The sequence below is a fragment of the Rhodobacter sp. NTK016B genome, assembly GCF_017303295.1.
In the GTDB taxonomy this organism is placed as follows: Bacteria; Pseudomonadota; Alphaproteobacteria; order Rhodobacterales; family Rhodobacteraceae; genus Pararhodobacter.
Genome location: NZ_JAFKOK010000002.1, coordinates 57,091 through 168,471 on the forward strand (window position 1 = coordinate 57,091; position 111,381 = coordinate 168,471).

At 65.9% G+C, this 111,381-nt stretch carries 115 protein-coding genes and 2 tRNA genes (2 of these 117 cut by a window edge); 68 read left to right on the forward strand and 49 right to left on the reverse strand.

The annotated features are described in order from the left end of the window. Positions 1-544, reverse strand: partial view of a carotenoid oxygenase family protein gene (locus JI664_RS02575; protein ID WP_207012159.1) — the start only. The gene continues 1,010 nt to the left of window position 1, outside the view; 544 of the gene's 1,554 nt are visible here — the first part of the coding sequence; its start codon is at positions 542-544; its stop codon lies off the left edge, out of view. On the opposite strand from JI664_RS02575, the gene JI664_RS02580 reads away from it, so the two are divergent. The 9 genes from JI664_RS02580 to JI664_RS02620 all read left to right on the forward strand — a co-directional run bounded on the left by JI664_RS02580 (position 543) and on the right by JI664_RS02620 (position 8,668). Beyond that, on the forward strand, positions 543-776 hold the full coding sequence (locus tag JI664_RS02580) for a hypothetical protein (protein ID WP_207012160.1): 234 nt from the start codon (positions 543-545) through the stop codon (positions 774-776). The genes JI664_RS02575 and JI664_RS02580 overlap by 2 nt on opposite strands. Positions 777-805: 29 nt before the next feature. Beyond that, positions 806-1,519 carry an alpha/beta fold hydrolase gene (locus JI664_RS02585; protein ID WP_207012161.1) on the forward strand — a complete coding sequence of 238 codons (714 nt, stop codon included), beginning with the start codon at positions 806-808 and terminating at the stop codon, positions 1,517-1,519. Then, positions 1,516-2,457 carry an NAD(P)H-dependent flavin oxidoreductase gene (locus JI664_RS02590; protein WP_207012162.1) on the forward strand — a complete coding sequence of 314 codons (942 nt, stop codon included), beginning with the start codon at positions 1,516-1,518 and terminating at the stop codon, positions 2,455-2,457. The genes JI664_RS02585 and JI664_RS02590 overlap by 4 nt, the downstream gene beginning before the upstream one ends. Further along, positions 2,454-4,142 (forward strand): class I adenylate-forming enzyme family protein, encoded by a 1,689-nt coding sequence (locus tag JI664_RS02595; RefSeq protein WP_207012163.1) that lies wholly within the window; start codon positions 2,454-2,456, stop codon positions 4,140-4,142. The genes JI664_RS02590 and JI664_RS02595 overlap by 4 nt, the downstream gene beginning before the upstream one ends. Beyond that, positions 4,135-5,370: an acetyl-CoA acetyltransferase gene (locus JI664_RS02600; RefSeq protein WP_207012164.1), complete on the forward strand. Its 1,236-nt coding sequence runs from the start codon at positions 4,135-4,137 to the stop codon at positions 5,368-5,370. Before JI664_RS02595 ends, JI664_RS02600 begins: the two co-directional genes overlap by 8 nt. Before the next feature lie 56 nt (positions 5,371-5,426). Beyond that, a complete protein-coding gene (locus JI664_RS02605) occupies positions 5,427-6,422 on the forward strand; it encodes a TRAP transporter substrate-binding protein (RefSeq protein WP_207012165.1) in 996 nt (331 codons plus the stop codon). A 62-nt stretch (positions 6,423-6,484) separates the two neighbouring features. Further along, positions 6,485-6,985, forward strand: a complete 501-nt coding sequence (locus tag JI664_RS02610; RefSeq protein WP_207012166.1) for a TRAP transporter small permease — start codon at positions 6,485-6,487, stop codon at positions 6,983-6,985. A gap of 14 nt (positions 6,986-6,999) precedes the next feature. Beyond that, complete coding sequence (locus JI664_RS02615; protein WP_207012167.1) at positions 7,000-8,313, forward strand: TRAP transporter large permease; 1,314 nt, start codon at positions 7,000-7,002, stop codon at positions 8,311-8,313. Positions 8,314-8,323: 10 nt separating this feature from the next. Continuing rightward, positions 8,324-8,668, forward strand: coding sequence for a putative quinol monooxygenase (locus JI664_RS02620; protein WP_207012168.1), 345 nt, complete (start codon positions 8,324-8,326; stop codon positions 8,666-8,668). Positions 8,669-8,830: 162 nt separating this feature from the next. On the opposite strand, the gene JI664_RS02625 is transcribed toward JI664_RS02620, so the two are convergent. Both JI664_RS02625 and JI664_RS02630 read right to left on the reverse strand, forming a co-directional pair. Further along, the gene (locus JI664_RS02625) at positions 8,831-10,543 is read right to left on the reverse strand and encodes a thiamine pyrophosphate-dependent enzyme (RefSeq protein ID WP_207012169.1); all 1,713 of its coding nucleotides are present in this window, start codon (positions 10,541-10,543) and stop codon (positions 8,831-8,833) included. 27 nt (positions 10,544-10,570) lie between these two features. Continuing rightward, positions 10,571-12,202 (reverse strand): FMN-binding glutamate synthase family protein, encoded by a 1,632-nt coding sequence (locus tag JI664_RS02630; RefSeq protein WP_207012170.1) that lies wholly within the window; start codon positions 12,200-12,202, stop codon positions 10,571-10,573. Between the two features lie 362 nt (positions 12,203-12,564). Here JI664_RS02630 and JI664_RS02635 point away from each other — a divergent pair, with 362 nt between their 5' ends. The 5 genes from JI664_RS02635 to JI664_RS02655 all read left to right on the forward strand — a co-directional run bounded on the left by JI664_RS02635 (position 12,565) and on the right by JI664_RS02655 (position 17,386). Continuing rightward, positions 12,565-13,572: an ABC transporter substrate-binding protein gene (locus JI664_RS02635; protein WP_207012171.1), complete on the forward strand. Its 1,008-nt coding sequence runs from the start codon at positions 12,565-12,567 to the stop codon at positions 13,570-13,572. Further along, positions 13,572-14,609: a FecCD family ABC transporter permease gene (locus JI664_RS02640; RefSeq protein WP_207012172.1), complete on the forward strand. Its 1,038-nt coding sequence runs from the start codon at positions 13,572-13,574 to the stop codon at positions 14,607-14,609. Before JI664_RS02635 ends, JI664_RS02640 begins: the two co-directional genes overlap by 1 nt. Further along, positions 14,606-15,370, forward strand: a complete 765-nt coding sequence (locus JI664_RS02645) for an ABC transporter ATP-binding protein (RefSeq protein ID WP_207012173.1) — start codon at positions 14,606-14,608, stop codon at positions 15,368-15,370. Before JI664_RS02640 ends, JI664_RS02645 begins: the two co-directional genes overlap by 4 nt. 73 nt (positions 15,371-15,443) lie before the next feature. Then, positions 15,444-16,433, forward strand: a complete 990-nt coding sequence (locus tag JI664_RS02650; RefSeq protein ID WP_207012174.1) for a DMT family transporter — start codon at positions 15,444-15,446, stop codon at positions 16,431-16,433. A 245-nt stretch (positions 16,434-16,678) separates the two neighbouring features. Continuing rightward, on the forward strand, positions 16,679-17,386 hold the full coding sequence (locus JI664_RS02655; protein ID WP_207012175.1) for a helix-turn-helix transcriptional regulator: 708 nt from the start codon (positions 16,679-16,681) through the stop codon (positions 17,384-17,386). A gap of 51 nt (positions 17,387-17,437) precedes the next feature. Here the strand turns inward: JI664_RS02655 and JI664_RS02660 are convergent, their stop codons facing one another. From JI664_RS02660 to JI664_RS02675, 4 genes are all read right to left on the reverse strand, one after another. After that, positions 17,438-17,740, reverse strand: coding sequence for a DUF6525 family protein (locus JI664_RS02660; protein ID WP_207012176.1), 303 nt, complete (start codon positions 17,738-17,740; stop codon positions 17,438-17,440). 22 nt (positions 17,741-17,762) lie between these two features. Then, the gene (zigA, locus tag JI664_RS02665) at positions 17,763-18,983 is read right to left on the reverse strand and encodes a zinc metallochaperone GTPase ZigA (protein ID WP_207012177.1); all 1,221 of its coding nucleotides are present in this window, start codon (positions 18,981-18,983) and stop codon (positions 17,763-17,765) included. Positions 18,984-19,287: 304 nt separating this feature from the next. Then, positions 19,288-19,361: transfer RNA gene (locus tag JI664_RS02670), tRNA-Cys, on the reverse strand. A 90-nt stretch (positions 19,362-19,451) separates the two neighbouring features. Next, entirely contained in the window at positions 19,452-20,477 is a 1,026-nt protein-coding gene (locus tag JI664_RS02675) for a dipeptidase (protein ID WP_207012178.1), read from the reverse strand. Positions 20,478-20,677: 200 nt separating this feature from the next. Between JI664_RS02675 and deoD the strand changes: the two genes are divergently transcribed. Beyond that, positions 20,678-21,382, forward strand: coding sequence for a purine-nucleoside phosphorylase (deoD, locus tag JI664_RS02680; RefSeq protein WP_207012179.1), 705 nt, complete (start codon positions 20,678-20,680; stop codon positions 21,380-21,382). 78 nt (positions 21,383-21,460) lie between these two features. Here the strand turns inward: deoD and JI664_RS02685 are convergent, their stop codons facing one another. Both JI664_RS02685 and JI664_RS02690 read right to left on the reverse strand, forming a co-directional pair. After that, a complete protein-coding gene (locus tag JI664_RS02685; RefSeq protein ID WP_207012180.1) occupies positions 21,461-22,297 on the reverse strand; it encodes a LysR family transcriptional regulator in 837 nt (278 codons plus the stop codon). 154 nt (positions 22,298-22,451) lie between these two features. Then, positions 22,452-23,123 (reverse strand): SDR family NAD(P)-dependent oxidoreductase, encoded by a 672-nt coding sequence (locus tag JI664_RS02690; RefSeq protein WP_207012181.1) that lies wholly within the window; start codon positions 23,121-23,123, stop codon positions 22,452-22,454. 127 nt (positions 23,124-23,250) lie between these two features. Between JI664_RS02690 and map the strand changes: the two genes are divergently transcribed. Further along, positions 23,251-24,000, forward strand: a complete 750-nt coding sequence (gene map, locus JI664_RS02695; protein ID WP_207012182.1) for a type I methionyl aminopeptidase — start codon at positions 23,251-23,253, stop codon at positions 23,998-24,000. A 33-nt stretch (positions 24,001-24,033) separates the two neighbouring features. On the opposite strand, the gene blaOXA is transcribed toward map, so the two are convergent. The 6 genes from blaOXA to JI664_RS02725 all read right to left on the reverse strand — a co-directional run bounded on the left by blaOXA (position 24,034) and on the right by JI664_RS02725 (position 30,685). Continuing rightward, positions 24,034-24,828, reverse strand: coding sequence for a class D beta-lactamase (gene blaOXA / locus JI664_RS02700; protein WP_207012183.1), 795 nt, complete (start codon positions 24,826-24,828; stop codon positions 24,034-24,036). 114 nt (positions 24,829-24,942) lie between these two features. Then, on the reverse strand, positions 24,943-25,500 hold the full coding sequence (locus JI664_RS02705) for a sarcosine oxidase subunit gamma (RefSeq protein WP_207012184.1): 558 nt from the start codon (positions 25,498-25,500) through the stop codon (positions 24,943-24,945). Continuing rightward, complete coding sequence (locus JI664_RS02710; RefSeq protein WP_207012185.1) at positions 25,493-28,420, reverse strand: 2Fe-2S iron-sulfur cluster-binding protein; 2,928 nt, start codon at positions 28,418-28,420, stop codon at positions 25,493-25,495. Before JI664_RS02710 ends, JI664_RS02705 begins: the two co-directional genes overlap by 8 nt. Further along, positions 28,417-28,740, reverse strand: coding sequence for a sarcosine oxidase subunit delta (locus JI664_RS02715; protein WP_207012186.1), 324 nt, complete (start codon positions 28,738-28,740; stop codon positions 28,417-28,419). The genes JI664_RS02710 and JI664_RS02715 overlap by 4 nt, the downstream gene beginning before the upstream one ends. Positions 28,741-28,863: 123 nt before the next feature. After that, a complete protein-coding gene (locus JI664_RS02720) occupies positions 28,864-29,202 on the reverse strand; it encodes a hypothetical protein (protein ID WP_207012187.1) in 339 nt (112 codons plus the stop codon). 238 nt (positions 29,203-29,440) lie between these two features. Further along, positions 29,441-30,685 (reverse strand): sarcosine oxidase subunit beta family protein, encoded by a 1,245-nt coding sequence (locus JI664_RS02725; protein ID WP_207012188.1) that lies wholly within the window; start codon positions 30,683-30,685, stop codon positions 29,441-29,443. Positions 30,686-30,938: 253 nt separating this feature from the next. Between JI664_RS02725 and ccmI the strand changes: the two genes are divergently transcribed. From ccmI to JI664_RS02740, 3 genes are all read left to right on the forward strand, one after another. Beyond that, positions 30,939-32,183, forward strand: a complete 1,245-nt coding sequence (ccmI, locus tag JI664_RS02730) for a c-type cytochrome biogenesis protein CcmI (protein ID WP_207012189.1) — start codon at positions 30,939-30,941, stop codon at positions 32,181-32,183. Beyond that, entirely contained in the window at positions 32,180-32,653 is a 474-nt protein-coding gene (gene ruvX / locus JI664_RS02735) for a Holliday junction resolvase RuvX (RefSeq protein WP_207012190.1), read from the forward strand. The genes ccmI and ruvX overlap by 4 nt, the downstream gene beginning before the upstream one ends. Positions 32,654-32,724: 71 nt before the next feature. Then, complete coding sequence (locus tag JI664_RS02740; protein WP_207012191.1) at positions 32,725-32,979, forward strand: DUF1289 domain-containing protein; 255 nt, start codon at positions 32,725-32,727, stop codon at positions 32,977-32,979. A 208-nt stretch (positions 32,980-33,187) separates the two neighbouring features. Here JI664_RS02740 and JI664_RS02745 read toward each other — a convergent pair whose 3' ends face one another. The 5 genes from JI664_RS02745 to argH are packed head-to-tail and all read right to left on the reverse strand — an operon-like array spanning position 33,188 to position 38,865. Continuing rightward, positions 33,188-35,731, reverse strand: a complete 2,544-nt coding sequence (locus tag JI664_RS02745) for a DUF4175 domain-containing protein (RefSeq protein WP_349768675.1) — start codon at positions 35,729-35,731, stop codon at positions 33,188-33,190. Further along, positions 35,722-36,987, reverse strand: coding sequence for a diaminopimelate decarboxylase (lysA, locus tag JI664_RS02750; protein ID WP_207012193.1), 1,266 nt, complete (start codon positions 36,985-36,987; stop codon positions 35,722-35,724). The genes JI664_RS02745 and lysA overlap by 10 nt, the downstream gene beginning before the upstream one ends. Positions 36,988-37,024: 37 nt before the next feature. Continuing rightward, positions 37,025-37,336: a DUF2834 domain-containing protein gene (locus JI664_RS02755; protein WP_207012194.1), complete on the reverse strand. Its 312-nt coding sequence runs from the start codon at positions 37,334-37,336 to the stop codon at positions 37,025-37,027. Between the two features lie 9 nt (positions 37,337-37,345). Next, a complete protein-coding gene (locus JI664_RS23865) occupies positions 37,346-37,468 on the reverse strand; it encodes a hypothetical protein (protein ID WP_286173793.1) in 123 nt (40 codons plus the stop codon). Beyond that, the gene (gene argH, locus JI664_RS02760; protein ID WP_207012195.1) at positions 37,465-38,865 is read right to left on the reverse strand and encodes an argininosuccinate lyase; all 1,401 of its coding nucleotides are present in this window, start codon (positions 38,863-38,865) and stop codon (positions 37,465-37,467) included. The genes JI664_RS23865 and argH overlap by 4 nt, the downstream gene beginning before the upstream one ends. A 143-nt stretch (positions 38,866-39,008) precedes the next feature. Between argH and JI664_RS02765 the strand changes: the two genes are divergently transcribed. The 5 genes from JI664_RS02765 (at position 39,009) to JI664_RS02785 (ending at position 43,949) form a co-directional block, all read left to right on the forward strand. Further along, positions 39,009-39,854 (forward strand): EAL domain-containing protein, encoded by an 846-nt coding sequence (locus tag JI664_RS02765; protein ID WP_207012196.1) that lies wholly within the window; start codon positions 39,009-39,011, stop codon positions 39,852-39,854. Between the two features lie 170 nt (positions 39,855-40,024). Next, positions 40,025-41,200, forward strand: a complete 1,176-nt coding sequence (locus JI664_RS02770; RefSeq protein WP_207012197.1) for an acetyl-CoA C-acetyltransferase — start codon at positions 40,025-40,027, stop codon at positions 41,198-41,200. A 65-nt stretch (positions 41,201-41,265) separates the two neighbouring features. Further along, positions 41,266-42,123 (forward strand): patatin-like phospholipase family protein, encoded by an 858-nt coding sequence (locus tag JI664_RS02775; protein WP_207012198.1) that lies wholly within the window; start codon positions 41,266-41,268, stop codon positions 42,121-42,123. A 63-nt stretch (positions 42,124-42,186) separates the two neighbouring features. Then, on the forward strand, positions 42,187-42,909 hold the full coding sequence (phbB, locus tag JI664_RS02780) for an acetoacetyl-CoA reductase (RefSeq protein ID WP_207012199.1): 723 nt from the start codon (positions 42,187-42,189) through the stop codon (positions 42,907-42,909). 149 nt (positions 42,910-43,058) lie between these two features. Then, positions 43,059-43,949 carry a DMT family transporter gene (locus tag JI664_RS02785; RefSeq protein ID WP_207012200.1) on the forward strand — a complete coding sequence of 297 codons (891 nt, stop codon included), beginning with the start codon at positions 43,059-43,061 and terminating at the stop codon, positions 43,947-43,949. Here JI664_RS02785 and JI664_RS02790 read toward each other — a convergent pair. From JI664_RS02790 to JI664_RS02800, 3 genes are all read right to left on the reverse strand, one after another. Next, positions 43,927-44,094, reverse strand: coding sequence for a YdcH family protein (locus JI664_RS02790; RefSeq protein ID WP_207012201.1), 168 nt, complete (start codon positions 44,092-44,094; stop codon positions 43,927-43,929). The genes JI664_RS02785 and JI664_RS02790 overlap by 23 nt on opposite strands. A 125-nt stretch (positions 44,095-44,219) precedes the next feature. Next, positions 44,220-44,969, reverse strand: a complete 750-nt coding sequence (locus JI664_RS02795; protein WP_414707708.1) for a tRNA1(Val) (adenine(37)-N6)-methyltransferase — start codon at positions 44,967-44,969, stop codon at positions 44,220-44,222. Continuing rightward, positions 44,959-45,162, reverse strand: a complete 204-nt coding sequence (locus JI664_RS02800) for a DUF2007 domain-containing protein (protein ID WP_207012203.1) — start codon at positions 45,160-45,162, stop codon at positions 44,959-44,961. Before JI664_RS02800 ends, JI664_RS02795 begins: the two co-directional genes overlap by 11 nt. A gap of 52 nt (positions 45,163-45,214) precedes the next feature. Between JI664_RS02800 and JI664_RS02805 the strand changes: the two genes are divergently transcribed. Further along, positions 45,215-46,210 (forward strand): polyprenyl synthetase family protein, encoded by a 996-nt coding sequence (locus JI664_RS02805; protein ID WP_207012204.1) that lies wholly within the window; start codon positions 45,215-45,217, stop codon positions 46,208-46,210. Here the strand turns inward: JI664_RS02805 and JI664_RS02810 are convergent. The 3 genes from JI664_RS02810 to JI664_RS02820 form a co-directional block, all read right to left on the reverse strand. Further along, positions 46,203-47,072 (reverse strand): 4-(cytidine 5'-diphospho)-2-C-methyl-D-erythritol kinase, encoded by an 870-nt coding sequence (locus JI664_RS02810; RefSeq protein WP_207012205.1) that lies wholly within the window; start codon positions 47,070-47,072, stop codon positions 46,203-46,205. The genes JI664_RS02805 and JI664_RS02810 overlap by 8 nt on opposite strands. After that, positions 47,072-48,784, reverse strand: coding sequence for a tetratricopeptide repeat protein (locus JI664_RS02815; protein WP_207012206.1), 1,713 nt, complete (start codon positions 48,782-48,784; stop codon positions 47,072-47,074). Before JI664_RS02815 ends, JI664_RS02810 begins: the two co-directional genes overlap by 1 nt. A gap of 130 nt (positions 48,785-48,914) precedes the next feature. Beyond that, complete coding sequence (locus JI664_RS02820) at positions 48,915-50,570, reverse strand: electron transfer flavoprotein-ubiquinone oxidoreductase (protein ID WP_207012207.1); 1,656 nt, start codon at positions 50,568-50,570, stop codon at positions 48,915-48,917. Between the two features lie 298 nt (positions 50,571-50,868). On the opposite strand from JI664_RS02820, the gene greA reads away from it, so the two are divergent. The 4 genes from greA to JI664_RS02840 all read left to right on the forward strand — a co-directional run bounded on the left by greA (position 50,869) and on the right by JI664_RS02840 (position 53,668). Beyond that, on the forward strand, positions 50,869-51,339 hold the full coding sequence (gene greA, locus JI664_RS02825) for a transcription elongation factor GreA (protein ID WP_207012208.1): 471 nt from the start codon (positions 50,869-50,871) through the stop codon (positions 51,337-51,339). Positions 51,340-51,460: 121 nt separating this feature from the next. Then, positions 51,461-52,615: a hypothetical protein gene (locus JI664_RS02830; RefSeq protein ID WP_286173795.1), complete on the forward strand. Its 1,155-nt coding sequence runs from the start codon at positions 51,461-51,463 to the stop codon at positions 52,613-52,615. Positions 52,616-52,619: 4 nt separating this feature from the next. Beyond that, positions 52,620-53,342, forward strand: a complete 723-nt coding sequence (locus JI664_RS02835) for an AzlC family ABC transporter permease (RefSeq protein WP_207012209.1) — start codon at positions 52,620-52,622, stop codon at positions 53,340-53,342. Further along, entirely contained in the window at positions 53,339-53,668 is a 330-nt protein-coding gene (locus JI664_RS02840) for an AzlD domain-containing protein (RefSeq protein WP_207012210.1), read from the forward strand. Before JI664_RS02835 ends, JI664_RS02840 begins: the two co-directional genes overlap by 4 nt. 52 nt (positions 53,669-53,720) lie before the next feature. Here JI664_RS02840 and JI664_RS02845 read toward each other — a convergent pair whose 3' ends face one another. The 4 genes from JI664_RS02845 to JI664_RS02860 form a co-directional block, all read right to left on the reverse strand. Then, the gene (locus JI664_RS02845) at positions 53,721-54,320 is read right to left on the reverse strand and encodes a hypothetical protein (RefSeq protein ID WP_207012211.1); all 600 of its coding nucleotides are present in this window, start codon (positions 54,318-54,320) and stop codon (positions 53,721-53,723) included. Between the two features lie 91 nt (positions 54,321-54,411). Then, the gene (locus JI664_RS02850; protein WP_286173797.1) at positions 54,412-54,558 is read right to left on the reverse strand and encodes an aa3-type cytochrome c oxidase subunit IV; all 147 of its coding nucleotides are present in this window, start codon (positions 54,556-54,558) and stop codon (positions 54,412-54,414) included. A gap of 142 nt (positions 54,559-54,700) precedes the next feature. Then, the gene (locus tag JI664_RS02855) at positions 54,701-55,759 is read right to left on the reverse strand and encodes an MBL fold metallo-hydrolase (RefSeq protein ID WP_207012212.1); all 1,059 of its coding nucleotides are present in this window, start codon (positions 55,757-55,759) and stop codon (positions 54,701-54,703) included. Continuing rightward, the gene (locus JI664_RS02860; RefSeq protein WP_207012213.1) at positions 55,756-57,465 is read right to left on the reverse strand and encodes an acyl-CoA dehydrogenase; all 1,710 of its coding nucleotides are present in this window, start codon (positions 57,463-57,465) and stop codon (positions 55,756-55,758) included. The genes JI664_RS02855 and JI664_RS02860 overlap by 4 nt, the downstream gene beginning before the upstream one ends. A 128-nt stretch (positions 57,466-57,593) precedes the next feature. On the opposite strand from JI664_RS02860, the gene JI664_RS02865 reads away from it, so the two are divergent. Next, positions 57,594-58,535: an L-threonylcarbamoyladenylate synthase gene (locus JI664_RS02865; protein WP_207012214.1), complete on the forward strand. Its 942-nt coding sequence runs from the start codon at positions 57,594-57,596 to the stop codon at positions 58,533-58,535. 22 nt (positions 58,536-58,557) lie between these two features. On the opposite strand, the gene JI664_RS02870 is transcribed toward JI664_RS02865, so the two are convergent. The 3 genes from JI664_RS02870 to JI664_RS02880 form a co-directional block, all read right to left on the reverse strand. After that, positions 58,558-59,919 carry a DUF4874 domain-containing protein gene (locus tag JI664_RS02870; protein ID WP_207012215.1) on the reverse strand — a complete coding sequence of 454 codons (1,362 nt, stop codon included), beginning with the start codon at positions 59,917-59,919 and terminating at the stop codon, positions 58,558-58,560. A gap of 116 nt (positions 59,920-60,035) precedes the next feature. Next, the gene (locus JI664_RS02875) at positions 60,036-61,595 is read right to left on the reverse strand and encodes a methyl-accepting chemotaxis protein (protein WP_207012216.1); all 1,560 of its coding nucleotides are present in this window, start codon (positions 61,593-61,595) and stop codon (positions 60,036-60,038) included. Between the two features lie 701 nt (positions 61,596-62,296). Then, positions 62,297-62,382 (reverse strand) — tRNA-Leu (locus JI664_RS02880). A 185-nt stretch (positions 62,383-62,567) separates the two neighbouring features. Here JI664_RS02880 and JI664_RS02885 point away from each other — a divergent pair. Further along, the gene (locus tag JI664_RS02885; RefSeq protein WP_207012217.1) at positions 62,568-63,146 is read left to right on the forward strand and encodes a YqaA family protein; all 579 of its coding nucleotides are present in this window, start codon (positions 62,568-62,570) and stop codon (positions 63,144-63,146) included. After that, positions 63,143-63,604, forward strand: a complete 462-nt coding sequence (locus JI664_RS02890; RefSeq protein ID WP_207012218.1) for a disulfide bond formation protein B — start codon at positions 63,143-63,145, stop codon at positions 63,602-63,604. The genes JI664_RS02885 and JI664_RS02890 overlap by 4 nt, the downstream gene beginning before the upstream one ends. Before the next feature lie 31 nt (positions 63,605-63,635). On the opposite strand, the gene JI664_RS02895 is transcribed toward JI664_RS02890, so the two are convergent. From JI664_RS02895 to JI664_RS02910, 4 genes are all read right to left on the reverse strand, one after another. Next, positions 63,636-64,103 carry a DUF1203 domain-containing protein gene (locus JI664_RS02895; protein WP_207012219.1) on the reverse strand — a complete coding sequence of 156 codons (468 nt, stop codon included), beginning with the start codon at positions 64,101-64,103 and terminating at the stop codon, positions 63,636-63,638. A gap of 96 nt (positions 64,104-64,199) precedes the next feature. Then, positions 64,200-64,892, reverse strand: coding sequence for a GNAT family N-acetyltransferase (locus JI664_RS02900; protein ID WP_207012220.1), 693 nt, complete (start codon positions 64,890-64,892; stop codon positions 64,200-64,202). A gap of 207 nt (positions 64,893-65,099) precedes the next feature. Then, positions 65,100-66,878 carry an aspartate--tRNA ligase gene (gene aspS, locus JI664_RS02905; protein ID WP_207012221.1) on the reverse strand — a complete coding sequence of 593 codons (1,779 nt, stop codon included), beginning with the start codon at positions 66,876-66,878 and terminating at the stop codon, positions 65,100-65,102. Between the two features lie 118 nt (positions 66,879-66,996). Then, positions 66,997-67,857, reverse strand: a complete 861-nt coding sequence (locus JI664_RS02910; RefSeq protein ID WP_207012222.1) for an ExeA family protein — start codon at positions 67,855-67,857, stop codon at positions 66,997-66,999. 518 nt (positions 67,858-68,375) lie between these two features. Here JI664_RS02910 and JI664_RS02915 point away from each other — a divergent pair. From JI664_RS02915 to JI664_RS02995, 17 genes are all read left to right on the forward strand, one after another. Then, a complete protein-coding gene (locus JI664_RS02915) occupies positions 68,376-69,137 on the forward strand; it encodes a sugar transferase (protein ID WP_207012223.1) in 762 nt (253 codons plus the stop codon). Between the two features lie 100 nt (positions 69,138-69,237). After that, positions 69,238-69,906 carry a rhomboid family intramembrane serine protease gene (locus JI664_RS02920; RefSeq protein WP_207012224.1) on the forward strand — a complete coding sequence of 223 codons (669 nt, stop codon included), beginning with the start codon at positions 69,238-69,240 and terminating at the stop codon, positions 69,904-69,906. A gap of 80 nt (positions 69,907-69,986) precedes the next feature. Next, positions 69,987-70,811, forward strand: coding sequence for an ABC transporter ATP-binding protein (locus JI664_RS02925; RefSeq protein WP_414707709.1), 825 nt, complete (start codon positions 69,987-69,989; stop codon positions 70,809-70,811). Between the two features lie 48 nt (positions 70,812-70,859). Beyond that, positions 70,860-71,594, forward strand: a complete 735-nt coding sequence (locus tag JI664_RS02930) for a transporter substrate-binding domain-containing protein (protein WP_207012225.1) — start codon at positions 70,860-70,862, stop codon at positions 71,592-71,594. A 53-nt stretch (positions 71,595-71,647) separates the two neighbouring features. Further along, on the forward strand, positions 71,648-72,529 hold the full coding sequence (locus JI664_RS02935) for an ABC transporter permease (RefSeq protein ID WP_207012226.1): 882 nt from the start codon (positions 71,648-71,650) through the stop codon (positions 72,527-72,529). Next, positions 72,526-73,365: an ABC transporter permease gene (locus JI664_RS02940; RefSeq protein WP_207012227.1), complete on the forward strand. Its 840-nt coding sequence runs from the start codon at positions 72,526-72,528 to the stop codon at positions 73,363-73,365. The genes JI664_RS02935 and JI664_RS02940 overlap by 4 nt, the downstream gene beginning before the upstream one ends. A gap of 3 nt (positions 73,366-73,368) precedes the next feature. Beyond that, complete coding sequence (locus tag JI664_RS02945; RefSeq protein WP_207012228.1) at positions 73,369-74,703, forward strand: glutamine synthetase family protein; 1,335 nt, start codon at positions 73,369-73,371, stop codon at positions 74,701-74,703. Between the two features lie 7 nt (positions 74,704-74,710). After that, the gene (locus JI664_RS02950) at positions 74,711-75,409 is read left to right on the forward strand and encodes a type 1 glutamine amidotransferase (RefSeq protein ID WP_207012229.1); all 699 of its coding nucleotides are present in this window, start codon (positions 74,711-74,713) and stop codon (positions 75,407-75,409) included. Between the two features lie 34 nt (positions 75,410-75,443). Then, on the forward strand, positions 75,444-76,805 hold the full coding sequence (locus JI664_RS02955; RefSeq protein WP_207012230.1) for a glutamine synthetase family protein: 1,362 nt from the start codon (positions 75,444-75,446) through the stop codon (positions 76,803-76,805). Positions 76,806-76,982: 177 nt separating this feature from the next. After that, positions 76,983-77,621, forward strand: a complete 639-nt coding sequence (gene ccmA / locus JI664_RS02960; protein WP_207012231.1) for a heme ABC exporter ATP-binding protein CcmA — start codon at positions 76,983-76,985, stop codon at positions 77,619-77,621. After that, the gene (ccmB, locus tag JI664_RS02965) at positions 77,618-78,274 is read left to right on the forward strand and encodes a heme exporter protein CcmB (RefSeq protein ID WP_207012232.1); all 657 of its coding nucleotides are present in this window, start codon (positions 77,618-77,620) and stop codon (positions 78,272-78,274) included. Before ccmA ends, ccmB begins: the two co-directional genes overlap by 4 nt. 65 nt (positions 78,275-78,339) lie before the next feature. Next, positions 78,340-79,074, forward strand: coding sequence for a heme ABC transporter permease CcmC (gene ccmC / locus JI664_RS02970; protein ID WP_207012233.1), 735 nt, complete (start codon positions 78,340-78,342; stop codon positions 79,072-79,074). Then, the gene (gene ccmD / locus JI664_RS02975) at positions 79,074-79,226 is read left to right on the forward strand and encodes a heme exporter protein CcmD (protein ID WP_349768676.1); all 153 of its coding nucleotides are present in this window, start codon (positions 79,074-79,076) and stop codon (positions 79,224-79,226) included. The genes ccmC and ccmD overlap by 1 nt, the downstream gene beginning before the upstream one ends. A gap of 2 nt (positions 79,227-79,228) precedes the next feature. Continuing rightward, a complete protein-coding gene (locus JI664_RS02980) occupies positions 79,229-79,771 on the forward strand; it encodes a DsbE family thiol:disulfide interchange protein (protein ID WP_207012234.1) in 543 nt (180 codons plus the stop codon). 1 nt (position 79,772) lies between these two features. Next, the gene (locus JI664_RS02985; protein ID WP_207012235.1) at positions 79,773-80,447 is read left to right on the forward strand and encodes a DUF1638 domain-containing protein; all 675 of its coding nucleotides are present in this window, start codon (positions 79,773-79,775) and stop codon (positions 80,445-80,447) included. A 76-nt stretch (positions 80,448-80,523) separates the two neighbouring features. Continuing rightward, positions 80,524-81,684 (forward strand): AI-2E family transporter, encoded by a 1,161-nt coding sequence (locus JI664_RS02990; protein ID WP_207012236.1) that lies wholly within the window; start codon positions 80,524-80,526, stop codon positions 81,682-81,684. A gap of 98 nt (positions 81,685-81,782) precedes the next feature. Beyond that, complete coding sequence (locus tag JI664_RS02995; protein ID WP_207012237.1) at positions 81,783-82,262, forward strand: REP-associated tyrosine transposase; 480 nt, start codon at positions 81,783-81,785, stop codon at positions 82,260-82,262. Positions 82,263-82,518: 256 nt separating this feature from the next. Here JI664_RS02995 and lepA read toward each other — a convergent pair whose 3' ends face one another. Together lepA and JI664_RS03005 are read right to left on the reverse strand one after the other, a co-directional pair. After that, positions 82,519-84,318, reverse strand: a complete 1,800-nt coding sequence (lepA, locus tag JI664_RS03000) for a translation elongation factor 4 (RefSeq protein WP_207012238.1) — start codon at positions 84,316-84,318, stop codon at positions 82,519-82,521. A gap of 62 nt (positions 84,319-84,380) precedes the next feature. Next, the gene (locus JI664_RS03005) at positions 84,381-85,532 is read right to left on the reverse strand and encodes a mandelate racemase/muconate lactonizing enzyme family protein (RefSeq protein ID WP_207012239.1); all 1,152 of its coding nucleotides are present in this window, start codon (positions 85,530-85,532) and stop codon (positions 84,381-84,383) included. A gap of 271 nt (positions 85,533-85,803) precedes the next feature. Here JI664_RS03005 and lepB (JI664_RS03010) point away from each other — a divergent pair, with 271 nt between their 5' ends. From lepB (JI664_RS03010) to JI664_RS03050, 9 genes are all read left to right on the forward strand, one after another. Next, a complete protein-coding gene (lepB, locus tag JI664_RS03010; RefSeq protein ID WP_207012240.1) occupies positions 85,804-86,601 on the forward strand; it encodes a signal peptidase I in 798 nt (265 codons plus the stop codon). A gap of 183 nt (positions 86,602-86,784) precedes the next feature. Next, positions 86,785-87,573, forward strand: coding sequence for a signal peptidase I (lepB, locus tag JI664_RS03015; protein WP_286173800.1), 789 nt, complete (start codon positions 86,785-86,787; stop codon positions 87,571-87,573). Next, complete coding sequence (gene rnc / locus JI664_RS03020) at positions 87,573-88,268, forward strand: ribonuclease III (protein ID WP_207012241.1); 696 nt, start codon at positions 87,573-87,575, stop codon at positions 88,266-88,268. The genes lepB (JI664_RS03015) and rnc overlap by 1 nt, the downstream gene beginning before the upstream one ends. 22 nt (positions 88,269-88,290) lie before the next feature. Further along, a complete protein-coding gene (locus tag JI664_RS03025) occupies positions 88,291-89,154 on the forward strand; it encodes a DMT family transporter (RefSeq protein WP_349768677.1) in 864 nt (287 codons plus the stop codon). Between the two features lie 29 nt (positions 89,155-89,183). Beyond that, positions 89,184-90,095: a GTPase Era gene (gene era, locus JI664_RS03030; RefSeq protein ID WP_207012242.1), complete on the forward strand. Its 912-nt coding sequence runs from the start codon at positions 89,184-89,186 to the stop codon at positions 90,093-90,095. 108 nt (positions 90,096-90,203) lie between these two features. Then, complete coding sequence (locus JI664_RS03035) at positions 90,204-90,539, forward strand: DUF1491 family protein (protein ID WP_207012243.1); 336 nt, start codon at positions 90,204-90,206, stop codon at positions 90,537-90,539. A gap of 91 nt (positions 90,540-90,630) precedes the next feature. Continuing rightward, positions 90,631-91,278 carry a peptide-methionine (S)-S-oxide reductase MsrA gene (msrA, locus tag JI664_RS03040; protein WP_207012244.1) on the forward strand — a complete coding sequence of 216 codons (648 nt, stop codon included), beginning with the start codon at positions 90,631-90,633 and terminating at the stop codon, positions 91,276-91,278. Positions 91,279-91,321: 43 nt separating this feature from the next. After that, on the forward strand, positions 91,322-92,191 hold the full coding sequence (locus JI664_RS03045; RefSeq protein WP_207012245.1) for a 50S ribosomal protein L11 methyltransferase: 870 nt from the start codon (positions 91,322-91,324) through the stop codon (positions 92,189-92,191). A gap of 120 nt (positions 92,192-92,311) precedes the next feature. Beyond that, entirely contained in the window at positions 92,312-92,629 is a 318-nt protein-coding gene (locus tag JI664_RS03050) for a hypothetical protein (protein WP_207012246.1), read from the forward strand. Between the two features lie 78 nt (positions 92,630-92,707). On the opposite strand, the gene JI664_RS03055 is transcribed toward JI664_RS03050, so the two are convergent. Further along, entirely contained in the window at positions 92,708-92,917 is a 210-nt protein-coding gene (locus JI664_RS03055) for a DUF1127 domain-containing protein (RefSeq protein WP_207012247.1), read from the reverse strand. 345 nt (positions 92,918-93,262) lie between these two features. Between JI664_RS03055 and ruvC the strand changes: the two genes are divergently transcribed. The 4 genes from ruvC to JI664_RS03075 all read left to right on the forward strand — a co-directional run bounded on the left by ruvC (position 93,263) and on the right by JI664_RS03075 (position 95,909). Beyond that, positions 93,263-93,769, forward strand: coding sequence for a crossover junction endodeoxyribonuclease RuvC (gene ruvC / locus JI664_RS03060; RefSeq protein WP_207012248.1), 507 nt, complete (start codon positions 93,263-93,265; stop codon positions 93,767-93,769). Next, on the forward strand, positions 93,766-94,443 hold the full coding sequence (ruvA, locus tag JI664_RS03065) for a Holliday junction branch migration protein RuvA (protein WP_207012249.1): 678 nt from the start codon (positions 93,766-93,768) through the stop codon (positions 94,441-94,443). The genes ruvC and ruvA overlap by 4 nt, the downstream gene beginning before the upstream one ends. A gap of 87 nt (positions 94,444-94,530) precedes the next feature. Next, positions 94,531-95,562 carry a Holliday junction branch migration DNA helicase RuvB gene (gene ruvB / locus JI664_RS03070; RefSeq protein ID WP_207012250.1) on the forward strand — a complete coding sequence of 344 codons (1,032 nt, stop codon included), beginning with the start codon at positions 94,531-94,533 and terminating at the stop codon, positions 95,560-95,562. Positions 95,563-95,657: 95 nt separating this feature from the next. Then, a complete protein-coding gene (locus JI664_RS03075) occupies positions 95,658-95,909 on the forward strand; it encodes a hypothetical protein (protein ID WP_207012251.1) in 252 nt (83 codons plus the stop codon). A 29-nt stretch (positions 95,910-95,938) separates the two neighbouring features. On the opposite strand, the gene JI664_RS03080 is transcribed toward JI664_RS03075, so the two are convergent. The 4 genes from JI664_RS03080 to JI664_RS03095 all read right to left on the reverse strand — a co-directional run bounded on the left by JI664_RS03080 (position 95,939) and on the right by JI664_RS03095 (position 98,940). Then, entirely contained in the window at positions 95,939-96,199 is a 261-nt protein-coding gene (locus JI664_RS03080) for a DUF167 domain-containing protein (RefSeq protein WP_207012252.1), read from the reverse strand. Continuing rightward, complete coding sequence (locus tag JI664_RS03085; protein ID WP_207012253.1) at positions 96,196-97,155, reverse strand: threonine ammonia-lyase; 960 nt, start codon at positions 97,153-97,155, stop codon at positions 96,196-96,198. Before JI664_RS03085 ends, JI664_RS03080 begins: the two co-directional genes overlap by 4 nt. Then, positions 97,152-97,970: an alpha/beta fold hydrolase gene (locus tag JI664_RS03090; protein WP_207012254.1), complete on the reverse strand. Its 819-nt coding sequence runs from the start codon at positions 97,968-97,970 to the stop codon at positions 97,152-97,154. Before JI664_RS03090 ends, JI664_RS03085 begins: the two co-directional genes overlap by 4 nt. 190 nt (positions 97,971-98,160) lie before the next feature. Beyond that, complete coding sequence (locus JI664_RS03095) at positions 98,161-98,940, reverse strand: SDR family oxidoreductase (protein WP_207012255.1); 780 nt, start codon at positions 98,938-98,940, stop codon at positions 98,161-98,163. A 193-nt stretch (positions 98,941-99,133) separates the two neighbouring features. On the opposite strand from JI664_RS03095, the gene JI664_RS03100 reads away from it, so the two are divergent. The 5 genes from JI664_RS03100 to lhgO all read left to right on the forward strand — a co-directional run bounded on the left by JI664_RS03100 (position 99,134) and on the right by lhgO (position 103,741). Further along, complete coding sequence (locus JI664_RS03100; RefSeq protein ID WP_207012256.1) at positions 99,134-100,141, forward strand: Hint domain-containing protein; 1,008 nt, start codon at positions 99,134-99,136, stop codon at positions 100,139-100,141. Between the two features lie 7 nt (positions 100,142-100,148). Next, positions 100,149-100,982 carry a universal stress protein gene (locus JI664_RS03105; RefSeq protein ID WP_207012257.1) on the forward strand — a complete coding sequence of 278 codons (834 nt, stop codon included), beginning with the start codon at positions 100,149-100,151 and terminating at the stop codon, positions 100,980-100,982. Between the two features lie 111 nt (positions 100,983-101,093). Further along, entirely contained in the window at positions 101,094-101,828 is a 735-nt protein-coding gene (locus tag JI664_RS03110; protein ID WP_207012258.1) for a 3-oxoacid CoA-transferase subunit A, read from the forward strand. After that, the gene (locus tag JI664_RS03115; protein ID WP_207012259.1) at positions 101,825-102,490 is read left to right on the forward strand and encodes a 3-oxoacid CoA-transferase subunit B; all 666 of its coding nucleotides are present in this window, start codon (positions 101,825-101,827) and stop codon (positions 102,488-102,490) included. The genes JI664_RS03110 and JI664_RS03115 overlap by 4 nt, the downstream gene beginning before the upstream one ends. A gap of 60 nt (positions 102,491-102,550) precedes the next feature. After that, entirely contained in the window at positions 102,551-103,741 is a 1,191-nt protein-coding gene (gene lhgO, locus JI664_RS03120; protein WP_211201608.1) for an L-2-hydroxyglutarate oxidase, read from the forward strand. Here the strand turns inward: lhgO and JI664_RS03125 are convergent, their stop codons facing one another. From JI664_RS03125 to JI664_RS03140, 4 genes are all read right to left on the reverse strand, one after another. Then, a complete protein-coding gene (locus tag JI664_RS03125; protein ID WP_211201609.1) occupies positions 103,742-105,682 on the reverse strand; it encodes an amidase in 1,941 nt (646 codons plus the stop codon). 17 nt (positions 105,683-105,699) lie between these two features. After that, positions 105,700-106,731, reverse strand: a complete 1,032-nt coding sequence (locus JI664_RS03130) for an agmatine deiminase family protein (protein ID WP_207012260.1) — start codon at positions 106,729-106,731, stop codon at positions 105,700-105,702. Positions 106,732-106,802: 71 nt separating this feature from the next. After that, positions 106,803-109,430 carry a hybrid sensor histidine kinase/response regulator gene (locus JI664_RS03135; protein ID WP_207012261.1) on the reverse strand — a complete coding sequence of 876 codons (2,628 nt, stop codon included), beginning with the start codon at positions 109,428-109,430 and terminating at the stop codon, positions 106,803-106,805. A gap of 16 nt (positions 109,431-109,446) precedes the next feature. Then, positions 109,447-109,929 (reverse strand): oxidoreductase, encoded by a 483-nt coding sequence (locus JI664_RS03140; protein ID WP_207012262.1) that lies wholly within the window; start codon positions 109,927-109,929, stop codon positions 109,447-109,449. A gap of 176 nt (positions 109,930-110,105) precedes the next feature. On the opposite strand from JI664_RS03140, the gene JI664_RS03145 reads away from it, so the two are divergent. Then, positions 110,106-110,762, forward strand: a complete 657-nt coding sequence (locus tag JI664_RS03145; protein WP_207012263.1) for a response regulator transcription factor — start codon at positions 110,106-110,108, stop codon at positions 110,760-110,762. Positions 110,763-110,845: 83 nt separating this feature from the next. On the opposite strand, the gene nqrF is transcribed toward JI664_RS03145, so the two are convergent. Further along, positions 110,846-111,381, reverse strand: partial view of an NADH:ubiquinone reductase (Na(+)-transporting) subunit F gene (nqrF, locus tag JI664_RS03150; protein ID WP_207012264.1) — the 3' end only. The gene runs 688 nt beyond the window's last position; 536 of the gene's 1,224 nt are visible here — the last part of the coding sequence; the start codon falls outside the window, past its right edge — the gene reads right to left on this strand; the stop codon is at positions 110,846-110,848.

The following is a 111,381-nucleotide window of genomic DNA, read 5'->3' on the forward strand; positions in this document are numbered from 1 at the left end:
TCAGCGGATCCACCCGGTAAGGATCACCCGCCATGTACCACAGCGACAGGACATGGCCGTTGTAAAAGATGACATCGGTGTTCGAGACATCCTTGATGGGCGAGCCGGGCAGCCGGAAATCGTAAGGCCCGGCCAGACCTGGCCAGATCGCCTTGCCGGCTTTCTCTTCGACAAGAAAGGCACCGTTGCGCACGTATTTCTGCCGGAAGGTCGCTTTCCCGTCGCGGAAATAGATCGCCCGAAGCTGCGCATCGCCATCATAGTAGTGGTACTTGGAATTCACCGGCTCGAAGCGCTGCGAGGGGCCGTTCATCACGTAGGCGCCGCACAGATCGTCGGGGATCTCGCCTTCGACCTCCAGATCCTCGGCCTCGTATTCCACATCCGTGGGCGCGAAGGCGCCGTGCAGATAGGGGTGATCGTAATGCCAGATCCAGTCCGGCGCATCGGGCGGCGGGGTGCCGTCCGGGGCATACATGCGGACATTCGCCCGCGTCACGGCCAGCGGCGTGTCGTCGTGCTCGTGCGGAGGATCGAGGGGCATGGCGGCATCCTATGTTTCGTTATCTAGACCAAAAATGCAGATAACGAGACCAGAAGTCAAGAAGAAGCGGTCGCGCCGCAAACACACACCGCCGCCGGTCAACCCAAGCGACCGAAATTACGCGATTTCTTCAAAATGCAGCCAGGACTCCGTCGAAGCGGGTTCCGCTTATCAAAACATCATTCTGAAAAATCCAATTTCTGCCTTGACCAACGCAAAATTCAAGGTCTAGTAATTGTATCAACGAGGGAGGAGCGAGACATGCCGGAACTGGTCTGCTTGCCGGGATTGTTGTGCGAGACCGAGGTCTTCGCGCCACTTTTGGCCGCACTGAACATACCGGCACGCGCCATCGCCCTGCCTCGCAGCGACAGCTTCGACGCCATCGTCGACACCCTTGCCCCGCAGATTCCCGACGGCGCCACGCTTCTGGGCATGTCGATGGGCAGCTACCTCGCCCTCGCCCTCGCGCGCCGTTATCCGGCCAAGGTCGGCGCGCTGATTCTGGTCGGCACCAACGCCGCCGCCGACTCGCCCGAAGCGGCCACCCAGCGCGGCAAGGTCGCCCGCTGGGCCGCGCGCGAAGGGATCGAGGCGCTGGCGACGATCATCGCCGACACCATGCTTTCGCCCGCGCGCCGCGACGATGCCACCCTGCGCGAGACGATCCGCAGAATGGCCGCAGCGCAGGGGATCGGGCGTTTCACCGACCACCAGACCGCGCTTGCCACGCGCCCCGACCAATCCGAAAGCCTTGCCGCCCTTGCCTGCCCGGTCCTCGTGATCACCGGCAGCGCCGACACCGTGACCCCGCCCGCAGCCGGGCGCGCGGTGGCCGAGGGCGTCACCAAGGGCCGCTATGTTGAGCTTGACGGGGTCGGACATATGGCGGTGCTTGAAGCACCCGAGGCCGTGGCGGCACTGATCGAAGATTTTCACGCTAACCCTGCGCGGCTGAAGGATACGACGCAATGAATTTGAAAGACCGCCTCGCCCGCCTGCGTCTGCCCGCCTTCGCGGCGCCGATGTTTCTGGTATCGGGGCCCGATCTGGTCGTTGCCTGCTCGAAAGCGGGCATTATCGGTAGCTTTCCCGCGCCGAACCTGCGTACCAGCAAGGAACTGGGCGGCTGGATGTCCGACATTCGGTCGCGCCTGACCGAAGACGACGCGCCATGGGCGCTGAACCTCGTGACCCATTCCACCAGCCCGCGCCTGCCCGGCGATCTGGAACAGGTGGCCGAATACCAGCCGCCTATGGTCATCACCGCGCTCGGCAGCCCCAAGCCGGTGATCCCGACCGTTCACGCCTATGGCGGGCTGGTCTTTGCCGATGTGATCTCGGTCGAGCTGGCGAAAAAGGCTGCCGATGCGGGCGTCGACGGGCTTGTGCTGGTCTGCTCGGGCGCGGGCGGGCATACCGGTGAGCTGAGCCCGATGGTGTTCGTTGAGCGCGTGCGCCAGTTCTTCGACGGCTACATCGCGCTTGGCGGCGCCATCAATACCGGCGAGGCCGTGCTGGCGGCGCAGGTTCTGGGTGCCGATTTCGGCTATATCGGCACCGCTTTCCTTGCCGCCGAGGAAAACATCGCCCAGCCCGAATACCGCGAGATGTGCATCGAATGCGACGCCTCGGACCTGATGGTCACGCGGGCCTTCACCGGCGCGCGCGCCTCGATGATGAAGCCGTCGATGATCAACAAGGGCCTCGATCCGGCCGAGCTGGAATTCAAGGTGGCCAAGTTGAACTTCACGGGTCGCCAGAACGAAACCGTCAAACCGTGGTCCGGTATCTGGGCCGCGGGGCAAGGGGTGGGCAAGATCGAAGCCGTCGAACCCACCGCCGTCATCGTCGACCGGCTGGCCCGCGAGTACGACGCCGCCAAGGCCCGCACCCGGAGCCTGTGCGCATGACCAGCCCCTTTCCGCCCGAGATCCGCGCCCGCTACCGCGACGAGGGGCATTGGGGTGACATCACCCTGCCCGCGATGTTCGCCACGACCTGCGAGCGCGTGCCCGAAAGGCTGGGCCTTGTCGATGCCCCCAACCGCCCGCAGGTCGCGGGCGGGCAGATCCAGCGGCTGACCTATGCGCAGATGCGCGTGGCCGTCGACCGCTATGCGGCGCTGTTGCAGGCGCACGGGCTGGGCCCCGGATCGCTGATCGCGACGCAATTACCCAATATCGCCGAAACCGTGCTGCTGTACCTCGCCATCGGCCAGATCGGCGCGGTGCTCAGCCCGATTTCCATTGCCTATCGCTCGGGCGAGCTGCGCGACCTGTCCAAGGTCGCGGGCTTCGACGCCTATATCTCGCTGGCCAGCCTGAAAGGGCAGCCCTTCTATGCCGAGCGGCTCGACGCGCTGCCCGACAGCGTGCTGCGGCTGGGCATCGGCGACGGCCTGCCCGACGGTGTGACGCCGCTCGATATAGACGCGCCCGGGATTGCAGCCCCGAAGCCCGCCAAGCTGGATGCCGACGCGCTTTACGCCGTGTTCTGGACCTCGGGGACCGAGGGCGTGCCGAAGGCCGTGCCCAAGACCCACAACAACATGATGGCCTCGTCCCTTGGCGCGTGGAAGAAGCTCAACCTGCCCGACGGCGCCAATATCCTTGCACCCTTCCCCTTCGTGAATGCCGCCGCCGTCAGCGGGCTGATGATGTGCTGGATGCGCACGGCGGGGGCGCTGTTCCTGCACCACCCGTTCGACGTGGCGGTGTTCCTAATGCAGCTGAAAAGCGAAGACATCACCTATACGATGGTCGCGCCCACCGTGCTGGTCTATCTGCGCGGACTGGCGTCCGACCCTGATCTGCATCCCGCGCTGAACCGGCTCATTGCCATCGGCACCGGCTCGGCCCCGCCCGACCCCGAGGTCTTCGTCTTTTTCCAGGACAAGTTCGGCATCCCGATCGTCAATTTCTTCGGCTCGAACGAGGGCGCGCAGATGTGTTCGTCGGTCGATCGCCTGCCCGATCCGCGACAGCGCGCCGCCTTCTTCCCGCGCGACGGCGATGAAAGCTGGAAGCCCGAGCTGCGCACCGCCAATGGCGGCAGCTTCAAGCTGGTCGATCCCGCCACCGGTGCCGCCGTCACCGAACCGGGCAAGCTGGGCGAGATGTATCACCGGGGGCCGGCGCTGCTCCCCGGCTATTATTCCCGCGCGGGGCTCGATCGCAGCAAGTTCACCGAGGACGGGTTCTTTCCCTCGGGCGATCTGTTCCAGATCTCGGAATGCGGCACGCTGATCCGCTTCCATGCACGCTCGCGCGAACTCATCGTGCGCGGCGGCATGAAGATCTCGCCTGTCGAGCTCGACAACACGCTCTCGGCCCTGCCCGGCGTGCGCGAGGTGGCGACCGCCGCCTATGCCGATCCCCAGATGGGCGAAAAGGTCTGCCTGTTCGCCGCGCTGGACCCCGGCCACAACCTGACGCTGCCCGATGTCGCCGCCTTCTGCGACCGCGTGGGGATGGCAAAATTCAAATGGCCAGAGCGGCTGGAAATCGTCGAGGCCCTGCCCCGCACGCCGCTGGCCAAACTCGACCGCAAGGCGCTGGCCCGTTGGCTCGCCGAACATGGAGAAGCCCATGCCTGAACCCGTCTATATCCTCGGCGGCGCACAAAGCGATTTCGCCCGCAACTGGGCCCGCGAAGGGCTGGGCATCGACGCGATGATGCGTGACGTGCTGTTCGAGGGGCTGGAGAATACCCGTCTTGAGCCGCGCGACCTGCAATCGGTGCATGTCGGCAATTTCGTGGCCGAACTGTTCTGCGGTCAGGGCCAGCTTGGCGGCATGATCGCATCGCTGCATCCCGACCTGTCGGGCATCCCCACCCAGCGCCACGAGGCCGCCTGCGCCTCGGGCTCGATGGCGGCGCTGGCGGCGGCGGCGGAAATCGAAGCGGGGCGCTATGATCTGGTGGCCGTTCTGGGTGTGGAATACATGCGCAACGTGCCCGGCCAGAAGGCCGCCGAGAACCTCGGCGCCGCCGCCTGGGCAGGGCGCGAATGGCAAGACGCGACCTATGTCTGGCCCGCCGCCTTCGCCGATCTGATCGACGCTTACGGCGAGAAATTCGGCCGCATCGATTACGCCCATCTGGGCGAGATCGCGCGCATCAACTACGCCAACGGCAAGCGCAATCCCAATTCGCAGACCCGGAAATGGGCCTTCAACGACCGTTCTTTCACCGAGGATGACGACGCCAACCCGGTGATCGAAGGCCGCGTGCGCCGCAACGATTGCGGGCAGGTCACGGACGGCGCTGCGGTGGTGTTTCTGGCCTCGGCCAAACGCGCAGCGGAATACGCCAAGGCACGCGGGCTGCAACTGTCGGATCTGGCCAAGATCGACGGCTGGGGCCATCGCACCGCGCCAATGATGCTGTCGGAAAAGCTGACTGAGAGCCGCAACGACCGTTTCGTGCTACCACATGTCAACAAGGCGATCCGCGAAAGCTTCGCGCGCGCCGGGATCGACAACGCGTTTCAGCTGGATGCCATCGAAACCCACGATTGCTTTGCGATGACCGAATACGCGGCCATCGACAGCTACGAGATCACCGCGCCGGGCGAAAGCTGGAAGGCGGTGGAAGAGGGCGTGATCGCGCCGGGCGGCAAGCTGCCGATCAACCCGTCGGGCGGGCTGATCGGGCTGGGCCATCCGGTGGGCGCCACCGGCGTGCGCATGATGCTCGACGGCTACAAACAGGTCACCGGCAAGGCCGGCGATTATCAGGTCGAGGACGCGAAACGCGTGGGCCTGTTGAATATCGGCGGCTCGACGACCACCATCGCGTCCTTTGTCGTCGGTCGCGGATAGAACGAACGCCCCGGGCAAAGCCCGGACATAATCACGATCTTAGGGAGGAGATCACGATGAACAGAACCAAGACAGCCTTCGCGGCCACATTGGCCCTAACCCTTGCCGCCGGGGCCGCTCAGGCGCGCGATCTGGCCTTTTCGGTCTTCGTGCCGGCGGCCTCGCCCACGGTGCAGCATGTCTACCAGCCCTGGGTCGACTGGTTCAATGAACAGACCGCCGACGATGACGTGCAGATCACGCTCTATGCGGGCGGCACGTTGGGCCGCAACCCGCTGGCGCAGGCGCAGATGGTCGCCGATGGCGTGGCCGATCTGGCGCTGACCGTGCCCAGCTACACGCCCGGCGTCTATCCCGATTTCGACGTGTTCGAACTGCCCGGCTTCGCGCAGAACACCGCCGAGGGCTCGCAGGCTGCGCTGGAACTCTATCAGGAAGGCGCGCTGACCGGGTACGAGGACTACTATGTCGTCGCCATGTACAGCTCGGGCTCGTACATGCTGCATACCAGCGAGCCGGTCGCCACGCTTGCCGATGTCGAAGGTCTGCGCTTCCGCGTTGCGGGGCAGATCCAGACGGCGGTGATCGAGGCTCTGGGCGGCGTGGCGCAATCCATGAGCGCGGGCGAAATGGCCGAGGCCATCGACCGCGGCCTGATCGACGGCGCGATGACCGACGCCTCGGTCGCGCGCACCTTCCGCGTCGCCGATGTGGCGCAGAACCATTACGACAGCAATCTGGGCGTTCTGGTCTTCACCATCCTGATGAATCGCGGCGTCTATGAAAGCCTGCCCGAGCATGTGCACGAAGTCCTTGCGCAATCGGGCCAGTACATCGTCGACCGCCAGATCGAATTTTACGGCCCCGCCATCGAATCCAATGTCGAGGACTGGCGCAACTCGGACACCCACACGCTGGTCATCCCCACCGATGAAGAGCGCGCCGAGATCGCCCGCCGCGTGCAGCCGGTGATCGACATGGTGGCCGCGAATGCGACGCCCGGACTGATCGACGCCTATGTCGCCAAGCTCGAGGATATCCGCAGCCGCTGATCCCTCTGCGGGGGCCGGGCAGAACACGCCCGGCCCCCTTCCCTCTTGCAACGGAGAGCGTCGTGCAACGACTCGAGCGGCCATTCCTGATCATTTCGCGCGCCGCAGCCATTCTGGGCGTGCTGTTTCTTCTCTTCGTGGCGGCGCTTTCGGTCGCCGATATCCTGACCCGCGAAGCCACCGGGCGGCCCATCCGCGGGGCCTATGACCTGTCCGAACTGATGACGATCATCGTCATTGCCGCCTGTTTTCCTGCCGGTCTGCTGGAGCGGCGGCAGATCAAGGTGGCCTTTCTGGGCGCCATGCTGCCGCGCTGGGGCAACCGGGCGCTGGAGATCTTCGGGGCGCTGTGCACCGCGCTGATGTTCGCGGCCATCGCCTATTATGTCACGCTGCACGCCCAGCGCGTCACCGCGTCGAACGAATACACCATGGTCCTGCACTGGCCCGTCGCGCCCTGGTGGTGGGTCGCCGCCGCCTGTTTCTGGATCTGCATTCCCGCGCAGACCTTCGTCGTGGTGGCCGAGATCCTCGATCACCCCGCCCCTGAACACGATAGCTGAATACGAGGCCAATGATGGACCCGCATGTCATCGGATTGATCGGCATGGGCGTGATGTTCGCCCTGATCGTCCTGCACGTTCCCATCGGCGTCGCCATGGGTATCGCCGGGGTTGCGACCTTCGGCCTGATCCGCGGCGATCTGGGCCCTGCCCTGACGCTGTTCGGCTCGGAAACCGTCTCGAAAGTATCCAGCGCCGAACTGGCCGTGATCCCGCTGTTCCTGCTGATGGGATCCTTTGCCACCGTGGGCGGGCTATCGGCGGATCTCTATCGCATCGCCTTTGCGCTGATCGGACATATCCGCGGCGGGCTGGCGGTCGCGACGATCGGCGGCTGCGCCGGTTTCGGGGCGATCTGCGGCTCGTCGGTGGCCACCGCCACCACGATGACCCGCATCGCGCTGCCCGAGATGATGAAGCGCAACTATTCCGAACGTCTCGCCACCGGGTCGATCGCGGCGGGCGGGACGCTGGGGATGCTGATCCCACCCTCGATCATCCTTGTGCTTTACGGCGTGCTGACCGAGCAATTCGTCAAGACCCTGTTCGTCGCCGCGCTGATCCCCGGTCTGCTGGCCGTGGCGCTGCATATCCTGACGATCATGATCCTCGTGCGGCGCAATCCTGAACTGGCTTCGAGCAGCGAAAAGCAGCCGTGGAGCGAAAGCTGGCACGCGCTGCGCGACGGCTGGACCGCCGTTCTGCTGATGGTGATGGTTTCGGGCGGGATCTATGCGGGCGTCTTCTCGGTCAACGAATCCGCCGCCGTGGGCGCCTTTGCCGCCTTCCTCATCGCGCTGCTGCGCGGCCGCCTGACGCTGCCGAAATTCTGGAGCGCGCTGCAGGAAACCGCCGCCACCACATCGATGATCTACCTGATGACCATCGGCGCTTCGATCTTCACCTATGCGGTGACGATCTCGGGCCTGCCCCGGATGATCGTCGGCGGCATTCAGGATACCGGCCTGCCCGGCATCTGGGTGATCATGCTGCTGATGGTGATGTATCTGATCCTCGGCTCGATCTTCGAGACCATCTCGTCGATGGTCATCACCATCCCCTTCGTCTTTCCGCTGATCCTCAGCTATGGCTACGATCCGATCTGGTGGGGCGTGCTGACGGTGATGGTGATCGAGATCGGCATGATTACCCCACCCATCGGCATGAATGTGTTTGTTATGAAAGCCATGTTGCCACGAACCAAACTATCGACCATCTTCGCGGGCGTGGCGCCGTTCATCGCCGCCGACATCCTCAGGTTGACGCTGCTCATCGCTTTCCCGGCGTTGTCGCTGTATCTCGTCAATCTGTTCAACCTGCCGCGCTGAAAGGGGCAAGATGGCCATTACCTGGATCCTTGAAACCACGCTCGACCCTGGTCGCGCCGACGAATTGCGCGCTCTGGCAGCCGATATGTCCGAAAGCGTCCGTGCGGACGAGCCGGGCTGCACGCTGTACGAGTGGTTCATCTCCGAGGATGGGACCCAGTGCCACATCCTCGAAGGCTACGCCGATGACGAGGCCGTCGTGACCCATGTGAAGAACCTGAACGCGAAATTCGCGCGCCAGCTTTTCGGCATCGCCACGCCCGCGCGCTTCGTGGTCTATGGCACACCGGGGGACGAAGCCCGCAACGCCATTCATGCGCTCAAGCCGGTCTACCTGCCGCCGCTTCTGAGCTGACAGACAATCACGAGCGGGGTCCTGCCCCGCTCGTGGCCCCTTAAGACGCCCGGAGCTTCCTGACGGTGAGCCAAGGGCCCCGACAGACCCGCTCAGCCCTCGTTGCCGTTTCCGGTCAGCGCGATAAGATCGGCCTGTCAGCATCGCCCGCAATTCAGCCCCTTACCGCAAGAAGTTGTCACGCAGCAGCGAGACCACTTCACGCGCACGACCGTCCAGAACCGCCTTGGCCCCGAACAACGCGGTCGAGGCGACCTGACCGGCTTCCACCTTTGGCGGCATGACCAGCTCCATCCGGTTGACCCGAACGTCCAGCAAAGCGGGGCCATCGGCGGCGAGCCATTCGCTCATCGCCCCTTCCAGCTGGCCCGCCGTCTCGACCCGCCAGCCCTTGAGCCCGCAGACCTCGGCCAGCTTGGCGAAATCGGGATTGTCCAACCCGGTGAAACTGTCGAGCAGCCCTTCCACCCGTTGCTCCATCTCGACGAAGCCGAGTGAGCCGTTGTTGTAGATCAGGATCTTGACCGGCAGTTTCTCTTGCCTGAGCGTCAACAGGTCGCCCATCAGCATCGTCATGCCGCCATCGCCGCTCATTGAGATAACCTGACGGCCCGGATAGGCGGCGACGGCGCCCATGGCCTGCGGATAGGCATTCGCCATCGTGCCGTGCAGCAGGCTGGTCAGGAAGCGCCGGTCGCCGTTTGCCGTCAGGTGCCGCAGCAGCCAGACCATGGGCGAGCCGCCATCGGCGGTGAAGATCGCGTCCGGGGCGGCCAGCCGGTCGAGCGTTTGTGTGACGAATTGCGGATGGATCAGCGACGGGTCGCTTTCCCGCGCCTCGCCGACATAACCGTCGAGATCGTCTTTCCACTGCTTGCGCGCGGCTTCCAGATGCGCCTTGTCGTCCTTCTGATCCAGCCTGTCCAGCAGCGCCTCGACGGTCGGGCCCACATCGCCGACCAGCCCCATGCCAACGGGGGCGCGGCGCCCGATATGCGCGGGGTCGCGGTCGATCTGGATGATCTTTTCCTGACCCGGATAGAACTGCGTGTAGGCGAAATCGGTGCCGAGGCAGAGCATCACATCCGCGCCGTCCACGGCCTCGACCCCGGCCTTGTTACCAAGAATGCCGATCATGCCGACATTATAGGCGTTGTCGGGCTCGATGAATTCCTTCGACCGGCTTGTATGCGCAATGGGCGCGGCCAGCCTTTCGGCCAGCGCCACCAGCTGAGGCTTGGCATCACGCGCGCCGATCCCGGCATAGAGCGTAACGGCCCGGGCCGCGTTGAGCCTGTCGGCCAGCGCATCCAGTTCGTCATCGGACGGGCGCAGGCGCGGCTTGGGGCGGTGGACGGACCAGGGCAGCGCGTCCTTGCTGTCTTCCTCGAACATGTCACCATTGACGATGACCACCGCGACGCCGCCCTGGGTCAGCGCCGCCTGCGCGGCCTGCACAACAATGCGGCGCGCCTGATCGGGATGCGAGATATATTCGCAGAACACGCTGTGCTGCTCGTAGATCTTGCGCTGATCGACCTCTTGCGGGAAGCCCAGCCCGGCCTCGGCCCGCGCCACATCCGAGGCGATGAGCAGCACGGGCGCGCCGTTGCGATGGCTCTCGAAGATCCCGTTGACGAAATGCAGCGATCCCGGCCCGCAGGTGCCTGCGCAGACGGCCAGTTCGCCGGTGAAATAGGCCTCGCCGCCTGCGGCCAGCCCGCCAACTTCTTCGTGACGCACATGGACCCAACGCAGGTCGGACCGGCGCACCGCATCGGTGAAGTGATTGATCGTATCGCCCACGATCCCCCAGCAGCGCTTTGCACCCGCTTCGACAAGTGCGTCCACGACGACATCGGCAACCTTGGTCATTCTCGGTATCCTTCCAGATGAATGCGCTTACTTCGCGCGCGCCTTGGCGAGATTGATGGCCGGGCGGAAACTGGTCGCCTGCGCCGCGCGCCAGAAATCGGCGTAAATCGTGTCTTCCGGCGCCTCGACAAGCGCCCCTTCGGCAAGGAAGGGATGGACCTGATCCATCGGCACCGCCTTTTCGGGCCCGTTGCGGTGCATCATGTGATGCGGCTCCAACTCGCCGGGATGGTCCAGCCCGGCCGAGGCGACGATCTCCATCAGCGCCTCGACGGTCTTGTCGTGGAACCGGGCCGACCGTTCGCCTTGCACCTCGGGGACCAATCCGCGCTGGCGGATCGGGTCTTGCGCGGTGACGCCGGTCGGACAGGTCCCGAGATGGCAACGCTGCGCCTGAATGCAGCCGACCGAGAACATGAAGGCCCGCGCCGCGTTGCACCAATCCGCCCCCTGAGCGATGTTTCGCGCCAGCCCCATGCCGGAATAGACCTTGCCGCTGGCCGCCAGCCGGATCTGCGATTTGACGCCGGCGCCGACCAGCGCGTTGCGCATCAGGATCAGACCTTCGGACAGGGGCATCCCGACCCAGTCCGACAGCTCCAGCGGCGCAGCGCCGGTGCCGCCTTCGCCCCCGTCGACGACGATGAAGTCGGGATGGATCCCGGTCTCGAGGATCGCTTTCATGATGGCGAAGGGCTCATGCGGCTGGCCGATGCACAGCTTCAGGCCCACGGGTTTGCCGCCCGACAGATCGCGCATCCTTGCGGCGAATTCCAGCATCTCGATGGGCGTGGAAAACGCCGAATGGCCGCGTGGCGACAGGCAATCCTCATGCGCCGGAACCTGTCGGATCTTCGCGATCTCCTCGGTCACCTTGGCGGCGGGCAACAGGCCGCCATGGCCGGGCTTGGCGCCCTGGCTCAGCTTGATTTCGGTCATCTTGACCTCGTCGCGCTGCGCAGTCTCGGCGAATTTACCGGGGTCGAAATTGCCGTCCCTGTCACGCGCACCGAAATAGCCCGAGCCAAGCTCCCACACGATATCGCCGCCGTTTTCAAGGTGATAGGGCGAGAGCCCGCCTTCGCCCGTATCGTGGTAATACCCGCCCTTCTTCGCCCCAAGGTTCAGCGCCCGCACGGCGTTGGCAGACAGCGCGCCAAAGCTCATGGCCGAGATGTTCAGCACCGACGCCGAATAAGGCTTGCTGCATTGATCCGAGCCGACATCCACCCGGGGGGACTTGATCGGGTCCTTGGTGGGCGCGATGGAATGCCCGACCCAGTGATAGGTATCCGCGTCGGTGTCGCGCTCGGTGCCGAAAGGCTGCGTGTCGGTGACACCATCGGCGCGGGCATGGACAAGACGCCGCGCCGCCAGCGAATAGGGCGTGCCGCCAAGATCGTCCTCGACGATATAGCTGTGCAGATAGGGCCGCAGATCGTGGAACAGCCACCGGATGCGGCCCGCCACGGGATAATTGCGCGTGATGGCCCAGCGGGTCTGGAACGCGTCGAACAGCCCCAGCAGCACGACCGCCGCCATCAGCAGCGCCAGCCAGACCCATCCAAGCACCAGCGCGACCAGAAGCAGGATCGCCGCAACAATCGGCACCACCGCCCTCTTGGACAGATCGAGAAGGCTGGCGAGGGTGTTGCTCATACTATCGTTCTTTCGCTTCGGTGGCTGGGACGGCATTGGCGCCGGTTCACATGTTCCAAGGGGGACCTTGCGCCAGTGTTTCCGGATTCTTACGTTTTTTCGAAGAAAGCCCCGGCGCAGGTGTGGGGCGCCAAGGTTAGAAGACCTGTGATTGCGCAAGAATTCCCGAAGAACGGCCCTCGTGCCTGAGACCATTTATCGCGGTTGCGTCATGCATCAAGCGAACCCGCCGAAGGCACCGCTTTCAGCAGATTCCAGCACGGGTGTGGTGCCGGAATTATCCCGACAAAAACGCTCTTGATCTCGCCCCGTCGGGCGTATAGCGCTTCCCGACAAGATTACTCAACTATGAGAGCTTGCCGATGTCGCACACGCCCTTCCTGCCCCTCGCAACCGCCGCTCTGGTCTTCGCAGGCAGCGCGGCATTGGCCCAGACGAGCTATCCCCTGACCATCGAGAATTGCGGCCAGTCCGTCACCTTCACCCGGGCGCCGCAGAACGCCGTGGCTCTGGGTCAGAACAGCGCCGAGATCATGCTGCTTCTGGGGCTGGAAGACCGGATGGCGGCCAGCGCCTTCTGGCCGAATTCGGTGCTGCCCGAACTGGCCGAGGCGAATGCCGAAGTCGAGGTGCTGACCGTCGAATTCCCCACGCTGGAAGCCGTGCTCTCACGTCAGCCGGACTTCGTGGCGGCCATGCTGACGACGCTTCTGGGCCCGGACAGCACCGTCGCCAATCGCGGCGATTTCGAAGAGCTGGGCATCCCGACATACCTGTCGCCCAGCGCGTGTTCGACGGCGCTGGATGCGGGGGACGCCTATGGCTCGCGCGAGGAATTGTGGAGCATGGAGCTGCTCTACAAAGAGATCGAGGACCTGTCGCGCATCTTCGATGTGCCGGATCGCGGTCAGGCGCTGATCGACGATTTCCGCGCCCGCGAAGCCGCGCTGCGCGAACAATTCTCCGAGAATGAGGACCTGACCTTTCTGTTCTGGTTCTCAAGCCCCTCGCCCGCCGATGACGCCTATCTCGGCGGCGGCAACGGGCCCTCGGGCTATATCGCCGACATCCTCGGCGGCTCGAACGCCATCCGGACCGAGGCGGACTGGCCCGCCGTCGGCTGGGAAGGTATCATGGCTGCCGATCCGACCGTGTTCGTCGCGGCGCAGGTCGACCGTAACCGCTGGGATCTGGACACGGCGGAAAACAAGATCGAATTCCTGACATCCGATCCGACCGTCAGCCAGATGGACGCGGTTCGCAACGGCCGGATCGTGGTGATGAGCGGGGCTGCGATGAATCCCAGCATCCGCACGCTCTACGGCGCCGAGCAGGTGGCCGAACAGCTGCAAGCGCTCGACCTTCCGTGATGTCTTCCGGCGTCTCCGAGGACGGGGCCGCGCGCCTCGTCCTTTTCCTTTGCCTGTCGCTGGTCGCGCTGATCGCCGCCGTCGCCGCCGCGACGGCGTTTGGCGACTATAATATCGGCCTGCGCACCGTCTTCCTGTCAGTCACGAACGAGCTGGGCCTGACAGGCGCCGAGATCGCGCCCATCGAACAGAGCGTCATCTGGAACCTGCGCCTGAGCCGCGCGCTGGTGGCGGCGCTCGCTGGGGCCGGGCTGGCGCTGTGCGGGGCGATCCTGCAGGCATTGTTGCGCAACGCGTTGGCCGAACCCTTCGTGCTGGGTGTCTCGGCCGGGGCCTCGACCGGGGCGGTCTGCGTGATCGTGCTGGGCATCGGCGCAGGCAGCCTGTCGCTGTCGCTGGGCGCCTTCGCGGGCGCCTTTGCCGCCTTCGCGCTGGTGGCGCTTTTGTCGAACGGCGCGACCAGCGGGCCCAACCACACCATTCTGGCCGGCGTCGCGGCGTCGCAGCTTTTCAACGCGCTGACCTCGTATATCGTCACGACCTCGGGCAATGCGCAGCAGGCGCGCGACGTGATGTTCTGGCTGCTGGGCAGCTTCGGCGGCGTGCGCTGGCCGGATTTTCAGCTTTTGCTCATCGTGGTGATCGTCAGCTTTGTCATCTGCATCCTGATGGCCCGCTCGCTTGATGCCTTCACCTTCGGGGATGAAGACGCCGCCGCCCTCGGCGTGCCGGTAGTCCGCATCCGGCTTGTGCTGTTCGGCGTGACGGCGCTTCTGACCGCGACCATCGTCAGCATGGTCGGTGCTATCGGTTTCGTGGGCCTCGTGGTGCCGCACGCGGCGCGCTATGTCGTCGGGCCGATGCATATGCGCCTGTTGCCCGCCTGCGCGATGGTCGGCGCGGTCTTCATGGTGATCGCCGATATCGCGTCGCGCATGATCGCCACACAGCAGACTGTCCCCATCGGTGTCGTCACGGCGCTGGTCGGCGTGCCGTTCTTTGCCATCATCCTCTACCGTGCGAGGCCGCAGGCATGAGCGTTGTCGCGGAAAACCTGATCTGGGGCGTGAAGCGCCGGACCATCGTGCAGGATGTCTCGCTGAGCGTCGCGCCGGGCGAGACGCTGGGCCTGATCGGACCGAACGGGTCTGGCAAATCCTCGTTGCTGCGCCTTCTCGCGGGCTTGAAGCGCCCCGCTTCGGGCCGGGTCCAGATCAACGGTCAGGATATCGCGCAGGTGCCGCGCAAGGCCTTGTCGCGGCAGGTGGCTTTTGTCCAGCAAAGCGCGGCCACCGACACCAATGTCACCGTCGCCGATGTCGTGCGGCTTGGCCGGACCCCGCATCGCTCGGCCCTTGCGGGCTGGTCCGAGGCAGACGAGGTTGCGGTGACCCAAGCGCTCGACCGCGTGGAAATGGGCACGCGCCGCAAACAGCCATGGCAGACCCTGTCGGGAGGCGAGCGTCAGCGCTTGCATATCGCCCGCGCACTGGCCCAGAGCCCGCAGGTGATGTTTTTGGACGAGCCGACCAACCATCTCGACATTCACCACCAGATTGAGATCCTGCGCATGGTTCGTGACCTCGATCTGACCAGCATTATCGCCTTGCACGATCTGAACCTCGCTGCGATGTTCTGCGACCGGATCGTGGTGCTCGAATCCGGCGCGGTGCGGGCCTGCGGGACACCTGCCGCAGTCCTTACGCCCGAGACCCTGCACGATGTGTTCCGGGTCTCGGCGCATGTCAGCGGATCGCCGGAATCCGGTCGCCCGCATATTCGCTTCAGCCCGGAATGAACGAGATCGCCGTGACACAACATCCCGCGCCCGATGCCCCGAGAGCCCCTGCCCCGTCGCGGGGAGCCGCGCGATGAAGCAGCCATCGGTGACCCCGGCGCGCCCCGTGCCGAACGAAGGCCTCGGGATCACCCTGCGCATTCTGTCGACGCTGGCCTTTGCGCTGATGGGTGTCTGCGTCAAGGCGCTCGGAGACACGGTGCCCCTGGGACAGGTGGTGTTCTTTCGCTCCGCCGTGGCGCTGGTGCCACTGGTGATCTTCCTGTGGTGGCAAGGCGACTGGCCTAGGGGGCTGGCGACGTCCCGCCCGCTGGGCCATATCGGGCGTTGCGTCATGGGGGCCGTGGCCATGTTCACCTCGTTCGCGGCGATCCGGCTTCTGCCGCTGGCCGAAGCGACCATGCTGTCCTACCTCGCGCCGGTCATGCTTGCGGTGCTCGGCTGGGCACTTCTTGGCGAACGGCTGAACAAGCGTCGCATCGGCGGCATTGCCCTCGGCCTTGCCGGGGCGGCTGCTTTCTGCGTGCCGGCCTTCGCGGGCGTCCTGCCGGAATCGGGCGGGCTTGGTGTCGTGCTCGGCCTTGTGACCGCCGCGCTGACGGCGGGTGCGCTGATACAGGTGCGGCGGCTGACCTTGCTGGGCGAGCGTGCCGGGGCCATCGCCTTCTGGTTTGCGGTCGTCTCGGCCCTTGGCGGGCTTGCGACACTACCCTGGGGCTGGGTCTGGCCCGGACCGGCAGCCCTGACCCTGCTCATTGCCACGGGCCTTGCGGGCGGGCTGGCCCATATTCTGATGACGCTGTCTTTCAGCCATGCCGATGCCTCGGCGCTGGCCCCGTTCGAGTACCTTTCGGTTCTCTGGGCGGTCGCACTTGGCTTTGCCTTCTTTGCCGAGGTCCCCGGTCTGGCCTTCCTTCTGGCCGGTCCCCTGATCCTTCTCGGGGCCTTCATCGCGCGGCCCGGAAGGCGCGCTAACGCTGCGCGCTCAATCGGTCCGCTGCCGCAAACCGAGACGGGCGACGAAGGTGCTGAGCGGTCTGAAACGGTCAGCCGAGGCGCGTGACGCAAGCGGGGTCGTCCCTGCCCCGGCGCGCTCTGACTCGATCTGCCACGCGGCGCGCGGGTGCCCCGTCTTTGCGGGATTCGCCCATGGGCCAAGCCGCAACGCGAGAAGGGATGCGTGATCGTAATAGCTCATGGTCGGTCTCCTGCCGTCTGGAGGACAGACCATCGCGGATCGCTCCTGACATGGTGTTGTCAGGGGTGAGGGCTATAGTGGCAGGAGAGACATCAGACCGCCGGCCCAGCATGCACAAATCAAACCGCCTTTTCGAGACCATCCAGATCTTCCGCGCGGCCAAGGGCCCGGTTCGCGCCGAGGATCTGGCGGCGCGTCTGGAAGTGTCCGTGCGCACGGTCTACCGCGACATCGCCGCCCTGCAGGCGATGCGCACACCGATCGAGGGCGAACCCGGCATCGGCTATGTCATGCGTCGCGGATACGATCTGCCGCCCCTGAACTTCGACGAAGAGGAAGTCGAGGCGCTGCGTGTCGGCCTGTGCATGATCAGCCGCTCGGGCGACCGGGCGCTGCGGCGCGCGGCGGAGAGGATTTCGGCCAAGATCGATGCGCTCCACACCCCCGCCACATGGCTCAAGGTCTCGCCCTGGGGCGCGCCGGAAGACGACCCCGACCTCGGATGCGTATCGAAGGCCATGCTCCGCGCGGCGGTGCGCGACGAGCGCGTGCTGAGGATCGAGTATCAGGATGCCGAGGGCCTGCGAACCACGCGCGACATCCGGCCCATCGGCATCGTCTATCACATCAACGCGGTGCTTCTGGCGGCATGGTGCGAATTGCGCGGCGGCCTGCGCCACTTCCGCACCGACCGGATCTATGCCTGCGAAGCGACCGGCGCCCGCTTTACCGGACAGGGCGAGGTGTTCCGAAAGGTCTGGTCCGAGCAGAACCGCTGGGAGCTGGCCGAAGACAGTCCCGAGACCAACGAGGCCTGAGAGCCGCGTTGCGCGCTTTCGAGCCTGAGGTGTGAATTGCCCTCGTTGAGCCTACGCGGACCGGCCCGACACATCCGTGGCTTCCCCCTCGCGCCCCCATACCGCCGGCGCATCGCGCAAGAGCATGGCCCGTTCGGCACGGGACAGATGGGCAAGCACCTGTTCCGTGTCGCCGTTATGTTTTGCCAGCGACCGCCGCCAGAGTTTGAGCGCCGAATGCGGCGACCATGGCAGGGCGGCTTGCGAAAGCCACCCGCGAAGCTCTGGCGGAAGACGATCGAAAGCCGTCATCGGGTTTCCGCGCGCAGCCCGCCGTTTCAGGCTGCATCGCAGATTGCCGTTGCGCGCGGTCATGGAAAACGCTCCGACGGAAGTCTCAGGCAGCCTGCGGCGCGCGGCGCCAGCCGGGGAACGGATCGGGCAGGTCCTGCCAAAGATGAGGGGTGAAGCTGTCGGCGTCCTCCAGAAGCGCCGCGTCCAGTGACGCCGTGATCGCCGCGCGGTCCATGCCGGTGCCGATGAACACAAGCTCCTGCCGGCGGTCGCCGAAAGGTTCCTGCCAATGCGCCTGCAGATAGGCGCGCGCCTCGGGGTGATCGGGGCGGCGTTCCTCGGGGACCGTAGCCCACCAGATGCCCAGCGGCTTGACGCTCGACAACGCGCCCGCCAGCGAGAACTCGGCCAGCCAGTCGGGCCTTGTGGCGATCCAGAAATGGCCCTTGGCGCGGATCACGCCGGGAAGCGGGGCGTTCAGCACGTCATGGAGGCGCTGCGGATGGAACGGTCGCCGGGCGCGGTAGACGAACGAGGTCACGCCGTATTCCTCGGTCTCGGGCACGTGATCGGCGAAACCGTACAGCTCCTTGGCCCACATCGGGTGCATATGCGCCTTTTCGAAATCGAAAAGCCCGGTGTCGAAGATGCGATCCTGCGGCACGTGCCCGTAATCGGCCTCGATGATCTGCGCGTCGGGATTCAGCGCCGTGACGATCTTGCGCGCGGCATCCAGTCGTGAGGGACCGGCATCCGTGACCTTGTTGAGTACGACGATGTCGGCGAACTCGATCTGTTCGACCAGCAGGTCCACCAGCGTCCGCTCATCCTCACCGCCCAGCGATTCCCCGCGGTCGCGGATGAAGTCGTGGCTGGAATAATCCCCCAGCAGGTTCACCGTGTCGACGACCGTGACCATCGTATCCAGCCGCGCCACGTCGCTCAGGCTTTCGCCCTGCTCATCGCGGAAATCGAAGGTGGCGGCGACGGGCAGCGGTTCGGAGATGCCCGTGCTTTCGATCAGCAGGTAGTCGAAACGCCCTTCCTCGGCGAGGCGGCGCACCTCGACCAGAAGGTCGTCGCGCAGGGTGCAGCAGATGCAGCCATTGGACATCTCGACCAGCTTTTCCTCGGTATGGCTGAGATCGGCACCACCGTCGCGCACAAGGTCCGCATCGATATTCACCTCGGACATGTCATTGACGATCACCGCGACCTTCCGGCCGTCACGGTTGTTCAGGACATCGTTCAGAAGGGTCGTCTTGCCCGCCCCCAGAAAACCGGAGAGCACGGTCACGGGCAGGCGCTTGTCGGTTGCGGGCATCGGATTGTCTCTCCATCTCAGTATCTGCAATGTAATAACATTACATATTTGGAGACAACGAGACCCGCAACCCCTCACGTGATGGCTGCGTTCAGACAAAAGCGCAGGGTGACGCCCTGCGCGCCGGGCGATAGCCCAAATGATGCGCAGGGGGCAGCGACAACGCGACAAAGGCTTGCACAGCCCACGCCAACCAGATCCACCCCCGGAGGACTGGAACGAGCGCAGCACATGATTCTTGAAATGCCTGTTGAAACGCGGCAAGGGCAACGCGGGAAAAACAGGCTATGGGCTTGAAAAACCTTGGAGGTGGGTACCGGAATCGAACCGGTCTTCACGGATTTGCAATCCGGTGCGTAACCTCTCCGCCAACCCACCGTTGCCAAAGGCTGGCCGTGATGTAGCGGCTTGGCGGGGGCGTTGCAAGGGGGGAGATGCGTCGTCGCGGGACGGTCCGCCCCGCCGGTTTCAGCCGCCGAATTGACGGCGCAGGAAATCCAGCCAGTTGCCGTGGCACAGCTTGCGCACCAGATCGGCGCCGAAGCCGTGGCGCTCCATCGCCGTGACCAGCGCGGGCAGATCGGCACAGCTTTCCATCCCCTCGGGCAGCGGCGCGCCGTCGAAATCCGAGCCGAGCCCGACATGGTCCTCGCCAGCGCCTTCGATCATCGCGTCAAGCTGGCGCAGGCAATCGTCAAGCGTCGCGCGGCCGGTCTTCCAGCCCTCGGGCGACAGGAAAACCGTGGCATAGTTCAGCCCCACCATGCCGCCGCTTTCGCCGATCGCCTTGAGCTGCGCAGCGGTCAGGTTGCGCGTCACCGGGCAGAGATCGAAGGCGTTCGAATGCGTGGCGACCAACGGCAGCCCCATCTCGCCGATCTCCCAGAAGCCTTTCATCGTCAGGTGGCTGGTATCCACCACCATGCCCAGCTCGGCGCAGCGCGCGACCAGCCGCTTGCCGTCCGCCGTCAGCCCCGGTCCGGTATCGCCGTCCTGATCGTAGCCGAAAGGCACGCCGTCGCCCCAGATGGTCGGACGCGACCAGACGGGCCCCAGCGAGCGCAGGCCCAGAGCGTGCAGCGCGTCGAGGACGAAGAGCTCGCGGTCGATACATTCCGCACCTTCGAGATGCAGCAGGGCGGCCGGTATACCGTCTGCCATCGCCGCCTCGATCCCCGAGGCATCGGTGCACAGCCGGATCAGCCCGGCGCGGGCGAGCTGCTGTGCGATCCCGATCTCGGCGATCACCGATTGCAGCGCTTCAGGCTGGGCAATGGCCGCCGAAAGCGGCATGGCGCCGCCCCGGAAGCCCTTGAAATCGAAAGCCGCCCGGCGCTGCGGCGAATAGAGCGCGAAGAACCCGCCGGCAAAGCCGCCCGCCTTGGCATCGGGGGTGTTGATATGCAGGCCGGGTTTCGAGAATTGCGTCACCGGATCGACCTCGGCGCTCCAGATCCGGCTGAGGACATCGTTGTGACCGTCGAAAACCTGCATGGTGTCTCCTGTCCGGGGCGAGGGGCGTTGAGGGGTCGGGCTGACGCCAAGCCTAGGCCGCGGGCGGGCCAGAGGAAAGGGGCGATGGCAGGCTTTCGCCCGGCCCGGCAAACGGCCCCATTCTGCCGTCACGCCACGGCTTTCTTGGCCCCGGCGAAGCTGCTAGCCTCGGCGCCAAAGCAAGAACAGGAGAGCCCAAGATGACCGTGCATATCGGCGCCCAGCCCGGCGACATCGCCCCCACCGTGCTGATGCCCGGCGACCCCTACCGCGCCCGCTGGGCCGCCGAGACCTTCCTGAAGGACGCGCGGCTGGTCAACGAAGTGCGCGGGATGCTGGGCTATACCGGGACGTGGAACGGCAACCCGGTGACGATCCACGGCTCGGGCATGGGGATGCCGTCGCTGTCGATCTATGCCAACGAACTGATCCGCGATTTCGGCGCCAAGACGCTCATTCGCGTGGGTTCCGCCGGAGCGATGCAGAAGACCGTGAATATCCGCGACGTGGTGCTGGCACAGACGGCGACGACGCTGTCGACCCCGTCCGCAGGCATCTTCCGCGAGCTGAACTTCGCGCCCTGCGCCGATTTCGGCCTGCTGGCGGCGGCGCACAAGGTGGCGGGCGACAAGGGCATCACCACGCATGTCGGCAATATCTATTCCTCGGACGTGTTCTATGACGAGCGGCAGGACCTGACCGACATCATGACCCGTCACGGCGTGCTCTGCGTCGAGATGGAAGCGGCCGAGCTCTACAATGTCTGTGCCCGACATGGCGCTCGGGCGCTGGCGGTGCTGACGATTTCGGACCACCTGATCACCCATGAGGCGCTGCCCTCATCCGAGCGCGAGCGCTCGTTCGGCGAGATGATCGAGATCGCTCTGGGCGCGGCTTTCGCCTGAGAACAGGGTCGGGGGGCTCTGCCCCCTCGGCCTGCGGCCTCACCCCCGGGATATTTAAAGAACAAAGATGAAAGGGCGTCAGCGCCCTGACAGAGCCGCCAGCACGCGTGCGGCGGCGTCCCCCGCTTCGCGCAGCGGGGTGAGCGTCAGGCTGAACGGGCTGGCGGCCTCGACCCCGAACAGCGTTGTGACACGGCCCTGACGCAGGGCCGCTTCGGCCAGTGGGCGGGCGATGACAAGCACGCCCGCGCCATTCGCCGCCTCTTCCAGCGCCAGCGCCGCCGAGCCATGGACCGGCCCGCGCGGCTGAAAATCGGAAAGACCTGCCGCTGTCGCCCAAAGCGACCAGTCGCCCAGCGGACCGTCCAGAACAAGCGTGCGATCGGGATCGAGCGCGGCCAGAGAGGCGGGAGCGAAACCCGGCGCGGCAACGGCGACGAGCGGCGCGGGATGGCCCGGCCCCGGCGCGGGAAACAGGGCCAGATCGGCGAGGTTGCGCGCCTCCTCCGGGCCCGAGACCGGCACCGGCACCACCTGCAGACCCTGTGCGCGAAGGCCCGGCAGGCGCGGCGACAGCCAGAGCTGCGCCAGATCCGCCGTGGTAGCGATCCGCACGAGGCCCGGGATCGCCTCGCGCCGCAGATGCTGCACGGCGGCGTCGAGCTGGCGGAAAGCATGGGTGAAATCGGGCAGCACGCGCGCGCCCAGTTCCGTCAGCGCCACCCCCTTGTGACGGCGGTCGAACAGTTGAACCCCCAGCGCCCCTTCGAGTGTCTTGAGATGCGCGGTGACGGCGGCGGGCGTGACGCCCAGTTCGCGGGCGGCAGGCGTGAAGCCGCCCAGCCTTCCTGCAGCCTCGAAGGCGCGCAGCGCAGTAAGCGGCGGCGACTTTGGGCGCGGTGACTGGGCGGCCATTTGCTCGGTTTTTCTTGCCTAAATATTTCTTAGCCTAATTTTATTAAATCACGCAATCGCGAATTTCAACTTGTCCACAGGAAAAACGCGCAGAAAAAACGCCCGCGACCGGAAGGGCGCGGGCGGGAGAAGCCGGACACGGAATGAAAAGGCGCTACCAGCCGATCGGCGCACGGTTGCGATAGAAGCCGCCGGTGGGGCCGTCATCGGGCAAGGTGGCAAGCCAGATCGCCGTCTCCGCGCCCTCGTCCGGGCTGAGCGTCGCGCCCTCGCCGCCCATCCGGGTCTTCACCCAGCCGGGGCAACAGGCGTTGATCTTCACCCCCGGCGGCAGATCGCGCACAAGAGCACGGGTCAGCGCGTTGAGCGCGGCCTTGGCGACGCCGTAGGCGCCTGGCCCTTCCAGCCCCTCGGCATGCGCGCCCCAGCCCGAGGACAGGTTGACGATTCGCCCCCAGCCCCGCGCGCGCCAATGCGGCGTGCCGAGGCGGATGAGGTCGAGCGGGGCGTTCACCATCACCTCCATCGCCTCGGTGAAATCCGATTGGCGCGACAGAAGCGAGGCATGGCTCAGCACGCCCGCGTTATTGACGAGGATGTCGAAGCCGCCCGTGCGGGTCATCGCCTCGAAATAGCTGTCGGGCTCGGACAGGTCGATGCGCGCGAAGCCGACGCCCAGCTCGGCCGCAGCGCGGCGCCCCGCCTCTTCCGAGCGTGCCCCCAGAGTGACGGCGCAGCCTTTGGCCTTGAGGCCCGCGACGATGGCGCGGCCGATGCCGCGATTGCCCCCGGTCACAAGGGCGGTAGGATGGAGAGGTCTGGTCATGCCCCTCAGCTAGGGCAAGGCGCGGGTACGGGAAAGGGGCCGGAACCGGGCGACCGGGGAAAATCTGCGCCGGGACTGGGCAATCGCGGCGCCAGCTATTAGCTCCGTTGGGAAAAGGAGCCCCGTCATGACCATCACCCAGGACGACGAGTTGCAGGGCGTGCAGGAAATCGGGCGGATCGTCGCCAACACTCTGCAGGAGATGGCGCGCGCGCTTGAGCCGGGCATCACCACGCAAGAGTTGGACGAGATCGGTCGCGCAGCGCTCGAGCGTGCGGGCGCGGTGTCGGCCCCGCAATCCACCTATGGCTTTCCCGGCGCCACCTGTATCAGTGTCGGCGAGGAAATCGCCCATGGCATCCCCGGCCCGCGCAGGATCAAGGCGGGTGAGCTGGTCAATATCGACGTCTCGGCCTCGAAAAACGGGTATTTCGCCGATACCGGCGCCAGTTTCGGCGTGGGTGCCCTGCCCGCGCGTCTGGACCGGCTGCGCCGCGACGGGCGCCGCGCCACGCAGATCGGCATCGCCCAGGTCGGCGCCGGCAGGCCGCTGGCGGGGATCGGGCAGGCCATCGGTCGCTTTGCCGAGAAGCGCGGCTATACGCTGATCCGCAACCTCGCCAGCCACGGCGTCGGGCGCGCACTGCATGAGGAGCCCGGCGAGATCCCGACATGGCCCACGCGCGGCGACCGGCGGCGGATCGACAAGGGGCTTGTCTTTACCATCGAGCCGTTCCTGTCGCGCGGCGGCTATTACGCCAGCGATAGCGAGGATGGCTGGACGCTGTATTCCGAGCCGCGCGCGGATTGCGTGCAGTTCGAACATACGGTGGTGGCGACGGAAAAGGGCGCGCTGATCGTCACCCTGCCCGGCTGACGGAGCCGGGGAACGGTGCGTGAATCACGCACCCTACAGCCGTCGCGCGATCTGCGGCCAATCCGCGAACAGCGCATCGCGGCTGCGCCGGCCGGGAGAGCCGGGCAGCCGCTCGGTATCCTGCGCCAGCCGCACGACGATCAGCCGCTGCCCGTCGCGCTCGGCCCAGCCAACATACCAGCCCCAGCCGCGCGCATAGTCGAAGCTGCGGTCGGCTCGGCGCGGATAGGCGCCACCGGTCTTGCCCGCGAAGGTCCAGCCCGCGACGGCGTGGCGGGTGGCCAGCGCCTCGGCCCGAGCCTGCGCGCTTGGCGCTGCGGGCAATTGGCGGGTCAACAGCCGGTGCAGGAAATCAACCTGTTCGCGCGGCGATATCGCCAGAGACGAGGCGATCCATGCCCGTTCGAGCCCGTTGTCATAGCCCGGATCGCCCGACACATCCGCATTGCCGTAATCGAACGCCCGGACGGCGCCCGCGAAGCGGTCCGTGCCCAGTGCGCGGGCAAGGCGCTGGGAATACCAGACGACCGAGTCGCGCATCCAGCTTGCGGGTGTCACATCGCTCTGCCAGGCCGCGCCGCCCCAGTCCGGCTCGCCCGGTTGCCATGTCATCAGCGGGCGGTCCGCGTCCTGCAGCAATCCGGTGTCGAAGCCGATCACCGCCGGCGCCAGCTTGAAGGTCGAGGCGGGCGTCACGCGGGTGTCGCAGCGTCCGTCTTCGATCAGCACGCGCCCCGTCTCGGCCTCGGCCACCATAAGACATAGCGGCTGGGCGGCGGCGGGGAGTGCTGCGAAGAGCAGGAAGAAGGTCACGATCAGGCGGGTCATCGGCGCATGATTGCCCGAGGGATGCACCGGGTGCAAGCGTGGCTCAGACCACGAAAAAAGGGCTACCGCGTAACGGTAGCCCCTTGGTTCCTGGCAGTGCCCGTCGGGCCCGGCTCAGCGATAGAGCCCGACCTCGCCGCCCGGTTTGCCGACCGTGGCGAGGGCTTCGAAGACATAGCCCCCGACCGAACGGAAGCAGATCAGTGCCCAGTCGTTTTCCGACCGCCGCCAGACCGCCGCCGCGACCTGCGCCACGCGCGAGCGGCGCAGCTCGCCCAGCTCGAACCCGGCGAAATCGACCGGCATCAGCTTGGCCAGCACGTCGCGGGTCTGGGCGCCGCTCAGATGCATCACCGAGCGGGCATCCGAGACCACGGCAACTGTCGCGAAGGCATCGCCCAGCGCGGTCTCAAGCGCGGCCGCAACGTCGGGCGCCGTGTCATAGGGCAGCACGACCAGCAGTTCGTCGGGGGACATCCACAGGACCTCGCCCGCCTCGCCGGTGACGACCCGGCGCCGTTCCGGCGCCGAGAGGCCCAGAACCGACGACAGCGAATCGCCCAGCAACCCGTGATCGCCACGCAGGGTGATCATGCCGGTCGGGCCTGCATCGGCCAGATCGACCATCCCCGAAGCCCGCGCGCCCTTCAGCGCGCTCACAGCATCAGACATTTTGTTTCTCCCCTGCCTTGTCGTAGAAGCACGGATCGACGATCCGCGCCGAGACGGTGCCACCGCTGGCCGCTTGGAACTCGATCACCTCGCCCATCCGTGCAGGCCCGTTATGGACGAGGCCCATGGCGATGCCCTTGCCCAGCGTGGGCGAGTGATAGGTCGAGGTCACGCGGCCCTGCGTTTCGGACTGGCCGTTCGCGTTCTTGCCCGGCAAGGGCGCCAGCGCGCCATCGGCCAGCACCGAGCCGTCGAGCGTTTCCAGCCCGACGAGTTTCCAGCGATCGGGCGACACCATCGCCTCGCGCTCCATCCCGCGCTTGCCGAGGAAGTCGTCCTTTTTCTTCGAGATCGCCCAGTTCAGCCCCAGATCCTGCGGGATCACGGTGCCGTCGGTTTCGTCCCCGATCATGATGAAGCCCTTTTCGGCCCGCATCACGTGCAGCGCCTCGGTGCCGTATGCGCTGATGCCGAATTCCTCACCAGCGGCGAGCAGTTTCTCCCAGAACGCCAGCCCCTGCGAGGCCGGAACCGCGACTTCGTAGCTCAGCTCGCCCGAGAACGAGATGCGGAAGATCCGCGCCGCAGTGCCGCCGAGCTGGCCTTCCTTCCAGTCCATGAACGGGAAGCTGTCGGCCGACAGATCGATATCGCCGCCGAGTTTTTCGAGCACCTGACGCGCCTTCGGGCCGACCACGGCGATCTGCGCGAATTGCTCGGTCAGGTTGACCACATGGACCTTCCAGTCCCACCATTCACATTGCAGCCAATCCTCCATCCACGCATGGATGCGATCAGCCCCGCCCGAGGTGGTGTGGCACAGCCAGCTATCCTCGGACAGACGCGCGACGACACCGTCATCCGACAGGAAGCCGTTCTCGTTGCACATCAGCCCGTAGCGGCATTTGCCGACTTTCAGAGTGCTCATCATGTTGGTGTAGAGCATGTCCATGAAGCGGCCCGCATCGGGCCCCTTCACCAGGATCTTGCCGAGCGTCGTCGCATCGAGCAGGCCCACCGCATTGCGCGTCTGGTTGATCTCGCGGCTCACGGCCTCGGCATGGCTTTCGCCCGCTTTGGGATAGCAATAGGGACGGCGCCAATGGCCGACCGGCTCCCAATGCGCGCCCTTGGCCTCGTGCCAGTCATGCATCGGCGTCTTGCGCAGCGGCTGGAAGATCTCGCCGCGCGCTTCGCCGGTGATCGCGCCGAGCGAGATCGGGGTATAGGGCGGGCGGAAGGTCGTCGTGCCGGTTTGCGGGATGGGCTGGCCCAGCGCATCGGACAGGATCGCCAGACCGTTGATGTTGGACAGCTTGCCCTGATCGGTCGCCATGCCCAGCGTCGTGTAACGCTTGGTATGCTCGACCGAGGCATAGCCTTCGCGCGCAGCCAGCTGCACGTCCGAGACCTTCACATCGTTCTGCGGATCGAGCCACGCTTTCGCGCGCAGCTCGTAGCTGGCCTGCGCGGGCATCAGCCAGACCGGCAGCATCGGCGCCTCGTCTTCGTTGCCCAGCTCGCCATTGGCGGCGCCCACGCAAGAGACGAAGCCCTTGCCGTCATGGCCCAGCGGCGGACGGTTCGGATCGGGGCGGAAAAAGGCCCCGGCCTCGTCCCAGTTGAGCTTGCCGCCGCAATGCGACCACAGGTGAACGACCGGCGACCAGCCGCCCGACATGCCGAGCGCATCGCAAGCGAGCGTCTCGAACACAGCGCCGCCATCCGAGTTGAAGCGGCACAATTGCACGCCGGTGACGGATTTCCCGCCCTCGACATAGCGCACGGCGGCGTCCTCGATCACGCGGATCCCGGCAGCGCGGGCTTTGGCGGGCAGATCACCCGTGGCTTCGACCCGCGCATCGATAACGGCGGCGATATTCACACCCAGATCGTTCAGGATCAGCGCCGTGCGATAGGCGTCGTCATTGTTGGTGACGATGGCCACAGTCTTGCCGACCGCGACGCCGAAATTGACGGCGTAATCGCGGATCGCGGCGGCCAGCATGACGCCCGGCATGTCGTTGCCCGCGAAGCTCAGCGGACGCTCGATCGCACCCGTCGCGGCGACGATCTGCCCGGCGCGGATGCGCCACAGTCGGTGGCGCGGCTTGTCGGCGCCCGGCTGATGGTCGGCCACACGCTCATAGGCCAGCGCATAGCCGTGGTCATGCACGCCCGCGACCATGGTGCGGGGCAGAACGGTGACGTTCTCCATCCCTTTCAGTGCGGCCAGCTGGCTGTCGACCCAGGCATCGGCGGATTGGCCGTCGATGTCGTCGCCATCGACCACGGCACGCCCGCCGAAGCTGGCGGTCTGCTCGGTCAGGACCACGCGCTTGCCGGCCTGCGCCGCGTCAAGCGCGGCCCGGATCCCGGCCACACCGCCGCCCGCAATCAGCACGTCGCAGAACGCATAGAGCTGCTCGTAGCGGTCGATATCGCGCGTTTCGGCGTCGGGCGCCTTGCCCAGACCCGCCGATTTGCGGATGATCGGCTCGTAGACATGCTTCCACAGCGGACGCGGCGAGATGAAGGTCTTGTAATAGAACCCCGCCGGCAGGAAACGCCACAGCTTGGCGTTGATCGCGCCCACGTCGAATTCGAGGCTCGGCCAGTGGTTCTGGCTGACCGCTTTCAGCCCCGAGAACAGCTCGGTCGTGGTGACGCGCTGGTTCGGCTCGAAGCGCTGCCCCTCGCCCAGCCCCACCAATGCGTTCGGCTCTTCCGCGCCCGAGGCGACGATGCCGCGCGGGCGGTGGTACTTGAAGGACCGCCCGACCAGCACCTGCCCCGCGCCCAGAAGGCCGGAAGCCAGAGTGTCGCCGGCATAGCCGCGCATCGTCTTGCCGTTGAAGGTGAAGTCGAGCGGACGGGTGCGGTTGATAAGCCGCCCCCCGGTTCCCAGACGGTGGCTCATTTGTATCCCTCCCACTCGGGCCGGCGGGCCTTGATCTTGTCGACGATATCGGCGGGCGGCTCGGTGGTCTGGGCCTTGTAGGTGCCGTAGACTTCCAGAGTCATCGTGTCGCGCGCCATGAGGAACCATTTGCCGCAGCCATAAGCATGGCGCCAGCGCTCGAAATGGACGCCGCGCGGGTTCTTGCGGGCGAACATATAGGCCTCGTATTCGGCATCGGTCGAACCGGGACCGAAGCGCTTGAGATGCGCCTCGCCCCCGTTCGAGAACTCGGTTTCCTCGGCTGTGACCCCGCAGCAGGGACAGGTTAGCAGCAGCATGGGACCTCCTTGATGCCGGCCTGGGTGGCGCATGCAAAAGAGCTGGCCGCGGCAATGCCGCAACCAGCCCGTTCATGAATGAATAGGGGAAGAAGGCCCGCGCGCGGGGCGCAAGCCGTGTGTTTAGTTGGCGTCCCGGGCCGCTTCCTGAGCAGCGCCTTCGACAGCCGAAGCCGCGCCGGCAGCAGCATCGCCGACCGATTCAGCCGCACCGGCGGCAGCGTCACCGACGCGCTCGGCCGAGTTTTCGACAGCAGCCGGGGCATCGACCGAAATGTTGACGTTGTCGTCGGCAGGCGTCGTGGGCGACGCGATGACGAAATAGGCGATGACAGCGACAAGGGCGACGACGACACCGACCGCCAGAGCGACGCCCGAGCCCGAGCGTTGCGGCGGCACAGTGGTGTTGGTCGTGTAGTTGTTGGTCGTGTGGTTCGGGGTGCGTTCCGTCGTGTAAGCCATTGGATTTCTCCTTTGCAAAATCGCGTTGCAGGGAGAACGACATCCGGGCTTATCGCGTTCCCGACCGGGGAACAGATTGGGCGGAAACCCGCGCGACGACGGGGCTGTACCGCCATCAGGCCTTTGTTTTCAAGGGTGGAAATCGACGCACCAGACCCGGCCACCGCGCGCAGCATGACAGGCCGGGCCGAAGCCCGGTCCGCATCGCGCAGAGCTGACGAGAGGCGCGCCCGGTTCATCAGTGCGCCACACCCGCCGCGACGCTTTCGTCGATGAAGCGGCCTTCGCGGAAACGGTACATGCTGAACGCATCGGCAAGCGGGCTTTCGCCCTTGGCCATCAGTTCGGCCATCGCCCAGCCCGAGCCGGGGATCGCCTTGAACCCGCCGGTGCCCCAGCCGCAATTGATGAAGGTATTGCCCAGCGGCGTCTTCGAGATGATGGGCGAGCGGTCGCCGGTCATGTCGACGATCCCGCCCCATTGCCGCAGCATCTTCAGCCGCGACAGCATCGGGAAGGTCTCGACCAGCGAGCGCACGGTTTCCTCGATATGCATCCACGAGCCGCGCTGCGTGTAGTTGTTGAAATGGTCCGCGCCGCCGCCGATGACCATCTCGCCCTTGTCCGATTGCGACAGGTAGCCGTGCACGGTGTTGGCCATCACGACCACATCCATGCAGGGTTTGATCGGCTCGGACACCATGGCCTGCAGCGCCACCGATTCGACCGGCAGCCGGAACCCGGCCAGCTCGGCCAGATGGCCCGAATGCCCTGCTACGACGATACCCAGCTTTTTGCAGCCGATCGTGCCCTTGGTTGTGGCAACCGCCGAAACCTCGCCGCCGACGCTTTCCACGCCGATCACTTCGCAGTTCTGGATGACATGCATGCCCATATCGGAACAGGCGCGCGCATAGCCCCAAGCGACGGCATCGTGACGCGCCGTGCCCCCGCGGGCCTGCCACAAAGCGCCCAGCACCGGATAGCGCGGCCCCTCGATATTCATGATCGGCACGAGGCGCTTCACCTCGGCCGGGCCGATGAAGCGGGTCTCGACGCCCTGCAGCTTGTTAGCCATCTCGGTCCGCTTGTAGCCGCGCACCTCATGCTCGGTCTGCGCCAGCATCATCACGCCGCGCGGCGAGAACATGACGTTATAGTTCAGGTCCTGGCTCATCGTCTCATAGAGCGAGCGGGCCTTTTCATAGATCGCCGCTGACGGATCCTGCAGATAGTTCGAGCGGATAATGGTGGTGTTGCGGCCGGTATTGCCGCCGCCCAGCCAGCCCTTCTCGATGATCGCGACATTGGTGATGCCGAAATTCTTGCCGAGATAATAGGCCGTGGCCAGCCCGTGCCCGCCCGCACCGACGATCACCACGTCGTAATGCGTCCGGGGTTCGGGCGAGGCCCAGGCTTTCGTCCAGCCGGTGTGCTGGCGCATCGCTTCGCGGGCGATGGCGAAGGCCGAATAACGTTTCATGAGCGCTCTCCCTCCTGGGCCGCGTATCCGTCAGGTCATGGATCGCCGCGACGCTTATGCCTTGGCTGCAAGCGGCACAATGGCGCCAAAACCGACATTCCCTCGGTCCTGTGCCAAACCGCCGCAGCGCGGCAGGGTTTTGCCGGCCTGCGCGACCCTGCCTGCGCCCTTTGTCGCGGCAACGTGACCCCGGTTTTGCTTTTTTCCTGCGCGCCAAGCAGATAGACCGGACAGCGCGAAACAGGGGGCGTGAATGTTGAATTGGTGGTTCCTCGGTCCAGCCATCGCGCTGACCCTTCTCATCCTGTCCGTGGTCGTGCTGGGATTGCAGCGCGGCGCACGGGTGCAGGCCTCGGAACCCGGCCAGCGGCGCGAGATGCGGATCTACCGCGATCAGCTCAAGGAAATCGAGCGCGACGCCGCACGCGGCCTGATCGCCCCCGACGAGGCCGAGCGCCTGCGTGCCGAAACCGCCAGACGCCTGCTTGATGCCGACCGTCGTGGCGCGTCTGAGCTGGGCGAATCGCCCCGGTCGATGAAGACGGTGGCGCTGGGGCTTGTGGTGCTGGTCGCGCTGGGCGCAGGCGCGCTCTACTGGCGCGAGGGCGCGCCGGGATACGAGGACATGCCGCTCGCCGACCGCTATGCGCTGGCCCAGCAGATGCGCGCGGACCGCCTGTCGCAGGATGCGCTGGAAACGGCATGGCAGAACGACCCCGAACGCCCCGAAACCGCGCCGGTCGAATCGCAATATCTCGACCTGATGGCGCAACTGCGTGCCGCCCTGACCGAGCGTCCCGACGACCCGCGCGGCCTGCGTCTGCTGGCGGTGAACGAAGGCAATATCGGGAATTACGCCGCGTCCGCCGATGCATGGATCCGGCTGATCGACCTGCAGGGCCCCGATACGCCCGTGGCCGATATGGATGCGCTGGCCGAAGCGATGATCATGGCAACCGGCGGCGTGGTCTCGCCCGAGGCCGAAGTGGTTCTCGAACGCATCCTGCAGCGCGATCCGCAGAACGGCACCGCACGCTATTACCTCGGGCTGATGTTCGCGCAGACCGGGCGGCCCGACCTGACCTTCCGGCTCTGGCGCGGCCTGCTTGAAGACAGCGCGGCGGATGATCCCTGGGTGCCCGCGATCCGCGGCACGATCGAGGAACTCGCCGATATCGCCGGCGTGCGCTACACCCTGCCGCCGCAGACGACCGGCGGTCGCGGCCCCTCTGCCGCCGATATCGACGCCGCCGCCGACATGACCGACGCGGAACGTCAGGACATGATCGGCGGCATGGTCGAAGGGCTGGCGCAGCGGCTCGCCAATCAGGGCGGCCCGGTCGAGGACTGGACGCGGCTCATCGGCGCGCTGGGGGTTCTGGGCCAGACCGACCGCGCCCGCGCGATCTGGTCCGAGGCCAGACTGGTCTTCGCCGACGACGCCGAAGCACTGGCGCAGATCGACGCCGCCGGTCAGGCGCAGGGATTCGGCGAATGAGCGTCCATGACAGCCCGGACGATTTCTTCGCCGCCCTCGCCCCGCAGGGCCCCATCGCCGCGCTCGATCTGGGCACCAAGACGATCGGTGTCGCGGTCTCGGATCTGCGCCGCACGGTGGCGACCCCGCTTGAGACGGTGAAGCGCAAGAAATTCACCCTCGACGCCGCGCGGCTGATCGAAATCGCCAAGGCGAAACAGCTCGCGGGCTTCGTGCTGGGCCTGCCGTTGAACATGGACGGGACCGAGGGGCCGCGCTGCCAGTCGACGCGGGCCTTCGCGCGCAACTTCTCGGCCCTGACCGACCTGCCCATCGGCTTCTGGGACGAACGCCTGTCCACCGTCGCCGCCGAGCGCGCGCTTCTCGAGTTCGACACGTCGCGCGCCAAGCGGGCGGCGGTGATCGACCATGTCGCGGCCGGCTTCATCTTGCAGGGGGTTCTGGACAGACTTGCCGTGATGCGTCGCTAACGGACTGTCACGGCGTTCCCTTCCCGCTAAATTCGGGCGCAGGAATCACTCTCACGAGCGGCGCGCCCCCGATGAAAGACTTTGTTCAGGACATTTCGACCGACAGGATCTGGATGCGCAAGGAAATCGACAGCCCCTGTGTGAAGACATGCGTGGTGCATCCGACCGAGCGGATTTGCGTGGGCTGCCTGCGCACGCTCGACGAAATCGCCCGCTGGTCGAAGATGAGCCCCGAGGAACGCGCCGAGATCACCGCCGCGCTGCCCGACCGCGCGCCGCGCCTGCGCACCCGCCGGGGCGGCCGCGCCGCTCGCCTGAAGGACTGATCAAAGGGACTGAGGCGACAGACCGGGGCCGAAGGACCGCGCGCGCGCTATAGCGGCGGCGCCCCATCTTTAATCCGCAAATATCCTCGGGGGGTGAGGCGCGGTAGCGCCGAGGGGGGCAGACAGCCCCCCTTTTTTCTGTCCGCTTTTCCCGCCCCGGCCCGACATCCGACCGGATCTGGCAACGGCGGTTGGGGAAACCGGGACCTCAATACGATTCGATCAGCCGGTCCAGATAATCCCGCTCGTCATCCGAGCGCTCGCGCTCTGCCAGCCGGCGGCGGATTTCGTCCATCAATTCGCGCGCGCGGGCACGCGGGTTTTCGCCCGGAAGGGTCGACCCCGTCTCACCCTGCTGGCCTTCCGAACCCAGCTCCCGGCCGAGCGGGTCGCGGCCGGTGCCCTGCCCTTCGACCATCTGGTCGCCGTCGCTGCCCTGCTGCTCGCGCCGGTCGGCGGTCTGGGCATCGCGGAATTCGCGCAGGCCCTCGCGCAGCGCGTCCAGCGCCTCGGCCTGGCGTTGCAGCGCACCGCGCATGTCGCCCTGCTCAAGCGCCTCGGCCGCGCGCTCCATCGCGCGGTTGGCCTCTTCCAGCGCGGTGAGCCCGTTCTCGCCCTCCGCCGTGCCATCGCCCGGCAGATCCTCGAGCTGCTGATCGCGCAGCCGCTCGCGCAGCGCGCGCTGACGCTCGGCGAGGTCTTGCAGCGCCTGTTCGGTATCCTTGCCGATCTCGCCCTGCTGGCCGTCTTCGCCGTTTGGCTCGCCCTCGCCCGATTGCTGCTGGCCGTCCTGACCGTTCTCGCCGAACTGTTCCTGCAATTGCTCGAACGTCTCGTCGGCAAGGCTCTGCTGGTCGCCCAGCGTATCGCCCAGCCCTTCCATCGCCTCGCCACCGGGCATCGATTCGCCGCCCTCGCCGCGCGTCATCTGAAGGTTGTCGAGCAGCGCGTTCAACTGCGCCATCAGCTCGGCGGCCTCGTCCATCCGGCCTTCTTCCATCAGCTCCTGAATGCGATCCATCATTTCCTGGATCTGGCTCTGGGTGACGGTCTGGTTCTCGCCGTCCTCGCCCATATCCCGCTGATCGCCCTGCTCGGGCTCGGCGTCGGGCATCTGCTCGGCCAGCATCTCCATGTAATCGCGCGTGGCTTCGCGCAGCTCGTCCATCAGGTCCTGAATCTCGGACGGATCGGCCCCGCGCTCCATCGCCTCGTCCAGACGGTCGCGGGCACGCTGCAGGCGTTCGCGGGCATTGGCCAGCTCGCCCTCTTCGATCAGCAACGCCAGATCCCACAGGTCCTGTGCCAGCTCGTCGCGCGCTTCGGGGGTGAAGCTGTCATCCTCGAGCCGGGTTTCGATGAAGGCCACGGCGCCACGGATCATCGACGGGGCGCCCCGGAACAGGAAGGCATTGTCCGAGCGGTACAGCATCGCGCGCATCAGCATGGCGGAGCGATGGGCGTTCTCGCGGCTCCAGAGAAGATCGCGCCGAATCTCGATCAGCGCCTGCGCCGAGGGTTCGAAAAAGCGCCGCCCGGGCAACAGCGTGGCCGAAGCCGGGCTTTCGCCGGTCTGGCCCGCAGCATCGGTCGCGCTGAGCACCACGCGCACGGGCATGTTGGCCCACGGGTGCAGCGACAGATCCTCGCGCAGGGTTTCCGTCACCGTGTCGCGCGCGCCCGACATCGGCATCGGCAGCGCCAGCCGCAGCGGGTCGCGGGGTTCGGGATCGACAGCAAGCCCGTAACGGCGGTCGAGCGCCGCCATGTCGAGGGTGATGATCGCCTCGCCCGTTTGGACGCCGTAATCGTCGGTCGCGGTAAAGGCCTGCTCGGCCACGCCGCCCCGCGCGCGGGTCATCGCGCCGTCGGCGGTAATCTGCGGCAGCGCATCGGCGGCGACGGCCACGTCCCAGGCGCGGCCATTGGGGCCGTCGATTTCGATCCGGCCCGCCCGGCGGGCGTCGAATTCCAGCGCCTGCCCGGATTCGTCCGACCGCACACCGTCATCAAGCGACTGCTCCAGCGTCAGCGCGCCGGGCGCGCCGTAAAAGCGCAAAACGACGCGGCTGCCCTGCGGCACCTCGAAGCTGTCACGCTCGATCTCGTTCAGATACAGGCCCGGCCGGTCGGTATAGCTGGGCGGCATGATCCAGCCCTCCCAGCTTGGCCCGATGGCCGCCCCGGCAGCCCCCGGCATTCCGGCAAGCGGCCCCTGCTGGCCGGGCACGGCAAACAGAAGCGCCATGGCGGCGGCGGTCAGCGCGACAAGGCGCAGGGCATAGGGGTCGCGGCGGGCGAGGTCCGGCTTGGGCCGGACGGCGCGGGCCCGGGCCGCGGCGGCGGCCATGCGCGCGCGGTGGGCCTGCCAGATCGCCGCCGAGGCGGGATCGCTTGCATTGATCGCCTGTTGGTCGGTCAGCGCCGCCAGAGGCCGGCCCGCCAGCGTGCGGTCGAGCCGGGCGACCGCCTCGGCCCGGCGGGGCCAGCGAAACCGCCACAGCCCCATCCCCAGCGAGATCACGATCGCCAGCGCGAAGCCGCCCGCGACCCAGAGCGCGGCATCGCCCGGCAGGTGTGTATGAAGATCGAAAGCCCAGAGCGTGGCGGCGATCAGCGCCAGCGATACCGGCAGCCACAACGCGCGCGCGACGCGTTCGGCCAGCATGGCGGCGCGCGTACCCCGAAGGGCACGCGCGGCCGGATGAAGGGGGTCCGTGGGGACCGGCGTGAATCGTTTCTCTACAGCCACGCCGGGATGCTATCGCGGGCGATCATCTCGTCATAGGTGGGGCGTTGCCGAATAACGGCGAAATGATCGCCCTGCACCAGAACCTCGGGGATCAGAAGGCGCGAATTGTACTCAGACGACATGACCGCACCGTAAGCCCCCGCCGAGCGGAACGCGATCAGGTCGCCCGCCGTCACGGGCGGCATCGCGCGCTGCTTGGCGAAGGTGTCGCCCGATTCGCAGATCGGCCCGACCAGATCGACAGGCGTCAGCGGCACGCCCGGCTCGGCCTCGGTCACCGGCAGGATATCGTGATGCGCGCCGTACATGGCCGGGCGGATCAGGTCGTTCATCGCCGCATCGACGATCAGGAATTCGCGCTCTTCGGACTGTTTGCGGTAGATCACTTGCGTGACCAGCATCCCTGCGTTGCCGGCGATCAGGCGGCCGGGTTCGATCTCGATCTCGCAGTCCAGATCGCCCAGCACCCGCTTGACCATCGCGCCGTAATCGGTGGGCAAAGGCGGCGCTTCGTTCGAGCGGGTATAGGGAATGCCCAGCCCGCCACCCAGATCCAGACGGCTGATCTGGTGCCCGTCGGCGCGCAGCGCGCGGGTCAGCTCGGCCATCTTGGTATAGGCCGCTTCGAACGGGGCCAGATCGGTCAGCTGGCTGCCGATATGCATATCGATGCCGACGACCTTGATGCCCGGCAGTTTCGCGGCCCGCGCATAGATCTCGCGGGCGCGGCTGATCGGCACGCCGAACTTGTCTTCCTTGCGCCCGGTCGAGATTTTCTCATGCGTCTTGGCGTCGACATCGGGATTGACGCGCAGGGTGATCGGCGCCTCGGCGCCCATCGCGGCGGCAACCCGCGACAGCGCTTCCAGCTCGGGCTCGCTTTCGACATTGAACTGCCGGATGCCGCCTTCGAGCGCCATGCGCATCTCGGCGGGCGTCTTGCCCACGCCCGAGAACACGATCCGTTCGCCCGGCACGCCCGCCGCCTTGGCGCGCAGGTATTCGCCGATGGACACCACGTCCATACCGGCCCCCAGATCGCCCAGCAGCTTCAGCACGGCGACGTTGGAATTGGCCTTGACCGCGTAGCAAACCAGCGACGGCATCGGCTCGAGCGCTTCCTTGAACAGCAGGAAGTGGCGCGACAGGGTCGCGGCGGAATAGCAATAAAACGGCGTTCCCACCGAAGCGGCAATGTCGGACATCGGCACGTCTTCGGCGTGCAACTGACCGTCCTTGTACAGAAAATGATCCACGATACGTCCCGGATAAGCGCCAAGCGCTGTCAGTTTTTCAAGAAGTCCCGCGCGGCGCGCGCAGGAAGAGGTAAAGCGGGAAACCGCAGCTTACGCCGATGCAGAAGGTCGCCGGAATCGCCAGCAGGCCCCACCAGCGCCCGGTGCGCGCGCATTCGACCAGCACCCAGATCGTCAGGGTGACGGCTGCGATTACCAGATCCCAGACCAGCCCGGACGACGCCGCGTTGGCGTGCCATGCCTCGACCATGCCCATGATCGAAAAGCCGTTCTCGCCGAACCAGTTCAGGAAATAGGCCATCGGGTGCACGGTGCCCCAGATCGCCAGCGCCAGCCATAAGAACCGCATGTTGTCTCCTTACGGCGCCGCGCGCCAGAATTCGTGCAGGTCGATACCGCCCTGCGCCTCCGGCGGATCCCCCGCGCCGCAACCGGCCAGCAGGGCCAGCCCCGTCAGCGCGATCCAGACCATGCGTGTCATCCCAGAATCTCCTTCCAGCGCGCGACCTGCGCGCGGACATTGTCCGGCGCCGTTCCGCCATAGGAGACACGAGAGCGCACCGAGTTGTCGACCCCCAGCACATCGTAAACCGCCTGCGTGATGCCCGGATGCTCGGATTGCATCTCGGCCAGCGTCAGGTCGGGCAGGTCGCAGCCCTTGCCCTCGGCCATGGCGACAAGCGAGCCGGTGACATGATGCGCGTCGCGGAACGGCAGGTTCAGCTCGCGCACGAGCCAGTCGGCAAGATCGGTCGCGGTCGAGAAGCCCGAGGACGCGGCGGCGGCCAGCGACTCGCGGTTGGCGTTCATGTCCTTGACCATCCCCTCCATCGCGGCAAGGCCCAGCATCAGGTTGTCGGCAGCGTCAAAGACCTGTTCCTTGTCTTCCTGCATGTCCTTGGAATAGGTCAGCGCCAGCCCCTTCATCACCGTGAACAAGGCCACCGTCGCGCCAAGGATGCGCGCCAGCTTGGCGCGGATCAGCTCGGCCGCGTCGGGGTTCTTCTTTTGCGGCATGATCGACGAGCCGGTGGTGAAGGCATCCGACAGATTGACGAAGCGGAACTGCGCCGAGGACCAGATCACCAGCTCTTCGGCAAAGCGCGACAGGTGCATCGCGCAGATCGACGCCGCGCCAAGGAATTCCAGCGCGAAATCGCGGTCCGACACGCTGTCGAGGCTGTTGGCCGTGGGCCGGTCGAAACCCAGCGCCTTGGCCGTTGCGTGCCGGTCGATCGGGAACGAGGTCCCGGCCAGCGCCGCCGCGCCCAGCGGGCTTTCGTTCATGCGCTTGCGGGCGTCCTCGAACCGCGATTTGTCGCGGCCCAGCATCTCGACATAGGCCAGCATGTGATGGCCCCATGTGACAGGCTGCGCGGTCTGCAGGTGGGTGAAGCCCGGCATGACCCAGTCGGCACCGGCTTCGGCCTGCGAAAGAAAGGCGCGCATCAGCTTCTCGATACCCTCGATCGCCGCGTCGGCCTGATCGCGCACCCACAGCCGGAAATCGACCGCCACCTGATCGTTACGCGACCGCGCCGTGTGCAGCCGCCCGGCGGGCTCGCCGATGATCTGCTTGAGCCGCGCTTCCACGTTCATATGGATGTCTTCGAGCGCCGTCGAATAGACGAAATCGCCCGCCTCGATTTCGGCCTTGACCTGCGCCAGCCCGGCGTCGATGGCCTTCTGGTCGGCCTCGGTGATGATGCCCTGCGCGGCCAGCATGGCAGCATGCGCGCGCGAGCCTGCAATGTCCTGAGCGTAGAGCCGCTTGTCGAAGCCGATCGAGGCATTGATCGCCTCCATGATCGCGTCCACGCCGCCGGCAAAGCGGCCGCCCCACATGCTGTTTGCCCCTGCTGACGTCGCGTCGGTCATCGCTCACCCCTGTGTTTGCGGCGCCGGTATACGCCCCGCGACCGGATGGCGCAATCGGGGCGAGAGAGGCGTTCGGACACGGGTTCACGGCGTATTAACGGCCAAGCGGCACGATCGGGAAAACGCTGTCAGGGAATCACCCAATGCCCCCGCTTCCGCCAGATCCGCCCGCCCGCCGCTTGCCCGAACACAGGCTCGACAGCCCGCTTTCGGTGGCCGACGACCTGCGCGAAAAGGAAACCATTGCCATGGTGCGCAAAGCGCTGGACGAAAAACGCGCGATGCTGGCCTTTCAACCCGTGGTACAGGCGCGCCTGACCAACCGCGCCGCGTTCTACGAAGCGTTCATCCGCATTCTGGACCCACAGGGCCGGGTGATCCCCGCGCGCGACTTCATGGGTGACGTGGAAACCCATGAACTGGGGCGCCGGATCGACTGTCTTGCGCTGGAAATGGGGCTTGCCGCGCTCAGGCAGGAACCGACGATCCGGCTCAGCGTCAACATGTCCGCGCGCTCCATCGGCTATCCGCAATGGCTGACCACGCTGGAACGCAACCTGCGCGCCGATCCCGGCATTGCCGAGCGGCTGATTTTGGAAATCACTGAAAGCTCGGCCATGGTGATGCCCGATCTGGTGACGGTGTTCATGGCCGACATGCAATCGCGCGGCATCTGCTTCGCGCTCGACGATTTCGGCGCGGGCTATACCGCATTCCGTTATCTCAAGGATTTCTACTTCGACATCATCAAGATCGACGGCCAGTTCATACGCGGCATCGCGCGCGATCCGGACAATCAGGTTCTGGCGCAGGCGCTGGTATCGATCGGGCGGCATTTCGACATGTTCACCGTCGCCGAATCGGTCGAAACGGCCGAGGATGCGCGCTACCTGATCGATATCGGTTTCGACTGCCTTCAGGGATATTTCTATGGCGTCCCCTCGACCGAAGCACCGTGGTTGACGTCGCGTCTGCCCAAACGGGCGTGACGCCGCAAAACGTCAGACGATGTCTGCGCAAACAGCGGGCGCTAACGGCGCCAAACCCGGCAAAACGCCTGCCGTTTCCGCACTGCGGCATTGATTTGAAAGGGTCCGGAGCGTAAACCTTCGCGCAGATGCGCGTCCCTTCGGACGCGCCAGACGCGAGAGGACTCCTAATGACCAACGTCGTGATCGTTTCCGCCGCACGCACCGCCGTGGGCTCTTTCAATGGCAGCTTTGCCAACACGCCGGCGCATGAACTCGGCGCTGCGGTGATCGAGGCCGTGGTCGCGCGCGCCGGCATCGACAAGTCGGAAGTGTCGGAAACGATCCTGGGTCAGGTTCTCACCGCCGGTCAGGGCCAGAATCCGGCGCGTCAGGCGGCAATCGCGGCGGGACTGGCCAAGGAAGCCTCGGCCTGGAGCCTCAATCAGGTCTGCGGCTCGGGCCTGCGCGCGGTCGCGCTGGGCGCACAGCATGTGCAGCTTGGCGATGCAGGCATCGTCATTGCCGGCGGGCAGGAAAACATGTCGCTCGCCCCCCACGTCGCGCACATGCGCGCGGGCTACAAGATGGGCGACGTCAAGTTCATCGACTCGATGATCAAGGACGGTCTGTGGGACGCTTTCAACGGCTATCACATGGGCCAGACCGCCGAGAACGTCGCCGAGCAATGGCAGATCTCGCGCGAGCAACAGGACGAATTCGCGGTCGCCAGCCAGAACAAGGCCGAAGCCGCCCAGAAAGCCGGCAAGTTCAAGGACGAGGTGATCCCCTTCACCATCAAGTCCCGCAAAGGCGAGACGGTGGTCGATGCCGACGAATACATCCGTCACGGCGCGACGATTGAAACGATGCAGAAACTGCGCCCGGCCTTCACCAAGGACGGCTCGGTCACGGCAGCCAACGCGTCGGGCATCAATGACGGCGCGGCGGCGGTTGTGCTGATGTCGGCCGAGGAAGCGGAAAAGCGCGGCCTGACCCCGCTTGCGCGCATCGCCTCGTACGCGACCGCCGGTCTCGACCCGTCGATCATGGGCGTAGGCCCGATCTTTGCCTCGCGCAAGGCGCTCGACAAGGCGGGCTGGAAGGCCGAGGACCTCGACCTCGTCGAAGCGAACGAGGCCTTCGCGGCGCAGGCCTGCGCGGTCAACAAGGATATGGGCTGGGACCCGTCGATCGTGAACGTGAACGGCGGCGCCATCGCCATCGGCCACCCGATCGGGGCCTCGGGCGCGCGGATCCTCAACACCCTGCTGTTCGAAATGCAGCGCCGCGGCTCGAAAAAGGGTCTGGCCACGCTGTGCATCGGCGGCGGCATGGGTGTCGCCATGTGCCTCGAACGTCCGTAACCTTCGGACCGTCACTCAATCCGGGGCGGCCCCTGCCGCCCCGCGACCGACCGGACCGAGCCGCCATGAGCCACCCTGCCCTGACCGATCCCGACCAGCTGGTCTTTTCCGGCGGCGGGCTGCGCTGCTTCTGGCAGGGCGGGTTCCTGACCCGGCTGGCACAGGACCGCGCCTTTCACCCGCGCCGGATCACGGGCGTCAGCGGTGGGGCCCTGGCCGGGGCGGCATGGCTTTCGGGCAATGCCCAACGTCTGCTTGAGGCGATGTGCGATGCGTTCGAACAGCGGGACAGCAATCTCGACCTGTTTAACGCCGATGCCGAGGGCATCACCCCGCATCAACGGCTTTATTCGCAGGTTGTGGCCGATGTCCTCGATGACACGGCGCAGGCCAAGGTGGCTGAAGGGCCGCGCTTTCAGATCCTGATCGCCCATCCGCCGAAGACCGGCCTGCCGACGCTGACCGGCACGGCCCTTGCCGCCGCCTATGAGGCCGAGCTGCACATGGTGAACGCGCCGCATTTCGGCTGGGCCGAAAAAATGGGCCTCAGCGCCCGGCTGATCGACGCGAACGAGGCCGCGCGCAACGGCCGGCTGGTCGATCTGGTCAGCGCCGCGGCGGTGATCCCGCCGGTTTTCGAGCCGCCGCTCTGGGACGGGGCGCGTGTCGTCGATGGCGGTATGGCCGATCAGGCGCCGCTGCCCGATCCCGATGAGGGCTGTACGGTGATCCTGCTCACCCGGCGCTACAAACGACTGCCGGAGGTGCCGAGCCGGGTCTACCTGCATCCCTCGGAAGAAACGCCCGCCGACAAGATCGATTTCACCGATCCGGGCAAATTGCGGCGAACATGGGAATTGGGCGCGCAAGACGCCGAGCGGCTCATGGCCGATGGCGAAAAGGCTGAAATAGTTGCGCAATAATCTTGCGTGAGAAATCCACTACAAGTAACAACGTTTCTAAGATAAGTTTAGAGGAGGAGTGAAATGGCACGAGTTGCATTGGTTACCGGGGGTTCGCGGGGCATCGGCGCGGCGATCTCGAAGGCGCTGAAAGACGCGGGCTGCACCGTCGCTGCAAGCTATGCGGGCAATGACGAAGCGGCGGCAAAATTCACCGAAGAAACCGGCATCAAGACCTATAAATGGAACGTCGCCGATTACGAGGCGTCGAAAACCGGGATCGCCGCGGTCGAGGCCGATCTGGGCCCGATCGACATCGTCGTCGCCAATGCCGGTATCACCAAGGACGCGCCGTTCCACAAGATGACGCCCGAGCAATGGAACGCGGTCATCGACACCAACCTTACCGGCGTGTTCAACACCGTGCACCCGATCTGGCCGGGCCTGCGCGAGCGTAAATTCGGCCGTGTCGTGGTCATCAGCTCGATCAACGGGCAGAAGGGCCAGTTCGGTCAGGTGAACTACGCCGCGACCAAGGCGGGTGATCTGGGTATCGTCAAGTCGCTGGCGCAGGAAGGCGCGCGTTTCGGCATCACCGCCAACGCCGTCTGCCCGGGCTATATCGCGACCGAAATGGTCATGGCCGTGCCCGAGAAGGTACGGGAATCGATCATCGCGGGCATCCCCGCCGGTCGTCTGGGCGAGCCCGAGGAAATCGCCCGCTGCGTGGCGTTCCTTGCCTCCGACGATGCGGGCTTCATCAACGGCTCGACGATCAGCGCCAACGGTGCGCAGTTCTTCGTCTGATCGCTGTCCCATGGCGGTACAGGGCGGGGCCGTTGCCCCGCCCTTTTGCATGACCCCAAGCGCCGGACAAAGAACGGCTTGTCCTTTCGCGCCGGTTGCGTTTCCTTGGCGCGCCGGCGCACGCGCCCGGTTCAACCAAGGCGAGAGACATGACGCGGGACAAGGCAACATGGGTGGGCTTTTCGGCGGTGGCGCTCTGGGCGCTGCTGGCGCTGTTCACGGTCGCGTCGGAACCCGTGCCCCCGTTCCTGCTGAACGCGCTGACCTTCGGGATCGGCGGCGCGGTGGGTCTGATCTGGATCGGCGCGACCGGCGGGTTGCGGCAATTGCGACAGGTGCCTCTGGGCGCCTATGCCTTCGGGACGCTGGGGCTGTTCGGCTATCATTTCCTGTATTTCACCGCCCTGCGCATGGCCCCCGCCGCCGAGGCGGGGTTGATCTGCTATCTCTGGCCGCTGTTCATCGTCGTTTTCTCAGGGCTTCTTCCCGGTGAAACGCTCCGGCCCGGTCACCTGATCGGCGCGCTGATGGCCTTTGCGGGGGCCGCACTGATCGTCGCGGGCGGATTGGGGGCCTTGTCAGGCGCGCTGGCGGGCTACGGCGTTGCCTTCGCGGCGGCGCTGACCTGGGCAACCTATTCGCTGGGCTCGCGGCGGTTGAAAGGCGTTCCGACGGCTGCTGTCGCGGTCAACTGCCTGCTGACCGCGTTGCTGTCGGTTGTGGCGCATATCGGTCTGGAAGCCACGATATGGCCCGTCGATGCGACGGGCTGGCTGGCCGTGATTGCGCTGGGACTCGGACCAGTCGGGCTGGCCTTTTACACATGGGACATCGGCGTGAAGGGCGGGGACATTCAGCTTTTGGGGACGGCGTCCTATGCAGCGCCCCTGTTGTCGACCCTCGCCCTTGTCGTTGCCGGTATGGCCAGGGCCAGCCTTTCGCTGGCCGTGGCTGCCTTGCTGATCACGGGCGGCGCCGTTCTGGCCGCACGCGCCGGATCGCGCCGTTCAGGCCGCCTTATTCGGCGGCGAGACGCGTAATCTCTTCCTTCAGGCGCAACTTCTGCTTCTTCATATGGGCGATGGTCATGTCATCGGAGCCCGGTGCACGTTGCGCGGCTTCGACCTGATCGGAAAGTACCTGGTGACGACGGCGCAATTCGTGAAGATGCGAAGTCAGCGACATGAGTATCCTCCTTATACGGGTGTCCGTATGGTCAAGTGCACCACATCTTCATGCTTTTGTCACACAAAACCCGAAGGCGATTTGTGGAAATTTGGTTTCACCAGCGAGAACAAGCCGAGCGGCCTTCAGTCCCAATCCAGCGCCGCTCCGCCCCGCAGGATCGCTCGCGCTTTGCGTGTAAAGTCGTCACCGTCGGCGACATGTGCCTCGCCTTCATGCATCACGAGGGGGGCCTGCATCACGAAAGCCGCCCGGCTGCCCTTTCGGGCTTGCAACACGATCCTTCCGGCGGATCGTTGTTGCCGCGCGGCGATCGGACGCACCCGGCAGGCGGCGCGCGTTCCAATGGCGATCAAGAGCTCAGGCAACCGCTCGGCCAGATGGATGATCGTCAGATAACCGCCGCTTTTCAGCCGCTTGAGACCGCAATCCACCCAATCGGCCAGCGGCGTTTCCTCGCGCAGCGCGGCATCGCGCCCGGCATCGCGGGCGGCGGGGCCAGTTGGGCGATAATAGGGCGGATTGGCCAGAACATGATCGAAAGGCAGACGCAGCTCAGCGGGAATCGACCGCAGGTCCCCGGTCGCGACGCAGGCCTCCAGACCATTCTCGGCCATGTTCCGCCGTGCCAGATCGGCGTAGAAGGGCTGCCGTTCAACCCCGGACAGCGACAGCCCCGCCACCCGCGACGCCAGCGCGATCAGCGCCGTTCCCGCGCCGCAGCCGAGTTCCAGCACCGACTGGCCAGGCTGTGCGGGCACGGCCGCCGCTAAAAGCAGTGGATCGGTCGCCGCGCGGTAGCCATCGCGCGGTTGCGCGATGGTGAAACGGCCATCCATATAGACGTCGCGGGTCAGCGTCGGGTCAGTCATCAACCGGCACGTTGTTGTCACGCAGGATTGCCTTTGCCATGAAGAGTTGTTCGTCGCGGACCAGCAGCCGCTGCGGCACGATGGACAACGCGCTCATATGGACGTCCACGGGAAACGCCTCTATACCTTCCGCCGCAAGAAGCGCCGTTGCGAAGGGGATGACCGTCGGGTCGGTCGTACGCAGCAGTTCTTTCATGAGATCACTAAACGGCAAGCCCTGGAGCTTGTCAAAGCAGAGGCAGCCGCCGATGAATGTCACCTCCGTCAGCCCGCTCGAAGCCCTGTCTCGAGTCCTGACCGATGACATGGATCAGGTGAACGCCCTGATTCGCACCCGCATGATGTCAGAGAACGCGCCGCGCATCCCCGAGGTGACCGCGCATCTGATCGAAGCGGGCGGCAAACGCATCCGCCCGATGCTGACGCTCGCCGCGGCGCGGCTATGCGGCTATCAGGGCGACGATCACGTCAAGCTGGCCGCGACGGTCGAGTTCATCCACACCGCGACGCTCTTGCATGACGATGTGGTCGATGAAAGCGGCCAGCGGCGCGGGCGTCCGACGGCGAACCTGCTTTGGGACAACAAATCAAGCGTGCTGGTGGGCGACTATCTGTTCGCCCGGGCGTTCCAGCTGATGGTCGAGCCCGGCAATCTCCGCGCCCTGTCGATCCTGTCGAACGCAGCCGCCGTGATCGCCGAGGGCGAGGTTCTGCAACTGACAGCGGCGCAGAACATCGCCACCACGGAAGACACCTACATGACGGTGATCCGTGGCAAGACAGCGGCCTTGTTCTCGGCGGCGACGCAGGTCGGACCGGTCATCACCGGCGCACCCGAAGAGCAGGTGCAAGCGATGTTCGATTACGGCGACGCGCTGGGGATCTGCTTTCAGATCGTCGACGATTATCTGGATTACGGCGGCGCCGGGAATGCGATCGGCAAGAACCTTGGCGACGATTTCCGCGAGCGCAAACTGACCATGCCGGTGATCCGCGCCATCGCCGCAGCCGATGACGAGGAGCGCGCGTTCTGGGACCGCACGATTGCGCGCGGCCAGCAGGAAGACGGCGATCTGGACACCGCGATGGCGCTGCTTGAGAAACACGGCGCGCTGGCCTCGACCCGTCAGGCGGCGCTGGACTGGGCCGCGCGAGCGCGCGGCGCGCTGGCGCCGATGCCCGGGCATCCGCTGAAAGCGATGCTGTCGGATCTGGCGGATTTCGTCGTGGAGCGCGTCAACTAGGCGACGGCAGGGTCCGGGTCGCCAGAACGAAAGCCGCCTGCCCATTCACGGCCGAGTTCAGGGCCAAGTTCAGGGCCGAAGCCGCGTCATCGCGGCTGGCCTGATCGCGGAAGATCCCGAAACAGGTCGCGCCTGATCCGGTCATGCGCGCCAGCGCGCAGCCGGGCTGGGCCTCGATCATATCCAGCAGATCACGGATCGCGGGCATCAGGCGGATCGCCGGATCTTGCAGATCGTTGCGCATCCCCCCAAGCCAGTCACAAAGCGCGGGCGCGTCCAACCCCTCAGGCAAGGCGTCGGGCATGGGCGGGTTCCGGCGCTCGGTCATGGCCTTGAAGACGGCGGGCGTCGACAGCCCCTGCCCCGGATTGACCAGAAGCAGCCACAAGGCCGGGATGCCCGCAAGCGGCACCACCTGCTCGCCCAGCCCCTGCATCCGCGAGGGCTGCGGCGCGGCCATGCAGACCGGCAGATCGGCGCCCAGCCGCATCAGCGCGTCGATACCGGGAAGGGGTTTCGCGTCCCGCTCGGCCAACAGCCGGATCGCGGCGGCGGCATCGGACGAACCGCCCCCCATCCCCGACGCCACCGGCAGCCATTTATCCAGCGTGAAGGCCGCGCCTTCGGCCCCCATCAACCGCGCGGCGCGCAGGATCAGGTTGTCAGGCTCGGGTGCCAGAGCCGCGGCCTGCGGGCCGTGAATATCCAGCGACAGGCCCGGCCCGGGACCGAGCGTCAGCCCGTCGCCGGCCTCGGCAAAGACCACCAGCGAATCCAGCAGGTGATAGCCGTCCTCGCGCTGGCCGGTGACGTGCAGCGTCAGGTTGATCTTGGCCGGGGCAACCCGGGTCGCGCCCGGCATCACTCGGCCGGATGCAGCGGCGGTTCTCCCGCCTCCTGACGCACCGCATCCAGCCCGAGGTCGAGCTTGCGGCGCACGCGGTCCTGATCGAGCTGGTCGGCAGGCGCGAAGGACAGCGCGCGGCGCCACTGGAAGCGGGCCTCTCGCTGACGGCCCACGGCCCAGTAGACATCGCCCAGATGGTCGTTGAGCACTGCGTCGGTGGGCTCCATCTCGACCGAACGCTCCATATGCGGCAGCGCTTCGTCATAGCGGCCCAGACGGAACAGCGCCCAGGCAAGACTGTCGAGGATATAGCCGCTGTCGGGATCGCCCGCGACGGCGCGCTCGATCATGTCGAGCGCCTCGTCCAGCTTCTCGCCGCGTTCGATCAGCGAATAGCCCAGATAGTTCAGCACCGTGGGCTGATCGGGCTCGACTTCGAGCGCGCGGCGGAAATCGGCCTCGGCGGCCTCCCAATTGTCGGCGCGCGAATAGGCCACCGCGCGCGAGAACCAGATCGGCCATTCCGGCGACAGACCCGCATCCTCCATCAGCGCGATGGCGCGGGAATAGGCCTCGGCGGCGGCGGCGAATTGCTCGTCGCGGCGCAGGAAATCGGCCAGCACGCTGCTGGCCGCATAGCTGTCGGGGTTCTCGTCGGCCATCGCGGTCAGATCGGCGATCGCCTCGTCCCGGCGGCCCAACGTTTCCAGCACCTGCGCCCGGCCCATCCGCGCGGCATTGCCCAGCACGTCGTCGTCGGGGATCGCATCATAGGCCTGAGCGGCCATATGCGGCTGTTCCATGTCTTCGAAGATCTGGCCGATCATCAGCTGCGATTCCGACAGCGCCGGATTCACCCAGACTGCCGCCTGCGCGTAGATCAGCGCCTCGACCGGGTTGCGGGCGTTTTCCATCGCCGTCGCCATGACCGAGAACACCTCGGCCATGCCCTGTGCCGGGGTTGCGATCACGTCGAAGGGCAGCGCACGGCCTTCGGTATAGGCGGCGCGCATCTGGTCGATGCGCGGATCGGTCCCGCCCAGAAACACCGTGTCGATCAGCGTCACGGCCTCGTCATAGCGCTCGTTGAGCGCCAGAAGCTGCGCGTAAGCCATATATCCGCGACGGTTCAGCGCACTGGCCACGCCGGTATCGGGGTTCTCGACGGCGGCAAGTGCGCCTTCGACATCGCCCACCAGCGCCAGCGACAGCGCGCGGCAATAGCCCGCGAAAGCCTCCATCCCCTCCATGCCGGAAATCTGGTCGAGCGTTTCCAGCGCTTCGGACATTCGCCCGGCCCCCAGATGCGCCCAGGCCTGTGCCAGCCCTTCGATCAGCGGGTGCATGTCGGCGTCGCTTTGCGTCAGCTCCAGCGCGCGGGTGTAGTCGGCCTCGACAAAGGCCTGCGCCAGCAGCACCAGCGAGGCGATGCGGTTCGACGGATCGAGCGCCAGCATATCGGTCGCGTTGCGCGTGGCCTGTTCGACCTCGCCCACCGTGAACGCGCTGATCACCAGCCCCTCAAGCGTCGACAAATCGTCGGGATTGAGGCTGTGAAGCCGCTCGAGATACGGCAGCGAGGCCGAGAAATCGTTCATGATCCCCGCCTGCCGCGCCGCCAGGAACGCACCGGCGGCCCCCTGCGCGCTGGCCATAGACGGCGCAAGCACGCCCGTGGTCGTCAGAACGGCCAGAAGGGCCGGGCGAAGAAAGGGGGGAAAAGGCAAGGGTGTCTCCCGCGAGGCTGAGGGATCGTCTGTCCCCAGATGTAGCGGGCTGACCGGTCAAGGGCAATGCGCGTGGCCTGCCCGCGCCCGCGTGAAGGATCACGCAAGCGCGAGCGGCCCGGCATCAGCGTCACATATTCGGGTAGTTGGGCCCGTCTCCGCCCTGCGGCGTGGTCCAGTTGATGTTCTGGCTGGGATCCTTGATGTCGCAGGTCTTGCAATGAACGCAGTTCTGGAAGTTGATCACGAATTCCGGCTTGCCGTCCTTCTCGACCACCTCGTAGACGCCCGCCGGGCAATAGCGCTGCGCGGGCTCGTCGAATTTCGGCAGGTTCACTGAAATCGGGATCGAGGGATCCTTGAGCTTCAGGTGGCAGGGCTGGCTTTCTTCGTGGTTCGTGGCGCTGAAGGACACGTTGGTCAGCCGGTCGAAAGACAACACGCCATCGGGCCGCGGATAGTCGATGGGCTTGTATTTCGCCGCCTCGCCCGTGGCCTGCGCGTCGTTGATCCGGTGGCGCAGCGTGCCGAACAGCGAAAAGCCCAGCGTGTTCGTCCACATGTCGAGCCCGCCCAGCGCGGTCGAGGCCACGAGGCCCCATTTCGACCACATCGGCTTGACGTTGCGGACCCGCTTCAGATCCTTGCCGATCACGCCGCCGCGCACGTTCTCTTCGTAGATCGGCAGCTCGTCGCCCTCACGGCCGGCCTTGATCGCCTCATAGGCGGCCTCGGCGGCCTCGATGCCCGAATGCATCGCGTTATGGTTGCCCTTGATGCGCGGCACGTTCACCAGCCCGGCCGAGCAGCCCAGCAGCACCGCACCCGGCATGGTCATTTTCGGGATCGACTGCCAGCCGCCTTCGGAAATCGCGCGCGCGCCATAGGCCACGCGCTTGCCGCCTTTCAGCAGCTCGGCAACCATCGGATGGTGCTTGAAGCGCTGGAATTCCATGTAGGGATACAGATGCGGGTTCTTGTAGTTCAGGTGAACTACGAAACCGATCAGAACCTGATTGTTTTCGAAATGGTAGATGAACGACCCGCCGCCCGCATTGCCACCCAGCGGCCAGCCCATCGTGTGCGTGACGGTGCCTTCGCGGTGCTTCTCGGGGTCGATTTCCCAGATCTCTTTCATCCCGAGGCCGAATTTCTGCGGGCAATGACCCTTCGACAGCTCGTATTTCTGGATCAGTTCCTTGGCCAGCGAGCCGCGCACGCCTTCCGCGATGAACACGTATTTGCCGTGCAGCTCCATGCCGACTTCGGTGTTTTCGCCGATCGAGCCATCGGGCTCCAGACCGAACACCCCGGCGACGACGCCCTTCACGCGGTCGCCGTCATAGACCAGTTCGCTTGCCGCCATGCCCGGGAAGATCTCGACGCCCAGCGCTTCGGCCTGTTCGGCCATCCAGCGGCAGACATTGCCCATCGAGACGATGTAATTGCCGTGGTTGTTCATCAAGGGCGGCATCGGCCAGTTCGGCACACGGACCGAGCCCCCCTCGCCCAGCATGTAGAAATTGTCGTGCGTCACCGGCACGTTGAGCGGCGCGCCCTTTTCCTTCCAGTCCGGGATCAGCCGGTTCAGGCCCGACGGGTCCAGCACCGCGCCCGACAGGATATGCGCGCCCACTTCCGAGCCCTTCTCCAGCACCACGACGCTGAGATCCGCGTCGAGCTGCTTGAGCCGGATCGCCGCCGACAGGCCGGCGGGGCCGGCACCGACGATGACGACATCGTATTCCATCGATTCGCGTTCGATCGCGGGTCCGGTCTCTGGCATGGTGGCTCCTCGTGACGAATGGCTGCCAAATGGCGCAACTTTGTTTCGTGGTGGATACCCTTTGCAGGGCGTAAGGGTCAATCCAGACCGCGCGTCAGAATGCTGCGTTGCAGACAATCTCTGTATCACGACGTCAGGGGCCTGCGGAACCACAGCCGGCGGTTGTGCGCCGCCCTGCCCCGGCGGGCCTTCAGGCGGGGCTTGCATTTCACCCGCCCCTTGTTATCAGATGGTTGCGTTGACCTCAGAACTGCCCCGGCCGTTGGCCGAGGGCGTTTTCATTTGCGTGTGAGACCCGATGGAAAAGATCCTCATGACCCGCCGCGGCTTCGATGCCCTGAACGCGGAACTGCGCAACCTCAAATCCGTCGAGCGCCCGGCCGTGATCCGTGCGATTGCCGAGGCGCGTGAACATGGCGATCTGTCGGAGAACGCCGAATACCATGCCGCGCGCGAGAAGCAGAGCTTCATCGAGGGCCGCATCAAGGAGGTCGAAGGCCTTCTGGGGCTGGCCGAGGTCATCGACCCGGCGAAGCTGTCGGGCTCGATCAAGTTCGGCGCGACGGTGACCATCGTCGACGAGGACACCGACGAGGAAAAGACCTACCAGATCGTGGGCGAGGCCGAGGCCGATATCGAGAACAACCTGCTGAACATCAAGTCGCCCCTCGCACGGGCGCTGATCGGCAAGGAAGAGGGCGATTCCGTCGAAGTCCGCACGCCCGGCGGCGAGCGCAGCTACGAGGTGCTGGCGATCGTGTATCGCTGACAGCAATGGCATGTCCGATTCCGAGGCCCCCAATGACGACGCCGCTTCAAGCGTCCCGCCTCGGGCTTCAGGCCCGGCCAAGGGGGGACAGGCCCCGGCCGGATCCCGCACCCCGCCACCGTTGAGCGGATCGGAACCGGACCAGTCGCCCCGGCCGGAAACGCCACCCGAATCGCAGGCTGACGGCGGAAATGGCGCAAGCCAGCCGAACGCCAATTCCGGCGACACCGCGCCCAAGGCCCGCCACACGCCGCCCGCCTTCGTCGCGCCGCCGCACGCGGCAGACGACGGCGCATCCGATCCCGCCACGACCAATGCCCCGGCGGCCAAGCCCGCCCGGATGGCCGGCGAAGGGCTGGCTTTCGGCCTGTCGCTTGTGTGGCTTGGCATGATGGTCGCGGCGCTGGTGGTGCTCGACCGGCAGGGCATGAGTATCTCGGACACACTGGGTCTTGTGGTGATCGCGCTGGCGGTGTTCCTGCCGGTCGCGCTGATCTGGGTCGCGGTGCTGGTGCTGAAAGCCGCGCGCGGGATGCGCGACGACGCGGCGCGGCTGCAGAGCACGGTCGAGGGGATGCGCCGCGCGTGGATCCGCGAACAGCAGGCAGCGGGGCTGGCGCTGAAACCTTCGGTCGAAGAAAAGCTCGACGAGATCGCCGCCGCCCAGCGCGCCGCCGAAGACCGTATGGCGATGTTCAGCACGCGCCGGCACATGCCCTTCACCGTCTCGCCCAATGCCAAGCCAGAGACCGCCGACGATGCCCAGCCCGCGCTGGCGCTCGACAATCCCGAGCCCGCGCCCGAACCGGTGCGCCCGGCCGATTTCATCCGCGCGCTCAACTTCCCCGAGACCGAGCATGACGAAGAGGGCTTCGCCGCCCTGCGCCGCGCGATGGAGGATCACGGCACCGCGTTGCTGATCCACGCTGCGCAATCCGTGCTGACGGTGCTGGCGCAGGAAGGCATCTATATGGACGACCTGCGCCCCGACCGGGCCCGCCCCGAAATCTGGCGGGCCTTTGCACTGGGCGCGCGGGGACCGGAAGTGGCGGCGCTGGGGGGGATTCGCGACCGCTCGTCGCTGGCGCTGACCTATGCCCGCATGCGCTCGGACCCCGGTTTTCGCGAGGCGGCGCATCATTTCCTGCGCACGTTCGACCGCCGTTTCGTCGTCTTCGAGGCCGCCGCCTCGGATGGCGAGATCGCGCAATTCGCCGAAACCCGTTCGGCGCGCGCTTTCATGCTTCTGGGTCGAGTGACCGGAATTTTTGGATAACACGATGACTGACAACCCAACGCAGCGCCAAGCCTTCTGGCGGGGTTTCAAACACGGCTGGCCGTTCATCCTGGTCGTCGCGCCGTTCGGCGTGGTGTTCGGGGTGGTCGCGACCGAAGCCGGGCTCGACGTGCTGCAAACGATGGCCTTCTCGATCGCCGTCATCGCCGGGGCCGCACAGCTGACCGCGATCCAGATGATGACCGACAACGCACCCGTCGCGATCATCCTTGTCACCGCGCTGGCCGTGAACCTGCGGATGGCGATGTATTCGGCCTCGCTCACGCCGCATCTGGGGCGGGCGCCGGTCTGGCAGCGGGCGCTTATTGCCTATCTGATGGTCGATCAGGCCTTCGCCGTCTCAGCCCTGCAATACGAAAAGACCCCGGGCTGGAGCACCCCGGCCAAAGTCGCCTATTACTTCGGCGTGGTCACGCTGATCTGCCCGATCTGGTATGTCGGCACGCTGGCGGGGGCGGTGCTGGGCGCGCAGATCCCCGACACGATCCCGATCGGCGCGGCGATCCCCATCGCCTTTATCGCGCTTATCGGTCCGATGCTGCGCACGCTGGCGCATGTCGCGGCGGCGCTGACATCGGTCATTGCCGCGCTGCTGCTGGCGGGACTGCCCTATAGCCTCGGGCTGCTGGTGGCAGGGCTTCTGGCGATGATCGTCGGCTCGGGCGTCGAGGTCTGGCTGGCGCGCCGTCAGGAGGAACGCCCATGACCCTGTCGCAACCGATCATCTGGCTGATCGTCATCGGGCTCGGGATAGGCACCTTCGCGCTGCGCTTTTCGTTCCTTGGCCTGCTGGGGTCGCGCCCGCTGCCCGCCTGGGCCCTCAGGCTGCTGCGCTATACGCCGGTGGCGGTCTTGCCGGGGCTGGTCGCACCGCGCGTCTTCCTGCCGCCCGAAGGGGCGACGACGCCCGACCCGACGCTGCTGGCCACCGCGCTGGTCACGCTGGCACTGGGCGTGTGGACCAAGAACGCGATCTGGGCAATGCTCAGCGGCGCCGCGACGCTGACGGTTCTGACCCTGCTTTTGGCCTGAGCGTCGGGACGCATCACCGGATACGAAAACGGGGCCCGAAGGCCCCGTTTTGTCATTCCGTGTATTGCTGGCGTTCCGTTGGCTCGGCGTCGGAATAGACCCGCTCTTCCATCACCCCCGGTATCGTCGCGAATTGTTCGGACAGGCTGTTGGGATAGAAGCTGTCCTCGATCCACTCGAACCCCGGTACCTGCGTCAGGATGGCGACGATGGATTTGGCGCAGAACGCATCGGGGACAGGGCCCTCACGCTCGGCCAGCCGCAGGATCATCTCGGCTGTTTCGGGCGGCACCCGCAGCGTCTGGATGCGCACATGGTGCGTGCGACGCGCGTGGTAATAGGTGTAGCGATAAAGCTGCGTATCGTCGAAGCCGTAATGGACATCGTGACGCTCGGGCGCGTCGGGATGGGTCCACGTCCCTGCCGGATCGAACAGCACCCGCTGGCTGGGCGCATTGATCATCAGCGCCGCGTGCTCGCCCTGACCGCCATCGTTCTTGATGACGTTGAACAGCACGATCTCGGCCGGGCCGTCATGCTGGTAGCGGGCGGCGATCACATCGGCTTCGGGCGCCCAGACGGTGGGCTTGGTCGTACAGGCTGCCAGAATGACGAGGGCAACCAGAGCGAAGGCTCTTGTCAGCAGGGGCATGGCGGCGTCCTTTCCATGAAACCGGGCGCAAAGCGCGCCCGGCTACCGCGTTTGCGCGGGGTCATAGGGACGCCGCATCAAAGCAGGCGCGTCAGGAATTGGCGAGCGCCAGGAAGATCAGGACAGCGATAGAGAAACCGCCGACCCAGACAGCCGCCTTGATGAAACCGGCAAAGGTCTTTTCCTGTTCGGTGGTGTCCATCGACCCGTGTTCGTGCGCCATGTCGGAAGTCTCCATTCCCGTGGTTTTTCCTTTCCATAGCGGAAGCCGAAACCCCTGTCACCCCGCCAGAGAGGGCCGGGCGTTTCGCCGCATCCAAGTGACGTGGCGGCGCCACATTCATGGATCGGGTGGCCCGTCGCGGGCCGCAAGTGCGGTTTCAGGCGGCGCGCTGCCACAGCCAGACGCCGCGCGCGTCGCGCTGGCGCGTGGCCCGGCCGGCCTTGAGCAGATGGTTGAGATGGGCCACCGATTCGACCAGCGCCATGCCCGCCGCCGAGTCGGTGATCTCGCGCTTGAAAAGCGGCAGGAAGCATTCGGCGGCCGTGCGCGGCTCGGACAGGTATTGCTCGAGCCGGGAAAGCGCGCCCTGATGGTTCTCGACCATCTGGCGCAGCCGCAGCGGCAGGCCGGTAAAGGGCAGCTTGTGGCCGGGCAGCACGTAATGACGATCCTCGGCGATCTCGCCGAACTTCTTGCAGCTCCGGATCCATTCGGCCACCGGATCGGCGCCGGGCTCGGTCGCGTAGACGCCCAGATTGGCGCTGATGCCCGGCAAAAGCTGGTCGCCGCCAATGACCAGATCGTCGTCGAGGCTCCAGAACGTCGCGTGCTCGGGCGCGTGGCCGTCGCCGCAACGCACGATCCAGTTGCGCCCGCCGATGACGATCTCGTCCCCCTCGGCGATGCGGGTGAACCCCAAGGGCATCGGATCGACGACATCGGCGAAGTTGAACGGCCGCTCGGCCATGCGGCGCGCGATCTCTTCCTCGTCCACTCCCGCGCCGCGCCAATAAGCCACGGTTTCCGGCACCGGCTTCGTATGGGCGTCGAGCATCAGCATCCGCGCGAAGAGCCACGCGGTGCGGGTGGTCACAAGCTCGACGCCGTATTCGGTCTGAAACCACCCGGCCAGCCCGATATGATCGGGATGGTGATGGGTAACGATCAGCCGCCGCACGGGTTTCGCCGCCAGCGGCCCGGCGATCAGCGCCTGCCAGTCGCGCTTTGTGCTCTTGGTGGCAAAGCCGGTATCGACCAGCGTCCAGCCATCGCCATCGTCGAGCGCGTAGACATTGACATGATCCAGCTGCATCGGCAGCGACATGCGCATCCACAAAATCCCCGGCGCGACCTCAATCGCCTGCCCCTTCTCGGGCGGGGCTTCATGTGGAAAGTGGATGCCCTGTTCTGCCGGGTGCGGGCTGGCTGTCGTCATGCGGTCTGAAGATCCTCGACGCTGAGATCGTAAAGCGGCCCGGCCCCCGAGCGCGCTTGCGCAAGCAGGGCGGCATGCTCGGGGAGAATACGCTCGATGAAGACGCGCGCAAGCCGGGCACGCCCGCCTTCGGGATCCACCATCGCGGCTTTCAGGTGGTAATGTGCGCCCAGCACCCGCGCGAAGGCCCGCAGATAGGGGACGGCACCGGCGAAGCGCTCGTTCATCTCCTGCGCCACCAGCCACTCGGTCGCTTCGCGCAGGGTTTCGCTCGCCTCCCACGTCGCCTCGGCCAGTTCGGGAAGCGTGCCGCGCGCGGCCTCGGCATTGTCCTGAACTTCCTGCAACAGACGGGCGGCGGCCTCGCCCCCGTCCATCATCTTGCGCGCAACAAGATCCATCGCCTGAATGCCGTTCGTGCCCTCATAGATCGGCGTGATGCGGACATCGCGGAAATACTGCGCGGCGCCAGTTTCCTCGATGAAGCCCATACCGCCATGGACCTGCACCCCCATCGACGCGACCTCGCAGCCGATATCGGTGCCGTGTGCCTTGGCGATCGGCGTCAGCAACGCGGCGCGCGCCTTCCAGCTGTCCTTGCCGGTGGCCTTGCCCATATCCAGCGCCAGACCGCATTCCAGCGCGATGGCGCGGGCGGCAAAGATCTCGGCCCGCATGACCGCCAGCATCCGGCGCACATCGGCATGGTCGATGATCGCGGTGTTGCCCATCGGCGTCTTGCCCTGCTTGCGCTCCTGCGCATAGGCCAGCGCGTGCTGATAGGCAGCTTCGGCCACGCCGATCCCCTGCGTGCCCACGCCCAGACGGGCATTGTTCATCATCGTGAACATCGCCGCCATGCCGCCATTGGGCTTGCCGACCATCCAGCCTTTGGCGCCTTCGAAGCTCATCACGCAGGTGGGCGAGCCGTGGATCCCCAGCTTGTGCTCGAGCGAGACGACACGCAGGTCGTTGCGCTCGCCGGGATTGCCCTCGGCATCGGGGATGAGCTTGGGCACCATGAACAGGCTGATCCCCTTGGTGCCGGGCGCCGCATCGGGCAGCCGGGCCAGCACAAGATGGCAGACATTCTCGGCCACGTCGTGATCGCCCCAGGTGATATAGATCTTCTGGCCGGTGATCGCGAAGGTGCCGTCGTCTTTTTCTACCGCCTTGGTGCTCAGCGCGCCCACATCCGAACCCGCCTGCGGCTCGGTCAGGTTCATCGAGCCGGTCCATTGGCCGGAAATCAGCTTGGGCAGGTAAAGCGCCTTCAACTCGTCGCTGGCATGGTGTTCCAGCGCCTCGATCTGGCCCTGGCTCAGCAGCGGGCAGAGCTGCAGCGCAAGGTTGGCGCCCGACATCATCTCGTTCATCGCGGTGTTCAGCGTCTGCGGCAGCCCCATGCCGCCGAACTCGGGCGTGGCAGAAATGCCCAGCCAGCCGCCCTCGGCAATCGCCTGATAGGCGTCCTTGAAACCGGGCGAGGTGCGCACGACGCCGTTTTCCAGCTTGGCGGGCGTCAGGTCGCCATTGCGATTGACGGGCGCCAGCACCTCGTCGCACAGCCGGCCCAGCTCGGACAGGATCGCCTCGGTCACATCGGCGCCGGCTTCGGCGAAAGTGTCGGTCTCGGCAAGGCGGTCGTAGCCCAACACCTTGTCGAGCAGGAAACGCACATCGGCAACGGGGGACGTGAATGGCATCGGTTTCCTCCAGGCAATCGCTGTTGCAGCCGCGCCAAGCGCGCTTGGCAAGCCGCGTCGCGGGCTGTATTGCCGCAATTATAGCGCCCGGAACAGCCCTCGACACGAAAACGCAGCGTCACCTCGCCATGCCCGAGACCCGAGTTTTGTCCCCAGATGCCAAGGGGCTGTCGCAGGCGGCGGGCCTGCTGCGGCGCGGCGGTCTGGTCGCGTTCCCGACCGAGACGGTCTACGGGCTGGGCGCCGATGCGACCTGCGACGACGCCGTCGCCCGCATCTTCGAGGCCAAGGGCCGCCCCCGCTTCAACCCGCTGATCGCGCATCTGCCCGACCTGTCGATGGTCGAGCGCTACGCCGTGCTGACCCCACTGGCCGAGCGCCTGGCGCGGGCTTTCTGGCCCGGTCCGATGACGCTGGTGCTACCGTTGAAAGGCGGGTTGTCGCCGCTGGTGACCGCCGGGCTCGACAGCGTGGCGATCCGCCTGCCCGCCCATCCGGTCGCGCGCGCGCTGCTTGACGCGTTCGGCGGCCCGCTCGCCGCGCCCTCGGCCAACCCGTCGGGGCGCATCAGCCCGGTGACGGCGCGGCATGTGTTGGACGGTCTCGACGGACGGATCGAGGCCGTGGTCGACGGCGGAAGCTGCGCGGTGGGACTGGAATCGACGATCCTCGACGCCCGGGGCGAGGCGCCGGTGCTGCTGCGCGCGGGCGGTCTGGCAAGCGAGGCGGTCGAAGCCCTCGGCCTGACGCTGCAGCGCCCAAAGGACGGACGGATCACCGCGCCGGGCCAGCTGGCTTCGCATTACGCGCCGCGCGGGCGCGTGCGGCTGGGGGCCGAGGCGCCCGAACCCGGCGAGGTCTGGGTGGGCTTCGGCCCCTGCCCCGGCGCCGCGCTGACTTTGTCGGAAGCGGGCGACACGACCGAGGCCGCGGCGCGGCTGTTCCACGCGCTGCACGAAGCCGACGCGCTGGCGGGGCCCGGGGGGCGCATCGCCTTCGCGCCGGTACCCGAAAGCGGGCTTGGACGCGCGGTGAACGACCGGCTTCGCCGGGCAGCGGCGCCCCGCTAGGATTGCCACCAGTGCTGGAACGTCAGGGTACCGCCCGGAAACAGAACGCAGCACGCGGGTCCGACCACCACGATTGCCCCGGCACCGCCGCATTCGCGAACCGTACGGCATAAGCCGCGATATCCGGCTGACGGGGATCGGGCGACGACAGGCAGATGACATCGTTGCGTCCGATCCAGCTGCGGAAACGCCCCTGAAACGGCACGGTTTCACCCGGGGCCACGTCGCCCAGACGCAGCCCGCCCTCTGGCGCCCCACGTCCCAGCAGCGCGGCCGGGCCAAGCGTGATCGTCTGCAGCGCGGTGCCGCCACGATACAGCGTCGCCAGCAGTGGGCGCGGCGAGAAGATACGCGACCAGCCGTCATTGACGACCCAGACCGTCACCTCATGCGCAGGCTGATCGATGCGGGCGAAATCCATGCGCAGCCGGTAGCCCAGCCGCCGCTCGACCGCGTCCCGGCAGCCTTCGGCGCGCCAGCGGTCGTGGAAGTCCGGGTGATAGGCGGCATCCAACGTGTTCAGGTGGTAAAGCGCCCCTTCATCAAGGATCGCCCAGCACCCCAGCCGTGGCGCGCTGCCGCGGCAGGTCTGCACGGAGAAGGGCGTGCTCTCGGTCATGTCCTGCGCGAAGAGACGTTGCGCCAGCTGCTGTCCCGCCCAGCCGGTATAGGTGCCGGTATCGTCGGGCGCGGACAGGAAACAATCGTTGTGAAACCCGAACCGCCCGCGCCCCTCGGCGCCCCAGGCCATCAGGTCGGGTGGCCGGCGCCATTGCAGCGGCACTTCGAGCGGGAAATATTCGAGCAGCGCATCCCGGATGGCCGCCTTGTTCGCCGGGCTTTCCAGCCCGTTGGCCGAGCCATGCCCCTCGCCCCATTGCCCGATGAAACCCGCCTGTATCACCGCCAGCGTGTCGCGGTTGCGCCGCAGGACCGGGCCGAGCTGGCGAATGTGTTGCAGGACCCGCCACAAGGGCGCATCCGGCTGGTTGCCGCCGTAATTATAGCTGAACCGCACGATCAGCTTGACCCCGGCGCGACGCGCATTGCCCAGCGCGCCCTCGATCCAGCTAAGTTCCCAGTCGGGCAAGGGCGCATTGCGCCAGGCATCGAGCCGGATCAGCGCGAAGACGACAGTATAGCCGTTCTCGTCGCGCTGACGCGCCATCCACTCATAGGTCCAGTTGTCGCTGCGTAGGAAATCCTCGTGCTCGCTGATCCAGAAGCCGCGTTCGGGCGACAGGACAAACCCCTCTTCCGCCGCGAAGTGCAGTGACCGGACCTGCGCCGACAAAGCGGCGGGGATCAGCGACAGAAAAAGCGTCAGACAAAGCGCCCGGAAAACGGCGCTGGGCGGCACGGATAAGCGGGAAAATCGTAACATGGCACACTCGGATTAATAAAACGCGGATGGTCTGCTCTACCCCGAACGCTGAAAACAGCTTCAGGACGTCCACAATACACCGCGCCTCGCCCTCGCCAAACCTTGGCGCTCACCCCCTATGCCACATTGCGGATCACCGGAGCGGGGTCATTCCGCTCGGAAGCATTCTGAAATTCCGCCACCACCTCGCTAAGCAGATTGGTCGCGGCATTCAAAGCTGTCGTTGCAGCAGAGGTTTCCTCAAACATGGCTGTATTATGCTGTGTGAGCTGATCAAGTTCACCCATGGTGTTTTTCAGATCAGCGATTCCTTGTGAATGGGTCCCGACCGTCGATGCGATGCTTTGCATGGCATCAGAGGCCTTGCGCACCGCTTCGAGAACACCGCGAAGGACTGCACCGGCGTTGTTGACAAGTTCCACACCGTTTTGAACCTGACGGGAACTGTCGTTTATCAGAACGCTGATTTCCTGCGCCGCATCCGAAGAACGCCCTGCAAGCGCGCGAACTTCCGTGGCGACGACGGCGAACCCTTGACCGGCCGTCCCCGCACGTGCGGCCTCGACCCCGGCATTGAGCGCCAAGAGGTTGGTCTGCAACGCCACGTCTTCGATCAGATCGACAACCGACAGGATCCGGTCCGAGCTGCTCTTGATCTGGGCCATCGCATCCAACGCGCCATCGACCACCTTCATGCCGTTTTCCGCGTCGGTTCTTGTCTCTGCCGTCATCAGCGCGGCCTGTTGGGCGTCTCCTGACGTGGTGGACATGACCTCGCTGATCCTGTCGATACGCGTGGTCACACTGCCCAGTGCATAGGCCTGTTCCTCTGTCCGCTTGGCGAGTTTGTCGGATGCAGAAGCAATGCTTCTTGTATCCGCTTTGATTGAGTCCGCGTTTTCCTGGACACGGGTCATGGCGACGGACAACGCTTTGACTGCGCTGTTGAATTCGTTTCGCAGCGGCTCGAACTGTTCCGGAAACACCGTAAGAATACGCGTTGCAAGATCCCCTTTTGCCAACCGGGTCAGCGCCACGCTAAAGTGTTCCATGACGTTGAGCTGTTCTGCTTCCTTTTTGGTCAGGTTCCTTTGCAGCTCGTGCGAACTGGTCAACGCATCGGAGAGCCTTGCCGCCTCTTGCTCGATCTGATCGCGCTGGCTCAGCTGCATTCGCAATAGGTAGAACAGACCTGCGGTTTCAGCCACCCAAACGGTGCCGTGTAGCGCCAGACGACCCAAATCTATCAGCAGGCCACCGCTTGGATAAATCAGCGTCGGCAGGAAAAACGTGAGCAGTGCGTGATGGACGATGACGATCCCTGACGCGGCGAGAAGCGCCCGCTGATCTTGCAGGATAACCAGCACAGCCAGCACGGCAAAGTAGATCAGGTGTGAGTCAAGCTGCCACGGATTTCCGGCCAATGCAGCCGTCAGCAACGGCAATTGCCCCATAGCCCCAAGCGACACCGCGATCCGCGCGATCTCTCCGCCGCGAAGCTGAACGCCGATCGTCACTGCGGCAATTGCGAGAGACATCGCAAGAAACGGCCAGGGCGACAGACCCGCCAGCCAGGCGCCGATCGCCGGAACAGGCGTCAGCAAACCGTTGAGATAGCCAATCAGACGTAGACCCTTTGCCTGCGCAGCTTCCAGGGAAGTGGTGGTTTCGGTCATTTTAAGCTCCGCAAAGTTGCGCTGCGATCGCGCCGTCGAGGACCAACCAGGCACCTTCGTTTTTTAACCGCTCGGCGAAGCCCGCAGGCTCCGTTTCTGCAACGGCGAGCAGGGCAAGCGGTGCGGATGTCGGGCCGATGGGACGTCCGCCCGCGCGGTGCAGGATACCCGGCAAACCGTTCGGAGGTCCGACAACGAGAAATGTGGTTGCTGATTGAAGCGGGCGACCGGTGAGAGCCAACAGAGGCGCCGCGATCAAGGGTCCGAAGATCAAGCATATCATCGCAGCGACGCGCATCACGGGGTTCCCGAAGAGAATCAAAGTTCACCTTGAGATACCGCCGAGAGCTTACCCCACGATTAACACGTCTCCGGTAGATTGCGCCCCTATCCCGGCGCATTCCTTCCGCGCAAGTCTTTGGCGTTGTTTCATTTTCGCGGCTGTGGCCATGTCAGTTCCTGACCCCGTAGCCTGCAGGAAACCTGGCCAATTGAGCGACTACCCGGGGCTGCCAAGAGCCGCCGATGCCCCCTGCCATCATCATAGGCGCAGCGGCTTACGGCATCCGGCAACACGAACCGCAGCAATGGATATGAGACGGGGAGAAGCCAAAATCCGTCCCAACAAAGAGCCAATGGGGCGTGGCGAACCGCTCTGGGGAACAGGTCCGGTCAAAGGGCACAGGTGATCTGACGAAAATTGGTGCCCGAGGCGAGATTCGAACTCGCACACCCGCTAGGGCGGAGGATTTTGAATCCCCTGCGTCTACCGTTCCGCCACTCGGGCACGCAGAAGCGGATTATCCCGCCCACGCGGCGCGGTCAACGGGGTGGATGCCATCGTGGTATCGTCCGCATGGGCAGGCTGAAGGCACCGAGCGGATACCGGACGGGCACAGTGCGGGCGATGCTGGCTTGACGCCCCCGTCCCGCTGGGGCACCAGAAACGCGCACAGCCCGAGCGGAGACCCCATGCTGCGATCTCTCTACGACTGGACGATCTCGCTTGCCGCGCATCCGCGCGCGCTTTGGGCGCTTGCTATCGTAGCCTTCATCGAAAGCTCGGTCTTCCCGATCCCGCCCGACGCGCTGATGATCCCGATGATCATCGCCGCCCCGCGCCGCGCCTTTTTGATTGCGGGGGTGGCGACGCTGTCCTCGGTTCTGGGCGGGCTTCTGGGCTACGCGATCGGCGCGCTGGCCTTCGACAGTATCGGCTTTCCGATCCTCGAAGCGCTGGGCAAGGGCGATGCTGTGCTCGAATTCAACGACCGTTTCAACAGCATGGATTTCTGGCCCGTGCTGATCGCCGGTCTCACGCCCTTCCCCTACAAGGTGATCACCATCATGTCGGGCTGGACCGGCCTGCCGCTGGGCACCTTCATCGTTACCTCGATCGTGGCGCGCGCGGGACGGTTCTTTCTGGTGGCGGGGCTGCTCTATTTCTTCGGCGCACCCATTCGTGAATTCATTGAGCGCCGGCTGGGCTTGATGACCTTCCTCTTCGTGGTACTGCTGCTCGGCGGATTTCTGGCTGTGAGGTTCCTGTGAAAAACTGGTCGCTCGCCTCGCTTGCGGGGCTCGGTTCTGCAGCGCTTCTGGGCGGCGCCCTGTATTTTCAATACGTCATGGGCCTCGCGCCCTGCGAACTCTGCGTCGAACAGCGCTGGCCGCATCTGGCGGCGTTCCTCATCGGCGTGGCCGTCTGGTTCTTCCCCGCGCGCTGGCTGATGGCACTGGGCGCGCTCGCCGTGGCCACATCGGGCGCACTGGGGATCTATCACACCGGCGTCGAGCGAGGCTGGTGGGAAGGCCCCACCGCCTGCTCGGGCACCGCCGATATTTCCAGCCTCAGCCCCTCGGATGCGCTCGACGTGATCATGGCGGCGCCAGTCGTGCGCTGCACCGATGTCGCGTGGGAGATGCTGGGCCTGTCGATGGCCTCGTGGAACGCGATCCTGTCCTTCGCGCTGGCCGCGCTCTGGATCGTCGCCCTGCGCCGCGCCTGAGCCAGGGACGCGCCTCGGTCAGGGACAGGCTTCAGGCCCGCCGCACCAAGGCGGCAAAACAGCCGGGCTTGGCGTAGTGAAGGTGGATATAGGCGACCGCCGGGTTCCAGAAACACCGCGTCAGCACCATGCCCAGCTCCCGCCCCTCGACCGCTTCGGCGTCGATCATCATGTCATCCCGGTCGAACCTCCGCACCGATATCAGCCGCGCGTGAAACACCGCCGGCACCGCGCCCGGCGCAGGCCGCGCCTGCCGTACCCCCGCGCGCACAAAGATCGCATGAGAGGCCCGATACGGCGTCGAGGCCGGCTGATGGGTGTAGTTGATCAGCAACACGGTCTCGCCAATCGCCGCATCCTCAAGGCTCACCCGGCAGGGCACGCCCGGCGAATGCGTAACGACCGAGCGCCGGGCATGGCGCGCGGCAAGGTCCTCGTCGGATAACGCGAAAAGCGGCGCGAAGTCGGCCTCTGGCAGGGCATGGATCTGAAACGTCATCGGGGTCCTCCGTCAGGTATGCCCCGTCTTCCAGGGATGCCCCGTCTTCGCCGACCGCATGAGACACCGCGACCCGGATCCTGCGCAATGCGCGGCTCAGCCCACCAAGGGATCGAGCGCCGCTAGGACGGGCCGCGTCAGCGCCGCGAGGCTCTGCTTCTGCCCCCCCTCAGCTCGGAAATTCGCGGGATCCAGCCAAGTCTCGAACGCCCCTTTCAGCGCCGGCCATTCCAGATCGATCGCCGCGTACCATGCGGTATCGCGATTGCCGCCCTTGACCACGCCCGCCTGCCGAAACACACCCTCATAACTCAACCCGAACCGCTGCGCCGCCCGGCGCGACGGCAGGTTGGCCGCATGGCATTTCCACTCAAACCGTCGATAGCCTGCCTCGAAGCACCATTCCATCAGCCGATAAACCGCCTCGGTCGCCTCGCGCGTGCGCTGAAGGCGCGGCGCAAAGGTCAGCCAGCCTGCCTCGGCCGATCCCGCGCGCGGATCGATCCGCATCAGGCTCATCGTGCCGCCCAGCCGCCCGTCTTCCATGCGCACCGCAAAATGCAGCGGATCCCAGCCCAGCCGCGCGGCATCCAGCCAGCCGATATAAGCGCCCTGATCCGCGAAAGGGCCGACCGGCAGGTAATCCCACATCGCCCCGCCATCCTCGGCATAGGCCGCGAACAGCCCCTCCGCATGCGCGCGCGCCAGCGGTTCAAGCGTGACATAGCGCCCCTTGATGTCAGTGCGCGGCGGCAATTGCGGCGGAGACCACGAAGACAGATCGGTCATGGCAGGATCCTTTCACAGATCCCTAACCGATAGCGCACCCCATCCCATCGGGAAAGCGCGCGCCACCCTCACTTTTATCCGGAAATATCCTCGGGGGGACCAAGGGGGCAGACAGCCCCCCTTGGCGCAGGGGAGCGCGAGGGGGCGCGTGGCCCCCTCGCCTCTGCCTGGAATAAATATGCAGGGGGCGCAGCCCCCTGCGCCAGCTCAGCTTTCCGGCGGCAGCACCCGCAGGCGGAGTTCGCGCAGCTGTTCGTTGGTGGCCTCCGAAGGCGCGTTCATCATCAGGTCTTCGGCGCGCTGGTTCATCGGGAACATGATGACCTCGCGGATATTCGCGGTATCGGCCAGCAGCATGACGATCCGGTCGATCCCCGCCGCGCAGCCGCCGTGCGGGGGCGCGCCGTATTTGAACGCCTTGACCATGCCGCCGAAGCGCTTCTCGACCTCGTCCTTGCCATAGCCCGCCAGTTCGAACGCCTTGAACATGATCTCGGGCTTGTGGTTCCGGATCGCGCCCGAGACCAGCTCGTAGCCGTTGCAGGCAAGGTCGTACTGATAGCCCAGCACCTCGAGCGGATCGCCCTGCAGCGCCTCCATCCCACCCTGCGGCATCGAGAACGGGTTGTGGCTGAAGTCGATGGTCCCGGTTTCGGGATCCTTCTCGTACATCGGGAAATCGACGATCCAGGCGAATTTGAAGACGTTCTCGTCGATTAGGCCCAGCTCGCGCCCGATCTCGGTGCGCGCGCGGCCCGCGACGGCCTCGAACTGCTCGGGCTTGCCGCCGAGGAAGAAGGCCGCATCGCCCTCGTCCAGACCCAGCTGCTGGCGGATCGCCTCAGTACGTTCCGGGCCGATATTCTTGGCCAGCGGCCCCGCCGCTTCCAGCCCGGCATCGCCCTTGCGCCAGAAGATATAGCCCATGCCGGGCAGGCCCTGCGACTGCGCGAAGCTGTTCATCCGGTCGCAGAACTTGCGCGAACCGCCGCCCGGCGCCGGGATCGCGCGGATCTGCGTGCCCGCGTTTTCCAGCAGCTTGGCGAAAATGGCAAAGCCCGAGCCCGCGAAATGCTCGGACACGACCTGCATCTTGAGCGGGTTGCGCAGGTCGGGCTTGTCCGAGCCGTACCACAGCATCGAATCCTTGTAGGCAATGAGCGGCCAGTCGGCATCGACCGTCTTGCCGCCGCCGAATTCCTCGAACACGCCCTGGATGACCGGCTGCACGGCGGCGAAGACGTCTTCCTGCCGCACGAAGCTCATTTCCACGTCGAGCTGGTAGAAATCGGTGGGCGAGCGGTCGGCGCGCGGGTCTTCATCGCGGAAACAGGGCGCGATCTGGAAATACTTGTCGAAGCCCGCCACCATGATCAGCTGCTTGAACTGCTGGGGCGCCTGCGGCAGCGCGTAGAACTTGCCCGGATGCAGACGCGAGGGCACGAGGAAGTCGCGCGCGCCTTCGGGCGACGAGGCCGTGATGATCGGCGTCTGGAATTCGTTGAAGCCTTCGTCCCACATCCGGTTGCGGATCGAGCGCACGACATTCGAGCGCAGCATCATGTTGGCGTGCAGCGTCTCGCGGCGCAGGTCGAGGAAGCGGTAGGTCAGGCGCGTTTCTTCGGGATAGTCCGGCTCGCCGAAAACGGGCAGCGGCAATTCGCCCGCCTCGCCCAGAATCTCGACCTTGCGGGCATAGACTTCGATCTCGCCGGTCGGGATCTTGGTGTTGATCAGGCTCTCGTCGCGGGCCTTCACGCTGCCCTCGATCGAGATCACCCATTCCGAGCGGACCTTCTCCAGCTCGGCGAAAGCCGCGCTGTCGCTGTCGGCCAGCACCTGCGTGATGCCGTAATGGTCGCGCAGGTCGATGAACAGCACGCCGCCATGGTCGCGCACGCGGTGCACCCAGCCCGCGAGGCGGACGGTATCGCCGACATGCGCCTTGTTGAGGTCGGCACAGGTATGGCTGCGATAGGCGTGCATCGGGAACTCCGGGGCTGGGGCTATGGATCGGCCCGGAGAAACAGCGTCAGGCGGTGGAAGTCAAGGGTGGCGGCTTTTGCGTGCGGTTCGGGCGCCGAAAACGGCGCTGCAAACCGGCTCAGCCCTGCGCGCCATCGCCAGTGCCGTCGCTGGCGCCAAAGAACACGCCGTCACGCAGCACCTGCGCCACGGTATCGCGTTTCACCATCGGCTCCTTGGCGGCATAGGCATAGGTCAGCGACAGGTCGCACAGCTGGTTGATAAGCCGCGGCACCCCGTCGGTCGCCTGATGCACCAGCTCGGCGGCCTGACGGCTGAAGATACCGGGATTGCCGCCCGCATGACGGATGCGCGAGGCGATATATCCCCCGGTCGAAGCGATATCGAGCCGCGGCAGGTGATAGCTTGCCGCGACACGCTGGGCGAACTGGATCAGGTCGGGGCGGCGCACCATCGCGCGCAGCTCGGGCTGGCCCACCAGCAGAAGCTGAAGCACCTCGTCGCGCCCGGCATTGATATTGGTCAGCATCCGCAGGTCTTCGAGCGCATCGCGGTTGAGGTTCTGCGCCTCGTCGATGACCAGAAGCACGCGGTTGCCATGGGCATGTTCCGCCAGCAGGAAATCCTGAATCGCCGGAAACGCATCGTCTTCGGCGCCGCCGCCCGGCACGGACAGGCCCAGCGCCGCGCAGACGCGCCGCATGATGTCGTTCACGCCGGGCCGTGCGTTCGAGATCATGCCGATCGTCACGCTGTCGTCGAGCCCGTCGATGAAATGGTGCAGAAGCGTGGTCTTGCCCGCCCCGATCTCGCCCGTCAGCAGCGTGATCGGCGCCCGCGTCGACAGGCCGTAATCAAGCATCGCGTACGCGCCGCGATGTTCGGGCGACCAGTACAGGAACTCAGGATCGGGTGCCAACGCGAAGGGACGTTCGCGCAGCCCGAAATGCTCCAGATAATAATTAAGCGCCTGTGCCATGCCCGTTCCGGTTTAGTTGCGCCCCCGCCCCGCTGATCGTTGTCAGCCAGAGCCATGGCGTTGTCCGTCGGGATATAGGCGAAGTGGGGCCAGATTACCAAATTCTCGGGGCGCTTTCTGGGCAAGCTGGACCTGCGGCCTTTCCCCTGCCATCCAAGCGCCACAAGCCGGGGTGATTCGGCGGCGCGACACGGAACACGGCGTAATTGTGGCAGAAGTTCGCCTCATGCGTGCAAATCAGCCCTTGACGCAATCAGCGCCTATCGGGCTTTCCGCGACGGAAATGTTTCCACTACAGGGACGATCACCCTCGCATCCTGCAAAAGTTCGCATGTTAAGCGGCATTTTGCGAAAACGCCCCCTGATGCCCATTTGGAAACAAACAGTTTAGGGCCTAATTATGGCGAAATTGCCGCAATTTGTTTTTTCCGCGACACAAACACGGCTAAAGAAGGTTAAGAGACGTCGACTGCGCCTGGGGGGGTGAAGTCCGACCGCATCACTATCTGGGCGCTGCCATGACCCTGCACTATCGTGCACTACCCGACTTCACCGGAGTCGACCTGAATCCGATGCCTGCAAACTACGCGCTGCAGGACTGGAGCAAGGGACCGACCCTGACCTCTCCGATGAGCGAGGCCGAACCTGCCGAGCTTCTGCCCGCGCTGGGCGGGGATTATGCGGTGACCGGCAAACGCCTGTTGGATCTCGTGCTGGCCAGCGTCGCGTTGCTTGTGGCCGCGCCGGTGCTGGTTCTGCTGGCGGCCCTGCTGTGGATCGAAGGCGGTAACCCCTTCTATACGCAGGAACGTCTCGGGCGGCACGGACGGCATTTCCGCATGTACAAGCTGCGCTCGATGGTGCCCGACGCCTCGGCCCGGCTGGTCGAGTATCTCGACCGCGACCCGGCGATGCGTGCCGAATGGGACCTGACGCAGAAGCTCAAGCGCGATCCCCGCATCACCCCGCTGGGCCGCCTGCTGCGCAAGACCTCGCTGGATGAGCTGCCGCAGCTGCTGAACGTCATCAAGGGCGACATGAGCCTTGTCGGCCCCCGCCCGATGCTGCCGCAGCAAATGGCCATCTACGCCAATCCGCCCGCCTATCTGGGCCTGCGTCCGGGGATCACCGGGCTGTGGCAGGTCACCGCGCGCAACGAGGACAGCTTCGCGCTGCGTGCGGCCATCGACCTGCGGTATGCCGAGCGGGTTTCGCTGTGGCGGGACCTGAAGATCATGGCAGCGACCTTCGGTTCGATCCTGCGCGCCACCGGCTACTGACCCTGCCCGGCGACAGAGTCCCTGACGCGGACCCTACGAAAGCCGGCGGGGCTTTGCGTTTGGTCTTGCGGTCATGCGACGCTGCTGCCATCCCTTGCCCATGACCCAGAATTTCAGAGCCAGCGCAACGCGGCCCGCCCCGGTTGTGCTGGGCATCGTCGGTCTGTGCGCATTGCTCGAGCTGGCCTTCACGCTGGCCGAAATGCCCTTCTTTCAGTTCGACAGCCTGCGCCGGGTCGCCATCGTCCATGGTGCGTTCTGGCCCGGCTTGCTGGAGGGATGGGAGCCGGTTTTTCCCGGCCAGCGGGTGACGATGTTCGTCAGCTATGCCTTTCTGCATGGCGGCTTTCTGCACATGGCCTTCAACATGCTGCTGTTGGTCCATCTGGGCCGTCAGTCGGTGATCCGGCTGGGACAGGGCGGCTTTCTGCTGGCCTTCGTCCTGTGCGCGATCGGCGGGGCGGCGGGCTACTGGCTGCTCAACGGCTCAGACTCGCCGATGCTGGGCGCCTCGGGCGCGGTGTTCGGTTTTTTCGGCATGACGATCTTCTGGGACATTCAGGTCCGGCGCAAAATCGGCATGTCGATCGATCAGCCGATCCGGATGATGATCGGTCTGGCGGTGATGAACGTGCTGCTGTGGTTTCTCGTCAGCGGAATGCTCGCATGGGAGGCACATCTGGGCGGTTTTGTCACCGGCGCGGTGCTGGCACGGATCGTGACCCCCACGCCGGGTCACCGGGCGCGGCTGACCCCTCGGGACCGTTGACAGAATCGTCAATACGCCGTTGCATTCAAAATCGAAATGCGCCCTAGTAGAAAACTTGATCAAATAATGACGGAGTCTGCGTGACCGCCGATACACTGACTGCCCCGCCCGAACCCGGTCCGACAGACGCTGCCGCGACTGTCCCGGTCATCGAGATCAATGGCCTGCACAAGGCCTATGGCTCGCTCGAGGTCCTCAAAGGGGTCGATGTCAAGGCAATGCCCGGTCAGGTGATCTCGCTCATCGGTTCGTCCGGGTCGGGCAAATCGACGCTTCTGCGCTGCTGCAACCTGCTCGAAGACAGCCAGCAGGGCGACATCATCTTCGAGGGCGAAAGCGTCCATTGGCGCGGCACCGGGCTGAACCGTCACCCGGCAGACCGCGCGCAGGTCGCGCGCATCCGCACCAATCTTGCGATGGTGTTCCAGAACTTCAATCTGTGGTCGCACATGACCGTTCTGCAGAACGTCATGGAAGCCCCCGTCACGGTGCTGAAGCAGGACAAGGCCACGGTCGAGAAACGCGCCCGCGCCCTGCTGGACAAGGTGGGGATCGGCGACAAATGCGACGTCTATCCGGCGCAGATGTCGGGCGGCCAGCAGCAGCGCGCGGCAATCGCCCGTGCCCTGTGCATGGAGCCGCGCGCGCTGTTGTTCGACGAGCCGACCTCGGCGCTGGACCCCGAGCTTGAGCAAGAGGTGGTACGCGTCATCAAGGCGCTGGCCGATGAGGGGCGCACGATGATCATCGTCACCCACGACATGCGGCTGGCCAATGACGTGTCCGATCACGTCATCTTCCTGCATCAGGGCCTGATCGAAGAAGAGGGCCCGCCCGCAGAGCTGTTCGGCGCGCCCAAATCGACGCGCCTTCAGCAATTCCTCAGCGCGACCCAGTCGGGCTGAGGGCAAACAAAACAAAAAAGACCCCAAGTCCAACAGAGGTAATCAAAAATGAAGAAACTTCTTCTTTCCGCCGCCACGCTCGCCTTTGCCGCGACCGGCGCGCTGGCGCAGGATGTCGTCCGTCTCGGTACCGAGGGCGCCTATCCTCCGTATAACTATATCGACGAATCCAACGAACTGGTCGGCTTCGAGATCGACCTGGGCAACGCCCTGTGCGAGCGCGCCGGTCTGACCTGCGAATGGGTGCAGAACGACTGGGATTCGATCATCCCCAACCTTGTGGGCGGCAATTACGACGCGATCATGGCCGGCATGAATGCCACGCCCGAACGCGCCGAGGTCATCATGTTCTCGGATCCCTACAAGCTGCCTGATCCCTCGGCCTATATGGCGCTGGCGGGCACCGATACCTCGGTCATGGAAGAGGGTGTGATCGCCGCGCAGTCGAACACGATGCAATCGGGCATGGTCGCCGACACCTCGGCCACGCTGATCGAATTCCCGACCGCCGACGAGACCATCGCCGCGGTGCGCAACGGCACTGCCGACGCCGTGCTGGCCGACCGCGACTTCCTGATGACCTATGTAGACGAGTCCGGCGGCGAGCTGGAATTCCTGGCCACCGTGCCCTCGCCGGGTGCTGGCGTGTCGATCGGCCTGCGCCAGTCCGACACCGAGCTGCAAGCGACCTTCAACGCGGCGCTCGACGAGATGAAGGCCGACGGCTCGCTCAACGAAATGCTGGTGCAATGGTTCGGCGACGAGGTGCCGCAGTTCGAATGATCTGACAGCCCGGCCCTTCGCGTCCGCCGCGAAGGGCCTATCGCCGGTGCCCGATGTTTTCCTTTTGCGCTGATCCGTCTGTCCTGCCCGACTGGCAATGGATGGCCTGCTACCTGACCACCGGCTCGCATTTCGCGCTCTATCGGTCGGTGCTGGTCGTGCTGCTTTTGCTCGCACTCGCGGCACCGCTGGCGCTTGGCATGGGGTTTCTGGGCGCGCTGGCGGTGCGCTCGGGCAACCCGCTGCTCAAGGGCATCGGCACCATCTATGTCTCGATGGTGCGCGGCGTTCCCGACATCATCTTTTTCCTGTTCGTCCCCTTCGCCATAGATCAGGGCGTCGAATATCTGCGCCACAAGATCCTGTGCCCCGACTGGGACCAACCGATCCGGCAGGGCAACGATTTCATCGTCTGTCAGGCGGCGAAAATGCCGCTCGCCACCGATCCGGCCTGGGTTCACAATGTCTGGGGCTTCGCGCTGGCGCTGATCGCCTTCGCGCTGGTCTTCGGCGCGTTCGCGGCGAACACGCTCAACGGTGCGATGAACGCGGTGCCGCGCACGCAGATCGAAACCGCCGAGGCCTATGGCATGACGCCGGGCCAGAGCTTTCGCCGGGTCCTGCTGCCGCAGATGTGGGTCTATGCCCTGCCCGGCCTGTCGAATCTGTGGATGATCCTGACCAAGGCCACCCCGCTCTTGTTCCTGCTGGGCATTCAGGACGTGGTGTTCTGGGCGCGCGAACTGGGCGGGCAGAAGACCGGGCATTACGCGTATACCCATCCCGACTGGCGGGTCTGGTACTTCCTCGGCGTGCTGGCTTTCTACCTGACGCTGACATGGGTCAGTCAGAAGATCTTCGACCGGATCATGGCGCGGCTCAATCACGGGCAGGCCACGTCGGGCGGTGAAGCGCTCAGAAAGGCGCCCGCATGAGCAGTTGCGGGGAAAGCTTCAGCGGACTCATCCTGCGCGCACTGGGACGCGATTTCGGCGACCGGCTGCTGCCGCGCGGGCTTGAGATCAATTTCTGCGATCAGGTCTTCCTGATCGCCTCGGGCCTGATCTGGAACGTCTATTTCGCCATCCTTGCGCTGTTCTTCGGCTTTTTCCTCGCCACCGCCGTGGCTTTGGGCAAGGCCAGCCCCAGCCGCTGGCTGTCGCGACCGGCGGACTGGTTCGTCTTCCTGTTCCGGGGCTCGCCGCTTTTTGTGCAGTTCTTCTTCGTCTACGAGGCGCTGGTCCTGCTGCCCCGCACCGGGATCGAGATCGGCCCGATCACCATGGACACGCAATGGATGACCCGCGCCTGGGCGGGGGCGCTGTTCGTGCTGTTTCTCAATACCTCGGCCTATACCGCCGAGATCTTCTTCGGCGCGCTGAAATCCATCCCCAAGGGGGATATGGAAGCCGCCGATGCCTACGGGTTGACCGGCTGGAGCAAGTTCCGCCGCATTACCTTCCCGACCATGCTGCGCCTTGCCTGGCCCAGCTACACCAACGAGGCGATCTTTCTGCTGCACGCCACGACCCTGGTGTTCTTTTCGGCCTTCCCGGCCTGGCAGCAGATGGGCGACGCCCTTTACTACGCGAACTATTTCGCCGCGCAGACCTTCAACCCGTTCGTTGCCTATCCGCTGGTGGGGCTTTACTTCATCGTGCTGACGCTGGCGGTGATCGGGTTGTTCGGTGCGGTCAATCGAAGGCTCAACCGGCATCTTCCGCGGGCGGCGCGTGCCCGGCTCCGGTTCCGGCCCCAATATATCAGGTGATCCATGCGTGATTGGCTCCGCCATCACCCCGACGTCAAAACCATCCGCATCGCTGCTGTCGACCTCAACGGGCAAGCCCGGGGCAAGCGCGTGCCCTCGCGCTTTGCCGACAAGGTTGTCGATGAGGGCACGCGGTTCCCTTTCTCGGTCATGAATCTCGACATCTGGGGCGAGGATATCGAAGATAGCCCGCTGGTGTTCGATTCGGGCGATGCCGACGGGGTGCTCAAACCCACCGAGCGCGGCTTCCTGCCGATGCCATGGCTTGAAGCCCCGACCGCACTGATGCCGCTGTGGATGTTCCACGAAGACGGCACGCCCTTTGCCGGCGACCCCCGCCATGCGCTGGCCCGCGTGGTCGAGCGGTTCCACGCGAAGGGCCTGCACCCGGTCTGCGCGACCGAGCTGGAATTCTACCTGATCGACGATTCCGGCCGCGAATTGCGCGTACCGCCCTCGCCGCGTTCGGGCAAGCGGCGTCCCGGCGCCGACACGCTGGCGCTGCGCGCGCTCGACGCCTTCGACCGTTTCTTCACCGATCTCTATGACGCTTGCGAAGTGATGGATATCGACGCCGACACGGCGATCTCGGAAGCGGGTCTGGGGCAGTTCGAGGTGAACCTGCTGCATTCCGACAACGTGATGAAGATCGCCGACGACACGTGGCTCTTCAAGCAACTGGTGCGGGGCCTTGCGCGCAAGCACGGCTTTGCCGCGAGCTTCATGGCGAAACCCTATGAGGACTGGCCCGGCAATGGCATGCACATGCATTTCTCGGTCACCGACGAGGACGGCACGAACCTGTTCGACGACGGCACGCGCGGCGGCTCGGACCTGCTTAAAAACGCGGTGGCAGGGTGTCTGAAGGCGATGCCCGGCACCACGCTGCTGCTGGCGCCGCACTGGAACAGCTATGACCGATTCGCGCCCGGCAACCACGCGCCGACCGGCATCGCCTGGGCCTATGAGAACCGCACGGCTGCCTTGCGCATCCCCTCGGGCAGCTTCAAGGCGCGGCGTATCGAGCACCGCGTGGCGGGCGGCGACATCAATCCATACCTGATGATGGCGGGCGTTCTGGGCGGCGCTCTGCTGGGGATCGAGGACGGCCTGACCCCGCCCACGCCGATCACCGGCAATGCCTATGATCTCGACCTTCCGCAAATGCCGACAAAGTGGCAAGATGCGATCGACGCGTTCGAAAGCAGCCCCGAAATGGCGCGCATCTTCGCCCCGCAGCTGATTGACAATCTGGTGCGCACCAAGCGCCAGGAGCTGCGCTACATGGCCGAGATGACGCCGCAGGAGATGCTCGAACTCTATCTCGACACGGTTTGAGGCAGACATGAAAATCGGCATCCTGCAAACGGGCGACGCGCCCGCGGAACTGACGGAATTCGGGACCTACCCCGACATGTTCGAGCAGCTGCTCGCCGGGCGCGGTTTCACCTTCGCGCGCTGGCGGGTGAACGGGATGGAATTTCCCGGCTCGGTCACCGAATGCGACGGCTGGCTCATCACCGGCTCGCGCCACGGGGTCTACGAAGACCACCCCTTCATCGCGCCGCTTGAGCAGTTCATCCGCGACGCCTTCGCCGCGAAGATCCCGGTCGCAGGCATCTGCTTCGGGCACCAGATCATGGCGCAGGCGCTGGGCGGCAAGGTCGAGAAATTCGCGGGCGGCTGGTCGGTGGGCCAGACCGAGTACGATTTCGGCGGCGAGACGCTGCGCCTGAATGCCTGGCATCAGGATCAGGTCGTCGAGAAGCCCGACACCGCCACGGTCATCGCCTCGTCGCCCTTCTGCCGTTATGCCGGGCTTGCCTATGGCGATCTGGGCTATTCGGTGCAGCCCCATCCCGAATATGGCGACGGCTTCATTGAGGGGCTGATCGACACGCGCGGCAAGGGCGTGGTACCCGATGGACTGATGGACGAAGCGCGCACGAAATTCGGCGACCGGACCGACAGCGCCCGTATCGCCGACCAGCTTGCCGCCTTCTTCACCGCCGCGCACAAGGCGCAGGCGCACGCGGCGTCGTGACCCGCCGCCCAAGGATATTTCCAAGGATATTTCCATGAACGACTGGACCACAAAGATCCCCGATGCGGCCCGCGAATACATTGCCGGGCGGCGACTGGACGAGATCGAATGCATCCTGCCCGATATCGCGGGGGTTGCCCGCGGCAAGGCGATGCCCGCCTTCAAGTTCGACAAGCAGACGCATTTCTACCTGCCGACCTCGATCTTCCTGCAGACCATCACCGGCGAATGGGCGAATGCGCCGGGCGGCGAGGACGAGTACAAGGAACCGGACATGACGCTGGTGCCGGATTTCTCGACCGCTACCGCCGCGCCCTGGACCGCCGATATCACGCTGCAAATCATCCATGACGCGATGACGCAGGCGGGCCAGCCGGTGCCGACCGCGCCGCGCAACGTGCTCAAGCGGGTGCTCGACCTCTATGCCGCCGAAGGCTGGAAACCCGTTGTCGCACCCGAGATGGAATTCTATTTCGTCGCCCGCAACGTCGATCCCAACATGCCGATCGTGCCGCCCATGGGCCGCTCGGGGCGCAAGGCGGCAGCGAAACAGGCCTATTCGATGTCGGCGGTCGACGAATACGGCAAGGTGATCGACGACGTCTACGATTACGCCGAGGCGATGGGGCTTGAAATCGACGGCATCCTGCAGGAAGGCGGCGCGGGTCAGGTCGAGATCAACCTCGCCCATGGCAACCCGGTCGATCTGGCCGACCACATCTTCTATTTCAAGCGCATGATCCGCGAGGCGGCCTTGCGCCACGATTGCTTCGCCACCTTCATGGCCAAACCGATCGAGGGCGAGCCGGGCTCGGCCATGCATATCCACCATTCGGTGGTCGATCTGAACACCGGCAACAACATTTTCTCGGCCGAGGATGGCAGCGAAACGCCCGCCTTCCTGCATTTCATCGCCGGGATGCAGAACCACCTGCCCGCCGCCGTGGCGCTGCTGGCGCCCTATGTGAACAGCTACCGCCGCTATGTCCCTGACTTCGCCGCGCCGATCAATCTGGAATGGGGCCGCGACAACCGCACGACCGGGATCCGCGTGCCGATCTCGGGGCCTGCCGCGCGCCGGGTCGAGAACCGGCTGGCGGGGATGGATTGCAACCCCTATCTGGGCATCGCCGCGTCGCTGGCCTGCGGGTATCTGGGGCTGAAGGAAAAACGCGATCCGCGCCCGGAATGCCGCATCAACGCCTATATGGGCGAGGACGAATTGCCACTGACGCTGAACGCGGCGATCGACCTTCTGGTCGCCGACGAGGCGATGGTCGAGGTGCTGGGCCCGGACTTCGTGCATCTCTACGAGGCGGTGAAACGCGATGAATACAACGAGTTCCAGCAGGTGATCTCGCCCTGGGAACGCGAGCACCTGTTGCTCAACGTGTGAGTGTGGGGGCTTCGCCCCCCCACCTCCCGCGGAGTATTTCCGACACGGTGAGAGGAAACGAGCGGGCGCCTTCGGCCGTCTGCCTTTTCTCGTCTTCAGGGTGAGTATTTAGGGCAGAATGAAGCAGGGGCGCGGTTTTGCTTGGCAGCCGGGCGCGGGATTGGATAAGCCCTGACCATGGAATTGCGTGTCACGGAACTGGCCTGCGCCCGCGGGGGATTGCCACTGATCGAGGGGCTGAGCTTTGCCGTGGGCCCCGGCGAGGCGCTGGTGCTGCGCGGGCCGAACGGCTCGGGCAAGACGACGCTGTTGCGCACGCTCGCCGGATTGCAGCCCGCGCTGGACGGCGAGATTTCCTGCCCGCCCGAACAGATGGCCTATGCCGCGCATGCCGACGGGCTGAAATCGACCCTCAGCGTGCGCGAGAATCTCGGCTTCTGGGCTGCGATCCACGGGGTGAGCGACATCGAGCCGGCCCTGGAGGCGATGAACCTGCGCGATCTGGCGGATCGGCAGGCGCAGCATCTTTCGGCCGGACAAAAGCGGCGGCTGGGGCTTGCGCGGCTGATCGTCACCGGGCGCTGGCTATGGGTGCTGGATGAGCCGACCGTGTCGCTGGACGCGGCCTCGGTCGCGCTGTTTGCCGGGGTGGTGCGCGCGCATCTGGCCACGGGCGGGGCGGCGCTTCTGGCCACGCATATCGATCTGGGCCTGCCCGAAGCGCGGGTGCTGGATCTGGGCCCCTACAAGGCCGAGATCCCCGCCGATCTGGGCTTTGGCGGCTTCGACGGAGAGAACGGGGGCGCCTTTCTGTGATCGCGCTCTTGATCCGCGACCTACGGCTTGCCTTTCGCGCGGGCGGCGGCTTCGGGCTGGGTCTGGGGTTCTTTCTGATCCTCGCCGTGCTGGTGCCGCTGGGCGTGGGGCCTGATCCGGCGACGCTGGGCCTGATCGCGCCCGGCATCCTGTGGGTCGGCGCGCTGCTGGCCTGCCTGCTGTCGCTCGACCGGATCTTCGCGCTCGACCACGAGGATGGCTCGCTCGACCTGCTGGCGACCTCGCCCATCCCGCTGGAGGGCGTGGTGGCAATCAAGGCGCTGGCACACTGGATCACCACCGGCCTGCCGCTGGCGCTGGCGGCACCAGTGCTGGGGATCCTGCTGAACCTTGCGGCGCCGGGCTTCGGGGTGCTGATCGTCTCGCTTGCCCTTGGCACGCCCGCGCTCAGCATGATCGGCGCGTTCGGCGCGGCGCTGACCGTGGGGCTGAAACGCGGCGGGCTGTTGATGTCGCTGCTGGTGCTGCCGCTCTACATGCCGACGCTGGTTTTCGGCGCGCAGGCGGTGACGCGGGCGGCGCAGGGACTGGACGCCGCGACGCCGCTTTTGCTGTTGTCGGGCATCACTGCGGGCTCGGTCGCGCTGCTGCCCTTCGCCGCCGCCTTCGCGCTCAGGATCAACCTGCGTTAACCTGCCTCAGGCATATCACGCGGGCGTGGGTTGAGGCCCGCCCCGGCTCACATTAGGACTTCTGCATGGCATCGCTCTGGGAATACGCGAATCCGGTCAAGTTCATGCGGCTCTCGGGCTGGCTGATGCCGCTGAGCGCCGTGCTCGCTGCTGGGCTGATCGTGACCGGGCTGATCTGGGGCCTGTTCTTCACCGCCGAGGATTACCGCATGGGGTCCTCGGTGAAGATCATCTTCATCCATGTTCCTTCGGCGCTGATGGCGATCAATGCCTGGGCGATGATGCTGATTGCTTCGTTGATCTGGCTGATCCGCCGCCACCATGTCAGCGCGCTGGCCGCCAAGGCCGCGGCCCCCGTAGGCGCGGCGATGACGATGATCGCGCTCATGACCGGCGCGATCTGGGGCCAGCCGATGTGGGGCACATGGTGGGCATGGGATCCGCGCCTGACCTCGTTCCTGATCCTGTTCCTGTTCTATCTGGGCTATATCGCGCTGTGGTCGGCCATCGACGACGCCGATACGGCGGCCGATCTGACCTCGGTCCTGTGCCTTGTGGGCTCGGTCTTCGCGATTCTGTCACGCTATGCGGCGATCTTCTGGAATCAGGGCCTGCATCAGGGTGCTTCGCTGTCGGTCGCCCCGGGCGAGCGGATGGATCTGAGCTATCGGATGCCGCTTTACCTGTGCATGATCGGCTTCGGGCTGCTGTTTCTCGCCCTTGTGCTGGCCGGAACCCGGACCGAGATCCGCGCGCGGCGCGCCCGTGCCCTGCTGACCCGTGAGAGAGCCCGCGCCTGATGCCCGATCTTGGAAGCTACGCCACCGAAATCCTGCTCGCCTATGCCTTGTCGCTGGGCGTTCTGGCCCTGCTTATTCTGGGCACCTGGATCCGCTCTCGGCGCGTCAAGCGCGCGCTGGCCGATCTGGAAGCCCGCCAAACCCGAGGCTGACCATGAAGATCAACCCGCTCCTTATCCTGCCCCCGGTTCTGCTGGCCGGTTTCGTCGCCTTCGTGGCGGTGGGCAATTTCCGCGAAGACCGCGACGACCTGCCCTCGGCCCGCGCGGGCCATCCTGCGCCGATGGTCGAGCTGTCGCAGCTGGAAGACCTGCCGCTCTTTACCGACGACATGCTGCGCTCGGGCGAGCTGACGCTGGTGAATTTCTGGGCGTCGTGGTGCCCGCCCTGCCGCGCCGAGGCCCCCGTGGTCGAGGCGCTGGCCGAAGAAGGTTTCACCGTACTGGGCGTCAATTACCGCGACGAACCCGACCGCGCGATGGATTTTCTGGACGAGCTGGGCAACCCGTTCACCGCGATCGGCGCCGATCCGCGTGCGCGGATGGGGCTGGACTGGGGCGTTGTCGGGCTGCCTGAGACCTTCGTGGTCGACGGCGACGGGAATATCCTGATGCGCCATGCCGGACCTATCACCGAAGAAGTCGTCGAAGAACGCCTGCGCCCGGTGATCGAGCGCGCGCAGGGCGGCGCAAGCTGAGATGCCCTCCCTGCCCGAAGCCCCATCCGACGCTCAACTGACGGCGCAGGGGCTTCGCCCCGAGCGTGAGGCCGGGGGCGAGGGCCGGGTTCTGGCGCTGGCCTGCGGCGCGCTGGCGCATGAGATCATCGCCATCAAGGCAGCGAATGGCTGGACCCATCTCGACCTGCATTGCCTGCCCGCGAACCTGCATCTGTGGCCCGACCGGATCCCCGACGCGGTCGAGGCGGCGGTCGAGAAATACCGCGCGCGCTATAACGAGATCTTCGTGGTCTATGCCGATTGCGGCACCGGCGGGCTGTTGCAGGCGCGCTGCAAGGCGCTGGGTGTCGAGATGGTCGAGGGGCCGCATTGCTATGCCTTTTTCTCGGGCAATGCTGACTTCGCCGCGCGGGCCGAGGACGAAATCACCGCCTTTTACCTGACCGACTTTCTGGTCCGGCAATTCGACGCTTTCGTCTGGCGCCCGATGGGCTTTGACCGCCATCCCGAACTGATCGAGATGATGTTCGGCAATTACGAGACACTGATCTATCTGGCCCAGACCGACGATCCGGCGCTGGACGCGATGGCGCGCGATTGTGCAAAGCGTTTGGGACTTGCCTATGAACGCCGCGTGACGGGGTATGGGGACCTCGTTCCCGCGCTCGAAGCCGCCGCGGCGCGGCGCGGATGAGGCACGCGTCCCTTCCGCAGTTGTGTCGGACCGCCCCGCATCCTAGTCTTGAGAAAACCTTGCGAAACAAGCACCGATGACCCCGCACGAGATCGACCCCGCCACTCCGGATACCGACAGCGCGCATCGGCTTTCGCTGGTTGACCGCAACCGGCTGCAAACCTGGTTCCTGGGTATCCTTGCCTTTTCGATGATCCTGTTCCTGCTGGTTCAGGCCCGGTTCATCCTGATTTCGCTGGTGATCGCGATCATCCTGTTCTCGATGACCGCCGACGCGATCAATGCTTTCTCGAAGCTGCGCATCGGCTCGTGGAAGATCACCAACTGGCTCGCCTCGATGGGCGCCTTCACGATGATCGCGGTGCTGCTGCTGACGCTGTCCGGGATCGTCATCAGTCAGGTCAACGCGGTCGTCACCACGACGGTGGGCTATACCGATCAGGCGATCACCGCGATTTCGCGCCTCGCCGCGTGGATCTCGCCCGAGGCCGAGCAGATGGTCGAAACCTCGATCCGGTCGATCGAAGTCTCGGGCTATCTGTCGACGCTGGCCGGGCAGGCCTCGAACCTGTTGTCGGCGACGACGCTGGTGATCCTGTTCGTGGGCTTCATGTTCGCCGAACGGCTGTGGTTCAATACCAAGCTCGAAAACCTGCTGCACGACCCGGCCAAGGCCCGCCGGGTGGGCAGGATCATCCATTCCATCGTCCGCCGGGTAAACCATTATCTGCTGGTCAAGACCGCCGTCTCGGTCGCCACCGCCATCGCCGTCTACGCGCTGATGGAGGGATTCCGGCTCGATTTCGCGGGGCCGATGGCGATCCTGACCTTCGTTCTGAACTATATCCCCTCGGTCGGTTCGATTATCGCGACGATCCTTCTGGGCCTCGTCGCGCTGATTCAGGTCCCCGAACCCGCGACCGCGCTTCTGGTGTTCGTCATCGCGGGCATGGTCCAATTCGTGCTGGGCTCGGTGATCGACCCGATGCTCATGGGCCGCGCGCTCAGGGTGTCTTCCTTCGGGATCATCATCTCGCTCGCCTTCTGGGGGGCGCTGTGGGGGATACCGGGGATGTTCCTTGCCGTGCCGATCATGGTCGCGGCGATGATCGTTTGCTCGCATATTCCTTCGGCCCGCCCGGTCGCCGTGCTGCTGTCACGCGAAGGGCTGCCCGAGATCGAAGAACAGGGAACGTTGCCCGAGGAAGATACCCGCGTCCGGCAGGCGGCGGAATAACGGGCGTTTGGCCCGGGTGCAAAGCCGGTTTCGGCGGCGCTCAGGGCCGGTGCGGACGGCTTAACGCTTATTTCAACCTTCGCTGGCCTGATTGCGCGATGTCATCCTATCGCCGCATCAGGCTTCCCGGGGCCACGATCTTCTTTACCGTGCATCTCGCGCGGCGCGGCGACACGCTGCTGACCGATCAGGTCGATCGCCTGCGCCTCGCCGTTGCCCGCACGCGGCGCGAACGCGGCTTTACCATCGACGCGATGGTGGTCCTGCCTGACCATTTGCACTGCGTCTGGACCCTGCCCGAAGCGGATTGCGACTACGCCACCCGCTGGCGGCTGATCAAGGCCCGGTTTTCCAGGGATCTGCCCGCAGGATCGCGACGGGCCAGCCATGTGAATCGGGGGGAAAAGGCGCTGTGGCAACGGCGCTATTGGGAACACCATGTGCGCGACGACGACGAATACGCGGCGCTTCTGGCCTATTGTCGCGACGATCCGGTGAAACACGGACTGGTCGCGCGGCCCGAGGACTGGCCATTCTCCTCGGTGCACCGCGATCGACGTGTCGGGCTGCGCCCGTAGGGTGCGTGGTTTCCACGCACCACTTGCCGGATCGGTGCGTGGAAACCACGCACCCTACAGCGTTGCCGCCTCGAAAACCGTACCGCGCTGTTCGAACGAATACGGCATCACGGTGCTGCGCACATCGCGTCCCGGCGACAGCCCGAAGGCAGACAGCCTCAGCTGTCAATCCCCATCCGCTCTTACTTTCACCAAGTGCGACCGCAATTTGCTGACGCAAATCGCTTTCCCGCACCGGCCCTGAAGACGGACAGCCTCAGCTGTCCATCTTCAGGGCGGCAATGAACGCCGATTGCGGGATCTCGACCTTGCCGAACTGGCGCATCTTCTTCTTGCCGGCCTTCTGCTTGTCCAGAAGCTTGCGCTTCCGCGTCGCATCGCCGCCGTAGCATTTTGCCGTCACGTCCTTGCGCATCGCCGACAGCGTCTCACGCGCCACCACGCGGCCACCGATGGCCGCCTGAATCGGGATCTTGAACATGTGCCGGGGGATCAGCTCTTTCAGCTTCTCGCACATCTGACGTCCACGCGCCTCGGCGCGGTCGCGATGGACCATCATCGACAGCGCATCGACCGGCTCGTCATTCACAAGGATCTGCATCTTCACCAGATTATCCTCGCGATAACCCGTGATGGCGTAATCGAAGCTCGCGTAACCTTTCGTTACGGATTTCAGGCGATCATAGAAATCGAACACCACTTCATTCAGTGGCAGGTCATATTCCACCATCGCCCGCGCGCCGGCATAGGTCAGGTTCAGCTGGATGCCGCGGCGGTCCTGACACAGCTTCAGCACGTCGCCCAGATATTCGTCGGGCACCATGATCGTGGCCTTGATGCGCGGCTCTTCGACATGGTCGACATGGGTCAGGTCGGGCATGTCGGCGGGGTTGTGCAGCTCCTGCATCGTGCCGTCGCGCATGTGGATCTTGTAGACGACCGAGGGCGCGGTGGTGATCAGGTCCAGATCGTATTCGCGCTCCAGCCGGTCGCGGATCACTTCCAGGTGCAACAGCCCCAGGAACCCGCAGCGGAAGCCGAAGCCCAGCGCCGCCGAGGTCTCCATTTCCGAGCTGAACGACGCATCGTTGAGCTGCAGCTTTTCGATCGCATCGCGCAGATCCTCGAAGTCGTTGGCATCGACCGGGAACAGGCCGCAGAACACCACCGGCTGCGCGGGTTTGAAGCCCGGCAGGGGTTTCTCGCAACCCTTCTTCTCGGTGGTGATCGTATCGCCCACGCGGGTGTCGCGCACCTGCTTGATCGAGCCGGTCCAGATGCCGATCTCGCCCGGTCCCAGCTCGGCGATATCGACCATCTGCGGCTTCAGAACGGCCAGCTTGTCGACGCCGTAAACCGCGCCCGTCTGCATCATCTTGATACGGTCGCCCTTGCGGATCACGCCGTCCATGACGCGGATCATCACGACGACCCCCAGATACGGGTCGTACCAGCTATCGACCAGCATCGCCTTCAGCGGTGCGTTGCGGTCGCCCTTGGGCGCGGGCAGGCGGTTGACGATGGCTTCCAGCACCTCGGGGATCCCCATCCCCGACTTGGCCGAGATCGGGATCGCGTCCGACGCGTCGATCCCGATCACGTCCTCGATCTGCTCCTTTACCCGCTCGGGCTCGGCGGCGGGCAGGTCGATCTTGTTGAGAACCGGCACGATTTCATGGTTCGCGTCGATCGCCTGATAGACATTGGCAAGCGTCTGCGCCTCGACACCCTGAGAGGCATCGACAACCAGAAGCGAGCCTTCGACCGCGCGCATCGAGCGGCTGACTTCATAGGCGAAGTCGACATGGCCGGGCGTATCGATCAGGTTCAGGATATAGGTGTGGCCGTCCTTGGCCGGATACTCGATCCGCACCGAGTTGGCCTTGATGGTGATACCGCGCTCGCGCTCGATATCCATCGCGTCGAGCATCTGCGCCTTCATATCGCGCTCGGCCACGGTGCCGGTCAGCTGGATCAGCCGGTCGGCAAGCGTGGATTTACCGTGGTCGATATGCGCCACGATGGAGAAATTGCGGATTCGGTCGAGCTCGGTCATCTGCTGGCCTCGGCTGGGTCAGAGCGTCAGATAGCGGATGCGCGCACTGGTGAAAAGGGGCGCTAGAGCCGCGCGCCCAGCGTGTCATGGTAAAGCGCGGCATAGGCACTGGCCTGCCCCATGTCGGAATCGGTATGGATCGCCCCGGCCAGCCAGTCGGGGTCGGGCGCAATGCCCCAGCCCGGCGCCTCGCTGACCGTAAGCTGCCCGTCCGTCACCCGGAACGGATCACCCGCGAAGAGGCCCCGCTGCCAAGGATAGTAATCGTCGCCCTCGATCGAGAATTCCAGATACTTGCCCGCATTCGGCAGCGCCCTGAGCAGATGCATCGTCGCCATCGTCACCAGCCCCAGATTGGCGGCATGCGGCGTCACCGGCAGCCCGGCCGCCTCCGCCATCCGCGCAACCTGCAGCGTCTTCGCCAGCCCGCCCAGATACATCACGTCGGGCTGGACGATATCCACCGCACGCGTACCGATCATCTGCGCAAAGCGGCCCGGTTCCACCTCCTGCTCGCCCCCCGCAACGTCAATCTCCAGCGCCTCGGCCACCGCACACGTTGCGTCCAGATCCCACCACAAAACCGGCTCTTCGAAATGGCCGACACCGTGGTCCTGCAACATCCGCCCGACGGCGATCGCCCGCGCCGCGCTGAAACCGGAATTGGCGTCGACCAGCGTCTCGATCCCCGGCAAAGCGGCGGTGACGGCGGGAATGATCGCCTCGGTCCGCCCCTCCCATTGGTCGCGATCCTCGCCCATCTCGGCACCGATGCGGAACTTGGCCGCGGTGAATCCCTGCTCGCCGCAGATCCGCTTCAGCCGCTCGGCCTCGTCGCCGGGCGTCAGGTCGCGGCGCATCGAACTGGCATAGGCGCGCACCGGCCCCGCCGTCCCGCCGATCAGCGCCGCCACCGGCAACCCCGCGCGCCGCCCGGCAAGATCCCACAAGGCGGTATCCAGCCCTGCCATCGCCCGGTTGCGATAAGATCCCGGAAACTTGTGCTCGGCCCGCTCGATCCGCGCCACCAGCCCGGCGATATCGCCTGTCTCTTGACCCAGCGCCCAGGGCACGATCTGGCGGTGAAAGACCTGCGCGGTGATATCGGCATTATAGGTCGAACATTGCCCCCAGCCGAACGCGCCTTCCTCGTCGGTGGCGCGCACCATGCAGACGAATTCGTTGTGAAAGGTCTCGAGCCGCTTCAACTTCACACGCTTTCTCCCGTGCCGCCATACAGCCTGCAATCCTAGCCGCGCGCCGCGCCGGTGACGAGGCCTCCCGCGCGCATCTTTAATCCCGAAATATCCTCGGGGGGTGAATTGGCCGCAAGGCCAAGAGGGGGGCAGACAGCCCCCCTGCCCCGGCCGCCACAGGCGCGCCATCACGCCTCCGGGACCACCCCGCCGCGCGCTTGACACGCCGCCGGGGCCGGTTCAGAAACCCCGCGTGACATGCCTGCGGGCAGCAACGTGAGGATGAACCATGGCTGCCGGCGCAGAAAAGAAAGACGGGATCTGGGAAACGGTGAAAACCGTGATCTGGGCGCTGCTGATTGCGGGTGTTTTCCGCACGCTGTTCTTCCAGCCCTTCTGGATCCCATCGGGCTCGATGAAAGAGACGCTGCTGATCGGCGATTTCCTGTTCGTCAACAAATGGGCCTATGGCTATTCGCGCTATTCCTGCCCCTTCGCGATCTGCCCGATCTCGGGCCGGATCTTCGCCTCGATGCCCGAGCGCGGCGATATCGTCGTGTTCCGCCATCCGGTCAGCGGCGACGACCTGATCAAGCGTCTGGTGGGCCTGCCGGGCGACCGGATTCAGGTGCGCGACGGCCTGCTTTATATCAATGACGAGCCGGTCGAGCGTCGCCCCGACGGCGATTTCGCCGAAACCTACGAACGTCAGGGCAGCGCCGGTCAATATCCACGCTGCGAGAACGCGCCTGTCGGTCAGGGGGGCCAGTGCCTGAAGGGCCGCGAGATCGAGACACTGCCCAACGGCGTGAGCTATCCGGTCCTGAATATCGAAGACGGCGGCTATGCCGATGACACGCCGGTCTTCACCGTGCCCGAGGGCCATTTCTTCTTCATGGGCGACAACCGCGACAATTCGGTCGACTCGCGCTTCCCGCAACCGTCGGGCGGGGTGGGCATGGTGCCGTTCGAAAACCTGATCGGCCGCGCCGACCGGGTGATGTTCTCGTCAGCCGGAACCTCGATGCTGGCCTTCTGGACCTGGCGCATGGACCGTTTCTTCCACTCGCTGCACTATCAGGACTGATCCCCCCGCAGGGGACCGAGCCTGACAAAGGGCGCGCGGATCGGGGATTTCAGCCCCGCCGCGCGCCCTTTCCCATACTTGCGCGACACCGTCGCCGCTTGACACCCTGCGCCGCACTCCGCAGAAGGTTGCCGTCGCGTCCGCAACCGGGCGGCGTGGCCGGATCGGAGGCGCGTCTTCAGCTTGGTCAGCGGCGAATTCCCCAAACGGCATGGCTGGTGGCAGACGGTGAAGACCGTCGTGGTCGCGCTGTTGCTGGCGGGGATGGTGCGTTCGTTCCTCGTGCAGCCGTTCTGGATCCCCTCGGGGTCGATGAAGGAAACGCTGCTGGTCGGCGACTTTCTCTTCGTCAACAAATTCGCCTATGGCTGGTCGCGCTTTTCCTGCCCCTTCGCCCTGTGCCCGATCGAGGGTCGGCTCTGGGGCGCCCTGCCCGAGCGCGGTGACATCGTCGTGTTCCGCCATCCGCGCAGCGGCGACGATTACATCAAGCGGCTGATCGGCCTGCCCGGTGATCGGATCCAGATGCGCGACGGCCTGCTGTTTCTCAACGACCGCATGGTCGCACACCGCGAAGCGGGCACCTACCGCGAGGTCTATGCCCCGCAAGGCCCCGCCCGCGCGATGCCGCGCTGTCGCAACCGGCCGCGCCCCGATGAAATCTGCCTGAAGGACCGCGCGATCGAGACGCTGCCCAACGGCGTCAGCTATCCGGTGCTCAGCATTTCCGATCTGAGTTTCGCCGATACCACCACCACCTTCACGGTGCCGCCCGGTCATGTCTTCGTCATGGGCGACAATCGTGACAACTCGCTCGATTCGCGCTATGCGCTGGCGCGCGGCGGGGTCGGCTTTGTCCCCGTCGAGAACCTGATCGGGCGGGCCGACCGGGTGGTATTCTCCTCGGCCGGGTCCTCGCTTCTGGCGGTCTGGACCTGGCGTTTCGACAGACTGTTTCACGCGCTGCACTGATGTCCAAGGGTCCTACGCTTTCCGCCGAAATGGCGGCTTTTTCCGACCGTCTCGGCCACCGTTTCGAGCGTCCCGCGCTGTTGCAGCGCGCGTTGACGCATGCCTCGGCGGGCTCGGCCACCCGACCGCATAACCAGCGGCTGGAATTCCTCGGCGACCGGGTGCTTGGCCTGGTGATGGCCGAGACGCTGTTTTCGGCCGACAAGGACGCGACCGAAGGGCAACTCGCCCCACGCTTCAACGCGCTGGTGCGCAAGGAGGCCTGCGCGGCCATCGCCCGCAAGATCGACCTCGGCGCCGTGCTCAGGCTGGGCCGGTCCGAGATGATCTCGGGCGGGCGGCGCAAAGAGGCGCTTCTGGGCGACGCGATGGAGGCCGTGCTGGCCGCAATCTATCTCGATGCCGGGCTGGAGGCCGCGCGCGCGGTGATCCTGTCGCATTGGGACGACAAGATCGATCAGGTCGACGACGATGCGCGCGACCCCAAAACCGCGCTGCAGGAATGGGCGCAGGCGCGCGGCGAAACGCCGCCGCGCTATGTCGAACTGGGCCGCGACGGCCCGCCGCATGCGCCGATCTTCACCATCGAGGCCCGGCTCGAAGACGGGCGCCACGCGCAGGGCACCGCCGGGGCCAAGCGGCAGGCCGAACAGGCCGCCGCCAAGGCGCTTCTCAAACAGGTGGCACAGGAATGACGACCCCGTCACGGGGCGCGGCGTGAACCCCGCCCAGAACCGGCGCGGCGCCCTGTTCATGGTGCTGGCCATGGCCTGTTTCGCGCTCGAAGACGCCTGTCTCAAGGCCGCCACCCAGTCTGTGCCACCCGCCATCGCCATCATGGGCTTCGGCCTGCTTGGGGTCGCGGCTTTCAGCCTGATCGCCCTGCTGCGCGGCGAACGCCCGGTGCCGCGCCTGACGCGCGGGCTGATGCTGCGCTCGGGGATCGAGCTTTGCGGGCGGCTGTTCTATTCGCTCGCGCTGGCCTTTACCGGGCTGGGCCTGACCTCGGCCATCCTGCAGGCGACGCCGCTGGTGGTGGTCGCGGGCGCCGTCGTGGTGTTCGGCGAACGCGTGGGCTGGCGCCGCTGGCTCGCCATTGCCGTGGGTCTGGTCGGCGTGATGATGGTGCTGCGGCCCACGGGCGAAGGCATGGATATGGCCGCGATCTTTGCCGTGCTGGGGATGCTGGGCTTTGCCGGGCGCGATCTTGCCACGCGCGCCGCGCCGCTCAGCGTCACCAATGCGCAACTCGGGGTGCTGGGCATGTCGGTCCTGTTCGTGGCCGGGCTGGTCGTGCAGCTGGCCTCGGGTACGCCGCTGGTTCTGCCCGCACCGCTTCCCGCCGCGCTTATTGCCGCGACCGCCCTGTTCGGCGTCGCCGCCTATGCCTCGCTCACCGTGGCGATGCGCACGGGCGAGGTCTCGGTGGTGACGCCCTTCCGCTACACCCGCCTGATCTTTGCGCTGATCCTTGCAGCCGTGATGTTCAACGAGGTCCCCGATGGCTGGATGATCGCGGGCTGCGTGCTGATCGTGGGCTCGGGACTCTTCACGCTGGCCCGCGGACGGCGCATGGTATAAGGCCCACAGCTTCAGCTGGAGATCTCCCCATGACCACACGCGCGGGCTTCGTTGCCCTGATCGGAGAGCCCAATGCGGGCAAATCGACCCTCACCAACCGGATGGTCGGTGCCAAGGTGTCGATCGTTACCCACAAGGTGCAGACGACGCGCGCCCGCATCCGGGGTATCGCCCTCGAAGGCGACGCGCAGATCGTCTTCGTCGACACGCCGGGACTGTTCCGCCCGCGCCGCCGGCTCGACCGCGCGATGGTCGCGGCAGCCTGGGGCGGGGCGGCGGATGCCGATATCGTCGTGCTTCTGATCGAGGCCCATCGCGGCATGACCGACGGCGTCAAGGCAATCCTCGAAGCGCTCGAAACCCGCGCCAATCCCCGCCAGAAGGTCGCGCTGGCGATCAACAAGATCGACAAGGTCAAGGCCGAGGTCCTGCTCGCGCTGACCGAACAGATGAACGCGGCCTACCCGTTCGTGAAAACCTTCCTCATCTCCGCCGAACGCGGCCACGGGGCGCAGGATCTGAAAGCCTGGCTCGGCGCGGAACTGCCCGAAGGCCCGTGGCTCTACCCCGAGGACCAGATCGCCGACCTGCCGATGCGCATGATCGCCGCCGAGATGACGCGCGAGAAATGCACGCTCCGTCTGCATCAGGAACTGCCCTATGAATTGACGGTCGAGACCGAGAACTGGGAAGAACGCGACGACGGCTCGGTGCGCATCGATCAGGTGATCTTCGTCGCCCGCGACGGCCACAAGGGCATCGTGCTGGGCCACAAGGGCGAGACGGTAAAGGCGATCGGCCAGCAGGCCCGCGCCGAGATCACCGAATTCCTCGGCCGCAAAGTGCACCTGTTCCTGACCGTGCGGGTGCGCGCCAACTGGCTGAACGAGGCCGAGCGCTACGGCGAAATGGGCCTCGATTTCCGCGACGGCAATGCCTGATTTCACTTTGCTCCCAATACTCACGGGGTTTCCAAAGGGGGGCGTGCCCCCCTTTGGCGCGGGAGCGCGAGGGGCGCGCAGCCCCTCGCATCCTGACGGACCTCGCCCGTGAGCGCGCGGCTGACCGCCGACTTCTGGGTCGGCGCCTATCTCGCGCGCCTGCGTCTGGCCGATATCCCAGCCTTCGTCGTGTCCAAGGGCGATGCGAATGCGGGCAGCGTGCTGATCAAGCAAAGCCCGCTCGACGGCACCGCCAGCCTGCATCAGCGGCAATTCGACCTGCTGAGCGATAGCCGCCACTGGACCGAGATCGCGCGCGGCCCCGAGCCCGAGATCGACGCGCAGATCGCCCGCGAACGCGCACGCGACCCCGATCTGTGGGTGATCGAGGTCGAGGACCGCCACGGCCGCACCCTGCTCGACGAGCCGGGGCTCGACGGCTGAGGCGCCCCTCGGCCCGGCCCCCGGCCCAGTCTCGTGCCTTGCATCGCGCGCCCGGCGGATTATCTGGCGTGGATCAACAGGAGGACCGCCGATGTTCTTTTCCTCGAAATCCTACGATTTGGTCTCGCCCGACGAGGCGCTGCCCGGCCGCGCCCAGCCGATCCCGACCGCCGAGACGCATTTCCTGACCGGCCGCCCGCTTGCCGCCCCGATCCCCGAAGGCATGGAAGAGGCGATCTTCGGCATGGGCTGCTTCTGGGGCGTCGAACGGATGTTCTGGAATACCGAAGGCGTCTGGCTGACCATGGTCGGCTACGGCGCGGGGCACACGCCCAACCCGACCTATCAGGAAGTGTGCACCGGCAAGACCGCGCATAACGAACTGGTCCGCGTGATCTACGACCCCAAGGTCGTAAGCTACGAGGCGCTGCTCAAGGTGTTCTGGGAAGGTCACGATCCGACGCAGGGCATGCGTCAGGGCAATGATCGCGGCACGCAGTACCGCAGCGGTATCTACCCAACCTCGCAGGCGCAGCGCGACGCCGCCGAGGCCAGCCGCAAAGTGTATCAAGAGCGCCTGCGCGCCGCCGGGCTGGGCACGATCACCACCGAGATCCGCGATGCGACACCGTTCTTCATGGCCGAGGATTATCACCAGCAATACCTCGCCAAGAACCCGGGCGGCTATTGCGGCATCGGCGGCACCGGCGTCAGCTGCCCCGTGGGCCTTGCGGTCTGACCCCTGAGCGGCTAGGGCGGTATATCCCTTCGGAGACCGCCCCATGCCGACCTATACCGCTCTGACCACCCTGCCCGACGAGGCCCGCGCCCAGGCTCTGGGCGAAGCGCTGGAAGAGATGGAGCCCGAACCCGTCGGCGTCGGCGTGTTCGAGCTGGAAGATGGCTCGGGCCTGTGGGAAGTCGGCGCCTACTTCACCGAGATCCCCGACGATATCGCCCTGACGCTGATGGCTGCGGCCTTTGGCGCGGCGGAATTTGCGGTCTCGGAACTGCCCGAAATCGACTGGGTTGCGCATGTCCGCCGCGAATTGAAGCCGGTCGAGGCCGGGCGCTTCTTCGTCTATGGCGCCCATGATGCCGACAAGCTGCCCGAAGACCGGATCGGTCTCTTGATCGAAGCGGCGATGGCGTTCGGGACCGGCCATCACGGCACCACGCTTGGCTGTCTGCGCGCGCTGGACCGGCTGGCCGAACGCGGCTTTCACGGCAAGAACGTGATCGATGTGGGCTGCGGCACCGCCGTATTGGCGATGGCGGCGGCGAAGATCTGGCCGGAAACGGTGCTGGCCAGCGATATCGACGAGGTCGCGGTCGACGTGGCCGAGGCCAATGTCCTCGCCAATGGTTTGGCAGGCCGGGTCGAATGCATCGAGGCGGTGGGCTTCCACCATCCGCTGATCGAAGCCCGCGCCCCCTTCGATCTGGTTTTCGCCAATATCCTCAAGGGCCCGCTGATCATGATCGCGCCCGATATGGCCAAGCATACCGAAGCGGGCAGCCTTGCGATCCTGTCGGGCCTGTTGAACACGCAGGCGGCGGATGTGCTGGCGGCATACGAGGCAGCGGGCTTTGCGGAAGCCGAGCGCGAAGAGATCGGCGACTGGACGACGCTGGTTCTCAAGCGGGTCTGAAGCAGGTCATTCAGGGGGCGTTCGCATCACGGGACGCTCCCGATCCGCGTGGGCCTGAATTTTGCCAAAATCGCCGGGCAGACTGACGCGCGTTCCCTGTGGTCAGTTGAGTATGTGCCGATGCAAAGCCCCGATTTCATGCGCCGGATGGAGCGCGTCCTTTCCTCACGTGTCGAAGCGGTGAAAACCCGCGAGGCGAAGCCGCGCAGGCTCACCTCGATCTTCAGCGTGCTGGGGGGAACCTTGGTGTGTTTCTTCGTGCTCAAGGCCGCCGCCGTCGCGCATGGCACCGAGCATTTCCGCACCGTCGTCCCCGCCGAAGCCGGGATCGGCGCGCAGATCTATCAGTGGATCGCCGGGGCGGACCCGATCAGCACGGCGCTGGCCACCGCGATGCGGGGCGGGCCGGATACGACGCGAAGCACGGCCACGCTCTGACGCCACCCTCACGCAAACGAAAACGCCGCACCGGGGGTCCGGGCGGCGTTACTGTCGTGTAGAGTCGAGGACCATGGGTCAGCGCATCGCGTTGACCGCGTCCTCGATGTCGCCACGGCAAAGACCGATATCGTCGAGTTCACGATCCGAGAGTTTGCCCAGCTCGCGGCGGGTGACACGTTTGTCGTTCCACGCGGCGACGCGGGCGAAGACATCGGCGAACGAGAACCCGAGGCTGCGGCCGAACACGCCGTCGGCGACGGGGCGGGCGGTTGTGAAGAATGCCATCGGAGGCTCCTGTCGTTTCAATACTGCCGAAGCTTTGTGCTTCACCCGGGGAAATAGCCGCGCAGGCAGGCATTGAGTAGACGGATTCGCTGCATTCCTGCCATGCTTTCAAGGCATAGCATCAGGCATCACAAAGATACCCTTCTCACGGCGCTCGTGGATGGAATACGACCTATCTAGCGGCATTTGCGAAACTTGCAACCGTCTTGTGACACCCCCCGCCCGCGCGCCCGGCCCGAACCGGCTTTCCGCTGGCCAATGTTCACTTTTCGTGCTAGCCGTGACGCAAATGTCGGGCCAACCGACGCAGGATCTAAACACGGTATCAACGGGCAGGATGTCAGCATGCGTGTGATGGGACTCGACCCCGGTTTGCGCAATCTCGGCTGGGGCGTGATCGATGTCGACGGCACACGCCTGCGCCATGTCGCGAATGGTGTGCTGCATACCGATGGCAAGGCCGATCTCGCCACGCGCCTGTTGCAACTTCACATCCAGCTTGAAGCCGTGCTCACTGCGCAGCGCCCCGATTGCGCGGCGGTCGAGCAGACCTTCGTCAACAAGGACGCGGTCGCGACGCTGAAACTGGGCCATGCCCGCGCGATCGCGCTGCTGGTCCCGGCGCAGGCGGGACTGAAGGTCGGCGAATACGCCCCGAACGCGGTCAAGAAAGCCGTGGTGGGCGTGGGCAAGGCCGCGAAGGTTCAGGTCGATCACATGGTACGGATGCAATTGCCGGGCGTGCAGATCGAAGGCCCCGACGCCGCCGATGCGCTGGCGGTGGCGCTGTGCCACGCGTTCCACATGCAAAGCAGCGGACGGCTGGAAGCGGCGTTGAGGGCGGCGGGATGATCGGCAAGCTTTCGGGCCGGATCGACTATAAGGCAGGCGACCATGTCCTGCTCGACGTCAAGGGCGTGGGCTATGTCGTCCATGTCTCGGACCGCACGCTGATGGCCCTGCCCGGCCCCGGCGGCATGGCCGCGCTCTATACCGAACTTCTGGTGCGCGAGGATCTGCTGCAGCTTTTCGGCTTCACCACGCTGATGGAAAAGGAATGGCACCGCCTGCTGAACTCGGTTCAGGGGGTGGGCGCCAAGGCGGCGATGGCGATCCTGGGCACGCTGGGCCCCGACGGCGTGGCGCGCGCGCTGGCCATCGGCGATGCAGGCGCAATCCGCAAGGCGCCGGGCGTCGGGCCGAAACTGGCGCAGCGCGTGGTGATGGAGCTTAAGGACAAGGCGCCTGCCGTGATGGCGATGGGCGGCACCGCGCCCGATCTCGATGGTGAGGCCGAGGTGATTGAGGCGCCCGAGCCCCCCGTCGAAGCCCCCGAGCCCGCCGCGAAACCCAAAGCCTCGGCCCGCCGTCTCTCGCAACAGGCGCAGGCCGATGCGCTCTCGGCGCTGACCAATCTGGGCTATGGCCCGTCCGAGGCCGCGCAGGCCGTCGCCACCGCCGCCGAAACCGAAACCGAGGCCCCGGCGCTGATCCGCGCCGCGCTGAAACTGCTGGCACCGAAGTGACCTTGGCTTTCATCTTGTCCCAAATACTTCGGAGTGCGGGGCAGCGCCCCGCTTCCGGGACCCGCCCTCGCGCGCTAGACCCCTGACATGACCGAACCCGATCCCACCCTGCGCCCCGAAAGCCAGCCCGAGGATGCCGACCGCGCCCTGCGGCCGCAGATGCTCGATGAGTTCATCGGTCAGCACGAGGCCCGCGCCAATCTCAAGGTGTTCATCCAATCCGCGCGGATGCGCGAAGAAGCGATGGACCACACGCTGTTTTACGGCCCGCCGGGTCTGGGCAAGACGACGCTGGCGCAGATCATGGCGCGCGAACTGGGCTCGGGCTTTCGCATGACCTCGGGGCCGGTTCTGGCCAAGGCGGGCGATCTGGCGGCGATCCTGACCAATCTCGAGCCGCGCGACGTGCTTTTCATTGACGAGATCCACCGCCTCAACCCCGCCGTCGAAGAGGTGCTCTATCCGGCGATGGAAGATTTTCAACTCGATCTGGTGATCGGCGAAGGCCCCGCCGCGCGCACCGTCCGGATCGAGCTGCAGCCCTTCACACTGGTCGGCGCGACGACCCGGCTGGGCCTGCTGACGACGCCGCTGCGCGACCGCTTCGGCATTCCCACCCGGCTGCAATTCTATACCGAGCCGGAACTGTGCGAGATCGTCGCGCGCGGCGCCCGGCTTCTGGGCGTCCGGGCCGAAGCCGAGGGCGTGCGCGAAATCGCCCGCCGCGCACGCGGCACGCCCCGCATCGCCGGGCGGCTGCTGCGTCGGGTGGTGGATTTCGCGCTGGTCGAAGGCGACGGCGCACTGACGCAGGTGCTGGCCGACAGCGCGCTGACCCGGCTGGGCGTGGACAGGCTGGGCCTCGACGGCGCCGACCGCCGCTACCTGAGGCTCTTGGCCGAAAGCTATGGCGGCGGGCCGGTGGGCGTCGAAACCATCGCCGCAGCGCTCAGCGAAAGCCGCGACGCGATCGAAGAGGTGATCGAGCCCTATCTGCTGCAACAGGGCCTGATCGCGCGCACCCCGCGCGGGCGGATGCTGACGCAGGCAAGCTGGCGCCATCTGGGCCTGACCCCGCCCCGTGCGCCGGGCCAGAGCGAATTGTTCGAGCCCGAATAACCCCCCGATTGTTCTCTTGGCACCCGGTCGCCGACCGCCCCGCCCGCCGCGCGGATTTCGATTGCGCGCGCCACTGGCTGCGCTAGGCTGCGCGCATGTTCACCATCGAGCACGATTTCGACGCCACGGTCATCACCCTCATCGACGAGGGCGACGCGCCCCTCAATGAGGATGTCGTGATCGAAAGCCATGACGATGGCGTCACCCTCACGCAGGTAGATCCCGATACCGATGAGGTGATGGTCATCAACCTGTCGATGCACCAGCTCAAGGAGTTGCGCGCCGCTCTGGACCTGCCCGAGGGCATCTACCGCGTGCGCCGCCCGGGCGAGCCGGACGAGGGCTAGGCGCAGCGCCCCTCATACCACGACGCCGCTTAGTCCAGCCGAAACAGTTTGTCGCGCGCCGTCTCCCCGCGCAGCAGCGTCAGCCGCGACGGTGCCACGCCCATCGCCTTGGCCAGAAGCTTGGTGACCGCCGCATTCGCGCGCCCCTTGTCGGCCGGCGCAGTGACGCGGATCTTCACCGGCGCCCCCTCCTCACCCGGCTCGATCCCGTCCTGCTTCGCGCGCGGCGTGGCGCGCACGGCGATCCGCGCGCCGGGCTGTGCCAGCGCGCTCAGATCGGGCAGGCTCATTGGCCCAGCGCGCGGGCCATCATCGCGCGGTCCACATTCCCGCCCGAGGCCACGGCGATGACCGGACCTTCGCCGGGCCGGAACAACGCCGCCGCCAACGCCACCGCGCCACCCGGCTCCAGCACGATCTTCAACCGGTCATTCGCCAGCGCCATAGCCCTGAGCGCCTCGTCCTCGCTCACTGCGAAGCCGTCCCCGCAGAGCCGCTGGATGACCGGCCATGTCAGATCGCCGGGCGTCGGCGTGATGATCGCGTCGCAGATCGAGCCCGAAAGCCGTGCGTTGCGCTGGCGTTCTCCGGCTTTTTGCGAACGCAGGACATCGTCGAAGCCCTCGGGCTCGACCGGATGCACCCGGAAGCCCGGCGCGCGCGCCTCAAGCGCCAGCGCGATCCCCGAGGTCAGACCGCCGCCCCCGCAGGGCACCAGCACCTGCGCGCGGTCGATCCCCGCCTCGGCCGCCTGTTCGGCGATTTCCAGCCCGCTCGTCCCCTGCCCGGCAATCACCTCGGCCATGTCGAAGGGCTTAACCAGAGACAAGCCGCGCTCGCGCGCCAGCCGCGCCCCGATCTCGTCGCGATCCTCGGTGGCGCGGTCATAAAGCACCACCTCGGCGCCCAGCGCGCGGGTATTCTCGATCTTGATCGCCGGCGCATCCGCAGGCATCACGATGACCGAGGGCAGCCCCTGCAGCCGCGACGCCAGCGCCACGCCCTGCGCGTGATTCCCCGAAGAAAAGGCGATGATCCCTTTGCTCTCGCCCGTCTCGCGCAGCGCCGAAATCGCGTTCCACGCGCCACGGAACTTGAACGAGCCGGTATGCTGCAGGCATTCGGCCTTCACGAAAATCGGGCGCCCGGCAATCTCGTCGAGAAAGGGTGAAGACAGCAGCGGCGTGCGGCGTGCATGCCCCGAGAGCCGCCCGGCGGCGGCGTCGATCATGTGGATATCGGTCAAATCAGCAATCCCAGAAAACGGTGGATGACGCTCAAAGATTCGGGCTCATCGAGGAACGGCACATGCGCGCGGTCGGGAACCTCTTCGAAGATCATATCCGGTGCGCGCGCCTGCATCTCTTCGGCCGTGGCCGCGCTGAGCAGGTCGGAATTGGCCCCCCGGATCAGGCCCAGCGGCTTGCCCAGACAGGCCTCGAAAAGCGGCCAAGCATCGGCCTGCGGCTGCGCCATCGCGTCGAGAAAGGCCGTGCGCAGGGCCGGGTCATAGGGCAGATCGAGCCCCTGCTCGGTCTGGATGTAATGGCGCCGCGCCTCCTGCATCCAGCGGGCGGGCGGCGCGTCGAAGCCGGTCATCGAATGCTCCAGCGCGACGGCCATGGCAGCGTGGGTATGCAGCTCGGGCGTGCGGCCGATATAATCGCGGATCCGATCAAGCCCGGACCGCTCGATCACCGGGCCGACATCGTTCAGCACCAGTCCACGCACCCGCTCGGGCGCCACCGCGGACAGGTACATCCCGATCAGCCCGCCGCGCGAGGTGCCCAGAATCGCCGCGCTTTCCAGCCCCAGATGGTCCAGAAGCGCCAGCACATCAGCGCCTTCCTGCACGATCGTATAGGTCTCGGCCCCGGTCCAGTCGGATTGCCCGCGCCCGCGATAATCCAGCCGGATCAGCCGCAGCGGCGGCAGATGCGGGGCGAGGTAATCGAAATCACTGGAATTGCGCGTGAGCCCGGCGAGGCACAGCAGCGGGATCCCGTGCCCCTCGTCGGTGTAATAGAGCTGGGCGCCATCGGCAGCGGTCACTTTGGGCATGGATCTTCCGTGTTTTTTCCCACTAGACCACGCGGCTCCCCGGCGGGCAAGCAAGGGCAAAGGCGCCGGATGCCTGCCCCCATCTTTGATCCCCAAATATCCCGGGGGGCGCGCGGCACGCGCGGCGGGGGGCAGCGCCCCCCGAGCGGGCCCGCGGGGGCTCGATGCCCCCGCTGGCCCGCCCTGTCCGTCACAGCGTGGTATTCACGCCGCCGCCATCGAGCAGCACGTTCTGGCCCACCATGAAGCCCGCATGTTGCGAGCAGATGAAAGCACAGGTGGCGCCGAATTCCTCGGCGGTGCCGTAGCGACCGGCGGGGATCGTCGCCTCGCGCTGCTTGCGCGCGGCGTCCATCGTAATGCCCTGTTTTTCCGCCACGCCCTTGTCGAGCGAGGTCGCGCGGTCGGTATCATGGATCCCGGGCAGCAGATTGTTGATCGTCACGCCCGACCCGGCGATCTGTCGCGAGGTCCCGGCGACGAAGCCTGTCAGCCCGGTGCGGGCCGAGTTCGACAGGCCCAGCGGCGCCAGCGGCGCTTTGACCGCCTGGCTGGTGATGTTGACCACCCGGCCCCAGCCGCGCTCCATCATCCCCGGCAGCAGCGCCTGCATCAGCGCGATGGGCGTCAGCATGTTGGCGTCAAGCGCCTTGATGAAATCGTCCCGGCTCCAATCCGACCAGACCCCCGGCGGCGGGCCGCCCGCATTGGTGACGAGGATATCGATCCGTCCCGCCGCTTCGAGCACCTTGGCGCGGCCCTCTTCGGTGGTGATGTCCGCAGCCACAGCAGTGACCGGCACGCCGTACGCGTCGCGCAGTTCGGCCGCGGTCGCCTCCAGCGCTTCGGCGCCGCGCGCGTTCAGAACCAGCTCGCAGCCTGCCGCGGCCAGTGCCTTGGCGCAGCCCTTGCCCAGCCCCTTGGACGATGCGCAGACCAGCGCGCGTTTTCCCTTGATCCCGAGATCCATGCTCTGTCTCCTATTGCTGGCCAATGACCTAGCACCCGCCCTGCGGCGGGGCAACGTGCCCGGGACGCTCGGGATGCGACGGCTCGGGACGCGACCGCACATCACCGGGCGCGCGATTGACGCCATGGGCAGCGCGGCCCTAGTATCGCGCCGTTCCCCCGCTCTGTGCCCGCCCTGATCGAGATCGCCCGACATGTCGAAGCCTTATCCGACCGCGCCCGCCTCGCCGGCCCGCGCCGCGCATGCGGTGACGGTCTATCCGGCACGGGTGCTCAAGGTGGTGTCGGGCGCCAATGCGGGCGACCCGATGCCCGCGCCTGCCGACAGTATCTGCGGCGATTACTACCGGCTCGACGACCGCGCGCGGGTCCTGACGCTGATGCTCGATCTCGATGCCGACCGGAACGGGCGGCTGGCCAAGGGCAGCGCGATCGGGCAACCGGGCGAGCGCGTGGTGCTCGAAGGTCGCCTGTCGCTGATGGCGCCCGATGGCGATCTGGTCGAGGTTCTGGCCCTGTCCACGGCGGGCGCGCGGTTCGCGCTGCCGCTCTCGCCCTTGCGCGCGGGGCTGACCTATACGTTGATTGCCACCGACGACGCCCCCGGCCCGATCCGGCTTGCGGGCATCGTCGCCGGGGCTTTCGCGCGCGGGACGCGGATCGCGATGGCCGACGGGCGGCAAGTCCCGGTCGAGGATCTGGCGCCCGGCGATGCGGTCATCACCCGCGATCACGGCGCGCAACCCCTACGCTGGAAAGGCGATGTGACCCTGCGCGCCGAGGGCGGTTTCGCGCCGGTCACCGTGCTGCCCGGCGTGATGGGCAATCCGCATCCACTGACGATCAGCCCGCATCACCGGTTGTTTCTGTATCGCCGCGAGGCGCGCGCTCTGGCCGGGGCGGCCGAACTTCTGGTGCAGGCGCGTCATCTTGTTGACGACACGGGCATTCTTCGGCGCGAAGGTGGCTTCGTCGAGTATTTCTCGCTGGTCTTCGACGCGCATGAGGTCATCTATGCCGAGGGCGTGCCCTGCGAAAGCCTGATGGTCTGCCCCACCGTGGTGACCCGCCTGCCCGAGGATCTGGCCACGCCGCTGCGCGCCGCCTTCCCCGCTTTGTCGCACAAGGCCCATACCGGGGCCGAGCTTGCGCCCGAACTCGTGTCGCGTCTGCGCGATCGTCCCGCCGCTTCCCGCTTCTGAGGCCCCCATGCCCTTTGCCACCGTCATCGCCGCTACCGACCTGTCCGACCGCTCTGCTCAGGTCGCTGCCCGCGCCCGCGCGCTGGCCCGCACGCCGCATGCGCAAATGCTGCTGGCCCATGTGCGCGGCGAGGAAACACGCAAGCTGCCGCAAGACGAGCTTGAAGCGAGCCTGCACGAGATCGCCGCCGAGTCGGGGGCCGATCGCGTACGGCTTTTGGACGGGCCGGTGCAAACGGCGCTGGCTGATCTGGCGCTGGCCGAGGCCGCCGGGCTTATCGTTCTGGGCCCGCATCGCGAACGCCGGGTGCTGGACCTGCTGCGCCTGACGACGATGGAGCGGGTGGTGCTGGCCGCGCCCTGCCCCGTACTCATCACCCGGCAGCCGGTGCATCGCGCCTATCGGCAGGTCCTGCTGGCGACCGATTTCTCGACCGCCTCGGCGCAGGCGCTGATCTGCGCCGCCCGCGTCGCGCCCGACGCCGAATTCCACGCGATCCACGCGCTGCAGGTGCCGCTGGGCCGCGAGAAAGCGGCGATGCAGGCCCGCGCCGAACAGGCGCGCGAGGCGTTCTTGGCGCTTCCCGGCCTGCCGCCGCTGGCCGAACCGCCCGAGATCGTCGAGGGCGGTGTGCATCAGGTTCTGGCCTTCCGCCACCGCGAGCTCGACGCCGATCTGCTCTGTCTGGGCACGCAATCGGACGAGCCCGCAGACGAGCCATCCGCCAAATCTGCCGCCAAGCCCGCCGCGCCAAGCCTCGGCAATTACGCCCGCGACCTGTTGCGGGTGCCGCCGTCGGATGTGCTGATCGCCAGCGCCGCCGCCCTGCCGGTGCGGTAAGCGCGTCGCCTTTCGTGCGCATATCGAACAAAGTTAAAATAACGAACATCGCGTCTGGACCCGCCCACGCCCCGCTAGCTATGCCTTGACCCGGGTTTCGAGGAGGGCGTCATGGACAAGACCCTGCCCGATCCGGCCGCCGCCGTGGCCGGGATCGAGGATGGCATGAGCGTGATGATCGGCGGTTTCGGCGGCTCGGGTGCGCCGATCGAACTGATCCACGCGCTGATCGACCGCTATCTGGCGACCGGCCATCCCAAAGACCTGACCGTCATCAACAACAACGCGGGCAATGGCCATGTCGGGCTTGCCGCGCTGATCGAACAGGGGATGGTCGCGACGCTGATCTGCTCGTTCCCGCGCTCGGCCGATCCGGTGGTCTTTACCGAAGCCTACAAGGCCGGGCGGATCACGCTTGAGCTGGTGCCGCAAGGGACACTGGCCGAACGCATCCGCGCGGGCGGCGCGGGCATCCCGGCCTTCTACACGCCCACGGGCTACGGCACCGCGCTGGCCGAGGGCAAACCGGTCGAGGAATTCGATGGCCGCCCGTATGTGCGCGAGCGCTGGCTCAAGGCGGATTACGCGCTGGTCCGGGCGCATCGCGGCGACACGATGGGCAACCTGACCTACCGCATGGCCGCGCGGAATTTCGGCCCGCTGATGTGCATGGCGGCCAAGGTCAGCATCGTGCAGGTCTCGGAACTGGTGGAACCGGGCGGGATCGACCCCGAGGCGGTGGTCACCCCCGGCATCTTCGTGCAGGGCGTGGTCGAGATCCCCGACCCCGCGCAGGAAGAGGCGCTGAACCGCGCCGGTTCGCGCTATCCCGAGGTCCCGGCATGAGATTGACCCCCACGCAGATGGCCTGGCGCGCGGCGCAGGACATCGAAGACGGCGCCTATGTCAATCTGGGCATCGGCCAGCCGGAAATGGTGGCAAGGTTCCAGCCGCCCGGACGGGAAGCGATCTTTCACACCGAGAACGGGATTCTGGGTTTCGGCGAGGCTCCGCCCCCCGGCTGCGAAGACTGGGACCTGATCAACGCGGGCAAGAAAGCGGTGACGCTGAAGTCGGGCACGGCGTTTTTCCATCACGCCGACAGTTTTGCGATGGTGCGCGGCGGGCATCTGGACGTGGCTATTCTGGGCGCCTACGAGGTCGCCGAAAGCGGCGATCTGGCGAATTGGTCGACCGGCCCGCGCGGGGTTCCGGCGGTGGGCGGGGCGATGGATCTGGTCCATGGCGCCAAGCGCGTGGCGGTAATGATGGATCACGTCACCAAGGACGGCGCGCCCAAGCTGGTGCGCGCCTGCAGCCTGCCGCTGACCGGCGTCGGCTGCGTCACGCGGGTCTATTCCAGCCTTGCGGTGATCGACATCGTGGCGGGGCGTTTCGTGCTGCGCGAAAAGGTGCCCGAGCTGACGCTGGACGCCTTGCAGGCCATGACCGGCGCGACGCTGCATCTGGACGGGCCAGTCGGCGATCTGACCGCGCCCGATCTGTAACCACCGCCGGGGGCTTTCCCCGGCCCCGGTTTGCGCTAGGCTCCGATCAACGGAGGCGGCATGATCCACGATTTCTGCATCATCGGCGGCGGCATTGTCGGGCTGGCCACGGCGCGCGCGCTGCTGGATCGGCAACCCGGCGCAAGCCTGATCCTGCTGGAAAAAGAAAGCGGCCTCGGCCACCATCAGACCGGGCATAATTCGGGCGTGATCCATTCGGGGATCTATTACCAGCCCGGCAGCCTGAAAGCGCGGCTGTGCCGCGACGGGGCCGCGCGCACCAAGGAATTCTGTCGCGAGCACGGCATCGCCTTTGAGGATCGCGGCAAGCTGATCGTCGCCACGCGCGCAGACGAGATCCCCCGCCTTGACGCGCTCTATGCGCGGGCGGGCGAAAACGGGATCCGCGCCACGCTGATGTCGCAAGCCGAGATCGCCGAACGCGAACCCGCGATTGCCGGGCTCAAGGCGATCTTCGTGCCCGACGCGGCCATCGTGGATTACCGGCAGGTGCTGGACGCGCTGGCGCGCGAGATCACCGCCAAGGGGGCCGAGATCCACTATGGCGCCGCGCCTCAGGCGATCCGCGAGCGCTCTGACACCGTCGAGATCGCCCTGCCCGGCGGCACTGTACAAGCGCGGCGGCTGGTCGCCTGCGCGGGCTTGCAATCCGACCGGGTGGCGCAGATGGCGGGCTTGCAGATCCGGCACCGGATCGTGCCGTTCCGCGGCGAATACTGGCGTTTGCGGACCCAGCGCGCGGGCGTTGCCCATTCGATGATCTATCCGGTGCCCGAACCGGGCCTGCCGTTTCTTGGCGTGCATCTGACACCGATGATCGACGGTTCGATGACGGTCGGGCCCAACGCGATGCTGGGCCTTGCGCGCGAGGGATATCCGAAACTGTCGGTCGATCTGCGCGATCTGGGCGCGATGCTGGCCTTTCCCGGCTTCTGGCGCGCGATTGCCGCGAATATCCGCCCCGGTCTGGATGAACTGGGCAACTCACTGTTCAAACGCCGCTATCTGGCCGCCTGCCAGCGCTATTGCCCGTCGCTGGAACTGGCCGACCTGACGCCGATGGCGCCGGGCATCCGCGCGCAGGCGGTCGGCGCCGGGGGCGAAATGCTGCACGATTTCCTGTTTCTCGATACCGACCGGATGCTGCATGTCTGCAACGCCCCCTCGCCCGCCGCGACCTCGGCCCTGCCCATTGGCGACATGATCGCCGGGCGGTTGCTGGACGGGTAATCACCCCTCGGCGAAGGCGCCGCGCCCGTCTTCGCTCAGCGCCACGATCAGCGGGCCATAGGGCGGCGCCCATTCGCTGTGACGATGGGTGTTTCGCGCCAGCGTGACACGGGCGGGCAGGTCCGTCGCCACCGGCTGCCCTGCCACGCTCAGCGCGGCAAGCGGGCTGTCGCAATGGATGGTCAGATGGGTCTGCGTGCCCTCATGCCGGGTCTCGACGCGCAGTTGCGGCAGGGGCGCATCGGGCGGCACGGGGGCCGTCAGCGGGCGCAGCTCAGGGGTGCGAGGCGGTTCTGCGCGCGGCGGCAGCGCGGCCTCGATGGCGCAGGCCAGTGACAGAAGCGCCGCGTCATCGCCTCCGCGCCCGATCAGCGTCAGGCCCACGGGCATCACGATATCGCCGAGCATGCCCATCGGCACCGTGACGCTGGGAATGCCCAGATGCCGCATCGCAAGGTTGCCATTGGCAATCCATGTCCCGTTGCGCCATGCCAGATCGGCCGAAACCGGGTTGGTATCGGCATCCGAGGGCGCGATATCCGCCACGGCGGGAAAGACCACGGCATCAAGGCCAAGGCGATCCATCCAATCGTCGAGATCGCGCTTGCGGGTTTCTTCGAGCCCCCGCAGCCCTTCGGCGATTTCGGGAATATCCTCGAACCCCGCGCGGGGATGGGCGCGCACATGGTCGGGATAGGTGGCGATATCGTCATCGAAGCCGGTATAGCGGTCGGGCAACGCGCCTTTGGGCTGCGGGAAGATCCGTGCGCCGTCGATGGCGGCCAGCGTATCGAGGTCCGGCTGCCCGTTGCGGCGCAGGAAATCGTCCCAGCTCCAGGCCGAGAGATCGATGATCTCACGCTTGAGATAGGCCGCGCTCACCAGCCCTCGCGTATCGATACGCGGTGCGCCGGGGCGGTCGCCCTCGTAATTCGTGACGACCGGGAAATCGGTCAGCGTGACCATCGCGCCCGCCGCTTCGAGCCGGTCGCGCGTCTGCTCCCACAGCCGCAGGACGCTGGCCCGGGTGTCGATCCGCTGGCCGGTGGGGCCACCGATGCCGGGATCGGGTGCGGTGCCCGCCTCGGGGTCGGCGTTGAGATACATCGCCGGGATGCCGATGCGCCGCCCTTTAAGCGTGGCCTCGCGGGCCAGCGCCGGAACATCGTTGATCCGGACAGGCTTGACCGGAACCCAGGGCTGCGCGCGCCAGAAATCACCGTCGCGGCGCGGATCGTCCACAAGCAGCGTCTCGACCAGCACCAGCATATCGGCCATCGAGCGGGTATGCGGCACGACCACGTCCATCGTCGGCACCAGCGGCCAGTTGCCCCGCACCGAGATCGTCCCCCGACTGGGCGTATAGGCGCACAGCGCGTTATGCGAGGCGGGCGCGCGCCCCGAGGACCATGTCTCTTCGCCCAGCCCGAAAGCACCGAAACCCGCCGCTGTCGCGGTGCCCGACCCGTTGGACGAGCCAGAGGCGAAGGAGGCCGTCAGCCAATCCGCCGAATAGGGCGATTCCGCCCGGCCGTGCAGGCCGCGCTGCATCCCGCCATTGGCCATCGGCGGCATGGTGGTCAGCCCCACCAGCACCGCGCCCGCCGCCCTGAGCCGCTCAACCGCGAAGCTGTCCTCATTGGCGATCAGCGCGGCGAAAGCGGGCGATCCGGCATCGACCGGCAGGCCCTTGGCCTTGTAGCTGCCCTTGGCGGTATAGGGGATCCCGTCCAGCGGCCCCCGCGCCCGGCCCTGCGCGCGCCTGAGATCGGATTGCTGCGCCTCGGCGAACATTTCGGGGTTCAGGATCGGCACCGCGTTCAGTTTCGGCCCCGCGCGGTCATAAGCGGCGATGCGTTCCAGCGTCGCGGCCAGAAGCGCGGTGGCGGTGATCCGGCCCGCATCAAGCGCCTCGGCCAGCGTTGCGATGCTGGCATCCATCAGGGTCACGGCACCGGTCACGACAGGCGCGCGGCGGGTTGCTGCTGGGTGATGCAATGGATCCCGCCGCCACGCGCGAACAGCTCTCGTGCATCGATCGACACGACGCGTCGCCCGGGATAGGCTGCGGCAAGGATTTCGGCGGCGCGCTGATCGGCCTCGGGCTCGCCAAAGGCGCAGGCGATAACGCCGTCGTTGCAGACAAGGTGATTGACGTAGCTGTAATCGACCGGGCCATGCGCGTCGCGCAGGCGCGCCGGCGCGGGCAGCGCGATCACCTCGAGCGGACGGCCCCGTGCATCGGTCTCGGCGGCAAGCTGCGTCATGATTTCCTGCGAGACGGCGTGATCGGGATGCCCCGGATCGCGCTGATCGTGGACCAGAACACGCCCGGGCGCGCTGAAGGTCGCGACGATATCGACATGGCCGCGCGTGCCGAACATGTCGTAGTCGCGCGTCAGGCCCTTTGGCAGCCAGATCGCCTTGGTCGTGCCCAGCGTTCGGGTCATCTCAGCCTCGACCCGCGCGCGGTCGGCATGGGGGTTTCGGCCGGGATCGAGCTGCACGGTTTCGGTCAGCAGCACGGTGCCCTCGCCATCGACATGGATGCCACCGCCTTCGTTGACCAGAAGCGAAGGGATGACCGGCACGCCTGCCAGCCCGGCCACGAAAACGGCCATGCCCCGGTCATGCGTGGCCGAGGTCCAGTCGGCAGCGCCCCAGCCGTTGAAGATCCAGTCCACGGCGGCCAGCGCGCCGGTGTCGTCATGCACGAAGGTGGGACCGGCATCGCGCATCCAGAAATCGTCGACCACTCGCTCGACCTGTTCGATCTCACCGCTCAGCATGGCGCGCGCGCGGCTGCGCTCGGACGGATCGATGACCATCGTGACGGGGGCGAATTGCGCGACAGCATGAGCGACGGCGGTCCAGGCGGCATAGCCCGCCTCGCGCTCGGAGATACTGTCGCCCAGCGTCTGGCCTTCGCGCGGAAAGGTCATCCAGACGCGGTCTTGCTTGTAGGTTTCGGCAGGCATGGTGAAAGGCATGATCGGGCTCGTGCAAGGGACGCGCACAGGATTGCCCGGCTTGTGCGCGGGGGCAAGCGGGAAGCGGGCCTTCAGTCCCTGCTCGCGTGATCCGGAAGGGCGGCGTCAAGCCGGGTGATATCGGCCTCCACCACCCGGCGCGCCTCCGCCGACTGCCTGAGCAGGATGTCGAGCGCCGCGCAGTCGTCGTCTTGCGCGCGAAGCTGCATCTGCTTGAAAAGCGCCGCCGCCCGCGTCAGCCCGACAATCGACATCGACCCCGCCGTGCGATGCGCGAGCTGCGCGAAATCTGCAAGGCGGCCTTCTGCCAGAAGCGTGGGCAGCTGGCTTTCGGCAGCGTCCCAGTCGCTGAGCGCACGGGTGGTGAAGGCGGTGAGGGAATCGCGACCCAGTGTCTCTTCGAGCTCTGTGCGCGTTGTGGCATCGACATTCGGTTGTGCAATCGTCGATTTGGGGACGGCGGCCATCTCTGCCCCCTCGGCAGCAGGCGGCTTCTGAGGCCCCGTCGCGTGCCGCAGAGCCTCGCGCAGCGCCGCGCGGTTGATCGGCTTGAGCAGCACCGCGCACAGGCCCGCCCGTTCAAACCGCGCTTGTTGTTCAGGACCGGCAATGGCGGTGACGGCGAGAATCGGGGTGGTGACGCCCGCCGCGCGCAGGCGGCGTGTGGCCTCGATCCCGTCGCATTCCGGCATGTTGATATCCATCAGGATCACGTCGAACGCCCCGCCAAGCACGGCGTCGACCGCTTCGTGTCCGTCACAGGCAACCGCAACGACATGGCCATCGGCTTCGAGCAGTTCCTGCAACACTTCGCGGTTGATGGCGTTGTCATCGGCCACGAGGATGCGCAGCGGCGCGAGCGGCCCGCCTGGAACGCTCAGGGGGGCTTCGGCGGCGTCTTCTGCGGGCGGCTCGACACGTTCGAGCGCTACAATCAGGGTAAATGTGCTACCCTGCCCCGGCGCGCTGACCACGTCGATCTGACCGCCCATCGTTTCGGCGGCGATCCGGGCGATTCCCAACCCCAGCCCCGACCCTTCGCGCGCGCGGGCATAGGGTGCGGCGAGCGTCTCGAAATTCTCGAAGATCCGCGCGAGATCGCTCTCTTTGATGCCGATGCCGGTGTCGCGGACGGAAACCTGAAGCGTGATCGCCTCACCGTTGGCAGGGACATCCCCAAAAGGCGTCATGCTGACCGTAACGCGCCCGCCGGTCGTGAATTTTATCGCATTTCCCAGCAGGTTATAGATCACCCGCAGAAACAGAACGGCACGCCCCCGGACCCAGACAAAGTGCAGATCGGGCGCGACGATCAGGCTCAGATCGTTGCCGTTCGCGCGGGCCGAGGCGCGGTTTTGCTCGACCATGTCGGCCAGCATCTGCGCGGGACAAAAGGCGGTCTCGGGATAGGCGTTGCTGCCGGAATTGTCGATCCGCGCCAGTTCCAGCACATTATTCACCTGATCGAGCGCGATCTTGCCGCTGCGCTCGATAATATGCAGATAACGCAGCGCCTGTTCGTCACCGGCGAGACGGGGTTTGAGCAGGTCGAGCGTGGCGAGCACCCCGTTCAGCGGCGTGCGCATCTCGTGGCTCATGACGGCGAGGAACCGGGCCTTGGCCTCTTCCCCCTGCCGCGCCGCGTCATGGGCTTTGCGCAGCGTTTCCTCGCGTTCGGCGACATCGGTCATGTCGCGCACGAAGACGATATGCGACGGCTCCCCGCCCGCCTGCGCGGCAACGACGATCTCGGCCGGAAAATGCCGCCCCGCCGGGCTGCGCGCGACGATATCCTCGCGCCCGCGCCCGACGCGATCGGGCAGGCTTGCGCCGGGCGCGGGCCCTTCGGACGCGATCAGCGCGTCGAAGGGCAGCCCGTTCAGCGAGGCCCCGGCGGTGGTGAACATCTCGGCCGCCGCGCCGTTATGCAGCGTGATGTGGCCCGCACCGTCGACGACCAGCACCGCGTCGAGCGAGGCTTCGATCATCTGGTCGAGATCATGGCGCATGCGCTGCGAGGCAGCGAGGCGCCGCTCGCTCGCGCGGTATTGCTGCAAGACCAGCACGATCATCAGCGCCATCAGGGCCGCCAGCGTGATCGTGGCACCGGCAAATTGCCGGAAGGTGCCGACAAGCGAGGTGCGCGCGGCAACGCTGTCGGCGACGATGGCGCCCAGCCCTGACACGGTCACCGGACGGACAGCATTGCGCAGCGCCCGGATCTCGGCCTCGAGCGCGGGCATGGCGGCGATCAGCGCCGCGTCGGGGCCATCGACCAAGGGCACCGACGCCTGCAGGAAATCCCGCTGCGCCCGCATGGCCGCTTCGCTGCCCGCAGCGGTCGGGAAACGCCCCGAACCGAAGGCCTGGGCGAGAACCCCGTGGCGGGAATAGAAGATGTCGAATCGCAGGCGGAATTCGTGCAGCAGAGTCTCGACATCTCCGTCGTTACTGAGCGCTGCGATCGTCGCATCCTGTGCCGCGCTCTGAAGGCGCAGAAGCTCGACTTCAAGCTGGGCCAGCGTCCATGTGCGGTTGTCGTTCTGCACCTCTTGCAAGGCGTGATTCTGATCCACGACGCGGGCGAAAAGGTTGAAGGCGATCACGATCGTCGCCCCCGCCGCGAGCGCGCAGAGACCCAGCACGATCAGCCGCCCAAGGCCGACACGCGCCTTGTCCGCACGGGCGCTATTCTTCATGCCGGTCGTCCCGAAGTCACGGCACGACCCGGATACGCGCCAACTGCCAGACGCTGCGGGCATAGGTTTCATCGGTCCGGTATTCCGGGCCGGCGTCATAGGGGTAAACGATCCAGAACGGCCCCTTGTCCCGCAGCGGGAATTCCGCGCCGTCGCGCAGGTAGGCGACGATGGGATAACGCGGGCCGATGTCTGACGCCGGGATATCGACCGCATAATCGTTGAAGGCAATGACGGTGACGTCCCTTGGCCCTGTCCCCACATGGGCGAGCAGCGCGCTGACCGGGACGCCGGTAAACTCGGTCACGCCGTCGGTCCAGATCGTGCCGGACAAGAAGACCTCTTGCGGCAGCGCGCGCAGGTCATCGAGATCAAGCATAAGCGTCTGTTCCGGGGTTTCGACGACCAGTACCTGCGCCGAAGCGCAGCCGGTCACGCCAAGCGGCGCCATGGCGATGACAAGGAAGAACGCGGTCAACAGGCGGATCGGAAAACGCATCACAGGGCCTTTAGCAAAGAACATCACGGTCGGATCCTTTCCGCCCGGCAGGGTTTCGCGACCTCCCCGGATCGGGCGAAACGGATTCTTATGATTCATCTGGCCATAAAGGGGTGAACAAAGGGCTACGACACGCCCGGCTCACGCGGAAAGCCTGCACAATTCGAGGAAAAAGAATGATGGGCGCAGATTCACTGGCCAAAGCGGCCTCTCATGACCGCGCGCGCGTGCTGGTTGCGGACGACCACGACATGGTGACGGAAATGATCGCGATGTTGCTGGGTTCGACGCCCGACCTGATCGCGGTGATCTGTTCCACGCTGGATGCGGCGCTGGAGCTTGAAGATATCCATGGCCCGTTCGATCTGGTGATCCTCGATTACAACATGCCGGGCATGGACGGGATTCGCGGGCTGGAACGGATGAAAGAGCGGCTGGGCGGCCGGCCAGTGGCCATCATCACCGGCAACCCGACGCCCGAACTGGTCGCGCAGGTGATGGCGGCGGGCGCGGTCGGCGTGATTCCCAAGACGATTTCGATGAAGAAGCTGGTCGGGGTGATCCGCGAGATGCGCGCGGCCGGGCGCCCTGTGGCGCCCGCGCTCACGGTGGTAGAGACCGAAACGGCGAGCGATGCCGGGCGGCTTTTCACCCCGCGCGAGGCCGAGATCCTGAAACAGATGGGCGATGGCCGGACGAACCGGATGATCGCCGCAATCTTCGAGATTACCGAGGACGAGCTTGAAACGATCATCGCGGCGATCTGTGAGAAGCTGGGCGTGGCGGATTGCGGTCAGGCGGTAGGGATGGCGCGGGACCGGGGCTTGATCTGATGACGCGGCATGGCCTGAGCAATATGAAAAGGCCCGCCCCGATGGTGATCGGAACGGGCCTGTGACCGACGGACGTGCGGCGATCAGCCGCCGAAATCGTCAAGCATGATGTCTTCGCGATCGACGCCCAGCTCGAGCAGCATGTTGATGACCGAGGCGTTCATGATGGGCGGACCACACATGTAATATTCGCAATCCTCGGGCGCCGGGTGGTTCTTGAGGTATTCTTCGAACAGGACGTTGTGGATGAAGCCAGTATAGCCTTTCCAGTCGTCCTCGGGCAGCGCGTCGGACAGCGCGACATGCCATTCGAAATTCGGGAATTCGGCGGCAAGCTGGTCGAAATCCTCGACGAAGAACATCTCGCGCTTCGAGCGGGCGCCGTACCAGAAGCTGATCTTGCGATCCTTGTTCTTCAGGCGCTTGAGCTGGTCGAAGATATGCGAGCGCATCGGAGCCATGCCCGCGCCACCGCCGATGAAGACCATCTCTTTTTCGGTGTCACGCGCGAAGAATTCGCCGAACGGACCCGAAATCGTGACCTTGTCGCCGGGTTTCAGGTTGAAGATGTAAGACGACATCTTGCCCGGGGGGATGCCTTCGGACCCCGGCGGGGGCG

Bases quoted from the DNA above. Each gene is read 5' to 3' on its own strand.
- JI664_RS02755 (WP_207012194.1), bottom strand. From the start codon at position 37,336: ATGCGGTTCTTATGGCTGGCGCTGGCGATCTGGGGCACCGTGCACCCG.
- JI664_RS03095 (WP_207012255.1), bottom strand. From the start codon at position 98,940: ATGGATCTCGGGATCAAGGGAAAACGCGCGCTGGTCTGCGCATCGTCC.
- JI664_RS02600 (WP_207012164.1), top strand. From the start codon at position 4,135: ATGCCTGAACCCGTCTATATCCTCGGCGGCGCACAAAGCGATTTCGCC.
- JI664_RS03135 (WP_207012261.1), bottom strand. From the start codon at position 109,430: ATGAAGAATAGCGCCCGTGCGGACAAGGCGCGTGTCGGCCTTGGGCGG.
- JI664_RS23865 (WP_286173793.1), bottom strand. From the start codon at position 37,468: ATGACACGCATGGTCTGGATCGCGCTGACGGGGCTGGCCCTGCTGGCC.
- JI664_RS02765 (WP_207012196.1), top strand. From the start codon at position 39,009: ATGCCCCCGCTTCCGCCAGATCCGCCCGCCCGCCGCTTGCCCGAACAC.
- JI664_RS02840 (WP_207012210.1), top strand. From the start codon at position 53,339: ATGACCCTGTCGCAACCGATCATCTGGCTGATCGTCATCGGGCTCGGG.
- JI664_RS02995 (WP_207012237.1), top strand. From the start codon at position 81,783: ATGTCATCCTATCGCCGCATCAGGCTTCCCGGGGCCACGATCTTCTTT.
- JI664_RS02690 (WP_207012181.1), bottom strand. From the start codon at position 23,123: ATGACCAGACCTCTCCATCCTACCGCCCTTGTGACCGGGGGCAATCGC.
- JI664_RS02985 (WP_207012235.1), top strand. From the start codon at position 79,773: ATGCCCTCCCTGCCCGAAGCCCCATCCGACGCTCAACTGACGGCGCAG.
- ccmA (WP_207012231.1), top strand. From the start codon at position 76,983: ATGGAATTGCGTGTCACGGAACTGGCCTGCGCCCGCGGGGGATTGCCA.
- JI664_RS02685 (WP_207012180.1), bottom strand. From the start codon at position 22,297: ATGGCCGCCCAGTCACCGCGCCCAAAGTCGCCGCCGCTTACTGCGCTG.
- JI664_RS03140 (WP_207012262.1), bottom strand. From the start codon at position 109,929: ATGCGTTTTCCGATCCGCCTGTTGACCGCGTTCTTCCTTGTCATCGCC.
- JI664_RS02590 (WP_207012162.1), top strand. From the start codon at position 1,516: ATGAATTTGAAAGACCGCCTCGCCCGCCTGCGTCTGCCCGCCTTCGCG.
- JI664_RS02865 (WP_207012214.1), top strand. From the start codon at position 57,594: ATGCCCGAGACCCGAGTTTTGTCCCCAGATGCCAAGGGGCTGTCGCAG.
- JI664_RS02790 (WP_207012201.1), bottom strand. From the start codon at position 44,094: ATGTCGCTGACTTCGCATCTTCACGAATTGCGCCGTCGTCACCAGGTA.
- JI664_RS02620 (WP_207012168.1), top strand. From the start codon at position 8,324: ATGGCCATTACCTGGATCCTTGAAACCACGCTCGACCCTGGTCGCGCC.
- JI664_RS02910 (WP_207012222.1), bottom strand. From the start codon at position 67,857: ATGGCACAGGCGCTTAATTATTATCTGGAGCATTTCGGGCTGCGCGAA.
- JI664_RS02860 (WP_207012213.1), bottom strand. From the start codon at position 57,465: ATGCCATTCACGTCCCCCGTTGCCGATGTGCGTTTCCTGCTCGACAAG.
- JI664_RS02655 (WP_207012175.1), top strand. From the start codon at position 16,679: ATGCACAAATCAAACCGCCTTTTCGAGACCATCCAGATCTTCCGCGCG.
- JI664_RS03045 (WP_207012245.1), top strand. From the start codon at position 91,322: ATGCCGACCTATACCGCTCTGACCACCCTGCCCGACGAGGCCCGCGCC.
- aspS (WP_207012221.1), bottom strand. From the start codon at position 66,878: ATGCACGCCTATCGCAGCCATACCTGTGCCGACCTCAACAAGGCGCAT.
- JI664_RS02935 (WP_207012226.1), top strand. From the start codon at position 71,648: ATGTTTTCCTTTTGCGCTGATCCGTCTGTCCTGCCCGACTGGCAATGG.
- JI664_RS02740 (WP_207012191.1), top strand. From the start codon at position 32,725: ATGAAAGACTTTGTTCAGGACATTTCGACCGACAGGATCTGGATGCGC.
- JI664_RS02875 (WP_207012216.1), bottom strand. From the start codon at position 61,595: ATGACCGAAACCACCACTTCCCTGGAAGCTGCGCAGGCAAAGGGTCTA.
- JI664_RS02980 (WP_207012234.1), top strand. From the start codon at position 79,229: ATGAAGATCAACCCGCTCCTTATCCTGCCCCCGGTTCTGCTGGCCGGT.
- JI664_RS02770 (WP_207012197.1), top strand. From the start codon at position 40,025: ATGACCAACGTCGTGATCGTTTCCGCCGCACGCACCGCCGTGGGCTCT.
- JI664_RS03115 (WP_207012259.1), top strand. From the start codon at position 101,825: ATGAGATTGACCCCCACGCAGATGGCCTGGCGCGCGGCGCAGGACATC.
- JI664_RS03080 (WP_207012252.1), bottom strand. From the start codon at position 96,199: ATGAGCCTGCCCGATCTGAGCGCGCTGGCACAGCCCGGCGCGCGGATC.
- ruvB (WP_207012250.1), top strand. From the start codon at position 94,531: ATGACCGAACCCGATCCCACCCTGCGCCCCGAAAGCCAGCCCGAGGAT.
- JI664_RS02595 (WP_207012163.1), top strand. From the start codon at position 2,454: ATGACCAGCCCCTTTCCGCCCGAGATCCGCGCCCGCTACCGCGACGAG.
- JI664_RS03110 (WP_207012258.1), top strand. From the start codon at position 101,094: ATGGACAAGACCCTGCCCGATCCGGCCGCCGCCGTGGCCGGGATCGAG.
- JI664_RS02800 (WP_207012203.1), bottom strand. From the start codon at position 45,162: ATGAAAGAACTGCTGCGTACGACCGACCCGACGGTCATCCCCTTCGCA.
- ruvC (WP_207012248.1), top strand. From the start codon at position 93,263: ATGCGTGTGATGGGACTCGACCCCGGTTTGCGCAATCTCGGCTGGGGC.
- argH (WP_207012195.1), bottom strand. From the start codon at position 38,865: ATGACCGACGCGACGTCAGCAGGGGCAAACAGCATGTGGGGCGGCCGC.
- JI664_RS02630 (WP_207012170.1), bottom strand. From the start codon at position 12,202: ATGAGCAACACCCTCGCCAGCCTTCTCGATCTGTCCAAGAGGGCGGTG.
- JI664_RS02930 (WP_207012225.1), top strand. From the start codon at position 70,860: ATGAAGAAACTTCTTCTTTCCGCCGCCACGCTCGCCTTTGCCGCGACC.
- JI664_RS02725 (WP_207012188.1), bottom strand. From the start codon at position 30,685: ATGAAACGTTATTCGGCCTTCGCCATCGCCCGCGAAGCGATGCGCCAG.
- JI664_RS02835 (WP_207012209.1), top strand. From the start codon at position 52,620: ATGACTGACAACCCAACGCAGCGCCAAGCCTTCTGGCGGGGTTTCAAA.
- JI664_RS02855 (WP_207012212.1), bottom strand. From the start codon at position 55,759: ATGACGACAGCCAGCCCGCACCCGGCAGAACAGGGCATCCACTTTCCA.
- JI664_RS03050 (WP_207012246.1), top strand. From the start codon at position 92,312: ATGCAAAGCCCCGATTTCATGCGCCGGATGGAGCGCGTCCTTTCCTCA.
- JI664_RS02660 (WP_207012176.1), bottom strand. From the start codon at position 17,740: ATGACCGCGCGCAACGGCAATCTGCGATGCAGCCTGAAACGGCGGGCT.
- JI664_RS02915 (WP_207012223.1), top strand. From the start codon at position 68,376: ATGACCCTGCACTATCGTGCACTACCCGACTTCACCGGAGTCGACCTG.
- ccmI (WP_207012189.1), top strand. From the start codon at position 30,939: ATGTTGAATTGGTGGTTCCTCGGTCCAGCCATCGCGCTGACCCTTCTC.
- JI664_RS03075 (WP_207012251.1), top strand. From the start codon at position 95,658: ATGTTCACCATCGAGCACGATTTCGACGCCACGGTCATCACCCTCATC.
- JI664_RS02870 (WP_207012215.1), bottom strand. From the start codon at position 59,919: ATGTTACGATTTTCCCGCTTATCCGTGCCGCCCAGCGCCGTTTTCCGG.
- JI664_RS03145 (WP_207012263.1), top strand. From the start codon at position 110,106: ATGATGGGCGCAGATTCACTGGCCAAAGCGGCCTCTCATGACCGCGCG.
- JI664_RS03130 (WP_207012260.1), bottom strand. From the start codon at position 106,731: ATGCCTTTCACCATGCCTGCCGAAACCTACAAGCAAGACCGCGTCTGG.
- JI664_RS03125 (WP_211201609.1), bottom strand. From the start codon at position 105,682: ATGGATGCCAGCATCGCAACGCTGGCCGAGGCGCTTGATGCGGGCCGG.
- map (WP_207012182.1), top strand. From the start codon at position 23,251: ATGACCATCACCCAGGACGACGAGTTGCAGGGCGTGCAGGAAATCGGG.
- JI664_RS02805 (WP_207012204.1), top strand. From the start codon at position 45,215: ATGAATGTCACCTCCGTCAGCCCGCTCGAAGCCCTGTCTCGAGTCCTG.
- zigA (WP_207012177.1), bottom strand. From the start codon at position 18,983: ATGCCCGCAACCGACAAGCGCCTGCCCGTGACCGTGCTCTCCGGTTTT.
- lhgO (WP_211201608.1), top strand. From the start codon at position 102,551: ATGATCCACGATTTCTGCATCATCGGCGGCGGCATTGTCGGGCTGGCC.
- JI664_RS02645 (WP_207012173.1), top strand. From the start codon at position 14,606: ATGAGCGTTGTCGCGGAAAACCTGATCTGGGGCGTGAAGCGCCGGACC.
- JI664_RS02920 (WP_207012224.1), top strand. From the start codon at position 69,238: ATGACCCAGAATTTCAGAGCCAGCGCAACGCGGCCCGCCCCGGTTGTG.
- lepA (WP_207012238.1), bottom strand. From the start codon at position 84,318: ATGACCGAGCTCGACCGAATCCGCAATTTCTCCATCGTGGCGCATATC.
- JI664_RS02895 (WP_207012219.1), bottom strand. From the start codon at position 64,103: ATGACGTTTCAGATCCATGCCCTGCCAGAGGCCGACTTCGCGCCGCTT.
- JI664_RS02715 (WP_207012186.1), bottom strand. From the start codon at position 28,740: ATGCTGCTGCTAACCTGTCCCTGCTGCGGGGTCACAGCCGAGGAAACC.
- ruvX (WP_207012190.1), top strand. From the start codon at position 32,180: ATGAGCGTCCATGACAGCCCGGACGATTTCTTCGCCGCCCTCGCCCCG.
- JI664_RS02885 (WP_207012217.1), top strand. From the start codon at position 62,568: ATGCTGCGATCTCTCTACGACTGGACGATCTCGCTTGCCGCGCATCCG.
- JI664_RS02585 (WP_207012161.1), top strand. From the start codon at position 806: ATGCCGGAACTGGTCTGCTTGCCGGGATTGTTGTGCGAGACCGAGGTC.
- JI664_RS03100 (WP_207012256.1), top strand. From the start codon at position 99,134: ATGTCGAAGCCTTATCCGACCGCGCCCGCCTCGCCGGCCCGCGCCGCG.
- JI664_RS03090 (WP_207012254.1), bottom strand. From the start codon at position 97,970: ATGCCCAAAGTGACCGCTGCCGATGGCGCCCAGCTCTATTACACCGAC.
- msrA (WP_207012244.1), top strand. From the start codon at position 90,631: ATGTTCTTTTCCTCGAAATCCTACGATTTGGTCTCGCCCGACGAGGCG.
- JI664_RS03055 (WP_207012247.1), bottom strand. From the start codon at position 92,917: ATGGCATTCTTCACAACCGCCCGCCCCGTCGCCGACGGCGTGTTCGGC.
- era (WP_207012242.1), top strand. From the start codon at position 89,184: ATGACCACACGCGCGGGCTTCGTTGCCCTGATCGGAGAGCCCAATGCG.
- JI664_RS02820 (WP_207012207.1), bottom strand. From the start codon at position 50,570: ATGCCAGAGACCGGACCCGCGATCGAACGCGAATCGATGGAATACGAT.
- JI664_RS02950 (WP_207012229.1), top strand. From the start codon at position 74,711: ATGAAAATCGGCATCCTGCAAACGGGCGACGCGCCCGCGGAACTGACG.
- JI664_RS02640 (WP_207012172.1), top strand. From the start codon at position 13,572: ATGTCTTCCGGCGTCTCCGAGGACGGGGCCGCGCGCCTCGTCCTTTTC.
- JI664_RS02945 (WP_207012228.1), top strand. From the start codon at position 73,369: ATGCGTGATTGGCTCCGCCATCACCCCGACGTCAAAACCATCCGCATC.
- phbB (WP_207012199.1), top strand. From the start codon at position 42,187: ATGGCACGAGTTGCATTGGTTACCGGGGGTTCGCGGGGCATCGGCGCG.
- JI664_RS02990 (WP_207012236.1), top strand. From the start codon at position 80,524: ATGACCCCGCACGAGATCGACCCCGCCACTCCGGATACCGACAGCGCG.
- lepB (WP_207012240.1), top strand. From the start codon at position 85,804: ATGGCTGCCGGCGCAGAAAAGAAAGACGGGATCTGGGAAACGGTGAAA.
- JI664_RS02710 (WP_207012185.1), bottom strand. From the start codon at position 28,420: ATGAGCCACCGTCTGGGAACCGGGGGGCGGCTTATCAACCGCACCCGT.
- rnc (WP_207012241.1), top strand. From the start codon at position 87,573: ATGTCCAAGGGTCCTACGCTTTCCGCCGAAATGGCGGCTTTTTCCGAC.
- ruvA (WP_207012249.1), top strand. From the start codon at position 93,766: ATGATCGGCAAGCTTTCGGGCCGGATCGACTATAAGGCAGGCGACCAT.
- JI664_RS02810 (WP_207012205.1), bottom strand. From the start codon at position 47,072: ATGCCGGGCGCGACCCGGGTTGCCCCGGCCAAGATCAACCTGACGCTG.
- ccmC (WP_207012233.1), top strand. From the start codon at position 78,340: ATGGCATCGCTCTGGGAATACGCGAATCCGGTCAAGTTCATGCGGCTC.
- JI664_RS02775 (WP_207012198.1), top strand. From the start codon at position 41,266: ATGAGCCACCCTGCCCTGACCGATCCCGACCAGCTGGTCTTTTCCGGC.
- JI664_RS02705 (WP_207012184.1), bottom strand. From the start codon at position 25,500: ATGTCTGATGCTGTGAGCGCGCTGAAGGGCGCGCGGGCTTCGGGGATG.
- JI664_RS03105 (WP_207012257.1), top strand. From the start codon at position 100,149: ATGCCCTTTGCCACCGTCATCGCCGCTACCGACCTGTCCGACCGCTCT.
- deoD (WP_207012179.1), top strand. From the start codon at position 20,678: ATGACCGTGCATATCGGCGCCCAGCCCGGCGACATCGCCCCCACCGTG.
- JI664_RS02625 (WP_207012169.1), bottom strand. From the start codon at position 10,543: ATGACCAAGGTTGCCGATGTCGTCGTGGACGCACTTGTCGAAGCGGGT.
- JI664_RS02850 (WP_286173797.1), bottom strand. From the start codon at position 54,558: ATGGAGACTTCCGACATGGCGCACGAACACGGGTCGATGGACACCACC.
- JI664_RS02955 (WP_207012230.1), top strand. From the start codon at position 75,444: ATGAACGACTGGACCACAAAGATCCCCGATGCGGCCCGCGAATACATT.
- JI664_RS02615 (WP_207012167.1), top strand. From the start codon at position 7,000: ATGGACCCGCATGTCATCGGATTGATCGGCATGGGCGTGATGTTCGCC.
- JI664_RS02845 (WP_207012211.1), bottom strand. From the start codon at position 54,320: ATGCCCCTGCTGACAAGAGCCTTCGCTCTGGTTGCCCTCGTCATTCTG.
- JI664_RS02650 (WP_207012174.1), top strand. From the start codon at position 15,444: ATGAAGCAGCCATCGGTGACCCCGGCGCGCCCCGTGCCGAACGAAGGC.
- JI664_RS02900 (WP_207012220.1), bottom strand. From the start codon at position 64,892: ATGACCGATCTGTCTTCGTGGTCTCCGCCGCAATTGCCGCCGCGCACT.
- JI664_RS02580 (WP_207012160.1), top strand. From the start codon at position 543: ATGGCGGCATCCTATGTTTCGTTATCTAGACCAAAAATGCAGATAACG.
- blaOXA (WP_207012183.1), bottom strand. From the start codon at position 24,828: ATGACCCGCCTGATCGTGACCTTCTTCCTGCTCTTCGCAGCACTCCCC.
- JI664_RS02785 (WP_207012200.1), top strand. From the start codon at position 43,059: ATGACGCGGGACAAGGCAACATGGGTGGGCTTTTCGGCGGTGGCGCTC.
- JI664_RS02940 (WP_207012227.1), top strand. From the start codon at position 72,526: ATGAGCAGTTGCGGGGAAAGCTTCAGCGGACTCATCCTGCGCGCACTG.
- JI664_RS02605 (WP_207012165.1), top strand. From the start codon at position 5,427: ATGAACAGAACCAAGACAGCCTTCGCGGCCACATTGGCCCTAACCCTT.
- JI664_RS02635 (WP_207012171.1), top strand. From the start codon at position 12,565: ATGTCGCACACGCCCTTCCTGCCCCTCGCAACCGCCGCTCTGGTCTTC.
- greA (WP_207012208.1), top strand. From the start codon at position 50,869: ATGGAAAAGATCCTCATGACCCGCCGCGGCTTCGATGCCCTGAACGCG.
- ccmD (WP_349768676.1), top strand. From the start codon at position 79,074: ATGCCCGATCTTGGAAGCTACGCCACCGAAATCCTGCTCGCCTATGCC.
- JI664_RS02720 (WP_207012187.1), bottom strand. From the start codon at position 29,202: ATGGCTTACACGACGGAACGCACCCCGAACCACACGACCAACAACTAC.
- JI664_RS02675 (WP_207012178.1), bottom strand. From the start codon at position 20,477: ATGCAGGTTTTCGACGGTCACAACGATGTCCTCAGCCGGATCTGGAGC.